This is a genomic window from Lwoffella lincolnii (assembly GCF_002014765.1).
In the GTDB taxonomy this organism is placed as follows: Bacteria; Pseudomonadota; Gammaproteobacteria; order Pseudomonadales; family Moraxellaceae; genus Psychrobacter; species Psychrobacter lincolnii.
In genome coordinates this window covers 57,672-173,014 of sequence record NZ_MUYT01000001.1, presented here as the reverse complement: position 1 = coordinate 173,014, position 115,343 = coordinate 57,672, and the positions used below count along the sequence as shown (strand labels likewise).

General features: G+C 43.3%; 115 protein-coding genes, 2 tRNA genes and 3 pseudogenes (2 of these 120 cut by a window edge). 52 read left to right on the top strand and 68 right to left on the bottom strand.

Going from position 1 to position 115,343, the window contains the following annotated elements; genetic code table 11:
* The 22 genes from B0682_RS00865 to rplU all read right to left on the bottom strand — a co-directional run.
* Positions 1-348: the 5' portion of an NADH-quinone oxidoreductase subunit N gene (locus B0682_RS00865; RefSeq protein ID WP_078306208.1), read on the bottom strand. Its footprint begins 1,248 nt before the window's first position; the window shows 348 of its 1,596 coding nt (coding positions 1-348); the start codon lies at positions 346-348; the stop codon falls past the left edge of the window.
* 13 nt (positions 349-361) lie between these two features.
* A complete protein-coding gene (nuoM, locus tag B0682_RS00860) occupies positions 362-2,068 on the bottom strand; it encodes an NADH-quinone oxidoreductase subunit M (RefSeq protein ID WP_078306207.1) in 1,707 nt (568 codons plus the stop codon).
* Position 2,069: 1 nt separating this feature from the next.
* Positions 2,070-3,944 carry an NADH-quinone oxidoreductase subunit L gene (gene nuoL / locus B0682_RS00855; protein WP_078306206.1) on the bottom strand — a complete coding sequence of 625 codons (1,875 nt, stop codon included), beginning with the start codon at positions 3,942-3,944 and terminating at the stop codon, positions 2,070-2,072.
* 2 nt (positions 3,945-3,946) lie between these two features.
* Entirely contained in the window at positions 3,947-4,288 is a 342-nt protein-coding gene (gene nuoK, locus B0682_RS00850) for an NADH-quinone oxidoreductase subunit NuoK (RefSeq protein WP_078306309.1), read from the bottom strand.
* Positions 4,289-4,386: 98 nt separating this feature from the next.
* Entirely contained in the window at positions 4,387-5,115 is a 729-nt protein-coding gene (gene nuoJ, locus B0682_RS00845) for an NADH-quinone oxidoreductase subunit J (protein WP_078306308.1), read from the bottom strand.
* Between the two features lie 50 nt (positions 5,116-5,165).
* Entirely contained in the window at positions 5,166-5,714 is a 549-nt protein-coding gene (gene nuoI / locus B0682_RS00840; protein WP_078306205.1) for an NADH-quinone oxidoreductase subunit NuoI, read from the bottom strand.
* A complete protein-coding gene (gene nuoH, locus B0682_RS00835; RefSeq protein ID WP_276206607.1) occupies positions 5,715-6,785 on the bottom strand; it encodes an NADH-quinone oxidoreductase subunit NuoH in 1,071 nt (356 codons plus the stop codon).
* A 3-nt stretch (positions 6,786-6,788) separates the two neighbouring features.
* Positions 6,789-9,890 carry an NADH-quinone oxidoreductase subunit NuoG gene (gene nuoG, locus B0682_RS00830; RefSeq protein WP_078306204.1) on the bottom strand — a complete coding sequence of 1,034 codons (3,102 nt, stop codon included), beginning with the start codon at positions 9,888-9,890 and terminating at the stop codon, positions 6,789-6,791.
* A gap of 1 nt (position 9,891) precedes the next feature.
* The gene (gene nuoF, locus B0682_RS00825) at positions 9,892-11,313 is read right to left on the bottom strand and encodes an NADH-quinone oxidoreductase subunit NuoF (RefSeq protein WP_078306203.1); all 1,422 of its coding nucleotides are present in this window, start codon (positions 11,311-11,313) and stop codon (positions 9,892-9,894) included.
* Positions 11,310-11,819: an NADH-quinone oxidoreductase subunit NuoE gene (nuoE, locus tag B0682_RS00820; protein WP_064606019.1), complete on the bottom strand. Its 510-nt coding sequence runs from the start codon at positions 11,817-11,819 to the stop codon at positions 11,310-11,312. Before nuoE ends, nuoF begins: the two co-directional genes overlap by 4 nt.
* Before the next feature lie 88 nt (positions 11,820-11,907).
* Entirely contained in the window at positions 11,908-12,675 is a 768-nt protein-coding gene (locus B0682_RS00815; protein ID WP_078306202.1) for a sulfite exporter TauE/SafE family protein, read from the bottom strand.
* A 79-nt stretch (positions 12,676-12,754) separates the two neighbouring features.
* The gene (gene nuoC / locus B0682_RS00810) at positions 12,755-14,503 is read right to left on the bottom strand and encodes an NADH-quinone oxidoreductase subunit C/D (protein WP_078306201.1); all 1,749 of its coding nucleotides are present in this window, start codon (positions 14,501-14,503) and stop codon (positions 12,755-12,757) included.
* Positions 14,504-14,578: 75 nt separating this feature from the next.
* A complete protein-coding gene (locus tag B0682_RS00805; RefSeq protein WP_078306306.1) occupies positions 14,579-15,511 on the bottom strand; it encodes a DMT family transporter in 933 nt (310 codons plus the stop codon).
* Between the two features lie 139 nt (positions 15,512-15,650).
* Positions 15,651-16,889 (bottom strand): ATP-grasp domain-containing protein, encoded by a 1,239-nt coding sequence (locus tag B0682_RS00800; RefSeq protein WP_078306200.1) that lies wholly within the window; start codon positions 16,887-16,889, stop codon positions 15,651-15,653.
* Positions 16,890-16,962: 73 nt separating this feature from the next.
* Positions 16,963-18,123: an MFS transporter gene (locus B0682_RS00795; protein WP_078306199.1), complete on the bottom strand. Its 1,161-nt coding sequence runs from the start codon at positions 18,121-18,123 to the stop codon at positions 16,963-16,965.
* Between the two features lie 17 nt (positions 18,124-18,140).
* A complete protein-coding gene (locus B0682_RS00790) occupies positions 18,141-18,908 on the bottom strand; it encodes a YqcI/YcgG family protein (protein ID WP_078306198.1) in 768 nt (255 codons plus the stop codon).
* Positions 18,909-18,995: 87 nt separating this feature from the next.
* Positions 18,996-19,679 carry an NADH-quinone oxidoreductase subunit B gene (locus B0682_RS00785; RefSeq protein ID WP_078306197.1) on the bottom strand — a complete coding sequence of 228 codons (684 nt, stop codon included), beginning with the start codon at positions 19,677-19,679 and terminating at the stop codon, positions 18,996-18,998.
* A gap of 131 nt (positions 19,680-19,810) precedes the next feature.
* Entirely contained in the window at positions 19,811-19,969 is a 159-nt protein-coding gene (locus B0682_RS09535) for a hypothetical protein (RefSeq protein WP_169832895.1), read from the bottom strand.
* 65 nt (positions 19,970-20,034) lie between these two features.
* Positions 20,035-20,646 (bottom strand): NADH-quinone oxidoreductase subunit A, encoded by a 612-nt coding sequence (gene ndhC / locus B0682_RS00780; protein WP_078306305.1) that lies wholly within the window; start codon positions 20,644-20,646, stop codon positions 20,035-20,037.
* Positions 20,647-20,881: 235 nt separating this feature from the next.
* Complete coding sequence (gene lolA / locus B0682_RS00775) at positions 20,882-21,586, bottom strand: outer membrane lipoprotein periplasmic chaperone LolA (RefSeq protein WP_078306196.1); 705 nt, start codon at positions 21,584-21,586, stop codon at positions 20,882-20,884.
* Between the two features lie 389 nt (positions 21,587-21,975).
* Entirely contained in the window at positions 21,976-22,230 is a 255-nt protein-coding gene (gene rpmA, locus B0682_RS00770; RefSeq protein WP_078306195.1) for a 50S ribosomal protein L27, read from the bottom strand.
* A gap of 63 nt (positions 22,231-22,293) precedes the next feature.
* On the bottom strand, positions 22,294-22,608 hold the full coding sequence (gene rplU, locus B0682_RS00765; protein ID WP_078306194.1) for a 50S ribosomal protein L21: 315 nt from the start codon (positions 22,606-22,608) through the stop codon (positions 22,294-22,296).
* A gap of 342 nt (positions 22,609-22,950) precedes the next feature.
* Here rplU and B0682_RS00760 point away from each other — a divergent pair, with 342 nt between their 5' ends.
* From B0682_RS00760 to holA, 11 genes are all read left to right on the top strand, one after another.
* On the top strand, positions 22,951-23,970 hold the full coding sequence (locus B0682_RS00760; protein WP_078306193.1) for a polyprenyl synthetase family protein: 1,020 nt from the start codon (positions 22,951-22,953) through the stop codon (positions 23,968-23,970).
* A gap of 76 nt (positions 23,971-24,046) precedes the next feature.
* Positions 24,047-25,750, top strand: coding sequence for an efflux transporter outer membrane subunit (locus B0682_RS00755; protein ID WP_078306192.1), 1,704 nt, complete (start codon positions 24,047-24,049; stop codon positions 25,748-25,750).
* Positions 25,747-26,757, top strand: coding sequence for a porphobilinogen synthase (hemB, locus tag B0682_RS00750; RefSeq protein ID WP_078306191.1), 1,011 nt, complete (start codon positions 25,747-25,749; stop codon positions 26,755-26,757). Before B0682_RS00755 ends, hemB begins: the two co-directional genes overlap by 4 nt.
* A gap of 203 nt (positions 26,758-26,960) precedes the next feature.
* A complete protein-coding gene (locus B0682_RS00745) occupies positions 26,961-27,374 on the top strand; it encodes a rhodanese-like domain-containing protein (RefSeq protein ID WP_078306304.1) in 414 nt (137 codons plus the stop codon).
* A 145-nt stretch (positions 27,375-27,519) separates the two neighbouring features.
* Entirely contained in the window at positions 27,520-27,783 is a 264-nt protein-coding gene (gene grxC, locus B0682_RS00740; protein WP_078306190.1) for a glutaredoxin 3, read from the top strand.
* Positions 27,784-27,933: 150 nt separating this feature from the next.
* Positions 27,934-28,386: a protein-export chaperone SecB gene (gene secB / locus B0682_RS00735; protein WP_078306189.1), complete on the top strand. Its 453-nt coding sequence runs from the start codon at positions 27,934-27,936 to the stop codon at positions 28,384-28,386.
* A gap of 203 nt (positions 28,387-28,589) precedes the next feature.
* Positions 28,590-29,804: a succinyl-diaminopimelate desuccinylase gene (gene dapE, locus B0682_RS00730; protein WP_078306188.1), complete on the top strand. Its 1,215-nt coding sequence runs from the start codon at positions 28,590-28,592 to the stop codon at positions 29,802-29,804.
* A 104-nt stretch (positions 29,805-29,908) separates the two neighbouring features.
* On the top strand, positions 29,909-31,198 hold the full coding sequence (locus B0682_RS00725; RefSeq protein ID WP_420845494.1) for an aminotransferase class I/II-fold pyridoxal phosphate-dependent enzyme: 1,290 nt from the start codon (positions 29,909-29,911) through the stop codon (positions 31,196-31,198).
* Positions 31,199-31,351: 153 nt separating this feature from the next.
* Positions 31,352-34,087 carry a leucine--tRNA ligase gene (gene leuS / locus B0682_RS00720; RefSeq protein ID WP_078306187.1) on the top strand — a complete coding sequence of 912 codons (2,736 nt, stop codon included), beginning with the start codon at positions 31,352-31,354 and terminating at the stop codon, positions 34,085-34,087.
* Between the two features lie 15 nt (positions 34,088-34,102).
* Positions 34,103-34,720 (top strand): LPS-assembly lipoprotein LptE, encoded by a 618-nt coding sequence (locus B0682_RS00715; protein WP_078306186.1) that lies wholly within the window; start codon positions 34,103-34,105, stop codon positions 34,718-34,720.
* 38 nt (positions 34,721-34,758) lie between these two features.
* Entirely contained in the window at positions 34,759-35,814 is a 1,056-nt protein-coding gene (holA, locus tag B0682_RS00710) for a DNA polymerase III subunit delta (protein ID WP_078306185.1), read from the top strand.
* Positions 35,815-35,884: 70 nt separating this feature from the next.
* Here the strand turns inward: holA and B0682_RS00705 are convergent, their stop codons facing one another.
* The 4 genes from B0682_RS00705 to exbB all read right to left on the bottom strand — a co-directional run bounded on the left by B0682_RS00705 (position 35,885) and on the right by exbB (position 40,343).
* Positions 35,885-38,407, bottom strand: a complete 2,523-nt coding sequence (locus tag B0682_RS00705; protein WP_078306184.1) for a TonB-dependent receptor — start codon at positions 38,405-38,407, stop codon at positions 35,885-35,887.
* 121 nt (positions 38,408-38,528) lie between these two features.
* Complete coding sequence (locus B0682_RS00700) at positions 38,529-39,494, bottom strand: TonB family protein (RefSeq protein ID WP_078306183.1); 966 nt, start codon at positions 39,492-39,494, stop codon at positions 38,529-38,531.
* Entirely contained in the window at positions 39,491-39,883 is a 393-nt protein-coding gene (locus tag B0682_RS00695; RefSeq protein WP_158077835.1) for an ExbD/TolR family protein, read from the bottom strand. The genes B0682_RS00700 and B0682_RS00695 overlap by 4 nt, the downstream gene beginning before the upstream one ends.
* 34 nt (positions 39,884-39,917) lie before the next feature.
* Positions 39,918-40,343: a TonB-system energizer ExbB gene (gene exbB / locus B0682_RS00690; protein WP_078306302.1), complete on the bottom strand. Its 426-nt coding sequence runs from the start codon at positions 40,341-40,343 to the stop codon at positions 39,918-39,920.
* A gap of 328 nt (positions 40,344-40,671) precedes the next feature.
* Here exbB and B0682_RS00685 point away from each other — a divergent pair, with 328 nt between their 5' ends.
* Together B0682_RS00685 and B0682_RS00680 are read left to right on the top strand one after the other, a co-directional pair.
* A complete protein-coding gene (locus tag B0682_RS00685) occupies positions 40,672-41,970 on the top strand; it encodes a sensor histidine kinase (RefSeq protein WP_078306181.1) in 1,299 nt (432 codons plus the stop codon).
* A 108-nt stretch (positions 41,971-42,078) separates the two neighbouring features.
* The gene (locus B0682_RS00680; RefSeq protein ID WP_078306180.1) at positions 42,079-42,681 is read left to right on the top strand and encodes a response regulator transcription factor; all 603 of its coding nucleotides are present in this window, start codon (positions 42,079-42,081) and stop codon (positions 42,679-42,681) included.
* Between the two features lie 201 nt (positions 42,682-42,882).
* Here B0682_RS00680 and B0682_RS00675 read toward each other — a convergent pair whose 3' ends face one another.
* The 4 genes from B0682_RS00675 to B0682_RS00660 all read right to left on the bottom strand — a co-directional run bounded on the left by B0682_RS00675 (position 42,883) and on the right by B0682_RS00660 (position 52,286).
* Positions 42,883-43,149, bottom strand: coding sequence for a hypothetical protein (locus B0682_RS00675; RefSeq protein WP_078306179.1), 267 nt, complete (start codon positions 43,147-43,149; stop codon positions 42,883-42,885).
* 33 nt (positions 43,150-43,182) lie between these two features.
* Positions 43,183-49,200, bottom strand: a complete 6,018-nt coding sequence (locus B0682_RS00670) for a DNA repair ATPase (RefSeq protein ID WP_078306178.1) — start codon at positions 49,198-49,200, stop codon at positions 43,183-43,185.
* Positions 49,201-49,501: 301 nt separating this feature from the next.
* The gene (locus B0682_RS00665; protein ID WP_078306177.1) at positions 49,502-51,448 is read right to left on the bottom strand and encodes a flotillin family protein; all 1,947 of its coding nucleotides are present in this window, start codon (positions 51,446-51,448) and stop codon (positions 49,502-49,504) included.
* Positions 51,449-51,614: 166 nt separating this feature from the next.
* Positions 51,615-52,286, bottom strand: a complete 672-nt coding sequence (locus B0682_RS00660; protein WP_143823213.1) for a DUF1449 domain-containing protein — start codon at positions 52,284-52,286, stop codon at positions 51,615-51,617.
* Between the two features lie 169 nt (positions 52,287-52,455).
* On the opposite strand from B0682_RS00660, the gene B0682_RS00655 reads away from it, so the two are divergent.
* Positions 52,456-52,532: transfer RNA gene (locus B0682_RS00655), tRNA-Val, on the top strand.
* 225 nt (positions 52,533-52,757) lie between these two features.
* Here the strand turns inward: B0682_RS00655 and B0682_RS09460 are convergent.
* The 8 genes from B0682_RS09460 to B0682_RS00620 form a co-directional block, all read right to left on the bottom strand.
* Positions 52,758-52,934 (bottom strand): hypothetical protein, encoded by a 177-nt coding sequence (locus tag B0682_RS09460; protein ID WP_158077834.1) that lies wholly within the window; start codon positions 52,932-52,934, stop codon positions 52,758-52,760.
* 889 nt (positions 52,935-53,823) lie between these two features.
* Positions 53,824-54,876 carry a minor capsid protein gene (locus B0682_RS00645; RefSeq protein ID WP_276206609.1) on the bottom strand — a complete coding sequence of 351 codons (1,053 nt, stop codon included), beginning with the start codon at positions 54,874-54,876 and terminating at the stop codon, positions 53,824-53,826.
* A 9-nt stretch (positions 54,877-54,885) separates the two neighbouring features.
* Positions 54,886-55,443, bottom strand: coding sequence for a hypothetical protein (locus tag B0682_RS00640; protein ID WP_078306174.1), 558 nt, complete (start codon positions 55,441-55,443; stop codon positions 54,886-54,888).
* Between the two features lie 114 nt (positions 55,444-55,557).
* Positions 55,558-55,680 carry a hypothetical protein gene (locus B0682_RS09700; RefSeq protein WP_276206604.1) on the bottom strand — a complete coding sequence of 41 codons (123 nt, stop codon included), beginning with the start codon at positions 55,678-55,680 and terminating at the stop codon, positions 55,558-55,560.
* The gene (locus B0682_RS09455; RefSeq protein WP_078306173.1) at positions 55,677-55,865 is read right to left on the bottom strand and encodes a hypothetical protein; all 189 of its coding nucleotides are present in this window, start codon (positions 55,863-55,865) and stop codon (positions 55,677-55,679) included. Before B0682_RS09455 ends, B0682_RS09700 begins: the two co-directional genes overlap by 4 nt.
* A 101-nt stretch (positions 55,866-55,966) precedes the next feature.
* A complete protein-coding gene (locus B0682_RS00630) occupies positions 55,967-57,226 on the bottom strand; it encodes a phage portal protein (protein ID WP_078306172.1) in 1,260 nt (419 codons plus the stop codon).
* A 2-nt stretch (positions 57,227-57,228) separates the two neighbouring features.
* Complete coding sequence (locus tag B0682_RS00625) at positions 57,229-58,452, bottom strand: PBSX family phage terminase large subunit (RefSeq protein WP_078306171.1); 1,224 nt, start codon at positions 58,450-58,452, stop codon at positions 57,229-57,231.
* Complete coding sequence (locus B0682_RS00620) at positions 58,436-58,894, bottom strand: terminase small subunit (protein WP_078306170.1); 459 nt, start codon at positions 58,892-58,894, stop codon at positions 58,436-58,438. The genes B0682_RS00625 and B0682_RS00620 overlap by 17 nt, the downstream gene beginning before the upstream one ends.
* A 760-nt stretch (positions 58,895-59,654) precedes the next feature.
* Between B0682_RS00620 and B0682_RS00615 the strand changes: the two genes are divergently transcribed.
* Together B0682_RS00615 and B0682_RS00610 are read left to right on the top strand one after the other, a co-directional pair.
* On the top strand, positions 59,655-59,867 hold the full coding sequence (locus tag B0682_RS00615) for a hypothetical protein (protein WP_078306169.1): 213 nt from the start codon (positions 59,655-59,657) through the stop codon (positions 59,865-59,867).
* A 377-nt stretch (positions 59,868-60,244) separates the two neighbouring features.
* Positions 60,245-60,442, top strand: coding sequence for a hypothetical protein (locus B0682_RS00610; RefSeq protein WP_078306168.1), 198 nt, complete (start codon positions 60,245-60,247; stop codon positions 60,440-60,442).
* On the opposite strand, the gene B0682_RS00605 is transcribed toward B0682_RS00610, so the two are convergent.
* The 7 genes from B0682_RS00605 to B0682_RS00580 all read right to left on the bottom strand — a co-directional run bounded on the left by B0682_RS00605 (position 60,439) and on the right by B0682_RS00580 (position 63,138).
* The gene (locus B0682_RS00605; RefSeq protein WP_078306167.1) at positions 60,439-60,831 is read right to left on the bottom strand and encodes an antiterminator Q family protein; all 393 of its coding nucleotides are present in this window, start codon (positions 60,829-60,831) and stop codon (positions 60,439-60,441) included. The two genes, B0682_RS00610 and B0682_RS00605, sit on opposite strands and share 4 nt — an antisense overlap.
* Positions 60,828-60,983: a hypothetical protein gene (locus B0682_RS09450; protein ID WP_158077833.1), complete on the bottom strand. Its 156-nt coding sequence runs from the start codon at positions 60,981-60,983 to the stop codon at positions 60,828-60,830. Before B0682_RS09450 ends, B0682_RS00605 begins: the two co-directional genes overlap by 4 nt.
* Positions 60,984-61,102: 119 nt before the next feature.
* Positions 61,103-61,291 (bottom strand): hypothetical protein, encoded by a 189-nt coding sequence (locus B0682_RS00600; protein WP_240494797.1) that lies wholly within the window; start codon positions 61,289-61,291, stop codon positions 61,103-61,105.
* Positions 61,288-61,833 carry a hypothetical protein gene (locus B0682_RS00595; protein WP_078306166.1) on the bottom strand — a complete coding sequence of 182 codons (546 nt, stop codon included), beginning with the start codon at positions 61,831-61,833 and terminating at the stop codon, positions 61,288-61,290. Before B0682_RS00595 ends, B0682_RS00600 begins: the two co-directional genes overlap by 4 nt.
* 7 nt (positions 61,834-61,840) lie before the next feature.
* Positions 61,841-62,323 (bottom strand): hypothetical protein, encoded by a 483-nt coding sequence (locus B0682_RS00590; RefSeq protein WP_078306165.1) that lies wholly within the window; start codon positions 62,321-62,323, stop codon positions 61,841-61,843.
* Between the two features lie 16 nt (positions 62,324-62,339).
* Complete coding sequence (locus B0682_RS00585; RefSeq protein ID WP_078306164.1) at positions 62,340-62,972, bottom strand: YdaU family protein; 633 nt, start codon at positions 62,970-62,972, stop codon at positions 62,340-62,342.
* Positions 62,932-63,138 (bottom strand): hypothetical protein, encoded by a 207-nt coding sequence (locus B0682_RS00580; RefSeq protein WP_078306163.1) that lies wholly within the window; start codon positions 63,136-63,138, stop codon positions 62,932-62,934. The genes B0682_RS00585 and B0682_RS00580 overlap by 41 nt, the downstream gene beginning before the upstream one ends.
* Positions 63,139-63,252: 114 nt before the next feature.
* Here B0682_RS00580 and B0682_RS00575 point away from each other — a divergent pair, with 114 nt between their 5' ends.
* The 16 genes and pseudogenes from B0682_RS00575 (at position 63,253) to B0682_RS00515 (ending at position 72,572) form a co-directional block, all read left to right on the top strand.
* The gene (locus B0682_RS00575; RefSeq protein ID WP_240494796.1) at positions 63,253-63,990 is read left to right on the top strand and encodes a helix-turn-helix domain-containing protein; all 738 of its coding nucleotides are present in this window, start codon (positions 63,253-63,255) and stop codon (positions 63,988-63,990) included.
* 62 nt (positions 63,991-64,052) lie between these two features.
* Entirely contained in the window at positions 64,053-64,991 is a 939-nt protein-coding gene (locus B0682_RS00570) for a hypothetical protein (protein WP_078306162.1), read from the top strand.
* Between the two features lie 229 nt (positions 64,992-65,220).
* Positions 65,221-65,412: a hypothetical protein gene (locus B0682_RS00565; protein ID WP_078306161.1), complete on the top strand. Its 192-nt coding sequence runs from the start codon at positions 65,221-65,223 to the stop codon at positions 65,410-65,412.
* Positions 65,409-65,597, top strand: a complete 189-nt coding sequence (locus B0682_RS00560) for a hypothetical protein (protein WP_078306160.1) — start codon at positions 65,409-65,411, stop codon at positions 65,595-65,597. Before B0682_RS00565 ends, B0682_RS00560 begins: the two co-directional genes overlap by 4 nt.
* A gap of 5 nt (positions 65,598-65,602) precedes the next feature.
* Positions 65,603-65,812, top strand: coding sequence for a hypothetical protein (locus B0682_RS00555; protein WP_078306159.1), 210 nt, complete (start codon positions 65,603-65,605; stop codon positions 65,810-65,812).
* Between the two features lie 27 nt (positions 65,813-65,839).
* Positions 65,840-66,010, top strand: a complete 171-nt coding sequence (locus B0682_RS09445) for a hypothetical protein (protein WP_158077832.1) — start codon at positions 65,840-65,842, stop codon at positions 66,008-66,010.
* 11 nt (positions 66,011-66,021) lie between these two features.
* Entirely contained in the window at positions 66,022-66,465 is a 444-nt protein-coding gene (locus B0682_RS00550; RefSeq protein WP_078306158.1) for a hypothetical protein, read from the top strand.
* Positions 66,465-67,727 carry a DUF2800 domain-containing protein gene (locus B0682_RS00545; protein WP_078306157.1) on the top strand — a complete coding sequence of 421 codons (1,263 nt, stop codon included), beginning with the start codon at positions 66,465-66,467 and terminating at the stop codon, positions 67,725-67,727. Before B0682_RS00550 ends, B0682_RS00545 begins: the two co-directional genes overlap by 1 nt.
* A 22-nt stretch (positions 67,728-67,749) precedes the next feature.
* Positions 67,750-68,286, top strand: a complete 537-nt coding sequence (locus tag B0682_RS00540; protein ID WP_078306156.1) for an ssDNA-binding protein — start codon at positions 67,750-67,752, stop codon at positions 68,284-68,286.
* 118 nt (positions 68,287-68,404) lie between these two features.
* Positions 68,405-69,331, top strand: a complete 927-nt coding sequence (locus tag B0682_RS09745; RefSeq protein ID WP_338044623.1) for a hypothetical protein — start codon at positions 68,405-68,407, stop codon at positions 69,329-69,331.
* 147 nt (positions 69,332-69,478) lie between these two features.
* A complete protein-coding gene (locus B0682_RS09740; protein ID WP_338044622.1) occupies positions 69,479-69,673 on the top strand; it encodes a hypothetical protein in 195 nt (64 codons plus the stop codon).
* Positions 69,674-69,694: 21 nt separating this feature from the next.
* On the top strand, positions 69,695-70,453 hold the full coding sequence (locus B0682_RS09735) for a DNA polymerase family A protein (RefSeq protein WP_338044621.1): 759 nt from the start codon (positions 69,695-69,697) through the stop codon (positions 70,451-70,453).
* On the top strand, positions 70,453-70,743 hold the full coding sequence (locus B0682_RS00530; RefSeq protein WP_078306155.1) for a PDDEXK family nuclease: 291 nt from the start codon (positions 70,453-70,455) through the stop codon (positions 70,741-70,743). Before B0682_RS09735 ends, B0682_RS00530 begins: the two co-directional genes overlap by 1 nt.
* Positions 70,744-70,745: 2 nt before the next feature.
* Positions 70,746-71,012 (top strand): hypothetical protein, encoded by a 267-nt coding sequence (locus B0682_RS00525; RefSeq protein ID WP_078306154.1) that lies wholly within the window; start codon positions 70,746-70,748, stop codon positions 71,010-71,012.
* Positions 71,005-72,387, top strand: a pseudogene (locus B0682_RS00520) (SNF2-related protein). The gene B0682_RS00525 and the pseudogene B0682_RS00520 overlap by 8 nt, the downstream one beginning before the upstream one ends.
* On the top strand, positions 72,384-72,572 hold the full coding sequence (locus B0682_RS00515) for a helix-turn-helix transcriptional regulator (RefSeq protein WP_205760078.1): 189 nt from the start codon (positions 72,384-72,386) through the stop codon (positions 72,570-72,572). Before B0682_RS00520 ends, B0682_RS00515 begins: the two are co-directional and overlap by 4 nt.
* Before the next feature lie 6 nt (positions 72,573-72,578).
* Here the strand turns inward: B0682_RS00515 and B0682_RS09760 are convergent.
* From B0682_RS09760 to B0682_RS00460, 10 genes and pseudogenes are all read right to left on the bottom strand, one after another.
* Positions 72,579-73,755: pseudogene (locus B0682_RS09760) on the bottom strand (tyrosine-type recombinase/integrase).
* Positions 73,756-73,914: 159 nt separating this feature from the next.
* Positions 73,915-74,001: transfer RNA gene (locus B0682_RS00500), tRNA-Leu, on the bottom strand.
* Positions 74,002-74,101: 100 nt separating this feature from the next.
* Positions 74,102-74,758, bottom strand: coding sequence for an adenylate kinase (gene adk, locus B0682_RS00495; RefSeq protein WP_078306152.1), 657 nt, complete (start codon positions 74,756-74,758; stop codon positions 74,102-74,104).
* A 191-nt stretch (positions 74,759-74,949) separates the two neighbouring features.
* Positions 74,950-76,212 (bottom strand): c-type cytochrome biogenesis protein CcmI, encoded by a 1,263-nt coding sequence (gene ccmI, locus B0682_RS00490; protein ID WP_078306151.1) that lies wholly within the window; start codon positions 76,210-76,212, stop codon positions 74,950-74,952.
* Positions 76,209-76,808, bottom strand: coding sequence for a cytochrome c-type biogenesis protein (locus B0682_RS00485; protein ID WP_143823223.1), 600 nt, complete (start codon positions 76,806-76,808; stop codon positions 76,209-76,211). Before B0682_RS00485 ends, ccmI begins: the two co-directional genes overlap by 4 nt.
* A gap of 89 nt (positions 76,809-76,897) precedes the next feature.
* Complete coding sequence (locus B0682_RS00480; protein ID WP_078306149.1) at positions 76,898-77,467, bottom strand: DsbE family thiol:disulfide interchange protein; 570 nt, start codon at positions 77,465-77,467, stop codon at positions 76,898-76,900.
* Between the two features lie 140 nt (positions 77,468-77,607).
* Positions 77,608-79,584, bottom strand: a complete 1,977-nt coding sequence (locus tag B0682_RS00475) for a heme lyase CcmF/NrfE family subunit (RefSeq protein WP_078306148.1) — start codon at positions 79,582-79,584, stop codon at positions 77,608-77,610.
* Positions 79,585-79,654: 70 nt separating this feature from the next.
* Positions 79,655-80,965, bottom strand: a complete 1,311-nt coding sequence (locus B0682_RS00470) for a DUF445 domain-containing protein (RefSeq protein WP_078306147.1) — start codon at positions 80,963-80,965, stop codon at positions 79,655-79,657.
* A 327-nt stretch (positions 80,966-81,292) separates the two neighbouring features.
* Complete coding sequence (locus B0682_RS00465) at positions 81,293-81,709, bottom strand: type II toxin-antitoxin system HicB family antitoxin (protein ID WP_078306146.1); 417 nt, start codon at positions 81,707-81,709, stop codon at positions 81,293-81,295.
* 56 nt (positions 81,710-81,765) lie between these two features.
* On the bottom strand, positions 81,766-81,948 hold the full coding sequence (locus tag B0682_RS00460; RefSeq protein ID WP_078306145.1) for a type II toxin-antitoxin system HicA family toxin: 183 nt from the start codon (positions 81,946-81,948) through the stop codon (positions 81,766-81,768).
* 192 nt (positions 81,949-82,140) lie between these two features.
* Between B0682_RS00460 and mrdA the strand changes: the two genes are divergently transcribed.
* From mrdA to B0682_RS00415, 9 genes are all read left to right on the top strand, one after another.
* On the top strand, positions 82,141-84,102 hold the full coding sequence (gene mrdA / locus B0682_RS00455) for a penicillin-binding protein 2 (protein WP_078306144.1): 1,962 nt from the start codon (positions 82,141-82,143) through the stop codon (positions 84,100-84,102).
* 65 nt (positions 84,103-84,167) lie between these two features.
* Entirely contained in the window at positions 84,168-84,869 is a 702-nt protein-coding gene (rsmD, locus tag B0682_RS00450; protein ID WP_078306143.1) for a 16S rRNA (guanine(966)-N(2))-methyltransferase RsmD, read from the top strand.
* A 154-nt stretch (positions 84,870-85,023) separates the two neighbouring features.
* Entirely contained in the window at positions 85,024-85,452 is a 429-nt protein-coding gene (rplM, locus tag B0682_RS00445; RefSeq protein WP_078306142.1) for a 50S ribosomal protein L13, read from the top strand.
* 11 nt (positions 85,453-85,463) lie between these two features.
* Positions 85,464-85,850 (top strand): 30S ribosomal protein S9, encoded by a 387-nt coding sequence (rpsI, locus tag B0682_RS00440; protein ID WP_078306141.1) that lies wholly within the window; start codon positions 85,464-85,466, stop codon positions 85,848-85,850.
* A 302-nt stretch (positions 85,851-86,152) separates the two neighbouring features.
* On the top strand, positions 86,153-86,737 hold the full coding sequence (petA, locus tag B0682_RS00435) for a ubiquinol-cytochrome c reductase iron-sulfur subunit (protein WP_078306140.1): 585 nt from the start codon (positions 86,153-86,155) through the stop codon (positions 86,735-86,737).
* A 23-nt stretch (positions 86,738-86,760) separates the two neighbouring features.
* On the top strand, positions 86,761-87,978 hold the full coding sequence (locus B0682_RS00430) for a cytochrome b (RefSeq protein ID WP_205760080.1): 1,218 nt from the start codon (positions 86,761-86,763) through the stop codon (positions 87,976-87,978).
* Positions 87,978-88,706 carry a cytochrome c1 gene (locus tag B0682_RS00425; protein WP_078306138.1) on the top strand — a complete coding sequence of 243 codons (729 nt, stop codon included), beginning with the start codon at positions 87,978-87,980 and terminating at the stop codon, positions 88,704-88,706. Before B0682_RS00430 ends, B0682_RS00425 begins: the two co-directional genes overlap by 1 nt.
* Before the next feature lie 192 nt (positions 88,707-88,898).
* Positions 88,899-89,516: a glutathione S-transferase N-terminal domain-containing protein gene (locus B0682_RS00420; RefSeq protein WP_078306137.1), complete on the top strand. Its 618-nt coding sequence runs from the start codon at positions 88,899-88,901 to the stop codon at positions 89,514-89,516.
* A gap of 55 nt (positions 89,517-89,571) precedes the next feature.
* Positions 89,572-90,003: a ClpXP protease specificity-enhancing factor gene (locus tag B0682_RS00415; protein WP_078306136.1), complete on the top strand. Its 432-nt coding sequence runs from the start codon at positions 89,572-89,574 to the stop codon at positions 90,001-90,003.
* A gap of 132 nt (positions 90,004-90,135) precedes the next feature.
* On the opposite strand, the gene B0682_RS00410 is transcribed toward B0682_RS00415, so the two are convergent.
* The 3 genes and pseudogenes from B0682_RS00410 to B0682_RS00400 form a co-directional block, all read right to left on the bottom strand.
* The gene (locus B0682_RS00410; RefSeq protein WP_078306135.1) at positions 90,136-90,423 is read right to left on the bottom strand and encodes a polyhydroxyalkanoic acid system family protein; all 288 of its coding nucleotides are present in this window, start codon (positions 90,421-90,423) and stop codon (positions 90,136-90,138) included.
* Between the two features lie 104 nt (positions 90,424-90,527).
* Positions 90,528-91,103, bottom strand: coding sequence for a dCTP deaminase (gene dcd, locus B0682_RS00405; RefSeq protein ID WP_078306134.1), 576 nt, complete (start codon positions 91,101-91,103; stop codon positions 90,528-90,530).
* A gap of 163 nt (positions 91,104-91,266) precedes the next feature.
* Positions 91,267-92,178, bottom strand: a pseudogene (locus tag B0682_RS00400) (Mrp/NBP35 family ATP-binding protein); the annotation flags it as partial.
* A gap of 281 nt (positions 92,179-92,459) precedes the next feature.
* On the opposite strand from B0682_RS00400, the gene ilvA reads away from it, so the two are divergent.
* From ilvA to murB, 3 genes are all read left to right on the top strand, one after another.
* The gene (gene ilvA, locus B0682_RS00395; RefSeq protein WP_078306132.1) at positions 92,460-94,013 is read left to right on the top strand and encodes a threonine ammonia-lyase, biosynthetic; all 1,554 of its coding nucleotides are present in this window, start codon (positions 92,460-92,462) and stop codon (positions 94,011-94,013) included.
* Positions 94,014-94,121: 108 nt separating this feature from the next.
* Positions 94,122-94,535 (top strand): RNA-binding S4 domain-containing protein, encoded by a 414-nt coding sequence (locus B0682_RS00390; protein WP_078306131.1) that lies wholly within the window; start codon positions 94,122-94,124, stop codon positions 94,533-94,535.
* A gap of 144 nt (positions 94,536-94,679) precedes the next feature.
* Positions 94,680-95,729, top strand: a complete 1,050-nt coding sequence (gene murB, locus B0682_RS00385) for a UDP-N-acetylmuramate dehydrogenase (RefSeq protein WP_078306130.1) — start codon at positions 94,680-94,682, stop codon at positions 95,727-95,729.
* An 82-nt stretch (positions 95,730-95,811) separates the two neighbouring features.
* On the opposite strand, the gene gspM is transcribed toward murB, so the two are convergent.
* The 7 genes from gspM to B0682_RS00350 form a co-directional block, all read right to left on the bottom strand.
* Positions 95,812-96,342: a type II secretion system protein GspM gene (gene gspM, locus B0682_RS00380; protein WP_078306129.1), complete on the bottom strand. Its 531-nt coding sequence runs from the start codon at positions 96,340-96,342 to the stop codon at positions 95,812-95,814.
* A 51-nt stretch (positions 96,343-96,393) separates the two neighbouring features.
* Entirely contained in the window at positions 96,394-97,839 is a 1,446-nt protein-coding gene (locus tag B0682_RS00375) for a type II secretion system protein L (protein WP_078306128.1), read from the bottom strand.
* A 35-nt stretch (positions 97,840-97,874) separates the two neighbouring features.
* A complete protein-coding gene (gene sixA, locus B0682_RS00370) occupies positions 97,875-98,375 on the bottom strand; it encodes a phosphohistidine phosphatase SixA (protein WP_078306127.1) in 501 nt (166 codons plus the stop codon).
* 196 nt (positions 98,376-98,571) lie between these two features.
* A complete protein-coding gene (locus tag B0682_RS00365) occupies positions 98,572-99,804 on the bottom strand; it encodes an NAD(P)H-dependent glycerol-3-phosphate dehydrogenase (protein ID WP_078306126.1) in 1,233 nt (410 codons plus the stop codon).
* Between the two features lie 148 nt (positions 99,805-99,952).
* Positions 99,953-100,519 carry a nitroreductase family protein gene (locus B0682_RS00360; RefSeq protein WP_078306125.1) on the bottom strand — a complete coding sequence of 189 codons (567 nt, stop codon included), beginning with the start codon at positions 100,517-100,519 and terminating at the stop codon, positions 99,953-99,955.
* Between the two features lie 86 nt (positions 100,520-100,605).
* The gene (zapE, locus tag B0682_RS00355) at positions 100,606-101,700 is read right to left on the bottom strand and encodes a cell division protein ZapE (protein WP_078306299.1); all 1,095 of its coding nucleotides are present in this window, start codon (positions 101,698-101,700) and stop codon (positions 100,606-100,608) included.
* Between the two features lie 94 nt (positions 101,701-101,794).
* The gene (locus B0682_RS00350) at positions 101,795-102,490 is read right to left on the bottom strand and encodes an alpha/beta hydrolase (RefSeq protein ID WP_078306124.1); all 696 of its coding nucleotides are present in this window, start codon (positions 102,488-102,490) and stop codon (positions 101,795-101,797) included.
* Between the two features lie 200 nt (positions 102,491-102,690).
* On the opposite strand from B0682_RS00350, the gene B0682_RS00345 reads away from it, so the two are divergent.
* From B0682_RS00345 to B0682_RS00335, 3 genes are all read left to right on the top strand, one after another.
* Positions 102,691-103,095, top strand: coding sequence for a hypothetical protein (locus B0682_RS00345; RefSeq protein WP_143823211.1), 405 nt, complete (start codon positions 102,691-102,693; stop codon positions 103,093-103,095).
* A gap of 159 nt (positions 103,096-103,254) precedes the next feature.
* Positions 103,255-105,876 (top strand): ATP-binding protein, encoded by a 2,622-nt coding sequence (locus tag B0682_RS00340; protein ID WP_078306122.1) that lies wholly within the window; start codon positions 103,255-103,257, stop codon positions 105,874-105,876.
* A 182-nt stretch (positions 105,877-106,058) separates the two neighbouring features.
* On the top strand, positions 106,059-106,547 hold the full coding sequence (locus tag B0682_RS00335) for a YajQ family cyclic di-GMP-binding protein (RefSeq protein ID WP_078306121.1): 489 nt from the start codon (positions 106,059-106,061) through the stop codon (positions 106,545-106,547).
* 23 nt (positions 106,548-106,570) lie between these two features.
* Here the strand turns inward: B0682_RS00335 and B0682_RS00330 are convergent, their stop codons facing one another.
* From B0682_RS00330 to B0682_RS00320, 3 genes are all read right to left on the bottom strand, one after another.
* Positions 106,571-108,127, bottom strand: a complete 1,557-nt coding sequence (locus B0682_RS00330; RefSeq protein ID WP_078306120.1) for a GGDEF domain-containing protein — start codon at positions 108,125-108,127, stop codon at positions 106,571-106,573.
* A 404-nt stretch (positions 108,128-108,531) separates the two neighbouring features.
* Positions 108,532-109,386: a transporter substrate-binding domain-containing protein gene (locus B0682_RS00325; RefSeq protein WP_078306119.1), complete on the bottom strand. Its 855-nt coding sequence runs from the start codon at positions 109,384-109,386 to the stop codon at positions 108,532-108,534.
* A 416-nt stretch (positions 109,387-109,802) separates the two neighbouring features.
* Complete coding sequence (locus tag B0682_RS00320) at positions 109,803-110,678, bottom strand: PHP domain-containing protein (RefSeq protein WP_078306118.1); 876 nt, start codon at positions 110,676-110,678, stop codon at positions 109,803-109,805.
* A gap of 124 nt (positions 110,679-110,802) precedes the next feature.
* Between B0682_RS00320 and B0682_RS00315 the strand changes: the two genes are divergently transcribed.
* From B0682_RS00315 to B0682_RS00295, 5 genes are all read left to right on the top strand, one after another.
* The gene (locus tag B0682_RS00315; protein ID WP_476738451.1) at positions 110,803-111,525 is read left to right on the top strand and encodes an inner membrane-spanning protein YciB; all 723 of its coding nucleotides are present in this window, start codon (positions 110,803-110,805) and stop codon (positions 111,523-111,525) included.
* A gap of 116 nt (positions 111,526-111,641) precedes the next feature.
* Positions 111,642-111,938 carry a YciI family protein gene (locus B0682_RS00310; protein WP_078306297.1) on the top strand — a complete coding sequence of 99 codons (297 nt, stop codon included), beginning with the start codon at positions 111,642-111,644 and terminating at the stop codon, positions 111,936-111,938.
* An 18-nt stretch (positions 111,939-111,956) separates the two neighbouring features.
* Complete coding sequence (locus B0682_RS00305) at positions 111,957-112,442, top strand: SH3 domain-containing protein (RefSeq protein ID WP_143823210.1); 486 nt, start codon at positions 111,957-111,959, stop codon at positions 112,440-112,442.
* A gap of 9 nt (positions 112,443-112,451) precedes the next feature.
* Positions 112,452-114,677 carry an FAD-dependent 5-carboxymethylaminomethyl-2-thiouridine(34) oxidoreductase MnmC1 gene (gene mnmC1, locus B0682_RS00300; protein WP_078306117.1) on the top strand — a complete coding sequence of 742 codons (2,226 nt, stop codon included), beginning with the start codon at positions 112,452-112,454 and terminating at the stop codon, positions 114,675-114,677.
* A gap of 138 nt (positions 114,678-114,815) precedes the next feature.
* Positions 114,816-115,343, top strand: the 5' portion of a protein-coding gene (locus B0682_RS00295; RefSeq protein WP_078306116.1) for a hypothetical protein. 204 nt of this gene lie beyond the right edge of the window; only the first 528 of its 732 coding nucleotides appear in the window; it begins with the start codon at positions 114,816-114,818; its stop codon lies beyond the right edge, outside the window.

Genomic DNA, 115,343 nt, shown 5'->3' with positions numbered 1-115,343 from the left:
CAAATACATCTCTTCGATTTGGTCTTCAAAGGTTTCAAAATATCCGTAAGTAAAGCTGGTGCACGCCAACGCACACAACAAAATCACCACACCATTAAACCAAGCAAAGCGGTCAAACACAAACAAATGTGTATTGATGCCTTCTGGCACATCAATTTGCCAAAAGCCTGTCATTTGCATGACCAACACCAGTAACGCCATATTCAAACCCAAGGCTGTCAATGTGCCGATGATAAAATGCACCCGTTGCCAAGTGATGGTCAACATCACCACCAGCAGCGTCATCACCAACACGGCCAAAGGTGCTAAGGGATAATAAGGACTTAAAGAATTTAGTACGGTCAACATCACTTATTGCCCCTTATTGATGAGTTGCTTGGTGCAACGCTGATTGGCTTGCGTCTTGGGTTACTTGACTGGACTGATGACCATTGGGTTGATACGCATTGGGTTGATAATCATTGGATTGATACGCATTGGTAATCCATTGCATGCTGTTACTGCTGGTATCCAAAAACGCTTGTGGAAACAGCCCCAGCCAAATCAACCCAACCGCTAAGGTCAGCAAAATACCAATTTCACGCACATTCAAATCTCGATACGTTACCTTAATATCAGACAGCTTGCTCTTATGTGCTGATTGACTGTTGGCTGGCTGATTGATGAGTGCCTGTTCAATGTGCTTGCCATCACCATCACCAAACAAAGCTTGATGAATCAGAATCAGCGAATACAACCCTGCCCATACCAAGCTAAAGGTTGCCAACACCACATACCAAGGATATTGGGCAAACGCCCCAAACAGTATCAAAAACTCGCCAATAAAATTACCCGTCCCTGGAATGCCCAACAGTGCCGCACAGAAAAACATCAGTAACGCAGGATAATAACGCATCTTACCCCACATACCGCCCATCAACTTTAAATCACGAGTATGCAAGCGTTCATATAACTGACCTGCCATGATAAACAGTGCCGCTGAACTGAGTCCATGAGCCAACATCTGTATCATTAAACCTTGCAAACTCAAAAGCGTACCAGCAAATATCGCCAACACCACAAATCCCATATGCGACACACTGGTGTAAGCAAGCAGACGCTTAATGTCAGTTTGCATGAATGCCAACCATGCCCCATAAAACACCCCAATCAAACCCAAAGTCATGGCAATGGGGGCAAACTGTTGAGTGGCTGTTGGAAACAATGGCAACACAAAACGTATCAAGCCATAAGCTGCTGTTTTAATTAAAATACCTGCCAAATCCACTGAGCCTGCCGTAGGCGCTTGGGCATGGGCATCAGGCAACCAGCCATGGAATGGCACAATCGGCAACTTGACGGCAAAACCAATAAAGAACAACAACATCACCACATATTCCCATTGTCCTAAATCAGTACCCAACAGCTCATTATAATTAAACGTAATCACGCCCGTTTGGCCATGGTGCAATATGATGAGCATCAAAATGCCAATCAACATGATTAAGCCTGAGGCTTGTGTATAAATAAAAAATTTTGTGGCGGCGTATTCCTTGGTCTTACTACCAATGGCATCATGCCCCCAAAGAGCAATCAAAAAGTAGATGGGCAGTAACATCATCTCCCAAAAGAAGAAAAACAAAAATAAATCAACCGCCAAAAACACCCCAATCACACCGCCCAAACTAAACAGCAGATTAAGATGAAAAAAGCCCACACGCCTTTGAATTTCACCCCAAGAACATGCCACTGCCATGATGCCAAGTAAAGCCGTCAGCATCACCATAAGCAATGACAGCCCATCTAATGCCAAATGAAAACTGATGCCAAAACTGGGTATCCAAGGCAACACATACTCGGCTGTCCAGTTTGGCACATGGCTTGAGGTAAGTATTTGTTGGCTTAAACCATGATACTCACCTGCTTGCCATAAAAATAGCGTCAAGCCCAGCGTCATGACCATACCCACAATGGCCGTCCACTTAGACCAATGTGGGTCAATTTTTTCTGCCAACCAACACAAAAAACCTGTGATAAACGGAATGGCAATCAGTGCAGGTAATAGAAACGAGTTTTGTAAATCCATCATCTTATACCACCGTCATCATAACCATCACAAGCAACACCGCCATACCAATCGCAAAATTGGTGGCATAACCACGAATAGAGCCGTTTTGCATGCCAAGCGTCAGCTTATTACCCACATCAGCAAGCACAGGCAACACATTCCATACCTTGTCAATTGGGTCTTTTTGTAACAGCTTACCAAGCAACATAAAGGGTTTAACAAACAGCCAATCGTATAAGGCATCAAATCCCAGCCCATGATGACACCAATGGTACAGCCCCGACCCAATCCAAGAGCATTTAAACTTTTTAAGCAATCGACCCTGATTCACCACATACAGCACCACCGCCACTGCCAAACCAAACAAGGTTGCCCCCATGGCAATCCACTCAGACGTGTGCTTACCATGAGCATCTCCTGCCAGCTCAAGCATCTGCCCCACCCCTTGTGGTAAGACATCACTTAAAGAGGGGGTTATCAACGCCCCAACCCCTGTCGACAACAGCAACAGCACCGCCAGCGGTAACCAATAACTGATACCAGAAAGCTGATGAATGGGGGTTTTTTCTTCACCAAAAAATGTCAGCCAAATCAGGCGAAACGTATAAATGGCGGTTAAAAATGCCCCAAACACCCCCATGTAAAATAGATTTTGATGCCCTGTGGCATAAGTTTCCCACAAAATGGCTTCTTTAGAATAAAAGCCCACGGTTACCCATGGCAGGGCAACCAACGCCCCACCACCAACCAAAAACACATAAAACAAAAATTTATTTTTATAATACAAACCACCCATTTTAAAGACATTCTGCTCGTGATGATACGCCAATATCACCGCCCCTGACCCCAAAAATAGCAACGCTTTAAAAAAGGCATGAGTCATTAAATGAAAAATTGCCGCCTGCCATGCCCCCACGCCCAATGCCAAAAACATATAACCAATCTGACTCATGGTAGAATACGCCAAAATGCGTTTGATGTCTGTCTGTGCCAACGCACAAAATCCAGCCACCACCAACGTCAACGCACCCACCACACCAACCCACCAAAACAAAATATTAGGCGTTAATAAAAAAAGTGGGTGCATGCGAGCGATTAAGTAAACACCAGCGGTTACCATGGTGGCCGCATGGATTAACGCCGACACAGGTGTCGGTCCTGCCATCGCATCAGCAAGCCAAGTATGTAATGGCAGTTGTGCTGATTTGCCCCAAGCACCACCCACCAGCATGGCAGTTGCCAATACCAAAATGGGATTATTCATGCCAAAATGTAAGACCGCCAACTCATTGATGTCGCTGATGTTTAATGTGCCTAATTCTTTAAATAATAAAAACAAACCAAACGCCAAAAACACATCACCCACACGAGTTACAGTAAATGCCTTTATCGCCGCCCGCCCATTGGCTCGCTCTTTAAAATAAAAGCCAATCAGCAAATAAGAACAGATGCCCACCCCTTCCCAACCGAGATAAAGCAATAATAAATTATCTGCCAGCACCAACAATAACATGCTGGCGACAAACAGATTCATGTAACTAAAAAAGCGGGCAAATCCTGCTTCACCTTTCATATACCAACTGGCAAATAAGTGAATTAAAAACCCCACCCCTGTGATGATGCCTGTCATGGTCAATGCCAAACCATCAAATGCCAAAGCAAATTTAGGGGCAAAATCACCCACCTGTAGCCATTGCCACAGCGTAACGACCACAACAGCACCGCTGTCATAACTGCTTAAATAAATGACTGAGCTAATCAATGCCACCACCGCTGAGACAGCCATACTGCCCACACCGATGATGGTTGCCGCCATCTCATTTAAACGGTCACGCATGACCGCCAACATCAAAAAACCAATCAAGGGAGCAATGAAAGTGAATGCCAATAAATTCATGCCTACCCCCGCAAATCATTTGCCGTATCGACATCTAAGTGCCGACGACGATGATAAAATTGTAATAAAATTGCCAAACCGATGGCGGCTTCTGCTGCTGCCAAGGTCAAAATAAAGATGAACATAATTTGCCCATCAGGATTTAACCAGCGACTGCCCGCCACCACAAATGCCAATGCCGCCGCATTCATCATTATCTCTAAACTCATCAACATAAATAATAGGTTACGGCGTACCATCACGCCACAAAGCCCAATGGTGAACAATATCCCTGCCAATATCAAAGCATGTTCCATTGGTACAAAGCCAAGCAGTTGTTCACTGACTTGTGGGGCTTGACTCATCACCACTGTGGTTGATGAATCCAAGGCTTCACCTAATGGCACATCACTAAATGGTACAGAATCTGCCACAGTGTGGACATCTCCAACTAATAACCACATCAAGGCGTCTCCTCATCGGTACTGAGTTTTTTGCCATGTTTGGCTTGAGTGGCAAGCTCTTTGGTCAGATGGATACGGACTTTACCATGATTATCATTACCATGGTTACTGTCATCTGTGTCATTAATGACAATCATCTTCTCGCCTTGTTCATCATACATGTCATGCTTCATACTGCCATGACTGACATTTTCATCATCAATCGCTTTTTTGCCAATGTGATAAGCACTCACCAATGCCGCCAAAAGCAATAATCCAGCCACTTCCACCAGCAATCCATAATCAGTAAATAAGCGAATTCCCACCTGCTGAGCGGTAACTTCATCAGCACCGATTAACCCAGCATCACCAACAGAAGCAACTTGCCCCATGTCTGCAATCATCGCAAACAATATCAACGCAATGATTAACCCCACACCCACAGGTGTTGCCCATATTTGACCATTAAGCCAACTGGCTTCTTTGGCATCATTGGCTTGTCCTAGATTTAGCATCATGATGACAAACACAAACAGCACCAAAATCGCCCCAGCATAGACAATGATTTCTAAAGCCCCTGCAAATGAAGCCCCAATCAAAAAGAAAATCCCTGCCACCGCCAACAAAGACACAATCATGGATAAAATGGCATGAACAGGATTGGGGTGCATGATAACCCGAAGACTGGCCATAATGGCGACCAAACCCAATACATAAAAACCAACCAAAGAGCTGGTGGCAGAAGACATTGCCAATGGAAATGCCAACAGTGGTGCTGTCGAAACAGTGAGTAAAGACATCATGGCAACAAACTCCGTACATTGACAGGCTCTGCTTCATTTTGATGCGACCCTTTGGGCTTATCAGCGATTGCCATGCCCGTGATGCGATGGTAATTATAATCTGGGTACTTACCAGGTCCTGAGATGAGTAAATGCTCTTTTTCATACACCAGATTTTGGCGGTCATATTCACCAAGCTCAAAATCAGGGGTCAGCTGAATGGCGGTGGTTGGACACGCCTCTTCACACATGCCACAAAACACACAGCGACTAAAATTGATGCGAAAAAACTCAGGATACCAACGCCCATCTTCTCGCTCTGCCTTTTGTAGGCTAATACAACCCACAGGGCAAGCCACCGCACACAAGTTACACGCCACACAGCGTTCATCACCATCGGGGTCTCGGGTCAGCACAATGCGACCACGAAAACGGGGCGGTACAGGCACAGGCTGTTCAGGGTATAAAATCGTGTCTCTGGGTCTTAGGGCGTGGCTGTTGACCATCCACATTGAACGCACAATGGTAAACATGCCCACTGCCGTATTTTTTAAAGTTGCAAACATTTAATTCACCATCAAAATCACAAAAGCAGTCGCCAAAAGGTTTAGCAGTGTTATGGGCAAGCACACTTTCCAGCCAAAATTCATCACCTGGTCGTATCTGGGACGCATGAGCGAACCACGAGCCAGCACAAACAAAGTCATAAAAAACAAGGTCTTAATCAAAAACCAAAAAACAGGGGGGATAAAGGGCAAATCCAGATTAAATGGGGCAAGCCAACCCCCAAAAAACAAACAGGTCATGAGTGCTGAGATGACAACCACATTGACATATTCACCGATAAAAAACATGCCAAATTTCATGCCAGAGTATTCCACATGATAGCCCTCTGCCAGTTCTTGTTCCGCCTCTGGTTGGTCAAAAGGATGGCGGTGAGTAACTGCCACGCCTGCCACACAAAAGGTCAAAAACCCCAAAAATTGTGGAATGATATGCCAAACATCTGCCTGAGCCAAGACAATATCACGCAGGTTAAACGACCCTGTCATCGCCACCACGCCCATAAGCGATAAGCCCAAAAATACCTCATAGCTTATCGTCTGAGCCGCTGAACGCAGACCGCCAAGCAAAGCAAATTTATTGGCAGAAGCCCAGCCGCCAAACATCACCGCATACACCGCCAAACCTGCCATGGCAAAGAAAAATAAAATGCCAATGTTCCAATCTGCTGCCCCCAATGTGGGTGATAATGGAATGATGGCAAAAGACGCCAAAGCACTAAACATGGCAATGGCAGGGGCTAGGGTAAATAGGCGTTTGTCGGCAAAGTTGGGTGTCCAGTCTTCTTTAAAAAAGATTTTGAGCATGTCCGCCACCAGTTGTAGCGAGCCTTGCCAGCCAACACGATTTGGGCCATAACGGTCTTGCCACAACGCCAACATACGCCGTTCATACACAATCATCAAGGCCGCTACCAGCACCAAACCAAGAAAAATAACCAACGTTTGCCCGACCATAAACAAGGCTGACCATGTCTCATAACTCAATGTCCCTGCTAACAACTGTGGCACATCTGGGATAACACGCAACGTCTGCACGGTTTGCGTTGCTTCCATGGTGTGTACTGCCTCCATGATTCAGACCTCGCCATTGTCAATGAGTTGGGGAGCGTGAACGGTCTGTACTTTGACTGTGAACGCTTGACGATGATTGATGATGGGCATCAGATTGGCAATAAAGCCAATACACCCATCTGCCATGCTGTCATCAATATGTATCGGATAAGCAAACTCTTGGGAATCGTTGATGATGGTCAACATGTCATCTGCTTTAATTCCAAGCCATTTGGCAAGCTGTGTGTTGATGCGATAACTGGGAGCAATTAATTGTGATTGCACCACAGCACTGCGTTTTGCCATCGGTGAGCTGGCGTATAAATCATAAATCGGTACTAACAATAAACCATTTTGGTTGGTGTGTTGTTGGGTATTAACTGATGATTGATTGGCAAAATTGTCATCTTGACCAAACGCTTGACCATGTTTATCAGTTTTATGGGCATCAGCCGTATTATCATGCCATTTATTGGCAAATAAGCACACCCCAACATCTCCTGCTTTAAGCTTACCACCAACTTTGTTTTGGTATTTGTTCCATGCTTGTGGGGAGTTCCAGCCTGCTGACCATGCAAAGGGTATCATGCCACTTGGGGTCTTATCACCCACATAGCCCTCCATTGAAAATGTCAACGCTGTGTCTAAGTCTTTAGGTTGCATTGGCTCGTGTACCGATAAGGAAGCTCGCATGGCGGTACGACCTGAATAGCGTCTTGGCTCTCGTGCCACTTTTAGCCCACTGATGCGAAAATCTGCATTGGGGGCGGCGTCTTTGATGCCTTGCAAATGGGAATGAGTGGCGATTAACTCATCAATCACATCATCAAGCTGTGTCCAACCAAACGGTTCATCATTAAGGCTGGTTGCCACCGCATGTAGCCAACGCCAACCCTCTTTGATGCCATATAGGGGGTGGTAGTAATTGGGGTCATATGCCTGAAAAAACCGCTGAGCCCTCCCTTCTGCTGACACCACCGTACCATCTGCTTCGGCAAAACTGGCTGCTGGCAACACAATGTCCACATGCTGATGCCAGTCTAATCGCTGATGGTCCAAACAGATGACCGTGTTATCCGTCAGTAACTTCTTAAGTGCAATATCACCGATGGCATCAGTGAGCTGATTTTCTACCACCACCACCGCCTCAAAATCAGTTGCCAATAGCGTGTCGATGTCTTGACCACCTAACAACACCACACCCACACTGTTAACTTCTGGCACAACCAAATAAATTGATGCTTGATATTGCATACGCAACATGTGTTCATCAATGGGCATATCTTGACGTAACGTCTGATTTTGATGTTTGTTGTCTGCTTGTTCATCTAATTGGTGATTGGGTTTGGCAGTGAGTTCTTTATCTTTTGTTGGTTGAACAAGGCTGGTTGGTTGAGCTGATTGGTTGCTGGGCTGTTTTACAGTGTTTAGCATCATGCGTTTATCAGTCAAGACACGCACCAAATGTTGACTGGCGGTGAGCAGACGGTCATCACCAAGACTAACCCCAGAAACAATCAATGGCTTTTGTGCCATCAGCAGGTCATGAGCAATCAGTATGGCCAAAGTTTTTTGCATCTCATCATGACTGGCATTGGTATTGGTATTGGTATTGGTATTGGTATTATTTTGCTGACTGTGTTGGTTGTTCTCTTGCAGTTGTTGCCACAACTTACCCTCATCATGCTCATTTTGTAAAACTTGCTTATCCATTGTAACAGTATTTATCTGCTCAATGACCGCTTGTACCAATGCCAGCAGGTCATCAGGGGTGGCAGACAACGATAATTTGCTGATGTCGCTCAGCTTAGTATCATGTACGTCAGTAATATACACAGGACTCAGTTGGTTTTGAGCCACCCGCTTAACAGGTTCTGCCAACCACTGTTGTGCCTGCACATCATTTGCCAGTTTTTTAGCTTTATTTTTGGCAGCTTGTCTGACTGCTAAGGCAATGCGTGGGCTGGTTTGGGTGATGTCTTCACCAATGACCCAGACAGCATCATGTGTCTCAATCTCACGCATACTGACATTATGGGTGTTTGAGTCTTGTAAAATGTCAATGACACCTTGCACTAAGTGTTGCTGAGTGGCATTTAATCCTGTAGAAAAATTGTCAGAGCCGACCAATTTTTTTAGGGAAAAGTTGGTCTCTAAACTGGCTCTGGCAGAACCAATGCCGATGATTTTTTTGCCTTTTAGGCGTTTGACAGTCTCATCAAGAGCATAATCAATGTTGATTTTAACCTGTTTGTCATTGATGCGTTCAATGGCTTGGGTAGGTCTATCCGCTCGGTTAACATAACCATAACCAAAACGCCCACGGTCGCATAAAAAGTAGCCATTAACATCGTGATTATAGCGGTTTTCAATACGCCGAAGCTCACCATAACGCTCACCTGCTGAAATGTTACAGCCTGCCGAACAGCCATGGCAAATGCTTGGGGCATATTGCATGTCCCATTTACGATTGTAACGCTCAGAATGGGTTTTATCCGTAAACACCCCTGTGGGACACACTTCGGTTAAATTACCACTAAACTCACTGTCAAACTGCCCATCTTCTGGGCGACCAAAATAAACACGGTTATTAGACGCATACACGCCCAAATCATCACCGCCTGCATAATCTTGATAAAAACGCACACAGCGATAGCAGGCAATACAGCGGTTCATCTCATGAGCGATAAAAGGCCCAAGCTCTTGATTGTGGTGAGTGCGTTTGGTAAAGCGGTAACGGCGACGATGATGACCTGACATATAAGTCATGTCTTGCAAATGACAATGACCACCCTCTTCACAAGTGGGGCAGTCATGGGGGTGATTGGTCATCAAGTATTCCACAATGCTTTTGCGAAATGCCTTGGCTTCATCATCATCAACAGAGATGTACATGTCATCACTGGGGGCAACCATACAGCTCATCACCAACCGCCCTTTGCCTGCTTGATAATCCTCGGCGTTATTATACTGTTTGACGGCACACTGACGACAAGAACCGACCGAACCTAAGGCTGGGTGATAACAAAAATACGGCACATCAATGCCAAGCGACAGGCAGGCTGAGAGCAGATTGTCCGAGCCGTCCACATCATAAGTTTTGCCATCTATATGAATGACTGCCATGTTACACCCCCACCTTATTTTGTTGTGGTTTTGATTGGTTGTTCACTTTTTGCTCAAATTCATGACGGAAATATTTTAACGCACTCATGAGTGGCTCCATCGCTCCTGGGGCATGCGCACAAAAGGTTTTGCCAATCCACAAATCTCGTGTCAGCTCGGAGAGTTTGTCAATGTCGTCCGCTTGGGCTTGTCCGTTATCCATGGCATCAAGGATTTTAACGCCCCACGGTAAGCCATCACGGCAAGGGGTACACCAGCCACAACTTTCACGCTGAAAAAACTGTTGTAGATTTTTTGACAAACTCACCATGTCTTGGCTTTCGTCCACCACCATCATCAAGCAAGTACCCAAACGACTGCCCGCTTTCATGATGGGGTCAAAGTCCATCACCAAATCCAAATGCTCATCACTTGCGGTCAAAAAATCGGTACTCGCTCCCCCCGGTAGCCATGCCTTTAAGCTAAGCCCCTCTTGCATGCCACCTGCCAGCTCTATTAACTCCCTTGCGGTATGACCAAAAGGCAATTCCCAAAGCCCTGCATCTTTGACACGCCCTGACACGCCCATGATTTTGGTGCCAGGGGTGGTGGATTTGCCCTTGGCTTTTGGCAAATCCAAATACCAATCCACCCCATTTAGCAAAATGGCAGGCATGTTGTTTAATGTCTCAACATTATTCACCACCGTTGGGCGACCCCACGCCCCTGAGACTTGGGGAAATGGCGGTTTGGTGCGTGGATTGGCACGCCTGCCCTCCAAGCAATTAATGAGTGCCGTCTCTTCACCACAAATATACCGCCCCGCCCCTGTGTGAACATGCAAAGTAAAGTTAAACTCCGTCCCCAAAATCCCATCACCCAGCAAGCAATTGGCGACACACTCGTTAATGGCGTTTTGTAAGCGCTTGGCAGCTAGAACATACTCGCCACGGATAAAGACATAGCCCACGCTCGCCCCAATGGCATAGGCACTGATGAGCATGCCCTCAATGAGCTGAAAAGGCAGACGCTCCATCAATAGGCGGTCTTTGAATGTCCCCGGTTCCATCTCATCGGCATTACAAATCAAATAACGCACGCCCCCATCAGGCGGGGTCATGAATGTCCATTTTAGCCCTGCGTTAAACCCTGCCCCACCACGCCCACGCACATTGGCGGTTTTTATCATCTCGCCGACCTCTTTGGGCGATTTGGTCAAGGCGTTTTTTAAGCCAACAAAACCGTCCAGCTTTTCATAATCTGCCAGTGTCAGCAGTGCATCATGATGATACAGTCGCCATGTCAAAGGGTGCGTTTGTGATGTTGGTGCTTGCCCGTCCGCCAGTCCCACACCCCAAATTGGCGTTTTTTGGCGGTTAAGCTGGCTTGGGGCAAGTCCGTTTTTACGAGCGTCAATCTGTTCGCTGACATTTGGCTTATTCATACATATTGCTCCAATAATAGACCGACCTCAGACGGCAGCACAGGGCCATAAGTGTCTTCATCTATCAGCACACTTGCCCCTTTATCACAATTTCCCAAACAACAAATTGGCAACAGGGTAAACCTGCCATCAGCTGTGGTTTGCCCAAACTCAATGCCCAGCTGTGCCTTAAACTCAGCCAAAAGCGTCTCATAACCTGTCAAATAGCAAGCAATGCTATCACAAACCAAAATCACATGTCGCCCAACAGGCAAGCGATAAATGCGATTAAAAAATGTCGCCACCCCCTCAACATCTGCCACACTGATGCCAAGCATATTGGCAATGGCGGCCACTTGGGCATCATTGACCCAGCCATGGCGTTTTTGTACCAGTTTTAGGGCATCAAGCACCGCGGCACGGGGCTGTGGGTAGTGATGAATGTGATGATGAATGCCATCAATTTCTTGGGGCGTTAAAATGGCGTGAATGTCCACTTTGGGGGTTTTGTCGGTAACAATTTTCATGGTAACCTTTTGCATTTAAAATTCTAAAACATTGTGCCAATGATTTAATAACGATATTTAATAATGAGTTAAGGCATTTAATAATGAATTAAAGTTTAATCAAACCTGAATGCCCAATTTTTAGAGCCAATACCAATAAAACAATAAAAATTAACATTTTAAAAAAATTTGGGCTAATCTTAGCTCTTAACCAAATGCCAACATACAATCCAATAATAGACAATACGGACAGTAAAAATATTAAACCGTATTCACTCTTATTTAATAACCAATACTGGTCTTTTAGCATATATATTTGAACAATTTTCGCCAAAAGATAGCATAGATTGCTTGCTTTTGCGATGCGATTTTTATTCTCTGTTTCACTCAGCAAAAATATTAACAATATGGGGGACATGGCATTGGTTGAACCACCAATAATGCCTGCCAAAAACCCAAACAGAACCATATTCTTATTATTGGCAACCACTTGAATATTTTTTGCTTTTGCACATACATTTAAAATGCCATTGACAGAATAATACAATGTAATGATTGCCATCAGTAAAAACAGCCAAGACACTGGAAGTATCAAAAGCAGCTTTACCCCCAAAATGCTGCCAACGACACTACCAATAGCAAGCAATTTATAGGTTTTTAAATAATAAACAATCTCTTGGTAAAAACCCTTTTTGTTATTACTACATAGAACCAACAAGCTCATTAACAGGCTTGGTAATGCCACCAAGGCAACAACCTTAGACAATGGCATGATAAAAGCCAATGCGGTTGTACCGAGCATCGGAAACCCCATGCCTGTAATTCCGTGCAGTATGGCGGCAGCAATAAAAACAATAGATTGTATTATTTCTTGCATGACCGTCCTTTATAAATGCCCATTTTAATAACTCTTAGAGCAATTTTTAAATCACCATCAATCTTTGACGAAAAGGCAGTTACCTATCACAATCCGCCATCACAATATCAATGCTTGCCAAATAAATAATCGCATCAGACACCAAAGAGCCGTTAATCACGCTGGGCATCTGTTGCAAATGGGCAAAGGTTGGCGTGCGAATGCGTGTGCGATAGCTCATGGTGGATTTATCGGATATGACATAATAGCTGTTAAGCCCCTTAACCCCCTCTACCATGCACGCCGACTCTCCTGCTGGCATGACAGGTCCCCATGATACTGATACAAAATGGTTAATCAGCGTTTCAATGTCTTGTAAGGTACGCTCTTTTGGTGGTGGCACAGCCAATGGGTGGTCAGCCTTATATGCCCCAGATGGCATGTTATTTAGGCATTGTTCAATGATGCGTAGACTTTGGCGAATCTCTTCAATTTTGACCAAACAGCGGTCATAAGCATCGCCGTTATAAAACACTGGAATATCAAACTCAAAGTTTTCATAACCCAAATACGGTCTCGCTTTACGCAAATCAAACTCAATGCCCGTCGCCCTTAGTCCTGCCCCTGTTACGCCCCATGCTAGGGCATGTTTGGCATCATATTGGGCGACATTTTGCGTGCGTCCTTTTAGCACACTATTGGTCATGGTTGCCTTGACATATTCATCAAGGCGTTTTGGCATCCAGTCCAAAAATTCACGCACCAACCGCTGCCAGCCATTTGGCAAATCGTGAGCCGTACCGCCTATCCGAAACCACGCAGGGTGCATGCGATAGCCTGTTACCGCTTCTATGACATCATACGCCTTTTGACGGTCAGCAAACATATAAAACACAGGGGTCATGCCACCAGCGTCTTGGATAAATGTACCCCAATAAAGCAGGTTATTGGTAATCCTAAAAAACTCACTCATCATAATGCGAATGACATTGGCACGCTCAGGGGTGCTAATGCCTGCCAGTTTCTCCACCGCCATGATGTAAGGCAGCTCATTCATCACCCCACCCAAATAATCAATGCGGTCGGTATAAGGAATGAACGAATGCCAAGTCTGACGCTCCGCCATCTTCTCCGCCCCACGGTGATGATAGCCAATGTCAGGGATACAATCCACAATCTCCTCACCATCAAGCTGCAACACCAAACGAAACGCCCCATGAGCAGATGGGTGGTTTGGCCCGATGTTTAAAAACATAAAATCCTCATCACGCCCAGAGCGTTTCATGCCCCACTCTTCTGGCACAAAGCGTAAGTTCTCTTGCTCAAACTCTTGTTTGGCGGTGTTTAAAAAATAGGGCGTAAATTCGGTGGCTCGTGCGTGATATTCTTTGCGTAATGGGTGTCCCTCCCAATATTTGGGCAATAAAATGCGTGTCAGGTGCGGATGCCCATCAAACACCACCCCAAACATGTCCCACACCTCACGCTCATACCAGTTGGCATTGGGATAAATCTTGGTCGCAGATGGAACATGCTCACCTTCTTTTAAAGCAACCTTAATGCGAATGTCTGAATTTCGCTCCAAGCTCATCAGATGATAAAACACCGTAAAATCGCTGTCAGGCAAGCCATGGCGGTACTGACGCAAACGCTCATCAATGGCGGACAAATCCACAAGCATAACAAAGGGCTTGGGCAATGTGCGTAAAAACAGCAAAACATCAAGCAGCTCATCACAAGCCACCCAAATGGTTGGTATGGCGTCTGCCGTTTCTTGGATAACAAGATTTTCAAACTTAGCGTTTAGCTGATTTAAAACATCAAAATCGTGAATGTGGTGAATGCTCATAATGCCAACTTTTTATATTTGCGTTTGTTCATTTATCAAACCTAATAAACCTGATATTTGCCTTTACCAATGAATTTATTTGCTCATTTGTTTGCCTATTTGGGATAATAAACCTTGGTGCATTTGGTTAATCAGAACAATGCCCATGACAATAAAAATTGCCCCAACAAAAAACTGATGGGTTGGTAATTCATGTAAAAATACCCAAGCCATCACAACCGCAAAAATAGGCTCAGATAATTCAGTTACCTGCACTTTTGCTGCTGTCAAATAATTTAAAGCCTTAGTTGTACAATAAAATCCCAATATGGTAGGCAGTAGAGCCAATGCCAATACATTCATCACAATCAAAGCATTCCAATCAATATGATGTCTGTTATTTAAATAGGGAAAAAACAAATACACACCACCAAACATCATAAATAATCTTGTTAAATAAATCCCACCATTTAACGAGAATTTTTTTACCAAAACTGAAAACACACCATAGCCACTACCTGCAATGATTGCATTTAGCAACATGGTTAAATTACTGCCACCAGACCAAGATATCAAGAATATTCCAACAATTGCCAACAATGTCCCCAAAATAGCAGCAATTGTTAGTTTCTCATTTAATAACATTCTTCCAAATAATAACGCAAAAACAGAAGCAGAAGCCATTAAAACAACCACAACATTTGATGCAAAACCGTATTGATAAGCGGTTGTTTCAAAGAAAAATAGCACAAAAATACCTAAAAATGCACAGATGACTATTTTGGTCAGTAGATTTAACCAATTTAAATCCGATGTTATTTCAGCATTGACAATCTCTTTTTTTTGTACCGATAATGGCTTGTTAATTAAAATAAAACTTAATATCACAAAAGCACAAACCGTCTTAAAAAAAGCAATGTCTTGTGGAATTAAGCCATTTTGCAGCAAAACCTTACTAAATATCCCAATGGACGCATTAAGAGCAGCAGCTGATAATGCCAATAAAACCCCCAGCATAATTTTAGACATATTCCCTTCTCCATAATTGTTGCCACATAGAGGGGTTTTTATTACCAGAAACAAAAATTCCACCAAATCTTTCATTTATGAAGCGATACTCATCATCTTGCATTAAAATATGATGAGATGAAATTATCAATAATATAAATCAACAAATACTCTCATTAAACATTATTCTTAATTTAGACTCATCAATATCAGATGTTTCTCCAACCAGACACACCAAAACAGGACAAGTTAATAAGTCTACTGTTATAGGCAATATATCATTATTAATAATTTTTACCTCATAAAAACTAGGTAAATTTTTAATTTTTGATAGAAATACCGTCTTATCTAATTTACTTTTCTTTTTATGATTAATCAAAAATACCACTTTGGCTTTATTTAAAATTTTTGAATAAAATACATCACCTTTTATTGTTTCATAAAAATTTTTCAAATCTTGTTTTAAATAATTTGCCACACTCAATTCAAGTAAGTTCGGTTTGTAGCATTTTTCAAAGATGATGGGGGCAACTCCTCCGTGCAGTCTTGCCCCCATTTCAATCATTACTGGATTGACATATCCATCGGTACTTGATTTTGCCAATAACTCCATATGTACCGCTCCAAATTTAACTTCCAATGCTTTTATACACTGTATTGCATATTGAATGATGGCTTGATATTCTTTATTTTCAATATCTAACATCTGCATATTTTCATAAACAAACTTACTGCCATTGTGATGACCTTTTTTATAAACACATAAACTACAAATAAAAATATTATCATCTTGTACAATCATATCCACAACAAATTCATCACCAGTTTCAAATGATTGTAAAATATAACCATCATTCTTTATTCCCAACGCATTAATCTTTTCCCAGTTAATATTTTTTATATAATTAGACAGCGTTTTTTTATTTTCAAAAAACATCACACCATCACTGCCTGCTGAATTAACAGGCTTAATAATATAACCATTTTTACTATCAAAAAAATATTCACTGCCAGCATTGATAAGCTGGCTTTTTATATGCCTTAAACCACTTTCTTTTAAAGCATTTTGCATTATAAATTTATCTCTTCGTTTTAAGCCACTACGCACAGAATTTCCTGCCACCCCAAAATATTCTGCCAGTTGCTCACCAATGAGTACGCCTGTTTCTGCACCAATAACCACCGCTAAGATTTCATCTCTACAAAATTTTTCCTTACATTCTTGCACCGAGTAAATCATCTTATTGATAAAATAAGTACCATCAAAACTAAAATAGTCCATATTCATATCATCATTAGCAAGTACCGCATAGCATTGATAGCCTAGCTTATGAAATTTTTCTGCATATAATGTACCAGTAGAAAAAGGGTCTACAATTAAAATTTTACCTTTATCCATAAACCATACTCCTAATAAATCATGATTTTTATCAACTGGACTTTTAATAAAAATTTTTAAATTTAGCCATAAATTATGTGTTGGTGGAAGTTCTACTGATAAAAAATTTATTTACATATAACACAAAAATAATCAATGCCACTAATGGTAAGAATATTTGAGCAACATTGACATGATATGTGCTGGCTAATATATAACCAAATATTAAACTAGCACCTGCCTGAAATATGGTATAAAATACTGCACTAATTTGACCAATAAAAGCAGCTTGTTCTGTATTTTGTGCCAATAAAGATAACTTTTCTCTGACCAGTATCCTGATGCTATTAATAAAAAATCCGATAAAAAAACATACAGCCAGTGATAACATCTTAATATTTGATGTAACAAATATTAAATCAGCAAAAATTAAACATATTGCCATTACCAAACAATATTTGGCATTACTTTTTGGAAAAACTGCACAAAAAGCTCCCACACCAGCAAAAGCACTGGATAAACCAAAATCTTGGGCAGTCCATTGTTTAACTTCTTGAAATATAATTGGTGTCGTTAAATTAAAACTAACAATATGAATACCAACAAACCCTAATATAAAGCATAACAAATAAATTTGTTTTTTATCTAAAAAATAAAGTTGACTAACAGTTTGTTTGTTGTTATTCTCTTCGATTTTTATTTGAGCAAAGTACCCATCTTTTGCCCACATCATAAAAATAATGGCAAAAACAATATCTACTAAAACAATACTTGCCATTGAATAAAAAAAAGATAAATAATTTAATAGCATTCCTCCTATCATTGCCCCACCAAATGCACCAATCTGTATAACGGTTTGCATATATCTTGATGCCTTATTTGCAGAAACAATGTTATTAACAACAAGATGATTATTGTAAGTCTCATAATTACTTAGTATGCTAACTCCCAATAATCCAGATATTAATGCAAGACCAATAAAACCATATATTGATGGATTAAGTGCTGACAAAATAAAAATAATGGAATAAAATAAAATGCGTGAAAGCATTAAATTATGGATAGACAGAGACAGCAAATTAATTTTAGAAATTCTTTTTAGTAAAAAAGGAATGATTGTGCTAATACATAATATCAATCCAAGAATTAAAGGGTTTTTGGTTGTCTGATAAGACAACCAAATTACCATAATCAGCAATGCCATATCACTAAAATAAAAAACAATCAAAGCACCGTAGAATTTTCTTAAATCCATAGTATTTATTTTCCATTTTATTTCTTATAGTATCTTTCAAAAGAAAGTGGGCATTGCATGGATTTTTCATCATTTGTAACAGGCAACATATATTGAACCCATTCCAACTCTCCAAGTTGATAATGACCAAGTAAAGGACTTCTAGGAATTAAATCATAATTATCTATATTTTTTCTTATTTGTTCCCTAATGGCATACCCAGCTTCATTATCTCCTGCAAACACATCAAAACGCTCTCTTGGGTTAATAACCAAAATCAAAGTATCACACAGGTTTCTACTTAATCTTAAATGATGGTTTGGATGGCTAACATTAATAAAAATTTGCACTCCATGAAAACACATTGTCCAAAACTCTTGATTTGGATTAAACGGAATTTCTCCTACCCAAGATTTTTCATCATTATCAATCAAGTATTGCAGGGCTTGGACAAAGATATCTTGATAGTCTTTGGTTTGACTATATCCTTGCACAGGTTCAAACACAACCAACAATGGGTAGGCTGTATTGAATTTTCCGTCCCAAGCTGATATCGCTAATTCTAGGTAATTTTTCAAACCTTGTGCAAAACACTCTAAATCATATTGTGCCTTATCCTGCATATAAACTATTGGTAAAAATTTTACCATGCCTTGGGCAAATGCCTTGCGAGCAAATAGACATGGAAACAATGCTTTTTGTTTTGCATTATCACTATTAAATCTTCCTAAAATTTGTCTCCCCATATCGCCTAACCAACCTTGCATTTTGGCTATTTCAGACTGAGTATACACAATACCATTCATTAATAAATCCTCATTCTATTATGACTGTAAAGTTAATTTCTAAAATCCAATGACACAATAAATCACAAACATCGTAGGATACGAATATCACTCCACCCCATCAGGACTTCTTAAATTTTTTACCGCAATGCGGTCAGCTTGTTTTCTATCTCGCTCTGGCATCATCATCGGCTGATACACCCCTTGGTCAAGATGAATGCCCAGTGGACGGCGTTCTTTTTGAATGCTCTCTTGTAATAGCATGATGGCTTGGATGAGTGCTTCAGGGCGTGGCGGACACCCGGGAACATACACATCCACAGGCAAGATTTTATCCACCCCCTGTACCACCGAATAAATGTCGTACATGCCGCCAGAATTGGCACACGCCCCCATGGAGATGACCCACTTGGGTTCTAGCATTTGTTCATACAGCCTGAGTATCACGGGTGCCATTTTAACAAAACAAGTCCCCGCCACTATCATCACATCAGCTTGGCGAGGAGACGCACGAATGACCTCCGCCCCAAAACGAGACAAATCATGCACGCCTGTCAAGGTCGTGGCGTACTCCACATAACAACAGCTTGTGCCAAAGTTAAAAGGCCATAAGGAGTTTTTGCGTCCCCAGTTGGCAAGATTGTGTGTCAAATCGGACAATCTGCCCAAAAAAACATTTTTATCCACCTCGGCTTGGGTGATATCATCTACCACTTGACGTGTGGCGTGGGGATATTGACCACTTCCATTGATGGCAATATCCATGTTTGGGCGAGTTAGGGTATATTTCATAATAGGTCTTATTTGCTGGTTAATAAACTGGCGTTATTTTAGATTTGGTTTTGGATTTATCCAAATGACTGTTTTAGGGTTGCAAATCAGATTTTAATTCTTGATTTATCATCGCCATCTGCTCCACTGTCTTAATGACCAGAATTGTTTTTTATTGTCTTGATACCAAAAATCAAGCAAATAATCACTCCGCCCATGAATGCAAAATTATTAGAAACAATCGCTGCCATTATAAAAGTCATGGCAAGCATGGCAAATGTCCAATCAATTTTATGCCCTTTTATTATCATGAGCCTTCCTTATCACTTAAAAATCACCCATACCAACAAACACTGTCAATCAATTGGTAATGCTATTATGAATTAAAATCTTGGGTGGTAACACGACCTGTGGTATTAATGTGGTCAATGTTTGCCATTTGTTCGCTATCCTTGTCAAGCACCGCTTGTAAGCCTTTACGCCCTGCAAAAATCCGCCCTGATGACTGGGCAGGGACTTTTCCTGTGGGGTCGGTGTGCAGTTCATCAATGCCATGAAAAGCGGTAATGGCGGTCAAATCAAAGTCGGCAGGACGCTTATCAATGCGTTTTTTCTTAATGCGTTTATCGGCAGGTGCCCAGTTCATCGCACCAAGGTGCATCTCATAGACAAGCCCCACAAATAAAATGGCAATAAAGACAAAAGCACTGGCAAACCCCACCCAACCCACTTCACGCACACTCACCGCATAGGCATATAAAAATAATGCTTCTAAGTCAAAGATAACAAAGAAAATCGCCACAAGGTAAAATTTGGCAGACAAACGCAGGCGGGCGTTGCCAGCACCGACAACCCCCGCCTCAAATGTCTCTTCTTTTTGACGACCGCTTGAGCGTCCACCCAACAACCTAGGAACGACCAGCATAAACACAACCAAACCAACGGCTGCCACCATATAGACCAACGCTGACCAAGCCCCTGCCGACATCATTGCCATCATGCGCACCTATCTTAATCCCAACCTGACACTGCCATTTCATCAGTCAAACATCTTTATTTTAGGCAGTTTTATGGCTGGCTAATATAACCGATTTTATGGATAAATTACTAGCCACCAACGCATAAATGACGTTTTTTTACCCAAATGTTTTTTGACCAGATAATGCACTTGTTGAGCGTATTTTGATGAGCGTATTTGTGGTTATGATGAGTGGTTATGATGACTATTGGCTAATCACATCTACGTCTTTGGGTGGCGTAAAATTAAACAAACCATCGCCCACTTTGCTGTTTAACAACACACCACTAAAGGTGATTTTGGTGGTTTGGCCAAGATTATCATTTAATACCATCATGGTCGGTTTGCCACCACTAAAGCTGATGGTCATGTCCTTAAAGCTGGCATTGTCTGATTTTGGGGTCAACTTAAAGTAGTTTTTACCATCGACAGGTTGGGTGATGGTGAAATTATCAGCAATTTTGGCAGGGTCGCCTGATAACAGCAGTGCTGGGGTATTCCCAATTTGGCTATCTACGTTTTGTTTGGTGGCTTGTGCCAAATCTTTGTCATAAATCCATAAATAACTGCCATTAGCAACAACCAGTTGTTCTGATGGGCTTTTGGTTTCCCAACGGAATTTATTAGGGCGTTTGATGCTCATGCTACCAGAGAATTTGCCTGCTGACAGTGATTTACTGTTGCCTGATGTGGTTTGAGTAAAATGGGCCATCATGGTTTTGGTATTTGCTAAATGGCTGTTTAATGCTTTGGCGGCAGCGGTGTTGCTGTCATCTGCATCAGCATTTGCCATGGCAGGATAACCGATTACCATGCTTGTGATGGCAATAGCAGACAATGCCAATTTTTTGATTGATATTGATGATGTTTTTATTAATGGGGTTTTTATTGATAAAGTATTCAAAGACATAATAACTCCGTGAATGTATGAATGTGTGAATGTTAAATGAGATGTTATCTAAATGAATGTATCATTAATAACGGTGAATGAATGTATCAGAGATGTGAGTGTGAACCCATCACTTTTGCTGTTAGCCAGTTTCTATATATTATAGAATATTAATATCATATTACTTGTTTTATATTGCTTGCCTAGACCAATTTTGCAACCAACACAACACGATTGTAACGTAAGATGACAAATTGGCTAAATGTAAAAACCCAAACACAAAATAAGCACAAAAAAAGACCCCAAATGTGGGGTCTTTTATCAGATTGTCTTAAAAAATGACCTTAATCAACTGTCATGAATTAAGTTTTGATAAATTAAGCTTCTATTAAGTATTAAGCTTCTAAGTATTAAGCTTCGATAGAAACATAACGACGATTAAACTCACCTCGCCTTTCAAACTTAACTGCACCATCTGTTAAGGCAAATAGTGTGTGGTCTCGACCCATGCCAACGCCTTCTCCAGCATGAAACTCTGTACCACGCTGACGCACGATGATATTGCCAGCAACCACTTGCTCACCACCAAATTTTTTAACACCCAAATATTTAGGGTTAGAGTCACGTCCGTTACGAGTCGAACCTGCCGCTTTTTTATGTGCCATGAGATTTTCTCCAATATGGTTAATTGATGGTTAATCGTAAAAAATTGAACTTATTGTCTGTTATTAGCCATTAATCGCTTTGATTTTCAACTTGGTGTACCATTGGCGATGACCTTGCTCTTTGTGGTAGTGCTTGCGACGCTTATGCTTGACGATGCGGATTTTTTCACCACGACCATGCTCAATCACTTCAGCTTCAACTGTTGCACCTGATACCAATGGTTGACCGATTTTAATGTCTTCGCCATTAACCACCATCAACACCTCATCGATGGTTAAAGTACTACCGACTTCGGCCCCTTTTAACAGTTCAACTTTTAACGTTTCATCAACGCTGACACGATGCTGTTTACCACCACTTTTAATCACTGCGTACATGTTTTGACTCCAGTTTAACCTGAGTGCCGTGGTTGCCCCGATGACAACGCTTCTATAACGGACACGACAAGGAAAAATTTGAATGAAAAATTTTACTGATTTTTTGTCTTAAAATCAAGCAAATACGACATTATTTTTAATCTGTGCCTTTATTTTATGGCGGCTTATTTCACAAGCGACCTTTATCATCTTTTACTGTCTGCTTTCTGTATAAAGTTATCTGCATCAGACCTTTAATAACTGGTCATTGCCTGCCAGTTACGGTAGAATGCTACCTTTATTTGTGTCCTTATTGATGTCTTTTTTGACTGTTTTTAAGTTTGAGATAAGTTTGAGATTGCCATGTCATCAACCCCCGCCAATCCAATGAACATCAACGCCATCAAAAACTATGCCGATATTCAGTCCATCGTTGCTGATGATTTTGCTTTTATGGACAAGCAAGTATTTAGTGGCTTAAATTCCAAAGTTAAACTGGTCATGGCAGTGTCAGGACATGTCATCAATGCTGGTGGCAAGCGTATGCGTCCTTTGATTACCTTGCTTTGCTCTCGTATGATGTGTGATAAGCCCCATAAGCCTGCCATGCACTTGGCTGCCATTACCGAAATGTTGCACACCGCCACACTGGTGCATGATGATGTGGTTGATGAGTCAAGACTAAGACGAGGCAAGCCCACTGCCAATGCCACATGGGACAATCCCACAGCAGTATTGGTTGGTGATTATCTGATTGCTCGTTCGTTTAATTTATTGGTTGGTTTTGGTTCTTTACCCTTACTTAAGTTGTTTTCTGATGGCACTTGTGACATTGCTGAAGGTGAGGTATTGCAACTTCAGCATCAACACAACCCAAATGCCACTGAGTCTGATTATATGAACATCATCGATGGCAAGACATCACGGCTGTTTATGATGGCAACACAAGGGGCAGCATTGTTGCATGGTCAAGAGCAGTATTTGCAAGCTTTGTCTGATTTTGGACAGCACTTTGGTAATGCCTTTCAAATCATTGATGATGTGTTGGACTATGGTGGTGATGCTGAGGTTATGGGTAAAAATTTGGGTGATGATTTAAGTGAAGGCAAACCCACTTTACCAACCATTAAAGCATTAGAGTTTCTCAAACAAGCTGGTCATGCAGATTATGATTTGCTTCGCATTGCCATACAGACAGGCAGAACCGATAACAGCCAAGCCCTTATCCGTTTGGTGCAAGAGTCTGGAGCGTTGGCGTATTGTAAGGACAAGGCTTTATACGAGAGTCAACATGCCCTAGATGCGTTGCAATCTTTACCTGACAATCGCTACCGTCAAGGCTTAATGGACTTGACGCACATGGCGATGGCTCGGTTAAATTAAGCCAAACGCTTATTTTTCTGTCATCAGCCAAACACACCTTTTGAATCAATGATTAATAAAAAAAGAAGTTTTTATCATGTCAATACATTTGCGTTCATGTCAATATGACCACCCATTTCAACAGCTTTATAAACCACCATCATGTCAACCGCCATTTAGCCAGCTTAAGCTTGCCCTTGCTTTGGGTGTTATGGGGGTATCAGCTTGTACCACCATTCCCCCTACCGAGCCTGCCACGTCCATGGTACTTGCTCAGCCATTGATTCCCATTGATGCTCCTTATGGTGTGTATGATAACAGCACCTTAAGTACCCATACCCAACCGAGTATTGCCACGTCCAGATGGCAACAATTTTATGCTGATGAACGCCTTAAGGCACTCATCGCCTTAGCATTACAAAATAACAAAGATTTACAGCAAGCCATGCTAAACGTCAAGCTTGCCAAGGCTCAATATCAGATATCTGAGCTTGAAGACATTCCCACATTAAATTTTAACGCCAACCATAATCGTGGGGCCAATCATGCTGTTGATAAAAATCCGTCTGACCGTTTTAGTGTGGGATTATCAGCATCAAACTATGAGCTTGATTTTTGGGGACGCATTCACAATCTTCAAGAACAGGCGCTACAAAGATACTTTGCCAGCAGTGCAGGGCAAGACAATGCCCAAATTATCCTAATCAGTAACGTGGCACAGACGTATGTCAATTTGAGCTATGCACTGGCTCAATTGCAACTGGCAGAAGCCACCGCCAGCACTCGAGCAGAGTCTTTACGCATCACCCAAGCCCGTTTTAACGCTGGGGTGGACGCCAAATCGCCATCACTACAGGCTGATGCGGCATTAGAAAGTGCCAAACTTGCCATCTATCAAGCCCAAAACCAAATCCTAAAAATCCGTAACGCCTTACAACTTTTGATTGGCATGCCCATTGCTAATGAGCTGTTGCCACCAGCTGGTGTGCAAGATGTGGTCAGCCCACAGATATTTAACACAGGCCTACCCAGTGAGCTGTTACACTACCGCCCAGACATTTTACAAGCAGAGTTCACCTTAAAGGCCGCTGGTGCAAACATCGCCGCTGCCCGTGCTGCTTTTTTTCCACGCATCACCTTATCAACCAATGTCGGTGTTGCCAGTCCCAAGCTTGATGATTTGTTCGATTCATCAAGCGTCAGTTGGGGTTTTTCACCTTCAATTAGCCTGCCCATCTTTGATGCAGGGGCATTAAACGCCAATTACCAAGTCAGTAAAATTCAGCAACAGCAAGCCCTTGCCAGCTATGAAAAAACCATTCAGACTGCCTTTAAGGAAGTCAACGATGTGCTGGCAGACAGAGCCGTTCTGGACAAACAGCTCAAATCACAGTATCGGTTACAAGATAATTTTAACGAAACATATGACATTGCCAATGCCCGATATAAAGCAGGGCTGGATAATTATCTGACGGTATTAGACGCTCAGCGGTCACAGTTTGCCAACCAACAAAGCTTGCTACAGCTTGAGCAAGCCAAAGTCATCAGCCAAATACAGCTATATCAAGCGTTGGGAGGTGGAGCAAGTATTGATGTGCCTGTCAATTTAACGTCTCCTGCTGATGCCAATCTATTCACTTTTATTGACCCACAGGGGCGTGATGCCACCCTGGCTGAAGCGGCCAGTACCGCTCGGGTAGCAAGCCATGATGATGTCGCCCGCTTAATTGTCAAAGAACCAGCAGAACGAAAACAAGTAGAACAAGAACAAATGCAAATTGTTAACGAGGTAACCCCATGAATTTGGTTTTTAATCGTCAATACCCACTGACCCGCCTACGTCGCTTGCGTGTGCATGACCATGTGCGCGCCATGATACGAGAAGTTGAGCTGTTACCCAAACACTTCATTGCTCCAGTGTTTGTCATTGAAGGTAACCATGTCCGCCAACCTGTTGCCAGCATGCCAGGGGTAGAGCGGTTAAGCATTGATTTATTGATAAAACATGCCAAAGACTTACTCAATGAAGGGGTAACAACATTGGACTTGTTCCCTGTCATCGATGTGGCAGATAAGTCTTTGGACGGACATGCTGCTTATGATGATGATGGTCTGGCGTGCCGAGCCATCAAATCGCTAAAAGATGCCGTGCCTGACATGGTGGTGATGACCGATGTGGCGCTCGACCCCTACACCACTCACGGACAAGATGGCGTGATTGATGCCCAAGGCTATGTGCTAAATGACACGACGGTAGAAATTTTGGTTAAACAAGCCTTAAGCCATGCCCGTGCTGGTGCAGACATCATCTCACCGAGTGACATGATGGACGGACGGATTTTGGCAATTCGTCAAGCCTTTGAACAAGAAGGTTTTGCCAATACCGCCATCATGGCATACTCCGCCAAATACGCATCAGCCTATTATGGTCCTTTTCGTGATGCGGTTGGCAGTGCTGGCAACCTAAAAGGCGGACACAAAAAACAATACCAAATGGACTTTGGCAACCGCTCAGAAGCCTTACATGAAGTGGCATTAGACATTGCTGAAGGGGCAGATATGGTCATGGTCAAACCAGGACAACCCTATCTGGACTTAATCCGAGAGGTCAAAAATACCTTTGGTGTGCCAACATTTGCCTATCAGGTTTCAGGGGAATACGCCATGCACCAAGCTGCCATTGCCAACGGTTGGCTCAGTGAAGCGGTGATTTTAGAATCACTCATCGGTTTTCGCCGTGCTGGTGCAGATGGCATCTTGACTTATTATGCGTTGCAAGCGGCTCGTATGCTAAATGAAAGCCATTAGGTAATCTTGATTAAGAAACCTTGATTAAGAAATCTTACCAATGGTCCTCTTAACAACGCTAAATCTTGGCAATGACTGAGTATTGTCTGTATAATGACAAACATTGGGTCGTTGTTATTTCACATTGATGTTTAACATTTCGCATTGACATTTAACTTTGTTGTTATTTAACATGGTTTTAATGATGCCTTTTGGAGGTAAATTTGTCACGTTGGTTAGAATTTATGGGCAACCATCCTTTTTTATTTGGGTTGCTTGGGGTATTGGCTATCATGCTGTTTAGCATAGACAGCAAACGCAGTGGCAAAAAAATCTCTGCCAACGCATTGGGCAGTTTGGTAAATGACCAAAATGCCCAAATCATCGATATCCGTGCCAAAAAGAAATTTGACACAGGTCACATTCAAGGCAGTCGCAACATTCCTTTTACCGAATTAAAAGACCGCTTAGATGAATTACGTGCCATCGAAGCCCCCATCGTGGTGGTGTGTGACATGGGAATCCAAGCAGGAACAGCGGTGCAAATGCTTGATAAACCGAGTGCATATCGCCTAGAAGGTGGTATTGGTGGTTGGCAAGCAGCTGGCATGCCGTTGGTTGGTGGTAAAAAGCGTTAAGTAAAAAACGATAGGTAAAAAACGTTAAACGCCACAAATTAACTGCCTTACTATTCCTTGTACCCCTTGTTTTTTTATGACAACTGCCCCATAAACTTAAGAACATAAGGTAAGTTATCCATCATTTTTTTAAAATGGAGTTTTTATGACTGCTCAAGTAAAAGTTTATACCACCCCCATTTGTCCTTATTGCTCAAACGCCAAACAACTATTAAAATTAAAAGGTGTGGACTATGAAGAAATTAGCATGTACGACATCAGCAGTGCAGAGCGTCAAGAACTGATGAAAAAAACCAACAACTACCGCGCCGTACCACAAATTTTTATTGGTGATGCTTTTATCGGTGGTTTTAATGAATTAAACAAACTGAATCAACAAGGCAAACTGGACGACATTTTGGCAGGTTAGACTGTATTTTTTGTATGATGTCATTGCATTTGTTATGATGTCATCTTTGTTGGCTTCATTATTTATCAGCGTTTATCAGCCCACTTTTTATAAGCTCATTTTCACATTTAAACCCATTTTCAAGCCCATTTCCATACTAAGGAGAACACCATGGCAGAAGAACAAGCACAACCACAATTGGCACTAGAGCGTATTTATGTTAAAGACATGTCTTTAGAAGTCCCTGGAGCAGAAGTTTTTACCAGAGAGTGGAATCCAGAGCTTGACATCAATTTATCAACCAGTGCAGAACAACTTGATGAGTCACATCAACAAGTTGTCTTAACCGTAACAGTCAGTGCCAAAAATGGCAACGAAACTGCTTTCATTGCTGAAGTGCATCAAGCAGGTATTTTCTTACTTCAAAATATCCCTGAAGAGCAAATGGGTCATCTATTGGGTGCTTACTGCCCTAACGTGCTGTTCCCTTATGCTCGTGAAGTCATCAGCGACATCGTAACTCGTGGCAGTTTCCCACAACTGTTATTGGCTCCTGTCAATTTTGACCAAGCTTATATGCAAAGCCAACAGCAAGAGCAGATAGCCAGCGAAGGCAACGCTTAAGCTTGTCATAAGCACATCATAATCAGCATGTCATCAACAGTGAAACATGCCCATCATTGCATTAGCTTAGACTTTTGTCTAAGCTAATTTTTTGTCCGCCATCTCTTTTAAAAACCACCTTTTAAAAACCACACTGAATCAGCTTCAATTTTTTTAACAAATAGGCTTTTTGATAGACAGCTTTTTAATAAACAGGCAATGACATGCACATTCAAACACAAACACCCAGCGAATTGGCACAAGCATTACAAGAGCCAACCTTAAAACTTAGTCAAACTTTAATGGCACGTCCATCTGTTACGCCAAACGATGTTGGTTGCCAAGAGATTATCAGCCAACAATTAGCACCACACGGTTTTGTTGCTGAGTATCTACATTTTGGTGATGCCAATCAAACAGGGCAACATGCCCAAGTCAAAAACTTATGGCTTCGCCGTGGGCAGACGTCTCCTGTTTTTTGTTTTGCAGGGCATACCGATGTTGTCCCTACGGGTGATGTTGATAACTGGCGATTTGACCCCTTCACGCCGACTTTGGCAGATGGCCATCTTTGGGGACGTGGGGCAGCTGATATGAAAACTGCCATTGCTGCTTTTGTGGTGGCAACTGATAAATTCATCAACGATTATCCAAATCATCAAGGTTCTATTGCCATGCTGATAACATCAGATGAAGAAGGACCTTCGATAAATGGCACAGTCAAGGTCATCGATACGCTAGAAGCACGACAAGAAAAAATTGATTATTGTTTGGTTGGTGAGCCTTCTAGCACAGATGTTTTGGGTGATGTGATTAAAAATGGACGGCGTGGTTCGCTGGGTGGTGTCCTAACGGTAACAGGCAAACAAGGACATGTGGCGTACCCACATCTGGCAGTCAATCCCATTCACGAATTTAGTGCTGCTTTAGATGAATTTATTCATACTCAGTGGGATAATGGCAACGACCATTTTCCAGCAACCAGCATGCAGCTGTCTAACATTAACGCTGGCACAGGGGCTAACAATGTCATTCCTAAAACGCTCACAGCGGTGTTTAATTTTCGTTTTTCTACTAAAACCAATGTCGATGCACTCAAACAACAAACCCACGCCATATTTGATAAACACTTTGCCAACAGCACCGCCCAATATGCCATAGATTGGCAATTGTCTGGCAATCCGTTTTTGACCGCAAAAGGTGAGCTGGTTGTTGCCACCCAAGCCGCCATTAAAGCAGAGCTGGGATTAGACACACAGCTGTCCACTGCTGGCGGTACGTCTGACGGACGCTTTATTGCCCCCACAGGAGCACAAGTGGTTGAGTTGGGAGTGCGTAACGCCACCATTCATCAGGTCAATGAAAAGGTTGAGGTGAATGATTTGGGTAAATTGGCAGCGGTGTATTATCAAATATTATGTCAGCTGTTGGTGAGATAGGTGCTGTTAATCATATAGATGGTCAGTCATATAGATGAATGATTGTCAGATGACCATCAGTGCAATACAATAAAAAGCATGCCAATCAATCAGATAACCAAACAATCAACCAAACAGGCAATCTTATGAATCATGATGTAAAGAATGCAACACAATCAAGACACAAATCTTTAAAAAAGTCAAAAAAACTACAAAATGTTTGCTATGACATCAGAGGACCTTTGTTAAAGACCGCCAACCGTATGGAAGCTGACGGTCATCGCATCATCAAGCTCAATGTCGGCAACCCTGCCCCTTTTGGCTTAGATGCCCCACAAGAGATTTTACAAGATGTGGCATTCAACTTACACAAAGCCACAGGTTACTCTGATTCGCAAGGGATTTTTTCTGCTCGCAAGGCAATTTTGCAATATTATCAAAACAAAGGACTGCTGTCGGCAGTTGATGTGCGTGATGTCTATCTGGGTAATGGGGTGTCTGAGCTGATTGTCATGTCCATGCAGGCCTTACTTGATGACCATGATGAAGTGCTCATCCCCATGCCTGATTATCCGTTATGGACCGCTGCCACCCATTTGGCAGGGGGTAAGGCGGTGCATTATCGCTGTGATGAAGACAACAACTGGCAACCCAATCTTGAGGACATCAAAAGTAAAATCACCCACCATACTCGAGCCATTGTCATCATTAACCCCAATAACCCCACAGGGGCGTTATATTCAGATGATAATCTCAAACAAATCATCAAACTGGCAAAAGAGCATGATTTGGTGCTCATGGCTGATGAAATTTATGATAGGGTGCTTTATGATGATGCCGAACACCACCCCATTTGTACCCTAACCAAAGACGTATTGGTGCTGACATACAATGGCTTATCTAAATCGCATCGAATCGCAGGCTTTCGTTCTGGCTGGTTGATGTTGTCTGGCAAAAAAGACCATGCCCAAGATTTTATTGAAGGTTTAGACATGCTATCGTCCATGCGATTATGTGCCAACGTGCCTGCACAATATGCCATTCAAACCGCCATGGGTGGTTATCAAAGTATGCAAGCATTGACATGCGACGTGGGGCGATTATATAAACAACGACAGCTGGCAATCGAACGACTAAACGCCATTGATGGCATTTCTTGCACCATGCCACAAGGGGCATTTTATTGTTTTCCAAAGCTTGATTTGGACGTATATCCCATTAAAGATGATGTGCAACTGATGATGGAGTTATTAGAGCAAGAAAAAGTGTTGATGGTACAAGGAACGGGGTTTAATTGGGACAGACCTGACCATTTCCGTGTGGTCTTTTTGCCTAATATTTATGACTTAGAAGAAGCCTTAGAGCGGTTGGAACGGTTTTTTAACAAAAAACGCCAACAGTTTGGGACAGCTTAAACTGCCTGACATGACATCATGATGTCAAGCATGGTTGTTTTAGGTAAATTGACCATTTGAGCATGCTTTTTTTATTAATTTACGCTATGCTATGCAACTTTATCTTATTAATCACATCATCTTATTGACCACACAACCGACAGAACATGTACCATGACCGCTAAAATCTCCATTGATGCACAAAACCCATCAAACAATACCAGCAATGATGTCAACAATGATAAGCTGACATATCAGCCTGCCATCATTGAGCCTGCCCAACAACAACTTTGGCAAAACGAACGTCGCTATGAAGTCAGCAACCAAACAAATGACAAGCCCAAACGTTATATGTTGTCAATGTTTCCCTATCCCAGTGGCAAATTGCACATGGGGCATGTGCGTAATTATACCATCAGCGATGTGCTGTCACGCTATTATCGCCTAAAAGGCCATGAAGTCATGCAACCCATGGGTTGGGACGCTTTTGGCTTGCCTGCTGAAAACGCCGCCATCGCCCATCACATTGCCCCTGCTGACTGGACGTATAAAAACATTGCCAACATGCGTGAACAACTAAAATCATTGGGGCTATCGATTGATTGGTCACGTGAGTTTGCCACCTGTGATGCCGACTATTATCGCTGGGAACAATGGCTGTTTATTCAGTTGTTTAAAAAGGGATTGGTCTATAAAAAACTGGCAACCGTCAACTGGGATCCTGTCGATAATACCGTGCTTGCCAATGAACAAGTGGTCGATGGACGTGGCTGGCGAAGTGGGGCGTTGGTTGAAAAACGAGACATTCCCATGTATTACTTTAAAATCACTGACTATGCTGATGAACTGCTAGATGACTTAGACCAGCTAGAGGGGCATTGGCCTAAAGAAGTGTTGACCATGCAACGCAACTGGATTGGTCGATCCCAAGGCATGGAAGTCCATTTTCCCTATACGCTAAACGACAAACCCCATACCCTAGATGTGTTCACCACACGCCCAGACACACTCATGGGAGTGACTTATGTGGCAGTGGCGGCTGAACACCCATTGGCTCAACACGCCGCTGAAAATAACAGCAAGATTGCTCAATTTATCCAAGAATGCAAACAAGGCTCAGTGGCAGAAAAAGACCTTGCCAAAGCCGAAAAAAAAGGCATGGATACAGGACTTAGCGTTACCCACCCCATCACTGGTAAAGACGTGCCTGTCTGGGTTGCTAACTATGTGTTGATGAGCTATGGTTCTGGTGCGGTCATGGCAGTGCCTGCTCACGATGAGCGAGATTTTGAATTTGCCAATAAATATGCCCTGCCCATCAAACAGGTGATAAAACCAGACCGTGAATTGACTGACGATGAACAAGCGTTCGACAACAGTCAATGGCAAGATTGGTACGCTGAACGTGGCATCAGCATGAACTCAGACAGTTCTGGTGAGATGAATTTTGATGGCTTAGATTTTGATGGCATGGTTCGTGCCATTTTGGCAACAATAGAATCGCAAGGTTTGGCACACACCACCATTAATTACCGTTTGCGTGATTGGGGCGTGTCCAGACAGCGTTATTGGGGTTGCCCCATTCCCACCATCAACTGTGAGCATTGTGGTACTGTGCCTGTCGATGAAGCGGATTTGCCCGTTGTGTTACCGACCGATGTCATTCCAGATGGTAAGGGCAATCCGCTAAACCATCATCAAGCATTTTTACACACCACCTGCCCCAAATGCGACAGCGATGCCACTCGTGAGACTGATACTTTTGACACATTCATGGAATCCAGCTGGTATTATGCCCGTTTTGCATCGCCCCACTTCGAACAAGGCATGATTGACAAAACAGGGGCAGATAAATGGTTGCCTGTTGACCAATATGTTGGTGGGGTTGAACATGCGGTCATGCACTTATTATATGCTCGTTTCTTTCATAAACTGATGCGAGATGAAGGTTTGGTCAGTGGTGATGAGCCATTTGCCAATTTATTGACACAAGGCATGGTATTAGCAGGTACTTATCTGCGACACAATGATGACGGCAGCACATCATATTATTATCCCCATGAAGTCGATGTTAGGTTTAATGAACGTGGTCAACCCATCGATGCCATATTAAAAGCCGATGGACAACCCGTCATCATCGGTAAAATCGAAAAAATGTCCAAATCAAAAAACAATGGTGTTGACCCACAACAAACCATTGACACATATGGGGCAGATACCGTACGCCTATATACCCTGTTTACCGCCCCTGCTGACCAGACCTTAGAGTGGTCAGATGATGCCCTAAAAGGACCTTATAACTTCCTTAAAAAAGTGTGGCGTTATGGCATGGAATTGTCCTATTCACTGGCAGAGCATCAACTCAATTCTGTCAATCTGTACGCCAACACCACTTATCAAGCCGACAGCTTAAGCAAATCTGCCAAAGACTTACGCCGTAAAACTCACGAAACCATCAACAAATTAGATGATGATTTGGGTAAACGGTTGGCACTTAACACACCTGTGTCATCGCTGATGGAATTGGCAAATGAGCTGAGTCATTTCAACCCACATCACAAACAAGACTTAGCCGTTGCCAATGAAGCCTTGGTTAATTTATTGATTTTATTGTCCCCTTATGCCCCACACATGGCAGAAGCATTATTGACGGAGCTTGGGCATGATACGTTAACATTAAAGTTCCCAAACATCGATGAAACCGCCTTAGTACAAGACAGCATCACCATGGTGATACAAGTCAATGGCAAAGTGCGTGGCAAAATGCAAATCGCCCCAAATAGCGACCCAGAGCAAATCAAAGCCCAAGCCAAACAAACGGACAGCGTGGCAAAATTCTTAATTGGTGATATTAAAAAAGAAATTATTGTGCCTAATAAATTAATCAACATTGTGGTTGTGCCAGCTTAATTTTAGGATTGGATTATGGTTCGAATGACTTATTTTGGTGTTATTCGGTTATTCACCGTCTTTGGATTATGCCAAGCCTTGTCTGCTTGTGGCTTTCATCTGCAAGGTCAACAGCCCCATGCGTCAGCAAACACCCATATGTCAAATATCAGCACACAATTACCTGTGCTGATTGACGCTCAGACATCTAAGTCTGCTTATGCCCTGCGTTTAAGTTTGCTAAAACAACTGACTCGTTATGATGCTGATGCTCATATTGCCGACACAAACGACCAACAGGAGCAAGCCACGTTAGCCAGCTTAGGGGTGGAGGCCGCTAACCGAATCAGCATTGACGATGTGAGCATTCAAAAATATCAGCTGGCCGGACTGCTTACCGAAGTGCGTCTGACCATGACTGCCAAAATACGTTATCATATACACAATCATGTACACAATGTTCATGACACACCAACCACGCATGATGGCACATTCACCCATCACCGAACATTGATGGTTGAGCGTAGCTATCAATACAACCAAACTTCAGTCAGCGTAGAAGACTTGCAACGTACCCAAACCGAAATTGAGTTATATCATGCCATGGCTCAACGCATCGCTGACCAATACATTGCTTTATCAACCTTAAAGTAGCCCTGATACAAGCAGTGTGTCCCAAACGGTAATTGCTCATGAATCAGCCTTTTTTAAGTGCATTTGATGCCATCAATTCTGCTAACACAACCCTAAGTCCACTTGGTTTTTGGTTGGCACACGGCGATGAGCCATTACTTCAGCAATGGTTTGCTGATGCTCTGTTGGCACAATGGCAACAGCTTGGGCTTAGCCATCAACGCATTGAGCTGATTTCTGCCAAGACTTGGTACGATGTCATCAGCGAGCTGAACAGCTTATCATTGTTTGACTCTGCCAATGCAGTCATCGTCTTAGGCAATCACAAACCTGATAAAGATGCCATCACCCAGCTGACTGACATGGCATCGGCTTCAGCATCGATGTCAGCATCAATAGCAACCGCACAAAGCTCCCCATCACCTACTTTACTTTGGTTAACTGACAAATTAGACAAACGTGGCTTGGCTGGTAAATGGGTCGCCCCATTTAAACAACATGGTCAAATCGTCGACTGTCGTATCCATGACGAACGGCAACGACAACAAATTTTAGCACAGCAAGCCCATCATTTTGGCATACAGCTATCACCTCAATCTTGGAGCAGACTGCTTGAGCAAACTCAAAACAACTTGCTTGATGCTTATCAAACCTTGTGGCGATTGTCTTTTTTATGGCAAGCTGACGAACTTAATAAGCCGATTAATGACGAGCAGTTACAAGCAGGGTTGGTCAGCCACAGTCAATTTAGCGTCTATGATTTGTCCCAAGCGATATTGCTAGGCAACGCTCAGCAAGTGGTAAAAATCGTTCATGCTTTAAAATACGCCAAAGAGCCAGAAAGTCTGGTACTGTGGGTGTTGGCAAAAGATGTGCGACTGTTACAACAGCTTGTTAGCGGACAATCGATGCCATCATTAGGCATCTGGCAAAGTAAACAGCCGTTGTACATCTCAGCACAACAACGTCATACGCCTGCCAATATCAACAGCTGGTCTACTCAGTTATACCACTGTGACCAAGCCATTAAGGGCGTTATCAAGCAACCTGCATGGGAGATTATTTTACATTTGGCACTGGACATGGCAGGCATGCCCATTTTTGCCAAAAAATAAACACCCAGCATGACGCTGGGTGTTTATTCGTTTCTCATTCATTCGTTAATCAACTGATAAAAACAGCGGTTTAGAATTTATAATTTAAGCTGGCAAAATAAGAACGTCCAGCCCCATAAATGGGTGTTCCCCAGTTGTTCGTTCCATTACCCAATTCTTGATTCATCGACATGGTACGACCTTGTCCCATATATGCACCACCCAAGGGTAAGGCATATTTTTTATCCAAAACATTGTCAACACCAACAGTAACTGTCATATTTTTCCAGTCATAAGCTGTGCTTAAGTTTAGCAAGCCATAACCTGCTGTTTTTAGTTCATTACGGGGGGCAGAAACTTTATCTTTTGCCGTAACACCAACAATCTCAAGCTTATTATTCCAACCCTTTTGTTGATGAGTGAGAGCCAGCTTGGCATTAAGTGGCATGATGTTGTATAAAGGGCTGTTCGTTTGTGTGTTTTTGCCATCGGTATAATTAAGTGATGTGGTAACCGCAAACACCCCTGCTTGATTATCTGCCAACTGAACATTTGCACTGGCATCTAATCCATAGATACGAGCTTTTTGATTGGCATAACGCATGATATTATATTTGCCTGTTTCATTGACTGCTTTGGGCAGATTATTGTTAGCGTCCCATTGCACGGCATCAATATAATCATTAATCTGGCTATAATATGGCGTTAATGTCATCTGCCATTTGTCATTGCTGTCTTTCCAGTCTAAGGTAACTGCAAGCTTATTGGCAGATTCAGGTTTTAGGTCAGGATCACCAAAATAACCATTACCATCGCCTACCGTGTTGTTCATGCCTGCCATCATGCCAAAAGTTGACCAAGTGTATCGTTCATACAAACTTGGACTACGTTGCTGATGGCTCAATCCAACTTCTATGTTACCTGTGTCACTGAGTTGCCAACGGTTAATGATGCTGGCGTTCCAGTTATTGTCCGTTTTTGTCAGTTTGCTGTTATTAAACTTAACGGCATCACGAGTTTGGTTCAGGCTATCTGGCCCTGACATCACGGTTGGTGCGGTTGCACTGTTATAGCCGTGTATCGGATCTGTTTGGGTCTTGATATTTTCATATCTTAATCCAAGCAGGCTGGTCCATGTTGGGCTGAATACTTTTTCCCATTCACCATATAAACTGGTACGTTGACGTTTACCGTTGTTAATATTTTGAAAATCATTGGGACGCATCAGACCACCCGATGCCGACCACCAGTCATTTAATTGATAATTTTGGTATTCTAGCCCACCTCGTATGTTGGTCTTGTCATCAAATGTATGTGAAGCTTTCAGATTGATGCCTGTGGTGGTGCTTTGAGTGTGCATTGGCATGCCACTGGCACATGCTGGTGTCATGGCAGGACCACATAATTTGCCATTATAGCCTTTATCATCTGCCATTGATGCTGGACCATACCAGTAGCGTTTATCGCCCCCAAAATCCATAAAGTGGTCAACATTTTCACGGTAGGCTTGAGCTTCAAGCGTTCCCCAGTCTAAATCGCCTAAATAGCGTAAGTTATAACGGTCAAGACGGTTATTTAGCATGTCCATGCGTTGATTGGGGTAAAGCTGTTTTGGAACATGTTGCCAATTATACCCAAACTGCCATAAGTGATTACCAGTCAGATACGCAACATCAAGCGATTGATTTTTGGTTTCAAAACCAGTAGATGCAACCACATCTTTGGCAATATGTTGTCCTACATTGCCAGACTCAACATAAGTTTTAAAATCTCCACCCGCTTTATAGTTATTACCTTTGGCATAGTCTGCTTTATAGTTAAGGCTAACATCTTCAGTTGCTGTGGTGATGCTGACATTAGCACCACGTTGATTGCCATTACTGCGATAAAATCCGCCAATCTCACCTGATGTTTCAAGTTTGGTGTTGCCCAACTGCAATGACTTTACTTGTGATGGCTGGGCTTGTGATGGCTGTGGTTCTGCCAGCTTTGCTTGCAATGATGTTGATAATGTATCAGTCGACGGTCTGGCATCAGCGTCATTGGTTGGGTGTGGTGTTGCTTTTACCCCTGATTTGGGTTTGGCAAATGTTGGTTGTGCGGTCTCAATCACAATGGTTGAGCCGATACTATTACCTGACACACTCACAGGCGTTACCCCAGTGTACACTTTGGCTGTTTTTATCGCTGTTGGTGCAACATAAGATAAGGGTGAGTTCATGTGATTGGGGCATGAAGCAATGCTATCCACACCATCTACCATGATACGCAAACGGTTATCTGCCAATCCTTGAAAAACAGGCAATGCCGATACTCTTCCTGCTGATTGCACATTCATACCTGTCAGAGCCGTCAAGGCAGTGGCAGTGTCACTGGTCTTACTTTGTTGCAACTCAAGATTTTTTGCCCCTAAATCTGCATCGTTGGCAATCGAAGGGGTGGTTGGGTCATTTTGCAAGCTGGCATTGACCACAACATGGGTGATATTTTGATCATCAATCGCAACATGTGATGTGCTTGCTTCATGTGCATGAGCAACTGATGCTTGTAATATGGCCAACGTAAGCACACTTAAACCCATGCGGGAATGATGTTGATACGTATGTTTTGACATAAATCTCTCCTTGTTAACACTGATAAAAAATTGACCAATTCAGACATACCTGCATTCATCATAACGGATTGTAACGGATTGTAACGTTACTATCCTTTAAAAATGAAATGAAACACTTGTCCTAATCACTCAAAATATAATCCACATAAAAATCAAACCCAAAAGCATGGTTTATTTGTGGTGGTTCACGGCTTTGGTTGGCTGCTTTTTGAGCCGCTTGCAATGCGGCTTTATCAAGCTGACTTGAGCCTGTGCTTTGCTTGACATCACAACAATGAATGTTACCATTTGCCATGACATGAACACTGAGTAACGCACTGCCTTGGATACCTGCCTTACGAGCATGACTGGGGTAGCGTTTATTACGATTAACGTTTGCGATAAATCGGGTTTTCCATTGATTCACATGGTCAGTTTTTGGGTTTTTTACTGATTGAGTATCTTTTGTTTCATCGGTTGTTGTTTTATCGGTTGTTGTTTTATCGGTTTTGGATTGTAACTCTGTTTTATTCTCATCTTTTTTTGGTTGCTCAATTTCTTGGGCGTTGGTAACCACGTTGGCTGTATCAGTGTCAATATTTATCTCATCAACTGAGTTTTTTGACATATCCATGGATTGCTTATCTACTGTGGCTGTTGCTGTTTTGATTGGGGAACTGATTGAAGCGTTGGGCGTTGTCATCATTGCCTGTTTTGTGCTTGTCTCTTGGTTTGTCATTTGATTTTTCGTTTGATTTTTTACTTGATTTGTCGCTGTGTTTTTTTTAGGCTTTTGTGTTTTTTGAGCCATTGGTTTTGCCAATGTGTCCATGTCAGACGTTTGATAGACCGCTTTAAGGGGCTGTTTTTGGGCTTTGGGCTTTTGCAAATGGTCTGTTGTGTCAATTTCTTTTTGATGCACTGATTTTTGATGCACTGATGCACTAGGCTCAGATGTCATGGTTTGCACATCAACCCAGCGAATTGGTTCGGTAATTGGGCGGGTAGCCAAAGGTGGTGATGGCTGATTGAGTAATGCCACGCCAGCAACCAAACTGCCATGTAAGGCAAGTGATATTAACCAGTCTGAATAAACCAACTTTGTCATCGCTTGACCTCAAGGCTAACTTGGCTAAATCCAAGTTCTTTAACGTCATCAGATAAGCTGACAAAACGAGCCAAAGCGATGTTACCATCTGCTCGTATGGTCAACGCTTGATTTTTATCCAAAGTTTTTAAGGCGTGGTTTAAATTTTTGATGGGTTGGTCGTTAAGATAAAGTTGGTCATCTTGTGTGATTGTCAACACATAAGAAGTGGTGGGCATGGCATTTGATGCGGTTGTCGATTTTGCCAAATCGACAGGAATTTTACCATTCACCACAAAAGTTGCTGTGGTTAAAATGATGGTCAGCAAAACCAGCATCACATCAACCAAAGGTATGACATTGATATCACCAAATTCTTGGGTTAAGTCGTCAAAATCTGAATGTGCCATGGATATTGACCATTTCATTATTGATTACTTGTCATTATTGACCATTTAATTCATCAAAATCTGCCAACTTTTCTCGCACTTGACGTGCTAAAAAGTTATTGATAAACACACATGGAATGGCAACGGCAATGCCCATGGCAGTGGCTTTAAGCGCAAAAGCAAGCCCTGTCATGATGGATTTAACATCAATATCACCGCTTTCACCCAGTGTCTGAAAAGTCAGCATGATGCCAAAAACCGTACCAAGTAGCCCAATATATGGGGCATTGCTGGCAATAGAACTGATGATGGTCAAACGTTTGGTCAGATGTTTTTGTAGTTTGGCTCGACTATGATATTGCCTAACCACAAGATGACGATAAAACCGCCAACGCTCAATTGCCACCGCCATGGCAAGCATGCTCATTGCCAATAATAAGCCTAAAATCGCATACTCAACGATTAGTTTTAATAATGGCATGTTTGACATCACAACCCTGCCTTGCTTTCATTGTGTTGATTGATTGCATCGTGTTTATTAAAAAGCGACATTCACATTGCCTAGCTTGTGATTTATCTGTGATTTATTATATATTTAAAATACATGTTTTGACTGCGACAAATTGTCGCAGTTAAAATCCACTCTTTTAAACAAACCCAAAAAAGACCAGAAAAAAAGACACAGAATAGACACAGAATAGACACATTGAAATCAAATGATGAATGGCAATCAAATCATGGCATCAAGTAATCTAACAATCCAACACCGTATCAACATAACACCGTATCAATAGGCAACAATCGTATTTATGATGACCCACTTAAACTTTGTATCTAAAGCCCCATGGATAGCTCGTGGCACATGGGTTATCATCATGCTGATTTCCTCACTTTTTGCCGCTCAATGGGGAATAACAAGCACACAGGTCAATACGTTATTAATGGTGAGTGGGCTTTATGCTCTGGTTGTTATCTTTGCTTATTTTTTGTGCCAACCGATGAGCCATAACAAGCAGTTTATGATTTTTGCCTTGGACTTAATGGCGTGGTCACTTTATCTTTATCATTCAGGTGGCGCAAGCAACCCACTGATTACCTTATTTCTAACCATTGTGGCAGTAACCTCACTTGTGCAAAGCACTCGCCATATTATCGGCATTGCATTACTGTCTATCATGGCATACATGATGTTATGGCATTTTTATCAGCCTTTGATGATGCCTCATGACCACCAAAGCTCAGAAAAGTTGCATTTACTTGGTATGTTTGGGGTATTTGTGTTTGCTTTAATGATGTTGACAGCGTTAACCGTTTATTTTAAAACAGCAATGGGTCGCAATTACCGAGCATTGCAGCAAGCCCAACAAGCCATTCATCAACAACGCCGTGTGTTAGCCGTCAGCAGTCTTGCTGCCAATATTGCTCACGAAATGAGCACACCCATCACCTCCATGCAATTATTGACCCAACACATCGCCAATCAGCTAACTGAGTTAGATGACGATGATGAATTATTAGAAGACATTGATTTATTAAAATCACAAATCAATCTGTGTCATCAATCATTAAACCGCTTAAAGACCCACATTCAACATCAAGAAACTGAACAAAACTGGTCTTTATCATCAAACACAATGACCACACAACTGGATAAATTGTTACCAAAACTCATCGCAGACTGGCGATTTTTAAATCCCCACATCAACATAACGCTTCCCCCATTCACCACACCAGTTCATGTGCATATCAACGCTGAACAGCTTTATTCCATCATTGTTAATGTCCTAAATAATGCCGTTCAAGCAGAAGCAACTGATATTAAGGTACGCATAGAATATGCCCAATCTGTCATCATTCAGATAAGTGATAATGGCAATGGAATAGAGCTTCACAAAATTGCTAAAATCAAAGAACAACAACCAATCAAGTCTGATAATGGTTGGGGCATGGGATTAATGCTGGCTAAAATCATATTAAATTATGTCGATGGCGATATCAGTATCCAGCACACAACAACACCTAAAAACACAACAACACCCAAAAACACAACAGGCACTCAAGTCATCATCAAGCTTGCTTACAGTGAATCTTGCCTCAATATTAAATAACACCTGTTGATAATTCATCACCCAATGAACAATTAAAATTTAATGCACCAACAAAGCCATTTTAGGTTTAAAAACATCGATTAATAAGCAGATTAATGAGAATATTTTATGAATCAGCATCAACCATCTCAATTTAAAAATGCTCAAGTTAAAAATGCTCAATCTAAGCAGTCTAAACATTGGCTGGTGATTGATGATGATTTGGTGTTTTGTCGTATTTTAAAAAAATCTTTAATCACGCTAAATCATAGCGTCATGACCGCCAATGACACACGAACCGCCATGGTATCTGTTCATCAATTAACACCTGACTACATCATCTTAGACCTAAACATTGGACAAGAAAGTGGCATTAATTTAATCAACCCACTTCTCACGGTCGCACCACAAGCCAAAATTTTGATGCTGACAGGTTATGCCAGCATTGCCACCGCTGTCGCCGCTGTCAAACTGGGCGCTCATCACTACTTATCGAAACCTTGTGGCATCGATGAGATAATAAAAGCCCTTGATGTTTCACCCGATACTGATTTATCAGCACCGATAGACGAACGGCTCTCTTTAGAACATCATGAATGGGAATATATTCATCAAGTATTAGATGAGTGTCAGGGTAATATCAGTGAAGCTGCTCGAGTACTAAAAATGCACCGCCGTACCTTACAACGTAAGTTACAAAAGAAACGTAAAATCGTCATAGAGTTAGACTGAGTTAAATTCATCTTGAATAAAAGAAACAATAGAGCCTTTCCTAAACCTGACTAACCGCCCAATATAATTGCAGTAGGATTATTACTTGCAGATAATTTTGAAAACTTGCCGTCATCAATAATTTCATCTGCAATCAACTTAATTTCTTTATATGATACAGAATACTGATTTTTGGCTTCTCTTATTTATTTTTCATTCATACTATACACTTAATAATTTTTGAAAATAACCATATTTATTATCAAATTCACTTTTTGTTTCATAAATTTCATTGACTGTTTTTGATGAAAGAGAATTGATTGTATCAATAATTTCAATATTTAAATCTCTTATACCATTTAAAATATTGGAATCAATATACTCTTTTGAGTATTTAAGTTTTCTTAATTTAGATTTTATTAAAAACAAATGTTCTGTTGCTACTTCAATAACAATACCTTTCTCAATCGTCATCGCTTTTTTTACCATAATTATCTCCAAATTGCATAGAAATTACTTAAATTACTCTAAGTCATTAATGATTTGATTCAGCCGTGCCAAATTCATGGCGATTTGTTTACCACTGTTATCGGTACTGGCATCTAGGCGTAATTTTTCATCCAATCTTAACAGCAAGCCTTGCAACGCTTCTAAGGTTTTTTGTAGCAACATCTCGCCTTGGGGTGTTTGTAATGTGCTTTGTGGCAATGTGGTGCTTTGTGGCAACGTGGTGCTTTGTGATGTGTCAGTCATATGCTGCTGTTGCCAATGAGTGATGGCTTGCCGTGCATCGCTCAGCTGGCTGCTCACTTGTTCAAACCCTGTCATGATGCTGTGCGACAGTTGTTGGGACAGTTGCTCAGATAGCTGGTCTTGCTGGCTGTGTCTGATTTGCTGGTTTTTTTGCTGTGCTTTTTGAGTGGCTTGTTGGTTCTGTAGCAATCGCTCACCTGTTTGATGCAAACTGTCATTGATTTGGGCAAATCCTGACACCAAGTCCATCAACTGCAACACAATTTTGTTGCCTGTGTCGCTGTCATCACCGCCTAAGGCTTTGTTGCGTAAAAAGTCGGCTTTGATTTGTTGCCAACGCTGTTGTTGCGGTTTGCTTAGCCGTCCACGCAATTCATTGAGTTTAAGTAGGTTGCTTTCTGCCCCTTGGGTCAACAGTTGCGATTCACCAAGATAATGGTCATCAATCAGCTGTTCAATCTCAGCATCATTCATCACTGCTGAGAGTTTTTCGGTCATTTTATTCATGTTGCGATAACTGCCTTGTAGTTTAAAGGCAGGTTCGGTGCGGTATTTGTCTTCTTGCGATGCTGATGCGATGTATGTTTGATTCACCTTTAATATCACCGATTGAATGCGTATCATATGGCGTAATATGGCGACCATCTCAGCGATTTCACTGCCAGCATATGGATATGACAATTCTTGTGTTGGGGGTTTGCCATACGCCCTGTCAATCAGATGATACACGTCATTCATGTTTCGATTGACCAACACAGACAGCACGGGGTGACTGGTTAAGGCGTTTTCTAAATAACTTAAGGCAAATGCGTCTTGCATGCCACCCAAAATATCACCAAGGTTATAAATATCAGCACGGTTGGCAAGCATGTCAGGCACTTTAAACAAATCACCGCTTTCGGTATACGGGTTGCCTGCCATGACCACACAAAACTTTTTGCCACGCATGTCATAGGTTTTGGTTTTACCTTGCCACACGCCATCAATGCGACGAGTGCCATCACAAAGTGAGATGAATTTTTGTAAAAACTCAGCATGGGTGTGTTGGATATCGTCCAGATACAACATGACGTTATTGCCCATCTCAAACGCCAGATTGATTTTATTGAGCTCTTCACGGGCTGTGGCATTGGGGGCTTGAGCAGGGTCAAGTGAGGTCACATCATGCCCAATCGATGGGCAGTTGATTTTCATAAAAATTAAGCCCAAACGGTTGGCGACATATTCCATCAACGTGGTCTTGCCATACCCCGGAGGGGATATCATCATCAACAGCCCCATCAAATCAGTACGTTTATCATCACCCACCGTCCCCATCTGTTTGGCAAGGTTGTCCCCAATCAATGGCAGATAGCTTTGGTTAATCAGTTGGTTACGCACAAACGATGACAGCGGTCTGGGTTGAAACTCGTCCAGTCGTAAGACTGCCCTGCTGTCATGCAAAATTTTCGTGCGTAATTGTAGGTACTCTTGATAAGCAGGGATAATGTGATGCTGATGCTGATACAAACGATTCATAAACGCATCGACCACCAATGACAGCTGTTGTCCTTTGTCATGAGCGCCATGAGCATTGATGCGACGATGGTTACCCAACATGCCTGTTACCGTTACCTGCAAATCCAACCCACTGACCGACCGCTTAAAATCTGGCAATTGAGCCATGTCATCTAAGATGGCTTGTTGGGTTGCTGATGGGTGTGGGTTAAATGATGTTTGTTGGTTAAATGCTTGTGATGCTTGGGGCGTTGGTGATGCTGGTGATGTTTGTAACGTTTGTCGTTGCTCTGGGCTAAGCTGGGTTAAAAATATGGCAACCGCTTCTGGCAAATAATGCGTGTGCTGATGTTCATCATGATTTGTCTGTTTGTCGTCAGTTGGTTTGTCTGTTGTTAAGTCATGGCTGGTGTCATGTGGCGTATTTTGGTGTGCTTTTTGCCTTATTAGGGCTTCAAACCATGTTGCTAACAGGTCATATGCTGATTTTGGGGTGGTGATGAGCTTGGCGGTGGCGGTATAAAGCTGAGCCAAACTTCCATCAACTGAACGTTGTAACTGTTCTAGTAAGTGCTGATATAACTGCTGAGCTTGACCACTGGTTTGCCAAATGATGGGTTGTTCCACTCGGTCAACCTGACCCATCTGCTCCACCAAATATTGACACGCTGGTTGCACCAGCTGTTGGTTAAAGACCGTGTGTGTATTGACTGAGATGTACTTATCATGACCATGACAGCTGGCAACAAACTGTGCCATCAATGGCATCATCTCTGCCACCAACAATGACTTGGCTGTATCACTGCCCAAGATTTGCTGTAGCTGACGGGCGGTGATGGCTCGGTCTGTCCATGTGTGCGTCTGTGCCAACTGCGTTTGGCTTAGCCAACTGCCATGCCAGTCAGCAAATGATTGGTTTGGAAGTTTATGATTTGTTATTGTGTTTGGTGTTGTGTTTGTTAACGTGGTTGGTGTTGTGTTTGTTAACGTGGTTGGTGTTGTGTTTGTTAACGTGGTTGGTGTTGTGTTTGGTATCGTCATATGACTTGCCAACATTAACTGCCGATAAAACAGCTGTGCCAACGTACGCACGTTGGGGGTATAAATCAGCAAATCTGCATCTTGCAACACAGGTAATATGTGCTGTAATATCAAGGTGGCATCATGATCATGAATGCCTTTTTCATAGCCCATCTGATAGCGAGAGGTGGCATAATCTCTGACCAGTTTTGCCAATGCCCCATCAGCACGATACGCTGACTGGCTGGCTGATTGATGATGGGCTGTTTGTGATTGATGTAAGGCATCATATAGCTTGCGTTCGCTTAAGTTATCCAGCCCTTTTTTGGCACTGTCAATGATGCTGTACGCCAAATACTCAGCTCGATACACGTCTGTTGATTCAGATGCCACAGTCATCTGCCAAAAAGGCTGTAGGGCATTGAGTCTGGCATCGTCAACACGTTGATAATAATCCGTACCTGTCAGATGCAGATTCATCACCTGCTCACCATTGGTAGCGGTGCGTGTCAACAAAGTTAAATCCAGCGGTTGGGTGTTGACAGAAAATCTGTGCTTACCCAATTTGATGATTTGTCCGCCATCTTCAAACAAATCTGCCTTGTCTTTTAAGCTTTTAAAACTGTCCGTTTGAATGGCTTTTAGGTGTGCATCAATGTCATCGGCCTTGACACTAAAGCCCATTTGTCTCAGCTGTTCGCTGACTTGTCGCACCTTTTGTACCAAGCCATCAGAAACAAAGTAGGTATTTAATGCGTCTTCATCGCTAAATCCTGTGCCAGCATTACTTTGGGTGCGTTTTTTGATGCTCTCTAGCATCCGTTTTGCCCCATCTTCTAGGTTTTGGGCTTTGCGGTTTTGGGCATCTAACAGCTGTTGCTTATGGTTTTCAAAGGCATCAAAAACTTCTTCACGTTTGGTGATGATATCACTTAAAAATTCATCATACTCGCTGAATTGACTTTCTAATTCTTCTAACTGTACCAACAATCTGGCAAGCTGTTCATCGGATTTTTCTGGTGTGGTGGCGGTGGATAACGCATTGGTAATCGATTGACCAAACAGCTTAAACTGAGCGGAAAACTGAGCCACCGCTTCAGCAGAACCAAAGTGTTTGCTGGCATGGTTGAGTTTGGCTTTGGTTTGGTTAAGGCGGGCATAAATGGCGGAAATGTCATCGATGATTTGCGTGCGTAAAGTGGCATCAGCTATGTCCAATGTGCCAAGCAATTCCGTCAGCAAATCAAGCCCGCTGGCAGTGTCATTAATGCTGTCCAACACTGGCATCAGCTCAGCTTTGGTCTTAGCGGTTTGTAAACGCTGTTCGATGTCTGCCAATGTGGCTTCATAGCTGGCTTTGGCATCATCACCGCTTAAAAAAGCCACCGTTTGTCTGGCAAGCTGTTCTTCTGCTTGGGATATTTGTGCTTGTAGTTGGGTCAGTTTATCGCCGTCAAGATAACGCAACGTCTCTAAGCCAGCCAGTCGCCCTTGCTGTTGTCGCAAGGCAGATAACTGCTTAATGTGGTCATCTATGCTCTCAAAGGTGGTCATTTTAATCTGACGAATGCGTTCATCAACCGCTTGCTGAGCTTGGTCTAAGGCAAGTTGCGTTTGTTTTTGAATGCTTTGAACTTTGATGAATTCATCAATCACCAACTCACTGGTGTCCATGATTGTGCGGATACTCTGTGCCAATTCATCAAGCTGTGGTTCTGCCAACCAATAATAATCATCAAACAGCTTGCTTGTGGTGTTCACCAGCTCTTCGTACAGTTTTTGCGAAACGCTTTGATTGCCAATCAGACGAGTAACGCCATATAAGTCTGAGATGCCACGCACCAACTCTTTGTTGCCAATTTTGCCATAAAAACTGCGACTTTCTGGTAACTGGCTGACATAGTCTGATGACGCATAGGGGGTTTGCCAAATCTGCATCGGATGAATGCGTGATGGCTCGGGCTGGTCATTAAACAACACCAATAAACCATCTTCTGCCAACGCATAACCATTACAATAAATGGGGTTTGCCAGTTGTTTTTTTATCAAATTGTAGCCAAACAACCCCATCACACCACTGACCACGTCATAAAACAGATACAACACATCTTCACCATTGGGGGAGATGATTTTGCGTTTAAAGCGTAACCCTTTGGCTTTATCATCTGTGCCAAACAGCTTATGCTCACCAGTTTGAAGGTAATACCCCCCTGGGAACACAATGCCATGGTCTTCAGGCAACTGCACACACGACTGACCAATGGCATCTAGTCTGAGTACTGTCTCGGTCAGCGTGTTGTATACCAAATGGCGAAACTGCTCTTCTCGATATGGCAAAATCTTGAGCAAAATCAGATTTCCCACCTTGGCATAATAAATTTGAGCATCAGTCAGTGATTGAGTTTGGTCATTAACAGGCTCACTATAAATACCCCGCCCCGACTCGGTGTTGTTCTCAATCTTGATGGTCAACTTACCTGCCACCGTCTCAACAAACACCGTGTCTAAGATGTTCATATGCGGGTGCTTGCCATTGACCATCTGCTCTCGAGTGGTCAGTATCCAATCAAAATCATGTGGTGGCGGTGGCTCAATGTCTCGTTCACCACGATTATCAATATAGTCAACCTGCCTGCCATCACTGCTGATGCCAAAACGAAATACCCTAATGTCGCTGACGCGCTCACCTATTTGAAAAGCAATGAGCAGTTTGCCATCTTTGACGATTAATTGCGTCAGTTGGGTATTTTTGTAATAGCGATATAATTCATGAAAATCCTGCACAAAGTTGGCTTGGTCTAAAAAACTGCCTGCCAAATCCACCGCTTCTAATGTGTGGTTGTCCGCCTGTGTTGTGTCCGATTTAACATCATCTACATTGCTGGCATTGCCATTGATGGCATTGTTGGCATTGCTGGGGCCATCAGTTGTCAAGCGATACAAACTCAACACATCAGAAACATGGGTTTCTTTTTTTAGCCCCATAAAGACGTTATAACCAAACAGCAAATACTCACCAACCTGCACCATGTCTCGTGCCACACAGTTATGCTCGGTACGAATGCGAGTGCGGGCAATCACCTGCATTTGTGAGCCACCGAACTCAGCCAGACGTTGCTCGTTTAGAGCTTGGGTTAAATCATCAAGCCGTTTGCCCTGCTCGGTTAAGCGTTTTTTAATCACGTCATAAGCGTTACCTGACGCAACCGCTTGCGACTGAGCATCTAAGTCTTTATTTTCGCTGGGAGAGGGGTTATTTTTACGTTCCATTTTGTCTCTTTTGTGGGTTGTTTATTCTTAACCATGTTTATGATTAAAGCGTTTTGTCATTAAAGCATTAATATGTTAAAAATCACCATAACAGATGGACATGACATCACTCAAGTGAGCATCTTCATTTATCAAGATGAAATCTTAAACCATGGTTTGAGCAATGATTAGACAGTCAGTTTGTGTTGGTTGAATTTGCATCATCTCTTTTTTGTTAACCGCTTTTTGTTAAACACCTTTGTAACCAGCTTTTATGACGTTTGGTGTGCTTAAACCAAATGGCACGTATTTATGCACTTTTTTATTCACCATTATGTTGAACGGTCTGTTTATCAACTTTGTTCACTTTATTGGCAATGACGGCTTCTATGAAGCCATTTAGGGTGCTGGATTTGTCCGCTAAGCCGTCAATGGCTTTACCAATAGACAATGATTTTGCAAAGTTGTTAAAGAAGTGGTCTTCACCGCCAACAATGTCAATGTTGGCTTTTTGTAGAGCGGTTGCTAAGACTTCGGCATTTTCTTTGGCGATTTCTTTGCCAGCTTCGATGGATGCCAAGGCTTCTTGTAGGGCAGTCTCTAGACCCATGCGATATTCTTCATGCTCTCGTGCTTCCTTGCTCATGCTACCCATGGCGTTGAATTTTTCCACCAGACCATCGGCTTCCGCTTTGAAGTGTTCACGAGTCACTTGGGCTTTGGCAAGTCCAACTTCACGCTCAGCAGCGGCGTTAGATGCCCCACGTGCGGCGATGACTTCGGCATCTGCCATGCCTTTTTCACGCTCAGATTGGGCTTGAGCTTGCCCTGTGGCACGGATAACATTGGCTTTGGCAATGCCTTCTTTTTCTAAAGACACCGCTTTGGCTTCAATGATGACAGCTTCAGCAAGACCTTTGGCGGATTCTTGTGCTTTGATGCCTTCTGCCAGTTTGATTTTAGATTGAGCGTCTTTTTCAGCGGCTTGTAGGTTGGCTTCTGCCAAGGTGGTAATTTCTGTTGCCTTGTGCTTGGCGGCAAGCTCTTCGGCTTCTGCTTTTTTGACTTGACGCACTTTGGCTTCTTCAGCTTCCGCTTCGGCAGCCAAGACTCGGGTTTGTTTGGCTCGGTCGGCTTCACTGATTTCACGCACTTCTTTGATGCGTTCTTCTTCTTGTGCCACCGTTTTATCCACCGCCACCCGTTCACGGATAACGTTGGCGATTTCTTTTTTCTCCATTTCTACGGCACGTTCGGCTTCGATTTTTTGCAATTCAACTTCACGCTCACGAGCGACAATTTCTAGCTCACGGGCTCTGGTGACTTTTTCTTCTTCGATGACCACCGCCCGTTTGCGATTTTGTTCCGCCACTTCTATCTCACGTTGCTGGTTTTCACGTTGTACTGCCAAGTCTTGCTCAACAATGATGATGGCAGTTTCAGATTTTTTGCGTTCTTCTTCTTGGATTTTGCGGGTTTCGGCTTCTTCACGAGCCACCACAGATGCAATTTCTCGTTTTTGTTTGGCTGCAGCATCGGCCTGTTGACGCTCCAGTTCATACATGGCTTCGGCAGTTTCAACGTTCTTTTTCTTAATTGCCAGCTCTTCATCACGTTCTAATTCATTGGTAACCACGTTTTGCATGGCGGTTAGCTGGGTGATTTTTTTGATGCCTTCAGCGTCTAAGATGTTGCTTGGGTCTAGGGCAGTTTTTGGCGTTTGTTCCAGATAATCAATCGCCACATCTTCTAGCACATAGCCATTTAGGTCATTACCAATTTCTTGAACGATTTTGTCACGAAATTCACTGCGATTTTCAAATAATTTGACAAAATCAATCTGCTTACCCACAGTCTTTAAGGCTTCTGAGAATTTGGCGTTAAACAGCTCATTAACCGCCACTTTGTCCGATGCCCTGTCCACACCAACTGCTTTGGCGACTTTTAACACGTCCTGCTCAGTTTCATTGACTCGCAAATAAAACGCCACGGTGATGTCAGCACGCATGTTATCAGCACAAATCAAACCTTCTTTACCCCGTCTGTCCACTTCCAAGGTGATGAGCGAGATTTTCATCAGCTCTTTTTTGTTAATGACTGGCCAAACAAAACCACCGTCAAACCGAACAGCGATTTTATTGACACCATTGATGATAAGTGCCGTGCCTTGTTCAACCTTATAATAAAAAGCCTTAAGCATCAAAAGCATCGCCATGATGACCACAAACACCACCACGACAATCGCCGCTAGCAAAAATAAAGTGTGCATAACCGCTCCCAATCTGTGTGAATAATTAAATAAATGGTTAAATAAATGATAAATGATTAAATAGATGATAAATGGTTAAATAAATGGTTGTTAAATAAATAATTAATAGTTAAATAAATAATAGTTAAATAAATAATTAATAGTTAAATAATTATTAAATGTCTCATTAGTCAGTAGATTCATTAATTTTTTGTATTTGATAAACATTTTGCTGTTGGTCATATGCCACCAACCGTACGTTATCACCTTGCACAATGATGCTGTCATCACCTGTCAACTGACGCACCTTAAATATCAACCCTGTACCCCCATCTTCTAGCATCGCTTCACCATGACGGTCATTGACGGTCAGCGTGCGGACGACTGCCGTTTGCCCCAAAAAACTTTGTGCATGGCGTTTAGGAATGTTGGCGATATGACGTCGAATGGGGCTAAGCATCAGCCCTGTCAGCCACATAGACACCACCAACACCAGCACCAATGCCCCTGTGCCAAAGGCATAATGTAACACACCATGACCAAATTGTGCATGTAAAAAACTGCTATAAAAATAACTTAATACCCAACCAATCAACGCAATGCCCGTTAATATCACCACCAACGGCACACCATACAACCCAAATTTAAGCAAAATTCCTGACAACAGACCAACACTGGCATTACCAGCATCACCAATATCACCGATGTCGCTAATATCACCAACATCGACCACGTCCATATCAACAAAGCCCAGCAAGGCAACCAGCCAATATAAAGTTACAAACAAAACTAAAGCGGTAAAAAAAACCGTAGGATAAGCACTGATGTTATTGATAAAGGTCTCAAACGCTGTATTCATAATCACCCTTTGCATGACAGTTTAGCCTGATTGTTGATTGTATAACAGGCAAAGATATTGTATAACAGGCAAAGATGATTTACTCAAATTTCGTGGAATAAATATTTAAAAAATCAACATAAAATGGCTTGCAAAGTGAGTTTTTTTCGCTATAATAGCCAACCTATATAGGCATATAGCTCAGTTGGTTAGAGCACCACCTTGACATGGTGGGGGTCGCTAGTTCGAATCTAGTTATGCCTACCATATTTAAACCCTGTAATCTCAATGATTGCAGGGTTTTTTGTTTGTCTAGGTAGGCTTGGCGGATAAATGCTTGTTGTTTCTACCGTTTTTAACGCCAATTAAACAGACTTGACAAAAAAACAAACCACTTCCAAACTCTGTTTTTTCACGCATACCGCCCATCACTTGATGAGCGGTTTAATGCTGTTTTTTGATAAAAAATTTGATGATAAAAAAGCCAAGCAATCACACAATGTCATCAAGAATTGTCATGATTACTTGGCTTTTAGGGTATTGTTTACTATAATACAACACATCAAGCAAGGGTGGTAGGACACCCAAGCCTGATGGGTTATCCGCCACCGACCAAGTGGTGGCAACCTTAGGAGATAAGACAATGAAAACGCTCTTCAAAGTTATCATCACTGTTATCCTGTCCTGCTACTACTCTACTACTAAGTAATAACGCTTACTAAGCAGGTAGCCTATAAAGGCTGGGGCGGTGGGCTTCGCCATCGCTTCACTCCTAAAATCTAAACACAGCTTAGCACAATTTAGGAAAAATTCAAATGCCCAAGATTGTCAAAAATCCCAAAACCCGCGCCCAAATCCAAGCCGACAGCGACGCACGCCGTGGGGTCAAGCAAATTGGCTTTAAAGTCCCCAAATAATTTGCCCAACTGCTTGATAAGCTTGCCAAACAAACAGGCAAAACCAAAAACATCATCATCATGGAAGCAGTTCATGCCTATCAAACACGCATCAACCACACCGACTGACCACCAAACATGGCATTGACTTTATCGGTTATGAGATGGTTTTTGTTATTTTCACATCACTCGTGAAGACACTCGTCATGACCATCGATGGTGTTCTGTAACACGCACCAAATCAGGGTGTATATAATCAGGGGTCATGGTTACCACCATTTAATCACACGGCTTAGCAAGCTTAACCCCAACACACAACAAAAACCCATTATTCAGCACAATACGGCTGGCAGGCTTTAAATCAATGACGGTTTGAAATTGGATTTTCATGGTATTTCTCCTATTTTAAGGTGGCGATAATTTACGCTGATTGCCACACCAAAATCATCAAAATAATTGCCAATACAACGCCCCAAAAGCCATATTTATCAATTAACGCTTTGATTATTTCACCAATTCGTTAAAATGTTCCATCAGTCATCAATCCTTATGCCATGGGATTGATAATAAAAAAGCCTAACGACTGCAATCGTCAGGCTTTTTTGTTGGGGGGTTAACTTTTTAAGTTTTATAAAGGCATTTTCATCATTTTATGATACGCATCAGCTTTGCTTTGCCGTAAAGACTCTATCTCTGACTTCGTCAGGTGTTTTACGAGAGTTAATGATGAATTTTGCTTCGGATTCTGTGAGTTTTGTGAAGTCATATCCAAAGGTTTCTTGCCACCAGTTTTCAAGCTCGCCATACTTACTCCGTAATCCATCTAATGTTTTAGTATCCAACCTTAATTGGGCAGAATACTGTTTACCTGTTAAAGCATAACTACCAATAACGCCGCCGCCTTTAGATTCAATATGACCTTTTAGGGCAGCAAATGTTCCACCTTGCGTCTGGGTATCATCAACCATAATAACATTTTTACTATTGATACTACCGCTAAAACTTGGTGAATTTGCCAATCTATACCAGCCATCACTGCCACTTCTTGAAACTTTGACAGCTTGCACAACGTTTAAATCAACTTTTGCTCCTAGTTTTCTAGCTAAAAAAGTCGCAACAGCAACAGGTATCATGTTTCTACCTGTTTGCTCTTCTGCATGCACTGGAGCAAAAACTACTTTTTTATCACCAATCAAGCTACTAAGTTTTGAAACAGCGTCATCACTGATTAAATCTTTAGCCAATAAAAACGCACTTTCAACATCTCCCGCTTTTGCTTTAGCATAATTTGGGTGACCTGTAGCATCACCTAATTTTCTATCAATAATTGTATCAGGAAAATTACCCCAATCTGTTCGCATACTTTCTCTCTTGGTATTTTGCGTAAATTGTAACACAGTTTCAGTATTACGATTAACTTTCTCCTGCTCTGCCATCACATCTTCAGGCGATTTACCCCCCATCAAATGCTCGGTATAAGGCTCAGCCACACACCGACAGCGAATCGGTTGCCCTGGGTGTCCATCGTCAGGCGGATTATCCCAAGCAAACCGCCTACCATCACGCAACACATGCTCATGACGCACACGCTCATCTTGGCTGGTACGCCATGTATAATGCGTGATACCAAGTTTTTGCTGACACACTTGTGATAACCTACTGTTTATCTTACCCAACTGGTCAGAGGCAATCAGCCTAGCACGATTTTGACCAATGACATGAATTCACCCAAGCTCATCTGCCAAATCCTGATGAAGCGTACCACCTTGCAAACTTGCCATCACCGCCTTTTCAACACGGTCAAAATATTCTTGTGGGATAGACTTAATCAAACCCACATTCGCCTGTATCGCATCTGCCACCGCTTGCTGTAAGTCTTCATCACGCATCAGTCCATTAAAATCAATGCCCGTTTGTTTGCGTAACAAATCTGCCAGCTGTGTATCACTTGCCTGTTTTTGGGTAAAGACGATTTTAGTGGCAAGCCCATTGGCAACATTGACCACACGCCCTGTGATTAACGCCCTTAACGCATCAAACAAAAACTTAAACCTATCAAACAGCCCATCAGCCGCCGCCATTTTGCCATCGCCTATGTGTGGCGTGGTAAGCGGCATTAACTGTCTAACCGTTTCGCTGTGCATATCGTCCACGATAGTCAGCAAGGCTTTGGCATACATCACTTCAATCTTGCGTGAGACGTAAATGGGTCTTGACTTGGTTTTTCGTCCACGCTTACGCTGATGGGCTTGTGTTAATATCGGCTGTAGCGAATTGAGCATACTAACGTCCCTGCACTGCTCGGATAATCTCTGGACTGGCAAACAACACCAAACCAAACGCAATCAAACCAATAATGGCACAAAAACGCTTCATTTCCATCTTGTTTACCTTGTTTATTTAGCATTTAAAAAAGCCGTAACAGCAATCACAAGCCCTGTTAAACTTGCAATCACAATAACAATGGATTTTTCCCACGCCATGATGCTTGCCACTTTGCCTGTATCTTGTTCGCTCATTTTGTTGCCAACGAATAAGCCCACATAACCAAAGCACCACTAATTCCAATAGACAAAATAAAAAAGATTGACCATATCGCCCAAAAGCGTTTTGTTTCAAGTTTGTTTGTCATATTTACAAAGCCTTTTAGTAAATTATCAGAATTAAAATGACTACTATCAATTGTTATGTTAAAATCTAACACGAATTTTAATCCTTATCACAGCTAAGGGTTGAAATTAAAAAAGCCAAACTATTTGCGGTAGTTTGGCTTTTTGCTTTATGGGCATTGTGTTGTGGTTTTAGTTAGGTTTTAGTTGGCATTTCTTCCAAACTCTCCAATAGCCTGATATGGCTTTCATCAATCACCGTATAAGTCCCCTCTTCCATCAACTGCTTAGCGATTTGAGCTTCAGTGATGATGCCAGCTTGCAAATATTTAATGTCCCTGTCCGCATTATTTCGCTCCACATCTGAGCGGGTCTTTTCATCAAGTTGCCAAAGGGGAGCAAAACTGAATGTTACCTTAGGCAAACCAAGATACCCACACATCATCGCCAACAACTTATCAAGAATGGGGCGTAAATACCAATTTTGATAGCCTGCCACCGTGTCATAATAATTGCGTAAATCATGCTCCCCTGTGGCGTTTAACCCACTTGGCGACTGCCCAAACAAAATCGTATAAGGCATGTCCGCCGCCCCTGCCGTCTGTATGGCAAACTCACGCATCAAATCAGGCAACCCCCCAAAATTATAATGCTTACTGTCATACTCTTCTGCTTCCTTATCCAGCACCAGCATGCCATTATTTGACTTCATCAAACCAATCAGATTAAAACGTTTTAGCACCACATCGCTGTTGAGCTTGATTTGCTGCATCAAATCTTGAGTTTTAATCACATCAACCTTACTTTCATGAACAAGGCTTGCCACATTGGCATTGACACTGGCAAAACGCAACAGCTCACTGTACAAAGTCTGTAGCACACTCTCACCATCGTCCCAAACCACTGGCAACACACGGCTATGATGAATAAACCCACTGGCAATCTTAGCATCATGTTGCAACTGATAATAAACAGGCTCATCTAAAAACCCCCCTGCCTCTGACACACTTAACCGCTCACGAGTGGCAATCAACTGGTCCACCCTTAGCACCGTCATATAACCAAGGTTGATTTTACCCTTTGATAATGGCATGACCAACTCTTGATTGTCCGCCACTCCCAACAACACATAGCTCTTACCATGCAAGCGTGCCAACTTTAACGCCGCTATCAAATGCTCATTGAGCTTAAGCCGTGCCATCTCACGCTCAAGTTTTGCCAACTGCTTACCATCAAGATTGTTAAAATAATACCCTTGACGAAACATATCCTGCACAGGGCGGTTAATGATTTTTTTAGCGATGCTGTCAATTTTATACAAATTATCCAACTCAAAAACCGACCGCTTGGCATACCAAGCAAAGTCATCATGCAAAGCCTTATCTCGTTTTGTGCCAAGATTGCTGACAAAATTCACCAAAGTACTGTCAGCAATGTTCAAGAATTTATTTAACATGGCTAATTAATATGCTCAAATACAGACGAATGAACCCCACGCTTCATATTGCGTTCGTGGGCATAACGTAAACTATCAATGACGTGATTATGGGCATCAACAAGGGTAGGCAACACCGTATCTGACAGCCTATCCACCTTATGACGGTATAAACGAAACTCTTGGGCGGTTGCCATGCACCGTGAATGAATGACAATTTTTTTAAAACTCTTTAAATAAGCAATGCCATCTTGCACACTGCCACGCCCCTTATCACACGCCCTAACATAAGGCAACCCATGACGCTTTAAATAACTGATGCTCTCAGGTCTGGCATTATCCGCCACCAGCACATGCTCTGCCACATCAGGCAACGCTTTCATCACCGCCACCACCGTATCATCAATCTCAAGCCCTACCTGACTTATATCATGCTCAATGTACAAGCAATCATCAGCCACCCATGACTTACTGCCAGCGGTTGGGTCTTGAGCAAAGCCAAAATCCAAACCAAAATAAGACCCATGCCAGCCCTGCCTTGGGACAAAATCTTGTATCACAAACTTATCTTTAAACACCTGAGCATCGCTCATCTCAAGATAAGCCCCTTCCCATATCCATTTATACGTCGCATCATCAAGGCGTTCACGATCAGCCAACCGCTCAACATCAAGCACCTTGGGAAAAAACGGATTGTCTTGATAATTTAGCTTAACAAGCTTATCATGGCGTGTTTGGCGAAACCGCTTATCAGTGGCACTGCCACGGCTTTCAGGATTCCAAGTAACCCAAATCTCACTGCCATCTTCACGCACCGTTGGAATAAGCTTCGCCCACGCCTTTTCACTGACATTCTCCGCCTCATCAATCCAAGCAATCAAAATACGAGCCTTAGACTTTAAGCTATCAAGATTGTGGCGTAACCCTGTAAAAACATAGCTGACCTGACGATTCTTAGTGCGTATGTACTTCTCACCCACATCAAAATAATCATCAAGCCAAGACACACAACCGATGGCTTGCTTAATCTCTTGCATTGAACTGTCTTCAAGCGAATTCATAAACTCACGCCCACACAAAATCACCCCACTTTGACCCATCTGAGCAAACTGATAAGCACGCACCGCCGTCATCAACGCAAACGAGCGAGTTTTAGCACTGCCATGCCCCCCATACGCCCCACGATAGCGAGCCTTACCCAAAAACACAGGAATAAGCTTGGGGGGCAACTCAATCTGAACTTTCATCTTTTATAAAATTAGCGTGGTCAATGGGGTCAATATTAGGAGCAATCAGCTCAATGACCATGGGCTTAACCGTCATACTACCATCACTTGACGTATGGTCTATCGTTTGCTTATCCAAGCCGAGCAGCTTCGCCTTACCCATGGTGGCAGACACAGCAGACGCAGACTGAGGTGGCTCACACGCCAAAGCAGCCATGCGAGCTTGTTCCAATTCCGCCAACAAATCATCAACCGTCAAATCATGACGCTGTCTGTGGCTTGCTTGCAACTCATCAACTTGTCTTTTAATCTTATCCATGGCTAACAACTCAGATGCCTTACGGTGAATGGTGGTATTGCTCATATTATCAGCATGATAACTTTGGCGATAAGCTTCAGACGCATTGCCAAGCTCCACATACAACTGACAAAAGCGTGTCTGTTTTGGCGTAAGTTTCGCCATGCTTACGCTCCTTTTTTAAGATTTTTTCAAACGCATAAAAAGCAAAATCCCCACTTAAACAAGTAGGGATTTTGATAAAAATTTATAAATAACAACAAAAAAGGCGATGACCACCTAAGTCATCACCTTGTTGCAACTTTTTTCAAACATAGTATAACTTTAGCAGTCTTTGGGGTGAAAATCAAGTCCTAGTGATAAGTTTTAAAAAATTCCTACCACAAAAAAAACGCCACTTTTAGGATGGTAGGGGTTACAGGATTGGCGTACTGTCCGCTAGGTAACAGCGTATCTTACGATACTCCCATAACCCCTACCATAATTTATTTGGTTTTTAAAAGGGTCTATCTAATAGATACCCCCTTTATTTTGGGGATTGTTGCAATAAAAAAACCGCCTATGATGACATCATAAGCGGTTTTCTTTAAATACAAAAAAGCCAAATAATCATAACAATATTATAAAAAACTGTAATAATTACTTGATCTTTTGGGTAAGCTAGGCTATAACAAACCCCATCAACACAAGGGGTGTTGGTTGGGCTAGGACAAGCCTAGCGGTAACATAAGGAACAGACAATGAAGCACGTTATCAAATTTATTGTCCTTGTTGTCTTAATACTCATTAGCAATAATGCGTACTAGATAGCAAGCCAACTAAGTTACGGTACTTATAATAACTTAGTTGGGGGTTATGGGGTGTTAGCGCACCCTGTAACCTGCTCCTTAACTTTCATACTAGTAAACTCAAAGGAAAAAGTCAAATGCCAAAAATCGTTGCCAACCCAAAAACCCAAGCCCAAATCCAAAAAGACAGCAACGCACGCCGTGGGGTAAAAAACAAAGCATTCACCCTAAAACTTGATGACATAGAACTCATCAAATCCCTATCCAAACGCTTAGGCATACCCCAAAATCAGCTGATTATGGACGCTGTTCGGGCGTACAATTTGGGCAAACAAAAAGAGCCTGACTAATCCCATTCCCCAGCCTTTATCAAAAAAACCTGCCAATAAAGAATCTGCCCAAAAGAGCAGATTTTTTATATATAGCACTTGATAAAATACATATAGCACTATATAATAGGCAAATCAAGTACAGGGGGTGCTTGATTGGTAAACGGTAGCCACCGTTACCGTAAACTAAGGAGAAAACGATGAACGCACTTATCAAGCTCATCGTTTTTGTTGTCTTACTACTGCTGGTAATACCAGCATATTAAGATAGCAAGCCCACAAGATAATCAGCAGTTATCAAGTGGGGCGTTAGGTGAGATGACACTCTCATATCTCTCATCTAACGCACTCCTTACCCCCATATTAGTATGATTCAAAAAAAAATCAAGGGGTCAATCATGAATAAATCTGCCCAAGTCCGTGCCAATATCGCTTACCAAAACCGTGCTTTATTACGCACATCGTTGGTCATAAGTCAGCATGAACAAGCCATCTATGATGCTTTACAGGTGATTAAAATGCACCATGATGATAATCAAGCTTATGCCATTAAACAAGCCATTTTAGCCCACTCCAAGCAAATACAAGGCGGTTAAATCTTTTGTCTGACAATGCGTTCTGCTTGTTGCAACAGTTTTGCCACGGTTTTATGACAGACTTTTTTACGTTGTTTATCCTGCCAGCCCATGCCTACTTGCTGTGGGTATTCAAGTGGGGTCAGATAGTAACGGCTGATGGCTCGTAAGCTTAAGTCGTTGATGTACCTTAGCCTTAGTACGTTTGCTAAGATAACGGAATGACGTGCCAACTCACAAACCGCCTTATCCACTTTTAGGGCGTCATTATCGCTGATTTGTGGCACATCGCCACGCCAGCCTGTGTTAAATTTGGGGTTGTTTCGCTTCATCAGCCGATACATGGGGCTGCTGTAATAGCCATAATCATGCCGTGCCCATTTGCCCCATTCGATGAGTGGGTCAATCATTTGGTCAGTGTCCTAAATTTTTTGATGAAGTCGTCCCATGTCTCGCTTATCATGATTTTGTCATCAATGATGTAGGTTACTGTGGTGTTTTGTGGGGTTGGCGGTGTTGTGATGACCGCTGTTTGTCCTGTTTTTGGGTTTTGGTATTTCATGTTGATGCTCAGTTAAAAAATCGGTCATTCCGATTAATCTGCTTTATAATCCCAGTCAAAATTCTTCATATTGCCAGCCACCACCTTGTTTTTTTGGGGTTTTGTATACTGCTAAAAATTTAAATGGGTATAGGCTTGATGCCGTCAAAGGTGTAATAAACGATGTCACCTGCTGTTTTGAGTGTTTCAAGGTGGTTGGCATAGGCTTGTTCGGTTTTGTTCATTTGCCCTTGTTTTAGCCGTCCGAGTGCTTGGATTTTTTGTTTTAGCCGTCCTGGTTGGTTGTTAGGTTTGGTTGGTGGTTTCATGCTGATGCTCGTTTGGTTGGGGCTGGCGTGGCGATTTGGCGTTTAAATGCTTGTAGACGGCGTTCAATTTCTTTTCCGCTATTATACTTGCTCCAGTCAATGGGTTTGTGGCTGTTGTCGGTTAATCTGTGCGTTTTTGGTAGGGTGAATGTTGCTCCTTGGCTGTGTTCGGTGATGACTTGTTGGTAGATTTTGCCAAAGTGGGGGGCGTATTTGTTGTCGCATGATGCCAGTTTGCCATGTCCTATGCGTTTGGCGGTTTCTGCTACGACGATGTGTAACCAGTTTCTTTTGGTGTCGCCACGTTTGCCACATTCTTGGCAGGCGTTTTCAAAGGCGGTTTGAGCGTCTGGGTAGGTGTTGATGTTGGGGCGTGCCAGTTTTAGGAATTCTTGGGCGTTGTTTGGGGCCCAGTCGCCATCAAATGATTTTGTTTTGGCTTGGTTGAATTCTGCTAGGGTGATTTGTTTTTGGGTTAGGTAGTTTGCCCATACCAGCACCATGTCAAAGCTCCAGTCAATTTCGCTGTCTTTGGTTTGCATTTTGTGTTTAAACCATGCTTTCCACTGTTTGAATAAGATTTGTATGGCGTTGATGAGTTGTTGGCTTGGTTGGCTGTTGGGTGCTGTTGTTGGTCGTGTTGGTTTCTTTGGGCAAAGTAGGTGGCTGCGGCTGCGTCAAGTTTTTGCCAGTAGCCTTGGGTTGTGTTGGTGTTTGGGGTTGTGTTGGTGTTTGTTGTGGCAAAATGATTTGGCTGATGTGTTGCATGGTGTTGGTTTCCTGTGCTGTGGGTTGGTTGTGTTGTCTGCGTTGCATGGCTTGGGGTTTTTTGAGTAAAAATTCGCTCAGTCTTGCGTCAGATTGGCAGATGTAGCTGATGTCGGTTTTGCCGTGAGCGGTTGCCCATGGGTCTTGTGATGCGTTGTAGATGGCTTGTTTGATGTCTGTGCTGTCTTTGCCGTCTTTGAGCCGTGCGATGATTTTGCGTTTTCTGTCATCGGTGAGTTTCCATTTGGCTGGGTCTTTGTCCATGATGTCTAGCCAAAAATCAAATATGTCTTGGCTGGTTTGGTTGTGTTGGTCGGTTTTGCCAGTTTTGGCTATGGTGTCGCCAAGGGGGGGGCTTTAGGGGGGGGTTAAATAAATCATTGGTTAATGGTTTATGGTTAATGGTTATGGCGTCGTTTTTGCCGTGACTTTGCGTTATTTGTGCGTGACTGTTGCCGTTACCTGCTTCGTGACTTTCCGTGACCGTTTCGTGACTTGCTTGGTTACCCTGTTTTTGGTGGGCGTTGGGGTTGTTGTTGTCTAGTGTGTATCTGCCTGCCTTGAAATTCTTGATTTCTTGGTTGATTCTTGTGTGGTGATATTTGCCTTTGTGAAAGTTGAAGAATTCATCCAGCACGTTGTTAATCGCTTGGGTGTTTTCGTCGGTTAAGGGCAATAAGAGGTAACGGGCAATTTCTTCTACGCTGCTAAAGGGCTTTTCGTTTAGGTAGTACCAGTCTATTAGGGTGCAATAGATGTAATGCTCAAGTGGGGTTAGGTGGGCGGTTCGGGCCCGGTAGTCTTTGATGTGAAATCCATAGTAGTGTATGGTGGTTGCCTTTTGTGTCCGCTTGGGGTGGCAGATGATGTTGTTATGATGGGTGGTTTTCTTGTTTAAGATTGTTATACGCATTCATCAGGGCGTTGCCATATCGCCAAGACAGATTGGGTTTTGGCTTGCCTCGGTTTAATTCACTGATGACGCCTTGATGAATGCCTGTTTTAGAAGAAAGCTCGGTTTGAGTTTGATGTTTAAGCAATTCTCTAACGATGTTTGTCCATTCAGTTTGGTTTTTCATCACATTCGCTCCCATAAATACTGTTATAATATCGTAACTACGTTGTTAAATCAACGTTAAAACGATGTTATTTTAAGGCATAATTATCATGTTTACGATGCAAGGGGGGATATTATGCAGAATTTAACGTTGGGCGACCGTCTGAAAAAGGCGAGAAAAGATGCAAAGATGACGCAAAAAGAATTGCTGGTGGCGGCAGGAATGAAATCACAAGGACAGATTTCTGACCTTGAGAACGGTAGAAATAAGTCATCTACTTCTCTACCTGAAATTGCAAAAGCTTTGGGCGTCAGCTATGAATGGTTGGCGTACGGTAAAGACCCTAAAGAAGACAAACCCAGCATCGAGCAACTTAAAGCCATGATAGCCAAAGCCGAGCAAGCCCAACCAGACGACATCTCCACCCCTTATGACACCGAGTTGGTGGACATCAACCACAACATGGACGGCATGATGCCTGTCATCAGTTGGGTAGCGGCAGGGGCATTTGTGGAAGTCATACCCACCACACTAGACGATATCATCGAGTATGTGCCACGCCCCAAGAATTTAAGCTGTCATGCCTTTGGACTGATTGTACAGGGACGCAGCATGTACCCTGAGTTTCGCCCTGGTGACATCATCTATATAGAGCCGACCATCTCACCTTTGGAGCTAAAAGACGGTGACTTGATTGTTATCCAATGCAACGACGACAAAGAAGCCACCTTTAAGCAACTGGTCATCGGTGACACCTCAGCAGACATGTATCTAAGACCACTTAACTCTGATTGGGTGGATCAGAAGATTATCCCCATGGGCGAGTGCCGACTGGTGGGCATTGTGGACAGTAAGTATGTGAAATATCGGTAGCGGTGGAAGGGTTGCACTTAGATAGGTGTGCAAACATTCTTGATAGGTAATAGAGGCAGAATATGACCGAACAAATATTTGAATTTGATTTTAAAGTAACATACAACATCACCAACGAACCAACGCTTGATGATGTTATAATAAGCCTAAACGCACTTAAACACCTAATACCCAAAGGCGTTTCTGTCGTCAATAAAATTCGACCCGATTTACACATTAAAACGACCGATATCATTGTACAAGATGTCGAAGCGGGTAGCCTGTTAGAGCGGCTCAAAGTGAAGTGTGCGGTTGGTCTTGTGGGCGAAGATAATGCCAAAAAACTAAACACAACTCTGACAGAGGTTGTAGATGATAGTGTGAAAAACCATAACATGTTAAGCAAAATTCTTTACGCAGGCGTAGGTGCTGTTGTGACAGCAGGGACTATCATGGCGATAAATTCTTGCAGTTCGAAAGATACGCCAATCGTAAATAATTACTACGATAATAGTGTTAGTGTTGCCGTATTAAGCGAAAATTCAGACTTAACAGGTGAGCAAGTCGTAGAGATTGTGAACGGCACGATGGACAAAAAGACTGTCCAAAAATCTGCCGAATTTATCAAACCTGCCAAAAATGACTCAAATGCAACTATCGACATCGGCGATCAGCAACAAGCCTCACAATTCTATGAGCAAATTCCTACCGATATTATCGAAAAAACGCCTGAAAAAGTTGAATTTGAGCCTCCACAAACTAAAGAAAAAGATCATACCAAGATTGATTTGTTCATCCATGCGAGCGACCAAGACAGAGCAACACAAGGTTGGGGAGGCATCGTCCCCAAGCTATTTAGTGACCGAGTTACGTTTGAGTTAAGCAACGATATCGACCCAAACAGCTTACACGGGCATCGCCAAATCAATGCGGACATCACTGTCATAGAGAAATACAACAAGAACACAAAGCAGTATAAACCTTCAAGAGTTGTCATAAGACACGTCAACACAATATCTTAACTACCCACCGCCTAAGCCCCACCCTCAACCGCCCACTAAGGCGGTTTTTTTACGCCTCACCAACACCCACACCCTGCTAAATGCGGAGTTTTTTGTGTCTTGGATAATATTTACGATATTTTTATCAAATACACGATAAAATATCATTTTAACGTTAACTTAGTATCGTAATCAAGATATCATAACCCCATCAATAACACAAAGTGTGTATGACGCATGGGGAGGGAATATGAAAACATCAGACATCAAACAACGCCAACAGCTAAAAAATCAAGCAACTGGTGAGATTGTGCAAGTCTCTGTCAGAGACAGACGTCAAACGCTGATGCTGCTTGACCCCATCAGTAAAAAACCCAAGCATAGTTTTTGTGTAGGTTTTTTAGACCGTTTTGATGAATTAAAAGGGTGGGAGGTCGCATGAGAAAAACAACCCATATCATCATTGCCCATGGCTTGATGATTCTGTTTTTGTTGGGGTGTGTTAAGGCGTGCGATACAGAGTACGCCAACCAAGATGCAATGATTAAGCAGTACATCAGCCCCAACGACCAGATGTTAATCGACTGGCAAAGCCCAAACCTCCGCAACACACCAACCAAGGACTGACCGCCATGTCATACATCTGCCCCCTTAGCACCCTAAGAGCCATGACCACCGAGCAGCTCGTTGACCATGCCCAAGGTGAGCTAGACCCACTTGCCAGCACCAACCTAGAGACCGCTCTCACCGAGAAGCTGGCAGCCTATACCGACAAAAGCCAAATGCCCATGGACGAAGTGCAAGGGCTACTCATTGACATCCAAGCCCAGCTGCCTGAATAAGACTTTCTAGAAGACACGCTTAGCAGGATGCGTGACATCAACGGCAAGAGCTATAAAAAACAGGAACTGCTAGACGCACTACAAGGATTTATCGGCGAGCTAGAGGACCTACAACAGCAGTACGCAGGTCAAAGTGAATTTGCCTGCAACATGATTAACCAAACCATCAACCCCAAATCCAACAACTTTATCCACTAGGAGCAAAACCCATGAGCATCGAAACCGCCATCACCGCCATCGCTGACGCCATCAAACACAGCTCACAAGCCATCATTGGCTTATCTGCCAGTATTGACCGCTATTGTGACATCATCGAGCAAAAGCCTAACGCCATCGTTACGGCAGCCACTGCCCAAACGCTAAAAGAGCCACAAGCCACCGACAAGGCAGACGCTCCTGTCACCCAAGCCGACAACAGCACAGACGCTCAGACGGCTGATACACCGCCTAATACTGACACCGCCGCCGATCCCCCTGTCAGCGAAGACAAAACATACGTCTATGACGATGTCAAAGCAGCGGTGTTGGATGCCTTAAGAGCAGGCAAAAAAGCCCAAGTCGGTGACCTGTTTAACGAGCTGGGCATCAAAAACGCCCAAGAGCTAGAGCCAGCCCAATATGCCGACTTTATCGCCAAAATGGAGACCCTATAATGACCGCCCACGCCAAACTATCTCCGTCATCCGCCCACCGCTGGCTTACTTGCCCAGCGTCCAGCTTAATGGAAGCGGACAAACCCAACGACAGCAATGAATACGCTGCCGAAGGCACTACCGCCCATTTTTTAGCAGAGATTTGCCTACAGCAACGCCAGCCTGCCGCTGATTACAATGGCGGTGGCATCTTAGTGACCGAAAAAGGCGAATGCAGTTTGCTTAAAAGTGCAGGCGAACCCATCGGAGCGTATAAATATCACTTTGAAATCACCCCCCTCCTGATGACAAGCTATGTTCAAGAATACATCGACACTGTCCAAAGCGTACAGCAAAGCACGGGTGGCGTTTTGGACATCGAGCAACGCCTACCGCTCACCCCCATCACAGGCGAAGCGGACGCTTATGGCACTGCCGATGTGGTCATCGTTGCCGATGACGAGCTGATTGTCATTGACCTTAAATACGGTCAAGGCAACCGCATCGATGCCGACAACAACCCACAGCTGATGCTGTACGGCTTGGCGGCGGTGCTACAGTATCAGATGCTTGGCGACTTTCAACAAGTCCGCCTTATCGTCTGCCAGCCACGGCTCAACCATGTCAGCGAATGGAGCATCCGTACTGACAAGCTAAAAGCATGGGGCAAGAGCGTCAGCCACACCGCCAAGCTTATCCACACCCTAGACGTGGACAGCGACTTGACAGGGCTGTTTGCCCCAAGCCAAGACGCTTGCAAATACTGCAAAGCCAAAACCGAGTGTAAGCCCTATGCCGAGTTTGTCCATCAGAGCGTCAGCGATGAGTTTGCCAGCCTAGACGCACCGCTTTGCGTCAGCGATGCCAAGTATGACAGTGACACCTTAGCCGTCATGTACAGCCGCATCAAGCTGATACAAGACTGGTGCAAAAGCGTTGAAACTGCCGTGTACGACCACCTGCTTAACGGCAACCCTGTGGCAGGCTACAAGCTGGTCGAAGGTCGGGCAGGGGCTCGCAAATGGACAGATGACACCGCCGCCGAAGAGACACTAAAAACCATGCGGCTAAAAGTCGATGACATGTATGACAAAAAACTCATCAGCCCCACCACCGCCGAAAAACTGCACAAAGCAGGCACCCTAGGCGACATCCAATGGGGCAAACTACAAGACATCATTGTAAAACCTGAGGGCAAACCCAGCATTGCCCCCAAGTCGGACAAACATCCAGCCCTTAACTTCAACGTCGCCGACGAGTTCGACGACATCACCCAAGCATGACCTAAGCACAGGAGCTAACACCATGAAACTTACCCTTAAAAACGTCCGTTTGGCATTCCCCAACATCTTTCGCCCATCAGAGCAGTTTGACAACTTTGGGGCTCAGCTCATTATCGAAAAAGGCAGTGCCAACGCCAAAGCCATCGACAACGCCATCAACGAAGTGGCAAAAGCCAAATGGGGCATAAAAGCCGACAGCATCGTCAAACAGCTGAAGTCAGGCAACAAAATCTGTTTTATCGACGGCGATGCCAAAGCCGAGTACGAAGGCTTTGAAGGCAACATGGCACTGTCTGCCACCAACCGTCAACGTCCCACCGTATTCAACAAAGACCGCAGCCCCTTGACCGAAGCTGATGGCGTGGTGTACGCAGGCTGTTACGTCAACGCCATTGTCGAGATTTGGGCACAAGACAACCAATGGGGCAAACGCATCAACGCCAGCCTAAAAGGCGTGCAGTTTTATGCTAACGGTGATGCCTTTGCAGGGGGTGGCGTTGCCAGCGAAGATGACTTTGACGACATCAGCGAAGGGGCAGAAGCCGAAGAGTTTGTTTAACCCCTTATCTTGCCTGTGCAAGCGAGTGATTGGCGTAACCAATCCGTTTTGATAAGCCAATCAGCCATACCAACCGCAACGGTTGGCTTATCAAAACCAGCCTAAAGGACAACCAACCATGCCCACGCTTTATTTAGACTTAGAGACCTACAGCAAAACGCCCATCAAGCACGGCACTTACCGCTATGCCCAAGATGCCGAGATTTTACTATTTGCCTATGCCGTTGATGATAAGCCTGCTCAAGTGTTGGACTTAACAGGGCAAAAAAACTACTCACTGATTGTTGAACAGCTATTAGCAGAGGCCGACACCCTTGTCGCACATAACGCCATGTTTGACCGCAACGTGCTTAAGTACAACGGCTTTGTCACCCCTGTAGACAAATGGCGAGACACCATGATTACCGCCTATTGCCATGGGCTGGTCGGCTTGCTTAGTGACCTGTGCGACATTGTCGGAGTCAAAGCAGAACACTCCAAAGACAAAGACGGCAGACGACTGGTGTTGCAATTTTGCAAACCGCAAGGCAAACACCGCAAGCTTGAGCGAGCCACTACCGACACCCACCCTGAAGACTGGGCAAAGTTTGTCGAATATGCACGGCTAGACGTAGAAGCCATGCGAGCCATCGACAACGCCATGCCAAGCTGGAACATGAAAACCGAACAACGTCACTGGCTACTTAACCAACGCATCAACGACCGTGACTTTGCCGTTGACATGGAGCTGGTCAACTCAGCAATGACAACCATCAAAGCAGAGAAAAAACGCCTTGCCAAGGTCACACAAGACAAGACCAACGATGACGTACAGTCTGCAACCCAGCGAGATGCGATGCTCGAGCATCTCTTACAAGAATACGGCATCACGCTGCCTGATTTGCAAAAAAGCACCTTAGAAAAACGCCTAGCCGATGACAGCGTACCAAAGCCTGTCAAAGAGCTGTTACGCATCCGTCTGCAAGCCAGCACCACCAGCACCAGCAAGTACCAAGCCCTACAGCGGTCAGTCAACGATGACGGTAGACTTAGGGGGACGTTATAGTTTGCAGGGGCAGCACGTACAGGGCGTTAGGCAGGGCGTACCTTTCAACCCCAAAACCTACCCCAACCAAGCCTAAAGCAAAGCGACATAGACGATGGCATCACCGCCTTAAAGCTTGGCGGAGCTAAGCTACCGACCGACAACCTTATGGAGCTGACCAGCTCTGCCATCCGTGGTTGCATCATCGCCCCAAACGGTAAAAAACTGGTGGTCAGCGACCTATCCAACATCGAAGGGCGAGTACAAGCATGGCTGGCGGACGAAACGTGGAAGTTAGATGCCTTTAGAGCCTTTGACAGCGGACAAGGGCATGACTTGTACAAACTTGCTTACGCCAAGTAGTTTGGCATCTCGCCCACAGCGGTGACCAAAGAACAGCGTCAAATCGGCAAAGTGCAAGAGCTGGCATTGGGGTACGCTGGTGGCGTGGGAGCGTTTAAAAACATGGCACTGGCGTATGGCATTGACTTAACACAAATGGCTGACGACGCATGGGGTGCCCTGCCCCAACACGTCAAAGAAAAAGCCCTAAGCACAATGACCTTTATACAGGAGCAAGGACAAACCATCGAACTGGCAAAAAAGACATGGCTCACCTGTGACAGCTTTAAGGTCATGTGGCGAGAAGCCCACCCAAACATCAGCAGTCTGTGGAAAGAGCTAGAAGCGGTGGTTACTTCTGCCATAACCAACCCAAGCCAAACCTTTCACGCTCGCAAACTGGTAGTGCGACGTGACGGCAAGTGGTTACGCATCCGTCTGCCCAGTGGTCGCTATCTGTGCTATCCCAATATTGGGCTTAAGGACGGCAAGATTGTTTACCAAGGCGTAAATCAATACAGCCGAAAATGGGAATATCTGGACACCTATGGCGGCAAACTGTTTGAGAACATCTGCCAAGCCCTTGCCCGTGACATCCTAGCGTACAACATGCACGCCCTTGAACAGGCAGGCTATGACATCGTACTCACCGTACACGATGAAGTCATCTGTGAAGCCCCAGACACGGACGACTTTAACCCCAAGCATCTAAGCTCACTGCTTGCCACCAACCCACCATGGGCAGACGGCTTACCACTGGCGGCAGGTGGGTTTGAAGCATATCGATATAGGAAAGATTGATGATGACGGTTGAAAAGGACATCGAAAAATATCTTATCAAGCGAGCCAAAGAGATAGGGGCATTGGTGCGTAAATGCCAATGGGTCGGACACAACCACTGCCCAGACCGCATCTTGATGTTGCCACACATGACCCTTTGGGTGGAAGTCAAAGCTCCCAAGCAAAAGCCAAGGGCAGGACAACAACGAGAACACGAGCGAATGCGACAACACGGACAATGGGTAACGGTGGTGGCTAGCCGTGCGGACGTGGATTGTTTGATTGCTAAATTAAATGACAGTGAGAGTTGAAAATGAGAACAGTTAATACACTTAGAAAAAGTCGAGAGCTACAGGGCGACTTTGGCAAATTGGTTGTGAGAAGAGCTTCTTTTCATGAGCCTAGGGCTTATAAAAGAACGGTTTACAGCATCACTGTAGACGATGATGCCGTTACACATGTGTACGCAAAAAGAAGCTATGACGGTACAGCAAATAGTCATATAGAGATAGAAGTATCTGAGAATGGCGGACAGATAATAGAAGCACTAGACACTCTTTTAGGTTTAAACAATGCGTAAACCATTTACCCCACGCCCTTACCAACAGACCGCCATTGAGCATCTGTTAACCACGCCCCGCAACGCCCTGTGGGCGTCCATGGGCATGGGCAAGACCGTGTCTTGTCTGACCGCCATCGACATGCTACAGCTTATTGAGCCAGAGCCCGTGCTGGTACTCGCCCCCAAGCGAGTCGCCGCCAGCACTTGGGTGGACGAAGCAGACAAATGGCAGCATCTATCAGACATCGAAGTGTCAGCGATTATCGGCAGCGACAAACAACGCACCGAAGCCCTGCACGCTGATGCCAACGTGTACACCATGAACTATGAAAACCTACCGTGGCTGGTAGCAAAGCTGGGCGACAACTGGCGGTTTAACACCGTCATCGCTGACTAGTCCACCCGCTTAAAATCCTACCGCAGCCGTGGCGGTAGCAAACGAGCCAGAGCCTTAGCCAAAATCGCCCATAGCCATGTTGACCGCTTTATTGAACTGACTGGCACCCCAAGCCCAAACGGGCTGATTGACCTGTGGGGACAGCTTTGGTTTTTGGACGGCGGGCAACGCCTTGGACGCTCGTTTACAGCGTTCAAAAACCGCTGGTTTAAAGCCATACAAATGGGTAACCAACGCTTTGCGGTACGCCTTGAACCACACGACTTTGCCCAAGAACAAATCCATGCACGGCTTAACGACATCTGCCTAACCCTAGACGCTCAAGATTATTTTGACATTGCCAAGCCTGTCATCGTGGACGTGTATCTGGACATGCCGAGCAACGCCCGCAAACTATACGAAAAAATGGAAAAAGAGATGTTTTTTGAAATTGGGCAAACCGAAGTAGAAGCCATGAACGCCGCTGCCAAAACCATCAAATGCCTACAACTGGCTAACGGAGCGGTGTACACCGATAACGGCTTTGAACAGATACATGACGTAAAGCTACAAGCCTTGGAATCCATTATCGAAGAAGCAGGCGACATGCCTGTGCTGGTCGCCTACCACTTTAAGTCTGACCTAGAGCGACTACAAAGAGCCTTTAAACAAGGCAAACCGCTAGATGATGACCCACAGACCATCAAAGACTGGAACGCTGGCAAAATCCCTGTCTTGTTCGCCCACCCTGCCAGTGCAGGACACGGGCTTAATTTACAAGACGGCGGCAACATCTTAGCCGTATTCGGACACTGGTGGAACTTAGAAGAGTATCAGCAGATTGTCGAACGCATCGGACCCACTCGCCAAGCCCAAGCAGGACACAAACGCCCTGTCTATATCTACCACCTAATTGCCAAAGACACGGTGGACGAGCTGGTCATCGAACGCCGCACATCAAAACGAGACATACAAGACCTACTGCTAGAAGCAATGAAAAGGAGACAAAAGCCATGAAAGCAAAACCTACAAGCATGCTACGCATAGCAGACGTGGCAAAAAAGACCGCCTTGGACAAATCCACAATTTGGGAAAAGCTAAAAAAAGAGCAGTTCCCAAAACCCTACAAACATGGCAAAGTTACCGCATGGAAAGAAAGTGATGTTGATGAATGGATAGAGCAAAATTACACCCAAGCATGAGCGGTTTTACCGCTCTTTTAACTCATATAGGTAATCTGCCCATCTCTGCATCATCTCACGTCTTTTATCCACCCACTGCACCCGATTGTATGCTCTGCCATTAGCGTCTCTCACCTGATGCCCCAATTGCATCTCAATCATACGATAATCATAGCCAAACCGCTCTTCTAGCAGTGTGCGAGCAATCGCCCTAAACCCATGGCTGGTCTGTTCGCCACTGTCAAAGCCAATCCGCCTTAATGCTTGATTGAGCGTATTTTCAGACAGCGGTCTGATATTGCTAACCGCTGATGGAAACACCAAATCCGCATGATGATACTCTTTGGCCTGTCGCAAAATATTGATGGCTTGTGATGATAAAGGAGAAAATATCTGCACTTCAGTGGATTTCGCAGTTTTGTTTGGAGTGTATGCCCATAAGCCATTGTCAATATCCACATCTTGCCACAGCATATGCCTGACTTCGCCAGGGCGAGCAAAGGTCAACAGGGCAAACATCAACGCCAAACGAGTGGTAAATCTACCATGATAGCCATCAATGCCTTGCACCAGCTCAGTAAGTCTTTTTTCGTCCAAAACAGCAGGGTTATGCCTGACTTTTCCTGACTTAAATACCCCACGCAAATACAGAGCAGGGTTGTTATCTGCCCTACCTGTGGCGATGGCATAAGTCATCACTTGACCAATCATTGTTCGCATTTTTTGTAGTTTGGTAAACTGCCCTGCCCTTTCAACAGGTTTTAGTCGGCAGTGGTTATTTGGCTGACAGGTTTATCACCAATAACCGCCAAAATCTCTTTGCTGTATGTCTGCATTTTTTGCCATGTTGCAGGGCTATAGTCCTTTGACTCTAGCCATTGGTCAAAGACAGATTTAAAATTGTTGGCATATTCATCAGATTTTAGTTTATCTGCATCCGTTTTGGCTTGTTTGGGGTCAATACCATCTTGCAGTAAATCGCTTTTTTGCGAGCATCTGACAAAGACATAGATGGGTATCTGCCCAACTTAAACATGTCTCGTTTTTTTGTGTAAGGGTGTGAGTATTGTAGATACCAAGTCTTTGTGCCAGACTTGGCAACGTTAAGCACCAACCCACCACCGTCATACAGACGATAGGGCTTGTCTTTAGGCTTAGCACGCTCCACTTGCGTGGCAGTTAGGGCAACGGTTTGACGAGTCATAACAGTAATTTTTGAGCAAAAACAGTAAATTTAAAAAATTACTGCTAAAAAACACAGATTGCAACAGATTAAGGCGTACTGCTACAGACATTAAAAAAACCCAAATATTGATAGTTTGGGCTTTTATAGACTTCTGTAGAAGGTCTACAGACTGTCATATGGTACCAGTGGTCGGACTCGAACCGACACGCTTTTAAGGGCAACGGATTTTGAATCCGTCGTGTCTACCAATTTCACCACACTGGCATGTAGGATATCAGCGATTGCTGTATAGGGTGCATATTATAGCACCCTTTTGCTGTCTGTCAATCATTTTTGCCAGTTTTTAGTGCCTTTTTGTTGTCTGTCACATATTCAAGGCACTGCTGATTTGCTGTTTGACTTGCTCAATGTCCTGCGTGCCATCAAATTTATGATAGCTTGGTGCATCACCGCCTTGCTTGGCAAGAGTTTGATAGAAATCAACCAAAGTTGCGGTTTGCTTATGGTAAGTTGCTAACCGTTCACGAATGGTGTCTTCTTTATCATCTTCACGTTGTACCAACGGCTCACCTGTCACATCATCAATGCCTGCTTGTTTGGGTGGGCTGTGTTTAATGTGGTAGACGCGCCCAGAGGTGGGATGTTGGCGGCGGCCTGATAAACGGCTGACAATGTCATCATCAGGCACACAAATTTCAATGACATCATCAATGATGATGTCAGAATCACTCAATGCTTGAGCTTGTGGTATGGTGCGTGGAAAGCCATCAAAAATACAGCCGTTGGCACAATCGGGTTTGGCGATGCGCTCTTTAACCAAGTTGATGATAAGCTCATCTGATACCAAGCCACCAGCATTCATGATTTCTTGGGCTTGTTTGCCAAGTTCACTGCCGTCTTTGATGGCGGCTCGCAACATATCGCCTGTTGAGATTTGCGGAATGTTAAATTCTTTAGCAATGAATTGGGCTTGTGTGCCTTTACCCGCCCCTGGAGGACCTAACAAAATGATGCGTTTCATAACTGCTCCTGTTGGCTTAACATCAATTATCCATATGACAAGTCATATTTTTATAAATTGGATTAACTATCTTAGCATAACACAAATGCTGACTGCATCTTAAATACAATCAATCGACAACCTTTCTTACGCTTATATTTAAGCTTAAGGTACTTAAGCTTAAAGTACTTAAAAGTATGAAGCATTTAAGTTTAAGGCACTTGCTGATTAATTTCGATGTTGACACTTTGACTGTCTTTATTCAATATCACAGGGTTGCTGGTCAAGTCGCCCGATTGACTATTGGCATTACCTGACGCACTGATGCGAGCTTTCACGCTCAGCTTGGCATTGCCACCACGCCCCATGCTTAGCTGTCTGTCTGGTAACATGGCTTCATCATCAGTTAATTCAACTTCAATGATGCCATTGTTGATGCCAGTTACTGGTAATTTTTTCACTGCATATGGAGGTCCTCCAGCCACCTCTTGCACACTGACAAATAGGTCATCACTTTCTTTTATCAATGGTAATAAGCTTGTGTTGACACTCACTGTCACTTTAAGTGCTTGGGTGGCTTTTTGTTGTCTTTGGGTGATGTCATCATGCAGTTTTTGTAAGCTATCTAAAGCTTGACTATGGTCGCCTGATTTGTTCCTGATGCTGTCAGACAGTTTATCAATCCAACCCAATGCCTGTGCATGGTTACCTTCTCTGGTTTCACTCATTATCATCAGCATCATTGCCCCTTCATGATTGGCATCTTTTTGCAAAAAATTTTCAATGATACGGCGAGCATCAGCCGTTGGTCTTGCCCCATTGGCAAGAAAGCTGATTTGAGCATAGGTCATGGCAATGTCGTCATTATCAGGTTCTAGTCGGTATGCCCTTGCCATGGCTTGCATGGCAGATTCTATCGCTTCTAATGATAAAAACAACTCAGACAAACGCATCCAACGATTGGCATCATAAGCATGGCGATAGACATTGGTCTGCATGGCTGAGATAAGTCCAATGCTGTCTTGGGTTGCCCATGTGGGTGGCACATCTATTTTACCTGTTAATAAATCATCAGCAACGTTACCTACTCGGTCTTGTGCTTGCCATAGTTGGAGTACTGGCGTGCGGTCAGCTAAGAGAAAATACGCTAAAAATGTCAATAGCGGTATCCATGACAGAATAAATATTCGATTGGCAAGACGCACAGGTCTGGCAGGTTGCTCTGATTGCTCTGCCTGTAGCAGTTGACGTTGTAGTTCTAGTTTTTGCTGTTGATAATGTTCTGTACTAATCTCACCAGTGTCTTTATCGATTTGCAATTCAGCCAAACGCTGTTTGAACGTTGCCACATTGACGGCCAGCAGTTTGTTATCACGGTTTGATTTGGCAGGGTAAAGCCAAGGCATCACCACCACAGTGGCAACCAAAAGACACATCAGCAAAACCAGAGTAAAAAACAACACCGCACTGCTCATTGATTGCCATCTCCATGTTCTTTATCTGTTATTTGCTTGTCATCTGCTGTTTGCTTGGTTTTGTTTGGCTGTTCAATGCCTGCAATGCCTGATTGCTCATCATACTCAGCGTCTAACTCAGAAAGTAATTTATTAAGTTGCACCTGCTCTTCTGGTGTTAAGCTTGCCCCAGCATCACCACTGGTGTCATCAAGACCATCATTCACAGAGTCATCAGCCCAGACCAAACGGGGCTTACGGGTACGCCAATACCAAAATATCAATGCCATTAACAACAACACAGGTGGAAAAAACCACAAAATCCAAGTTGATGGTCTGATTGGTGGTTTATAACTGATAAAATCGCCATAACGCTCAAACATATATTCACGGATTTGTTGGTCAGACTGCCCTGCCTTGATTAAATCATACGTTTTTTGCTTTAAGTCTTGGGCAATGGGGGCATCTGACCCCGCCAAATTTTGGTTTTGGCATTTTGGACAACGAAATTCATCTATCAGTTCACGATAACGATGCTCTTGAACTTCATTGTCAAACTCATAGACATCAATGGCAGCATGGCTAACTTGCCATGTGGCTTGTAATGTAACAAGCATGGTGAATGACAACACACCCAATAGGCGTATGGATTTTAACGATGTTTTTTTTATCCATTTTAAATCCAAACATGATAAGCCAAATATGGTCATTGACACACCTCATGCAGGTTGTTGGCTTTAGTTTGCAATGCTTGCAGGCATGGTTGAATGCGAGCAGACCAATTGGCTTTGGCAACCTCACCTAAGATATGCTGACGAATGATGCCATCACCGTCCACGACAAATGTTTCAGGGGCTCCTGTCAGACCTAAATCCAATGCCAATGTGCCATCACCATCTTGGATAGACAACACAAACGGATCGCCATGATCATTAAGATACCCTAACGCATCAGACAAATCATCTCGATAGTTGACCCCCACCATGGTCACACCTTGTTGGCTTAATTGCATTAACATGGGGTGTTCCGCCACACAAGTGGGACACCAAGACCCCCAAACGTTGAGTAAATATGGTTCTTTTGGCAATTGTTCATTGGTTAGAATGATGCTGGTGTCTGACAGCATGGGCAAGCTAAAAGTTGGCACTGACCGCTCTAAAGCAGTGTTCATCTGTACGTCCGTGGGCTTACCCAGTCTACCATAAAGCATGACCAACACCCCTGCAAACACCAGCAAAGGCAACAAAAATAACCACGTTTTATTTTTTTGACTCATGACATGCTCCTTTTATTGGCAAAACCTAGTGATTAGAAAACTAAGTGACCAGAAAACTGAGTGATTAGAAAATTGAGTGATTGAAAAAACTAAGTTGGTACAAACCCGTGAAAAATCTGTGAAAAACCAGTTAAATGCCATCAGCTTGATTCAAAAATGGGGGTTGACTTACGACGAGAGTTCAGTCTATAACGCTTATCCATCATCGCAAGCAAACCACCCAAACTCATGATGATAGACCCCAACCATATCAAGCGAATGGCAGGCTTGACATAGATACGTACCGCCCATGTGTTGCCTGTGTCATCAATCGGCTCTCCCAATGCCACATACAAATCTCGCATTAAATTGGCATTAATCGACGCTTCAGTCATTGGCATCATCGACACCACATAGGTGCGTTTTTGTGGTTGCAATGTGCCAATGTGCTGACCATTTTTACTCACCATCACCGTTGCCATTTCACCATCATAGTTTTTACCCCTAATAGCAGATAATTCTGTCATGGCAAATTCATAACCACGCACATTGGCTGTGTCCCCCACCCCCATGGCAACATCAGTCTCTACGCTTAAACTTGTGGTCACACCCACGCCAATGGCAACAATAAGCATGCCAATATGTGCCACTTGCATGCCCCAATAACTCAGTGGCAGTTTTATCAATGCGGTCAACCAATTAAGCTTAGCATGGCGTAATTTATGCTTCATGTCTATGCCCATCCAGGCAAGCACCCAGACAGATAACAATAACGTCATCGCCACATTAAACGGCTCATTTGGACTGATAAAATAAGTCAATATCGCTGCCAATACTGCTGAGCTTAGCAAAACCGTCAACACCGCTGCTAACATTGGACGACTGTCTTTTTTCCATCTTAGCGTTGCCCCCATGCCCATCACCAACATCAATATCCACGTTAACGGCACAAACAACGCATTAAAATACGGTGGTCCTACAGACACTTGCCCAAGATGAAACGCATCAGCAATGATGGGGTATAAAGTACCCAGCAAAACCACAATGGTTGCCACTAAGATGATGATGTTATTCACCACCAGCATGGTTTCACGAGATTTTAACTGATAATGGCTCTCCACCGTCAATCGCCAACCACGAGTGGCAAACATCAATAAACCAGAACCTATCACCACGCCCAAAATGGCTAAAATCACCACCCCACGAGTTGGATCGGCGGCAAACGAATGTACTGATGTGATCACACCAGAACGCACCAAAAACGTACCCAACAAGCTCAAACCAAAGGTAAAAATTGCCAACATGATGCTCCATGCCTTAAACACCCCACGTTGCTCAGTCACTGCCAAGGAATGCAACAATGCGGTTGATGCCAACCAAGGCATCAATGACGCATTTTCAACAGGGTCCCAGAACCACCAACCACCCCAACCCAGCTCGTAATATGCCCACCAAGACCCCAAAGCAATGCCCAAAGTTAAAAAGCACCATGCAGCCACTGTCCAAGGTCGAGACCAACGTGTCCACGCCGCATCTAATCGCCCAGCCCACAATGCTGCCAAGCAAAATGCAAATGGCACTGCCATGCCCACATAACCCATATACAACATAGGCGGATGAAAAATCAACCCTGGGTCTTGTAGCAAAGGGTTTAAATCTCGCCCATCCACAGGTAAGCTTGGCAACGTACGGTCAAAAGGTGATGACGTAAAAATCAACATGGCAAGCATCATCACTTGAATGCCAGACAAAATCACCAACACCCGCACACGCATGGACAAAGGCAACCCACGACTGAACCAAGCCACCAACGCACACCATGCCGCCATGATTGTCATCCACAATAACAGCGAACCTTCATGCCCGCCCCAAGTGGCAGACAACTTATAATACCAAGGCAACAACGAGTTAGAATGCTCAGCAACATACACCAAACTAAAATCGTTAAAATAAAAACCTGCCATCAAACAACCAAACGAAATCAGCATGGCAAACAACTGCCCCCATGCCAAGCTTGGTGCTAATCGTTGTAAATTAGGCTCATCACGCCAAATACCAAGCGTTGGCAATATCACTTGTAAAATTGCCAACATCAACGCCATTAATAAGGCGACATAACCCAACTCAGTGATTAACATAATTTACCTAATCTTCCCAACTGACTTATCGATTAAAATCAATCTTAACCATTCACCCAATCTTATGAACTTAATAAAACACCACAATCAAATGCAGCCAACCCGCCAAAAACCCTGTCAGCCCACCCAAAATAATCAACGTCAGCTCATCTTCTTTAAAAGCAGGACGCAATAAATTTTGAAACTCTTGTGGCGACAACTGACGAATGCGGTCACGGAACATACCAAAAATCTTCTCAGCTCGGCTGACATTCAAATCAGGGTCCCGAATAGGCACCATGGTGGCACGAATTGACTTATCAATGATGGTGTTTTCTAAATGTCCAAACTCTTTTGTACCCAACCCCATTCTTAATGTGGTGGCAATCACAGGAGAATCCATCAACTGATGCAAATGCTGTCTGACCACTTGTCGTGTTTGAGCAGATCTATGACCATACATCATCTCATCCATGATGGTCTCAACCGTTACCAACTCTTTGACCACCACATCAGCAAATACTTCTGACACTTCATCTTGACGTTTCATAAACCCCCCTTGCCAATTATAAGTGGCAATGTGGGGCATCACAGGTTTGATAAAGGGAAAAGCAGATTGTTTGTGAAACAACTTAATAAAACGAAAATAATGTGGCTCGATGGGATTAAATACCATCCAAATGGCTATCCAATTGGTTAAAAACCCCCAAATTGACGCAAAAAATGGCACTGTCCAATGTTGTGGCACAAAATAAAACACCAGCATCTGCACCAAGCCAAAACCAAAACCAATCAATGCACTGATGTGCCAAATAAAATCAATCTCTTTTTTGCCCACCTTTAAAAACATCTGCACCATCAAACGGCGATCACCTTCCATCTTACGGACAATCATCTGTTTCATGTCCACCAGTGTTTCGACATTTAAGGTTAAATCCATGACCAGCGTTTTCATGATGCTTGGCAACTGACTGCGAACATGAGCATAAACACGGCGTTTGACCGCATAAGGCAGACTTTGCCACAACCCTGCTGACCGCTCATACATCACTTCATCAATCAACGTTTCTAGGTTGTCTAATACCGCCTGGGTGATGAACTCTGCCATCTCTTCAGGATTCATCGCTTGCAAAAATTCATCTAAACTGCCTAATTTAGACAACGTTTGATCAACAATGACCCCTGATATTTTACCTGCTTTTCTAGGCACAATGCCTTGCCAACCAAGACCGGGGAACTGATGTGGTAAATTGTCAATACGAATGCCCCAAAAATGAATGGGATAAAACAGCATCTTAAGTGCCATCCACACATGGGCCCAAGTCACGAAAGCCGTCACAGGTGGAATGGTTAACATCGCCACAAATTCAGGATGTGCCGTGAAAAATTGCCAAATGCCCATCAGTACGCCCAGTTAATTCACTCAGATGTCATCAAAGTGTCAGGTTAAGATTTTATGTTAATTTTTTAGCCAAAATTATCAGTTTAAACACGACATTTTAACATATCTGCCATATGTTGTGCTGATGAACTCGCATTTATGGTCACTTGTGCTTGTTCTAAGCAAGCCGTTGAGCAATGTGCCAACCTGCAACCAACCAGCAACTAGCCAACAATCAGCCACAAAAAAAGGCGATGACCGCCTAAGTCATCACCTTGTTGCAACGTTGCAAGTTTTTTCAAAAAAAGTACGACTTTAGCAGTCTTTGGGGTGAAAATCAAGCTTTTTTTATCCCATGAGCAAATCTTTTTCTGCCAATCTTGCCAAATAACTGCTGCGGCTATGATAACGCTCTTTATTGCTGGCGACTTTCTCATCAATCATATGCACCAACCTACTGGGCAAAGTGATGTTGACCTTTTGGGTTTTACCAAGATAACGGCTGACATCCACAGACACCAACGCCCACGTCATGCCTGCGTATTCAGGGCTATCAAGGTGATTGGAGATGCCTGTTGGCATAGGCATATCATCACCATCATCTGCCATGCCTTGTAAGTGCAACTCAATGGCTTCGATGATGTTCTCATAGGCTTCTTCAAAAGTATCACCCACGGTAACACACCCTGGTAAATCAGGCACAACCACACCATAGACGGTTTGCCCTTCATGTTGTTCTGCTTCAATGGCAATGGGGTATAACATAGTTTCACCTTTTTGTTATGTGTCGTGACTGGTTTTAACAGCTATGACAGGCTGGGTCATTTCAACCCAGCTTGCTTTAGTACGCCATTAACAGTGCCTGTGGGTAGGTGGGGTTTTGGGTGGGGTATGGTAACTTTGCCCTTTTTAACCTGATGCTTGTAGTGATGATGACTGCCTTTTATCGCTTCAAGATACCAACCATCGGCTTCTATCAGTTTGATTAAATCACGACTTTTCATAACTCCTCTTTATTCGTTGTTGTCAGACATATTATCACCCTAGGCGTATCATTATGCCATACTTTTATTTGGCATCATTTTGGCATCATTGGCAATGTCAAATAAACTTGCTAAAATAATCCATTTATCATCTGCCGCCTTTTATCAGCCATCAAGCCATTAACCATCAATCAGCCATCATAATCACCCAACATGCAAAAAGCATTAGACGAAGATACCAATAAAATCAACCGCATGTTCATGCGACGAGTCATCGTTGCTGGATTGTTTATTTTTATTGGTTTGGGTGTGTTGGTCGCTCGTTATGGTTTTTTACAAGTGTATGCTCATGACAAATATGTTACCGCTGCTGATAACAACCGCATCAAGCTCATCTCAGCCCCACCAAGTCGTGGCTATATTTATGATCGCAATGGGCATATTTTGGCGGATAACAAGCCTGTTTTTACCGCAATGATAAGCCCTGATGAAGTCAGTAATCCCAGTAAAACGCTCAATCTGTTAGCACCCATTTTTGATTTAACCGAAGAAGACATACAAGACATTCTACTGCGAGTGGCAGACAGTAAAAATGACCCTGTTACCATAAAAATAGATTTAAACCCCACCCAAGTGGCTCAATTTAGCGAAAGAAAACCGTTTTTTCGTGGCGTTAATATCCAAAGTAAACTGACTCGAGTGTATCCTTATGGTGATTTGTTCGCCCATGTCATCGGCTATGTGGGGCGTATTAATGACAAAGAATCCAAAGAAATTGATAAACGTTTGTATGCTGGCACAGACTTAATTGGCAAACTTGGTATTGAAAACTATTATGAGACTTTATTGCTTGGCCAACCAGGTTACAAATCGGTAGAAACCAACGCCCACGGCGATGTGTTAAGAGAACTGGACACCAAGCCACCTGTGGCTGGCAATGACATTCATCTGTCGCTGGATTATGGCTTACAAAAGATTGCATCAGACCAGCTCAATGGCAGGCGTGGGGCGATTGTTGCCATCGACCCACGAAATGGTGATGTGTTGGCGTTTGTCAGTAACCCAAGCTATGACCCCAACCCCTTTGTCTCAGGCATCTCTTTTAATGAATATGGCATGTTAAAAGACGATGAAGATCAACCACTGTATAATCGTGCCTTACAAGGCATGTACCCTCCCGGTTCAACCATTAAACCTTTTGAATCTATGGGCATTTTACACCATGGCATCATGGGGTGGCACGACACCATTTGGGACCCTGGCTATTTTACCCTACCTGGAGATTCTCATCGTTTTCGTGATTGGAAAAAAGGAGGGCATGGCACGGTTAATATGACCAAATCCATCGTCGAATCCGTTGATACTTACTATTATAAAGCATCTTATCAAATGGGCATCCAAAAGTTACATGATTGGATGATACGTTTTGGCTTTGGTGCTGACACAGGCATTGATTTGGTCAATGAAAAATCAGGGGTGATGCCATCACCCAAGTGGAAAAAAGACACCTACAACAAAGACTGGCTACCTGGTGAAACCATCTCCGTCAGCATTGGACAAGGCTATTTTTTGGCAACACCACTACAAATTGCCAACGCCACCGCCATGGTCGCCGCCAAAGGACAACACATCACCCCACACTTACTTAAATCGTCCACAGGGGCCCAAACAGTAACCCCCATTAGCAAACCAGACGGTCGCATTGACTTTAATGGCACAACCGAAGATTGGTTACGAATGCAAAGCGCCATGGAAGAAACCGTCAAACGTGGCACAGCCAAAGGCATCTACACACCACAATATCGCATTGCAGGCAAAACAGGCACAGCACAAGTTAAATCCATCGCTCAAGGTAAAAGCTACAATAAAAATGAGCTGGACAAACGCCACTGGGACCACGCATGGTTTAATGGATTTGCCCCTGTCGAAGACCCAAAAATTGCCGTTGCCGTCTTGGTAGAAAACGGCGGTGGCGGCAGCACCACCGCTGCCCCCATCGCTCGCAAACTGTTTGATTACTGGATAATCACCCGTGAACATGCCCCCATCACACCACCCACGCCAAACGAATTAAAACAGCTCAACGAACAAAAAGCCCAAGCAAAAGCCAAAAAAATTGCCACTTATGTGGCTCAAAAAGAAGCCGAAAAAACAATAAAAGATGCGAAAAACTGAGTAAAAAATCACACCAACCACAGAAATGACAAAAATAAAAAAACACCCAACAGCGAATCAATGACATGCTAAAACGTCCTAAAAAGTCTGTACACAGTCATACAAAGCACAGCCATACGAACAACAGCAGACAACCACCAAAAATCGACACTCACCACAGAATAAGCAAAACGAACAATAACAGTAATAGCAGAAACAGCAATAAAGTTCGCATCATCGGAGGACAATTTAAAAGCCGTCAGATTCAGTTTGTCTCTGCTGATGGACTCAGACCCACACCAGACCGCTTGCGAGAAACGTTATTTAACTGGTTAATGGGTCATCTAAATGATGCCAACGTTCTTGACATGTGTGCAGGCAGTGGCATTTTAGGGTTTGAAGCCTTATCTCGTGGTGCAAAACACGTTACCTTTATTGAGCCAAACCCAACACAAAACACACAATTACAACGTACCATCTCCCAACTGACCTTAGATAATGACAAAGTCACGGTAATCAATGCCACTGCCCAACACGCACTGACAACCGCTCTCCCCCACCAATTTGACCTTGTCTTTATCGACCCCCCTTATTCTTTGAATTTATGGCAAATCCTACTTGACTTATTGATTGAACAAAAATGCTTACAAAAAAATAGCCTTATTTACCTTGAAGCCAATAGTCCCTTAGAGCAAGTGATGTCAAGTTGGCAACAAGCTAACCAGTTGCAAATCATGAAACATAAAAAAATAGGGCAAATTTTTGCTTACTTGATAAGCATCAAATAAGCTTGATGACATCAATATAAAACAAAATATCCCAACAATCAGCAAATCATGTCTTGCATTCACCCCAAGCAATTCGTATAATGTGCAGTCTGTTTTTTGAGAGCCTTCGTTTCCCCAAGACATTCTCTCAACGACTCATTTTAAGGTCTTTAACATGAAAACACTCAGTGCCAAACCCGCTGAAGTCACCCACGACTGGTATGTTGTGGATGCCGAAGGCAAAACCCTAGGCCGCTTGGCAAGCCAAATTGCTCATCGCCTACGTGGTAAGCATAAGCCTTCTTATACCCCCCATGTCGATACTGGCGACTTCATCGTTGTTATCAACGCTGACAAAATTGCCGTCACTGGCAAAAAAGCCGAAGACAAAAAATACTATCGTCACAGTGGCTATCCTGGTGGCATCAAAGAAACCAACTTTACTAAACTGATTGCTCACAAGCCTGAAGATGTCTTGCATAAAGCAGTCAAAGGCATGTTGCCAAAAGGTCCTTTAGGCTATGCCATGATTAAAAAGCTTAAGCTGTATGCTGGCAACGAACATCCACACACTGCCCAACAGCCACAACCACTTGACATCTAAAGGAGACACTCATGGAACGTTACTACGGAACAGGTCGTCGTAAAACTTCAACCGCTCGTGTCTTTTTATCACAAGGCAGTGGTGAGATAATCGTTAATGGCAAACCACTAGACGAATACTTCGGTCGTGAAACTTCTCGCATGGTGGTGCGTCAGCCGCTTGAGCTATTAAATGCCACTGATAAATATGACCTATACATCACGGTCAAAGGTGGTGGTAACAACGGTCAAGCAGGTGCTATCCGCCATGGCATCACTCGCGCTTTGATTGAGTTTGACCCAGAGCTAAAATCAGACTTACGTAAAGCTGGCTTTGTTACTCGTGATGACCGTCAGGTTGAGCGTAAAAAATTGGGTCTACGTAAAGCACGCAAACGCCCACAATTCTCAAAACGTTAATCGATTTTTGTTTTATTTGCCATCTTTTTTTAAACCCCTGAAGACTCAGGGGTTTTTATTTGCCTTGGTGATTTATTTCTTTGCAAAAATAGCTTAAAATAGCAACAATTAGCAAAATGGGCATAGACATATCCTAATCATTGACTGTTTTGTACGATGCTGATTGATTTTTGTACAGTATTGATTTGACAGGATATGGGGTGGTAATTTTTTTGCTTTTGGCTTATAGTAGCCATCAATCATCATTGCCACAAACCCAGTAAGGGATTATATCCCTGAATCATTAACTGGAGGAAGTTTTAATGAGCCATGCCGAAGGTGTGAATGTCAAACGTCGCCGAGTTTTAATCGCTTCGACTGCTGCTATTGGGGCGGTTGGAGTGGCTGCTGTGGCGACCCCTTTTGTTCGCTCTTGGTATCCTAGTGCTAAAGCAGAGGCCGCTGGTGCTGCTGTCACCCAAGATATCAGCTCGATTGAGAATGGACAAATGGTGGTTGTCAAATATCGTGGCAAACCCATCTTTGTGGTTAAACGCACAGACGAGATGATTGCCAATCTAGAAAAAGTCTTACCACAACTCAGCGATCCACAATCTGACCAGTCCGTTCAACCTGAATACTGCAAGAATGACACTCGCTCACGTGAGCCTGATATTTTGGTGGTGGAGGGGGTGTGTACGCATTTGGGCTGTGCCCCCAGCTACCGCCCAGAAGTGGGTGCGGCTGACTTAGGTGGCGACAGCTGGTTCGGTGGATTTTTTTGCCCTTGTCACGGTTCTTTGTATGATTTGGCTGGACGTGTTTATAAAGGTGTCCCTGCACCAATCAACTTGCCAATTCCTGAGTACAGCATAAATGGCACTATTTTGACAGTTGGAGAGGCATAGTCATGAGTATGGGTAAAAAATTAATGCAATGGGTGGACGCCAGATTTCCTGCAACTGAAACCTATGAATACCACATGTCAAAGTACTATGCACCAAAGAACTTTAATTTTTGGTACTTTTTTGGTGTGTTGTCCATGGTGGTACTGGTCAACCAACTGGTAACTGGTATTTGGTTAACCATGATGTTTAACCCCAGTGCTGAAGGTGCGTTTGCATCTGTTGAGTATATCATGCGTGATGTCAAAGGAGGCTGGCTTATTCGCTACATGCACTCCACTGGGGCATCTGCTTTTTTTGTGGTGGTCTATTTGCACATGTTCCGTGGTCTGCTCTATGGCTCTTATAAGAAGCCTCGTGAGCTGATTTGGCTTATTGGCATGGCGATTTATCTGTGCCTGATGGCAGAGGGTTTTTTCGGCTATCTATTGCCTTGGGGTAACATGTCATTTTGGGGTGCTCAAGTCATCTTAAATTTGCCTGCTGCCATTCCTTTTATTGGTGATGCACTGGGCGAATGGGTCAAAGGTGACTACATCATCTCTGGCATTACCCTAAACCGTTTCTTTGCTTTGCATGTGGTTGCCATTCCATTAATTTTGGTGGCTTTGGTGTTTGTTCATTTGGTGGCACTACACCATGTTGGATCAAACAACCCTGATGGCATTGACATCAAAAAACTCAAAGACAAAAACGGCGTACCACTTGACGGTGTGCCATTTCACCCCTATTACACCGTGCATGATTTGGTGGGTATCGTGGTGTTCTTTATGGTGTTCTTCTCAGTGGTGTTTTTCTTCCCAGAAGGAGGCGGTTATTTCCTTGAGCCACCAAACTTTGAGGTCGCCAATCCTCTTAAAACCCCAGAACACATTGCCCCTGTTTGGTATTACACACCATTTTATGCCATGTTACGTGCCACACCGTCCATGTTTGGCTCAGCCTTACCAGGGGTGATTGTCATGGGGGCATCAATTGCCATCTTGTTTGTATTACCCTGGCTTGACCGCTCACCTGTTCGTTCAATCCGTTATAAAGGCACACTGTCTAAGATTGCGTTGGCGGTGTTTACCATCAGCTTTTTGATATTGGGCTATTTGGGTGCAACCTCTGCAACACCAACAGCAACCTTGGTGGCTCGAGTCTGTACTGTCTTGTATTTCTTGTTCTTCTTGTTAATGCCGATTTATACCGCCATTGAGAAGTGTAAACAACCACCTGAACGTGTCACTGGAGGTCACTAATGAAAACGGTCATTCAATCATTATCTGGTCTTGGTTTGTCTGTCAGTGTGGCGGTGGCATTGGGTATGGCATCTGTGCCTGCTCAAGCAGGGGGTGGTCATGGTTGTGGCACATTCAAAAGTGCCGATGGTCATGAAGAAATCTTAGAGTGTAGCAAAGCACCCATTAACTTTGAAAACAAAGGCTCGCTACAACGTGGTGCAACCATGTTTATGAACTATTGTGCTGGGTGTCATACCGCTCAATATGTGCGTCATTCACGCATCGCCAAAGACTTAGAGATTCCGCCAGAGCTGGTAGAAAAATACTTAATGGTTACCACTGACCAGATTGGTAATCACATCACCGCTGGCATTGACCCAGAGTTACAGTCGGATTGGTTTGGAGCACCGCCACCAGACTTATCGTTAGAAAATCGCCTAAGGGGTGATGATTGGGTTTATACCTACCTATTGAGCTTCTATGAAGACCCTAGCCGTCCTTGGGGAGCAAACAACTTGGTATTGCCCAATGCTGCCATGCCACATGTGCTACATAATCTAGAGCAAGAGCTTGGTCAAGAAGAATATCGCTCACGAGTGGGTGATTTGGTCAACTTTATGGCATGGATGGGTGAGCCTGTCCGTCATGATCGTAAAATCATCGGTGCGTTTGTTCTGCTGTTCTTATTGGTGTTGTTAATCCCTGTTTATCTGCTCAATAAAGAATTTTGGAAAGACGTTAAATAAGTGCCTGCTGTTTGCCAGGTGATGACTTCAGCCAGATAAAATCAATCAGATAAAAAGGAGCATTGAGTTGAATGCTCCTTTTTTTATTGGCAAAACGATTGACTTTTATTGGCAAAACGATTGACCATCATCTTTACCAGTGATGGCAAGCTTTGCTATCATGGCAGAATATGCCTAACTTTGAGAGCGGTCATGTCACAAGCCAAGTCAATGAGCAAAAATCATTTATTATTATACGGTGATGACGGTTATGACAGTCATGTGGTACGCTATCTGCTTGCCATTAAAAATGTGGAGTATGGCCACAGCTACCTAAAAAGTGAACGCCCCGAAGACTTAATTCAGCTCAACCCTTATGGCACATTACCGACATTGATACATGGACAATTTACTTTTTATGAGCTGACGGTGATATTTGAGTATTTAGAAGAGCGATATGTGCAGCCAAAATTATTGCCTTACTCTGCTCAGCAACGGGCCCAAGTCAGACAATTGGCATGGCGTATACAAAAAGACTGGTTGGGGCTAGCCAGACACATTCTACGACATCCAGATAGCTTTGATGCCAAACAATTTGATACGGTCAAAAAAGAGCTGAGCGACTCTTTAGTCACTTTGTCCCCCCTATTTGCTCATCAGCCTTATTTTTTATCTGACAGTTTGGGCTGGTGTGATGTGCTGCTTGCCCCCATGCTGTGGCAACTAAAAGAGCATCAGCTAAAGTTACCCAACGTTTTGGTAAAACCTTTGCTTGCTTATCAGCAACGACTGTTCACTGAACCTGCGTTTGTTGCCAGTTTGGTTTATTGATTGTTAACATATTTAAAACCAACATCTTTAAAATGGATAACAGGAGAACATACAGATGAATGACGAAACCACCTTAACCCCCACTCGCCCTTATATGGTCAGAGCCATTTATCAATGGTTAGAAGACAATTTGTTGACACCGCATATCATGGTGGACACCAGCCATGATAATGTGCAAGTGCCTACTGAACACGTCCGTGATGACCGCATTGTGCTAAACATTGCCAGCCAAGCAGTTGGCAATATGCGTATGGATAATGACTACATTCATTTTAATGCACGTTTTGCTGGAGCATCACGAGAGATATGGATACCCATGCAAGCAGTCATGGGCATTTATGCCAAAGAAAATCAGCAAGGCATGTTCTTTGACCCTACTGAGTATGATGATTATGACCCAAGCTTGGATAATTCGCCTAAGACGGATAAATCTGCCACGCCCAAACCAAAACGAGAAAATAAAGCAGGGTTAAAGATATTAAAGTAAACAACATCATTTAACGAAACAGCACAGTTAAAAATAAATGATTAAAGTCAATCTCTACAAAAAGAGCCAGCAAAAAGGTGGCTCTTATTAAAGGTGGTTTTAGTAAGGTTTTATTAAAGGCAGCAACGGCCATCACACAAAAAACTCATCTAAGCCATTTTCCAGTTCTTGCTTTATCTTGCCTTTGAGCAATCTGGCGGCAAAGCCCAATTCGGCTTTAAAGCGGATTTTTTGCTCATCTAATACCGCATGACCAGCAATGCCACTACGGCTGATGCTGGCGGTATCTTGGCTGTCTCCTTCCACATAATCCACGTCCAAGCCATATTCATCACAGGCTTGTTTGAGCCATTGTTTGGCTTGATGGCGTGCCGTGGCTAAATCCATGTTATGCTGCCTTTCAATTTCGATGTCTGCCATTTGTGGCCACTCCCAATGTTTTGTTAAAGCGGTTTGTTAAAGCGGTTTGTTAAAGCGGTTTATTCAAGCAGTTGATGAAAACAGGTGATGCAAAAATTAAGCGGTCAAGCTCTTGGTAACGTTACCCCTGTCTGACCTTGATATTTACCACCACGGTCTTTATAGCTGATTTGGCACACATCATCAGCATCACTTTGAAAAAACAGCATCTGTGCCACACCTTCTCCTGCATAGATGCGAGCAGGTAGGTTGGTGGTGTTGCTAAATTCTAGGGTAACATGCCCTTCCCATTCTGGCTCAAGCGGAGTAACATTGACGATAATGCCACAGCGTGCGTAGGTAGATTTACCAAGACAAATGGTCAATACATCACGAGGAATTCGAAAATATTCCATGGTACGAGCCAAGGCAAATGAATTGGGAGGAATGATACATTCATCGCCCACAATGTCAATAAAACTATTAGGGTCAAAGTTTTTTGGGTCAACAATGGCAGAATGTACGTTTGTAAATACTTTGAACTCACGGGCACAACGGACATCATAGCCATAACTGGATGTGCCATAACTGATGAGCTTATCCCCTGTGTCATTAAATCGCACTTGCTCTGCTTCAAATGGCTCAATCATGCCATGCCTGCTTGCCATTTGTTGTATCCATCGGTCAGATTTGATTGACATAATGTACCCTTGATTTTTTACAAGTTTTACTTACAAAGTCGCTATTATATCGTCGAATAAAAATAAAATCGAGATAAGACAGACAAGTTAAGGCATACAAACAGTGCGGTAAATGAGCCTAACGCTGTCTTGTGGTTTTATTATTGGCAGACCAACATGCTTATCAAAAAATGCGTGCTGTCGCTTGTTTGGCATATTGTCCAATGCCATTGTCCACTGCTTTGGCAATGTCCATATAAAACACAGCAAAGTCATCTCCTGCCCCATTATTGGCGATGACGCTTGGTAACCCTTTATCTGCCTGCTCACGAATGCCACTGGCTAAAGGCAGTTGCCCAAGTAATGGCACACCGTACTGATTGACAATCTGCTCACCACCGCCTTGACCAAAGATTGCTTCGGTATGCCCACATTGACCACAGGTGTGCAGTGCCATGTTTTCAACCAGCCCCAGCACAGCAATGTCGGTTTTATGAAACAGCTCAATGCCTTTTTGTGCGTCCATTAATGCCACATGTTGGGGTGTGGTTACAATTATGGAAGCAGTCACAGGAATGCGTTGTGCCAATGTCAGCTGGATATCACCTGTTCCAGGTGGTAAGTCAATCAATAGGTAATCAAGGTTTGGCCAATTGGTTTGATGAAACAGTTGCATCAATGCCCCTGTGGCTTTTGGTCCACGCCAAGCAACTGGGGTGGTGTCGCTGTCCAATAAACTGCCAATGGATAATGTTGCCAAACCATGAGCATTTATGGGAACAAATTGCTCGTTTTCGATGTCAGGGTTAATCCCCTCGATACCAAGCATGGTTGGGATAGAAGGCCCATAAATGTCCGCATCTAACACCCCCACTCGATGCCCCATCTTCTGTAGTGCCAATGCTAAATTAACGGTGGTGGTGGATTTGCCCACACCGCCTTTACCTGAAGCCACTGCCACAATATGACGAATGCGTGGGTGTGCTTGTAAATCGCTTTGTTTGGGTGCTGAAGTGGCTTTTGTTGCTGGTTTTGGCTTGGTTTTGCTGTTAGCTAAGCCTACTGTATCAGCTTGCTGGGGGTCTTTTTTAGATTTTAAAAAGCCAAATGCCATAAGATTCCCCTTATGATATGAATTTAAGGATTTTGACCATGATCATGAATCGTGTCATGACCATTGTAACTGATGTTATGCTGACAGTATACTTATCATTCATGTTAAAAGCTTATCAATTTTAAAGCATAAAAACGTTCACACATAAAAACACATGATTGACCTTTTTGTTACTTTTCATTGACTGTCTTAGTCTGTTATCATCGTCTGTCATCATTATCCACTTAGCCATAGTTACCTATCCACCTAGCAGGAAATTTAAGATGTTATCAAAATGGGTTCGAGCCATATTACAAGCAAGCGTCTATGACGTTGCCATTCAAACACCACTTGAGACCGCCCCCAAGCTAAGCCAGCGTTATGATAATCACATTCGCTTTAAACGGGAAGATTTGCAACCTGTTTTTTCTTTTAAACTGCGTGGGGCGTATAACTGCATCAGCCAATTAACGGACGAACAGCGTCAACGTGGCGTAATTTGTGCGTCAGCAGGTAACCACGCTCAAGGTGTGGCATATTCTGCCAAACATTTAAATATTCCCAACGTCATTGTCATGCCAACCACCACACCTGAGATTAAAGTCAATGCGGTTAAAGCATTGGGTGGTAATGTGGTGCTACACGGTGATAGCTTTGATGATGCCAACCGCCATGCCATTGCCATCAGTGAAGCGGACGGCTTAACCTTCATTCCGCCTTATGACAACGCTCAAGTGATTGCAGGTCAAGGGACAATTGGCATGGAGCTTAACCAACAATGGCGAGACATGGATTATGTGTTCATCGCCACAGGTGGCGGTGGTTTGCTGGCTGGTGTGGCGGCATTTTTAGGAGAGGTTGCCCCCCATGTGCAGGTGATTGCCGTTGAACCAGAAGATGCCGCTTGTCTAAAGGCTGCTTTGGAGACAGGCGAACGCATTCGCTTACCACAAGTGGGGTTGTTCGTTGACGGCGTGGCGGTGGCTCAACTTGGTGAATTGCCATTTGAATTGGTCAGATTGCCAAAAAGTGATGGCAGTGGGGTCATTGTTAACCCCAATGTGGTAACTTGTAATAATGATGAAGTGTGTGCTGCCATCAAAGATGTTTTTGAAGAAAACCGTAGCATCGTTGAACCAGCTGGGGCATTGGCAGTGGCTGGCATGAAAAAATACATTCAAGCCCATCAATTACAGGGCAAAAACTGCGTTGCCATCATCTGTGGTGCGAATATGAACTTTGACCGCTTACGCTACATTGCCGAGCGTACTGAAATTGGTGAAAATAAAGAAGCCATATTTGCGGTCACCATTCCTGAACAGACAGGGGCGTTTTTAAACTTTTGTCGTAATTTACATGGACGCAACATCACTGAATTTAACTATCGAGTACGCTCAAGCAATGCCCCAGATTCAAACGAGCTTGCCAGCATCTTTGTTGGTATCGCCCTAAAAGAAGGTGAAAAAGAACGCCAAACCATCGCAAAACAGTTGGTAGATAACGGCTATTTGGCACATGACTTGACCGATGATGAAATTGCCAAAACCCACATTCGCTATCTGATTGGCGGTCATGCTGACGTTGCCAATGAACAGCTGTTTCGAGTGCTGTTCCCAGAGCGTCCAGGGGCATTGTTAAATTTTTTAGAAAAACTGGGCAGTGACTTTAACATCACCCTGTTTCATTATCGCAATCATGGGGCAGCAGATGGTCGAGTACTGGTGGGTTTGCAAGCCACTCAAGACAACTCAAGACAACTGCAAGATGCGTTAAATGACATCGGTTATGACTGTGAACCCATCAATGATAATGTGGGTTATCAGTTGTTTTTAAAATAACAAGTTTTAAAATAACATGTTTTAAGACAACGGTTTTTAAAATAACACTCCTTGCTTTACAATAATGAGCAAATACGATAATCAACCAACAGACAGACCAACAAACATATGAACGACAACACAAACAGCAACACAGATGATAAAGTAAGGATAGACAAATGGCTGTGGGCGGCTCGGTTTTTTCGTACCCGTAGCCTTGCCAAAAAAGCCATCGAAGGGGGCAAGGTGCATATGGGTGGTGGTCGTGTCAAGACCAGCAAAGAAATCAGCATTGGCGATATAATCACCGTGCGTCAAGGCTCTGCCACCACCATGAGCGAAAAAACCGTGGTGGTGCAAGCCTTATCGGCTCAGCGTGGCAGTGCCAGTATCGCACAAACATTGTATGAAGAGACTGCCGAAAGTCGCTCACGGCGTGCCTTTTATGCCGAACAAAGAAAACTTGCCAATCTTGCCAGACCCGACAGCAAACCCAACAAAAAACAACGCCGTGAGTTACATCGGTTAAAATCACACCATTAAATTCACAACGTTAACGCCATCTTATTTTACCATCGCTTAACATTCACCTTACTTATCTTCATTTATCTTTACCTTAATTTCTTTTTTACATTAATTTCTTTTTACCTTAATTCATCTTCACGTTATCGAGCCATCAATATCATCATGCAGATTCTTTATCATCAAGACTTACGCAAAAGAAATACCATGGCATTGGCATGTACTGCCGATAAACTCATCGTTTTAGAACAAGAATCTGACATCACCAGCATCATGCCACAAGTGGCTGATGACACAAATGGGTTTTTGCTGTTATCTGGTGGCAGTAACATCATCTTACCCAAACACCTAACAAAAAGTGTGATTTTACCAAGGTTTTCAGGCATTCATGCGCTAAAAGACGGCGAGTATGGTGTTGATATTGAAGTCATGGCAGGGCATTCTTGGCATGAATTGGTGGTGCAATGCACACAAAACGGCTGGTATGGGTTAGAAAATTTGGCTTTAATCCCCGGTCTGGTGGGAGCAGCCCCTGTACAAAACATTGGTGCATATGGTGTGCAAATCGAAGATTGCCTAACTTATGTGCGTGCGTATCACATTCCCAGTGGTCAATGGCACACTTTAGATAACAAGGCGTGTCAATTTGGTTATCGCAACAGCATATTTAAACAAAATCCCAACACATGGTTGATTAGCCGTGTAGGATTTCGGCTGCATAAAGATGCCACTGACGTTTGTGTGGATTATGGTGATGTCAAAGCGGTTGCCAACCACATTCAAGACATGCCCACTCCCTTAGATGTCATGAATGCTGTCATCAGTATCCGCCAAAGCAAATTACCTGACCCAAAAATCTTGCCAAACTGTGGCAGTTTTTTTCAAAACCCCATCATCAGCCAAGCCGATTATAAACATCTGCTGTCATATTATCCTGACCTACCATGCCATCACGTTCAATCCAGCAACTCTAACGAATCGTTGGTTAAAGTGCCTGCCGCATGGTTGATTGACCATGCTGGTCTGAAAGGCAAAGGCATTTATCCAATATTAATCCATGATAAGCAAGCACTGGTACTCACCAATCACAGTAAAGTTGATGAACCACCTGCCAGCCAAGCGGACATCACTGCCACACAAAACTTAATCATTAGTACCGTCAAGGCAAAGTACGGCATCAGTTTACACCCAGAGCCCATTTGGATAAGCGATTAAACCTTAAACCCAATAAACCCAAACACCGCCAAATATCCATTATTATCCATCATGACTATTTAATGTTAATGGGCTGAGATAGTTAATGGGCTGATATGTTTGCCTGTACCTGCAAAACATGAGTATTGGGGTCTTGACGGATTTGTAGAGCATCAAACACGTACCCTTGCATCTGTAATTGACTGATGGCTTGCGACACGGTGGCTTGGCTGTGGTGTTCAAATGACAGTTGTACGCCATTACCCGCTGTCATTACCTGAGGATTGATGATGCCATGATGGCTCAATAATGACGATACTTGTGTGGATAACGGCTGAGAGTCGCCATCTTGCAACAGTTGACTGGCATCTTGTGGTTTTAGATTGCCTGCTTGCGACCGTAACCAAAAATAATCATTGACTTTATTGGTATAAGCTTGCTGGCTGGCTTGGGCATTGGTGTGTAAGGTCCATGCCCCAAACAACATCATCACCAATAAAAATGCCAACAACACCATCAACGCCATGCGGTCACGGGCGGACAGCTGTTGCCATTTGTTGGTTAAGTCGTACCATGTGTTGGTCAGGTCAAATTTTGGTTTAAGTCGTTTACTGATTCCTGCTGAATTTGCCATAAATCAAATTGCCATTGCATAAAATAAAAAAAGATGCTGTGAACATCACATTTAAGACCCCAGCGTTACCACCAACTGTCCTTGTACTTGGCTGTTAGGAGCAGGCACGGTTGTGTTTGCTTGGGCGGTGGTATTCACCGTGGCATCGCTTACCGTAACATTGCTTACCGTGCCTAAGTTGGCATTCATACCTGCTTGTTGTAAATTTGCCACCAATGTGTCTAAACTTTGGCGATTATTTGCAAGCACAGTCATTTCTATCTGTTCTGGCTGCATATTTAGCACGCTTGCCACCACATCAGACTGTCTTAATAAGGCACTTATCTGTTGCATTTGTGTGCTTGTGGCATCATTTTGTCCAGCGGTATTGATAAGTTTTGGCGATAACTGAGTTTGTAACTGTGTGCGGTTGTTGAGTCGTTCGTTAGGATACCATGCTTGGTATTGCTCACGAATGGCAGTTTGGGTGGCTTGACTGGCGGTACTGTATTGCTGAATTTGCAAGGCATCAACCATCAACTGTAATGCCAATGCCACCATCATCACCATGATGGCAGTCTTAAGATAAGGCGATGCGATGGACGTGCGTTTGATGTGGTAAAAATTTAATGAATGTTGAATGGGCTGTGCCACAGGGGTTAATGTCGCTTGGCTGCCATGCACCGCAATGCCATGATGCAACAGTTGACTGATGCCTTCTTGCCAGCCATGACGGTTGCCCATCTGTTCTACGGTGGTGTGCCATGTCGCATCATCGTCATTAGATGCCATAAGCCCAGAAGAAGAGATGACATACACATTGTCTAATTGTTCATCGTTCACATGGTCGGGTTGTGTTGAATGATTGACATGCGATGTCAGCAAGTCATCATCAACATCAGCCACATCATTATCTTGATTATCTTGATTTGCCAACCACTGTTGTACCATTAATGGCAGATAACCAATCGCCCCACCATGAGACACAGAGCGACGCATCAACAATGTTTGCTTATCAAAATACAGATACACACTTCGCTGTCCCATTTTAGGAATGGGCAGCAACAGATAATCAGGCAACAACGCCACAAGCTTTAATCCAACCAGTTCGGTGGCGTATTGCCACTGCTCAATCTGAGCTTGTGGTAAGGCAAATAACTGATGTAAATTACCCACACTCCATGACTTAATCTGCAACTGTTCAACAGGCGTTAATGTCATCTCTTCAAATAAATACCGCATTCCTGATTCACCCAACTGTTGGCAACGTTTGCTACTTAACCATTGAGGCAGTTGCAACACGCTGGTGGACGGTATGTATAAGCACACATCAGCATTGGGGTGGTCTTTGGCAACCGCTGATAAATTGGCATGGCCATGCCACAGGTCAAGTTTACCTGTTTGTTCTTCTTGATTTTGTTTTTCTTGGTAAAGATAAACATGGCTGGCTGTTTGGTTGGATTGATTGTTATCCATAGCAACAGCATCAAAAAGCGTGGGTATCCATAGGGTAATCATGGGTAAGGTCACTGAACTGATTTAGGGCGTCTGATTTAGGCTTGTTTGGGAATAAAGGCATCGGTTTGCTTGCCAAGTCCTTCTACCAACACAGGCGTGTCAATCACTCGGGCTTCAGCAAGGGCATAGCTGACTGGCGTATCGCCTGTGAGCAATGCCACCAATTTGGCAACAATGGGCATATGACAGACCACCACAATCATTTGCTCACTCTCACTTGTTCCAAAAACATCGCACAATGTTTGTAAAGCGACTTTGGCATCGTCATTAGGCGTGATGTTATCCATGATTTGTAAGGGAGCTTTGATTTGTACAAAAGCATCGATAAACGGTTGTCTGATGATGTCACATGTTTGCTTGGCTCGGTGATAAGGGCTTGAGACAAATAAGGTTGGTAAGCCATATGTTTTGCCATAGTCAGTCAGCCAATGAGCGGTTTGCTCAGCTTGATATTTGCCAAGTTCGGACAGATGACGCTCGCTGTCTGGGTGAGTGTATGCCCCTGCGTCGCCGTGGCGAATTAAGATGATTTTCATTGATTTGCCTTTATTTATGAGTTACCCAATCATAAAACGCTTCAATGGGTATAAAAAAATGACTGCTTTTTCCCTAGAGTAAATTTTACCGTCAATCAGCTGATGCAACAGTGTCTATCCCTGCTTCTTATTCTTTTTTGGTTACTTTTTTGGTTAAAGCACTTTGTATGTCCATTCCTTGACTTCACGCTGTCCTTTACTTTACGTTCTTATGTGGCATGACAAACTCCACATCACTTCTAAAGCCAGATTCCATTAAGTGTAATGCCACCCCTAAGGGGGCTTGGTCTTGATAAATCACGGCATATAATGCTTGAGTAATGGGCATATAGATGCCATCTTTTTTGGCTTTTTGATTAACTTGCTCAATGGTATTGAGACCTTCAGCCGTTTGTCCCAACTTTTTGATGGCATTTTCAAGACTTACCCCCTGTGCCAACAGCTTACCAATACGAAAGTTACGGCTTAATTCTGAACTACAAGTGGCGTATAAATCACCAACACCAGATAACCCCAAAAATGTCAACGGATTTGCCCCCATATGTGCCCCAAATCGGCTCATCTCTGCCAAGGCACGGGTCAGAATCATGGCTTTGGTGTTTTCACCCACATCATAAGTCGCTGCCATGCCCATGGCAATGGCATAGATGTTTTTTAATGCCCCACCCAACTCCACACCACGCACGTCATCACTGGCAAACACCCGAAAAAACGCCGAATGCAATGCCATCTGTACCGCATGACGCAACTGCTCTGACTCGCTGGCGATGACCGTGCCTGATGGCATGTTGTCCATGATTTCTTTGGCAAGGTTAGGTCCACTCATCACCCCATAACTCACTTCAGGCAACTCTTGGGTGATGATGTCGCTCATCAACGCAAAAGTGTCTTTTTCCATGCCTTTGGTTAAAGACACCACCGCTTGCCCTGTGATGTGTGGGGCAATATTTTGTAGCATCTCTCTAAACGCCGAGCTGGGTACTGCCACAAAGATGATGTCTTTGTCCTTAACACTCTCTGCCAAGTTATTGCTGAACTTTAGTGTCTCATCGAGTTGGTGATTAGGCAGATATTTTTTGTTAATGCGGTGTTTTTGCATCTGTTTGACACTGCGTTTATTGCGTACCCATAACGTTGAGTCGCAACCATTTTTTGCTGCCATGTTTGCCATTGCCGTGCCAAAACTGCCTCCACCCAAAAACACCAATCGAAGTGGTGCAACATGGTCATGACTGGTCATCGTCTGTTTGACTGTTTGTTCGCTGGCATCAGTTTGGGCATTTGGTTGTTCTTTATCAATATCCACTGGCAGTTTGGTTTTTTTTCGCATGTCCAATATCTCCGCCAAAAGCTTGCTTGCTTTGTCTTTATTGATGCCAAGCTTGTCTAAATTCTCGCTTAAGTTGGTTGGCAATTGTGGCTTTTTCATGCAATTCCCTTTTTAATCTTAACAGCAATGACATTGATTGTAACAGAAATGATATTGATTATAACATCAGTGGCAATATGACAGTAACAACATAACGATGACGATGAGAAAGCATCATAAGGTATATTGTAAACCAAATTTATGATGGTTATTGACGAAACTCAACAAAATCATCTACCAAAATCACTGCCCGTTCTGGCACATCACCCTGATACGTTCCCACATAAACAAATCCCACCACTTGATTGATGTCATCAACACCAAAAAATGCTTTAACCGCTGGCTCATTGGCAAGCAAGCCTGTCCGCCATACCGTCGCAAAACCTTGAGCATCAAAGGCAAGCAGTAAATTTTGCACGCTGGCAGCACACGCTGCCAACTGCTCCCAATGCGGAACTTTTTCATGGTCTTGGTAGCGGGTAACACACGCCACTATCATGGGGGCTCTTAAGGGCAGATTTTCAGTTTTGCTCAAACTCATCTCATCGGTTTGTCCTTGAGCAATGGCAGCAGTTTTTAACGCTTCACCAAACTGTTTTAACGCATTGCCTGCTAGGACAACAAAACGATACGGATTGAGCGATTTATGGTCAGGGGCAGACATGGCAACTTCAATGGCTTGCTCAACTTGTTTGCGAGTGGGGGCAGGGGCAATCAAATTGCCGATGGAACGGCGAGATTTGATAAAGTCTAAAATATCGGTGCTGGTTGGCATGTGGTGTTCCTTTGGATAAGTGATGTTTTGGGTAATCGATGTTTTGGACAAATTGATTTGTATTGGCGTGATGGGTCATCTGCTGGTTAGTTTTTATCCAGCCGATGTGCTTGTTTGAGATACGCTTCAGATTGCATCTCCAAAAGCCTTGAGCGAGTCCGCTCAATCTCAAACGCCAGTTTTTCACCTTGATACAATTCTAAGATGGGCTGTTGGGCTCGCACAAGCAACTTCACCCGACGATCATAAAACTCATCCACCAAATAAATAAAGCGACGAGTGGGGTCACGCAATTCATCGCTTAGTTTTGGCACATTATCCACCAATACGGTACTGTAATCATTGGCAATTTCGATAAAATCACTGGCTGAGCGTGGCTCTAGGCACAACTGACGAAACTCACAATACAAGGTATTTTCAGTACGGGCGTTGATGCTGATTTGTCGCCCATTGATGCTGATGGGGTCTTTGCTGATTTTTTGCTGATTGGCAAGGCTGGCAAAGCGATTGGCAAGCCAATGGGCATTATCCTTGGTCAATGGTGATACATATAATTGAGCTTGTTGCAACACCCTTAGGCGATAATCAATGCCAGAATCAATGTTCATTATCTTGGTGTGTTTTTCTAACTCAGCAATGGCAGGTAAAAAACGGTCTCGATGCAGGCCGTCTTTATACAAGCCTGATGGCTCAATGTTGGAAGTTGCCACCAAAGTGATGCCACGCTCAAACAGCAGGGTAAATAAATCACCCAAAATCATCGCATCGGACACATTGGAGACAAAAAATTCATCAAAACATATTAAAATGGCCTTGTTATGAATATTATCCGCCACACTGACCAACGGATTGGCCTGCCCTGACAACGCATTGAGCTGTTTATGCACATCTTTCATAAAATGATGAAAGTGCATTCGCATCTTACGCTCAATAGTCACTGCGTCAAAAAACATGTCCATCATCCATGTTTTACCACGACCAACACCCCCCCACATATATAAGCCCTTTGGCGGTTTTGGAGCTGGCTTAAAAAAGCCAAAAAAGCCTTTATCAGGATTAAAGTTTTGTAATTTATGGCTGACCGTATCCAAATAAGTCATTGCCATGCGTTGCTGTGGGTCTTCACTAAACTCTGTGGATTGTAAGGCTTGCTCATAACGTTGTAAGGGAGTGAGCCTCATCATGATTTAACTCCATTAAAAAGATGACAGGACAATTGAAGCTTTCTACTTAATTAAATTCTACTTAATTAAATTCTACTTAATTAAAGACGCACTACTTAATTAAAGACGTATTTTTCTTTAATAACTTGGTCAACTCGCCCAATTTTCCATGAAAAAAATGTCCTGTGTCATCAACCACATCAGCACAAATACCAAAGTCTTGTGCAAATTTTGCCAAAGAACTCGGAGAAACCAACTCATCATGCTCACCATACACCATAAAGGTTTTTTCTGTTGGCAATGCGATGTTATCCAAAGAGTGCCTCTCAATCGATGGGGCAATCAATGCCAAATCAGTCAATTCAAAATCACCAATGCCCAAAAATGCCCCTTGTTCGTCAATCATTTGAGCCAAGCTCATCGCCACATAACCCCCAAACGAAAAACCACCCAGCCAAAGTTTACGGGCTGATGTTTGGTTGGCCATCCATTGCAACACCGTCAAGGCATCTTGAATTTCACCGTCCATATTGCCATAACTGCCTGTGGACTGCCCCACACCACGATAGTTAAACCGCACCACGTGCATAGGCTCATCTGGTTGCTCTTTGGCAAAATCACGGGCAAATCGGTACATGGTGGTTACGATTTTATTCATCATTGTGCCTTGCCCTAAAGGATTGGGGTGACACAACAACGCAATGCGTTCTACCGCAGTGTCCATTGGGTCATCATTGTGCCACAAGGCATCAACTTGCAATTGACCTTCTGGTGCATCAATCAGTTGGGTGGGGTTATTTTTTATCATCGTTACTCAACTCACTGTATCAATCATCATTATCAATCATTAATAATCATTCATCATTGACATGAATTAAAAAATTGCCTGTCATTGTAACACGATAGACAGCGTATCATGATACACTTATGTCATCTTATGTCGCTATTTTATTTTGGTTTTATCCTGCTGTCTTGTTGATATGGTGTGTTGATAATGGTTGGTTCATAATGGTTGGATTATGGCGGTATTCTTATGTGGCTTCATCAGCGGGCATTTGCCTTAGTATCAGCATGGGTATCAGCATGGGTCTGGTCGCTTGTCAGTCCGTTGATGCCACACAATATCCACAACAGGTTACAGGGTTGCCTGTGCATCAAGCGGTTGGCATTGCACCAAATCCCAACCAAGCTTATGCTCTTGCCAAAAAACGAGCCAATAAATTATGTAACACTCAACAAACGATGATATTAAAACAAGAAATCAATCAACACCATGGCACACGGACGAAGAAAAACAGCGTCTTTGGACGAGTGGGCAGTGTGGTGGGAAATATTTTTGGACAATCCTCTTATCGACAGGTACAACTGCCAGAATATCAAGTATTGATAAAATTTCAGTGTCAATCATTTTAGCATCGGTAAAAAATTGATAAAGGAATATGCAGCTGATATTAATATCACCCATCAATTTTTGCTTGAATAATGGTATGATACGCTTTTTTTGTTGCTTATTTTGTCGCTGTTAGCAATGCAATTTGCTTGAATATTGCAATATCGTCGTACGGTCGTTTTATGTCTCATCGCATCTCCCATCTTAGCCAATCTGCCACCACTCATTCTAACAATCATGCCAGTTCTAACAACCATATCAGTCCTAATGACCATATCAATTCTGGCAATCATCTTAATCATCAAGATGCTGATTGTATGGACATTCATCACGCCATTGATGATGTTAAGTTTCAATCTGAGCCATCTGAGCAAATCACACAACAAGCACATCAGCCAAAACACAATTTAAAATCCAATATGTCATTATGGACATACTCTTTATTAGGTTTGGGAGCAATATTGTCATTGATGCTTATCAGCAGTCATATTGCCAATCAACAAATGAAACACAACCATGTGATAATTGACATCACCGAAGAGTTGACTCATCGCTTGACCACACTGACCATTGACATAGAACAGTTGGCATTACTCACCCAAGCCAATGATGACCTTGTTGCCCTTATTCCTGCTGTTATTACTCAAGTTGAAGATAATGCAAATCGCATCGATACGTTGCTCCATCACCTACAATCAGGTGGACAAATACAAAACCGTGCTGGTGAAATGATATTGATACAAGCAGTCAATGACGTAAGTAACAACCAAGCCTTAGCCAATCTTAATCTAACATGGCAACGCCAACAGTCGTTGCTACAGCCCCTACTGACAGGTGGCACAAACTTCATTCATCATGATGACAACGACACACTGGCTTTAGCCAATTTTGCTTATCTAAATCATCAATCAATGGCTGACACCTTAAAACAATTAACACAAGAACGTAGGCAACAAAATGCGTATTGGACATCTGTCACCAAAAAGGTGTTTTGGAGTGGCTTTATTTTGCTTGCTGTCTATTTATTATGGCTGGTGGTCTATTTTACTCGCCGTATCAAGCAAAGCAATGCTAAGATGCGACAAATCGCTCACTTAAATGATGAACTGTTTGCCACAGCTTATGATGGGCTGTTTTTTTTGGATATTGAAGGACGCATCACCGAACGACAATCGCCCACGCTAACATCCATCATAGGAATTGATAAACTGAGCCACCGCCGTTTTTTAAGCTTGCTTGAGCGACGCATTCCAAAAGCTGACCATGAACGTGCTAAAAATTTCATCAATGAGATTTACCAAGGTTTATTGACCAATGACGACATTGATGCAAAAAATCCGCTAAAATCAGTGTCATTCATCGTTCACACTGGCACTGACATATCATCAAAACAGTCATCAAAACAGCTGTCATTTTCCTTTACTTTATTAAACACAGCCACACAATCACAGCCATCACCATTATTTTCCACCCAAGCAGATGAGCATCTGTTAGTCAGAGTACGCCCTGCCAATATCACCACATCTGTATTGACCAGCCACCCGACAACGTCAAACCCCACAACATTAAACCCCACCACGTTAAACCCCACCACAAATAAAGCCAACCACTCAACCAGCAAACATATCAACAGCACAGACTTGAATCAACTTGAACCGTTGCCACAGTTATTAACAATTGATGCCACAAGGTTACTGACATTTATGAAACGCATGGACGTACGCCTATCCATGCTCAATCAAGCCCTTAATGATTTATCGGACATACAAGCCAACGATGCACATACCGATGACGCACACACCAAACCAACAAAAAATTTAACTCAGGATAAAGCGAACAATCACACTTTGGCATCTGGTCATATTGATTTTTTATTGCGTACGGCACACAGCATTTTGATTGATGCTAAAGCATCAGACTTACCGCCTTATCTCCAACATGCCACACAAATTCATCATTGTGTCCAAATGTTATCAACCAAACAAAACGTGCATTCATCTGCTAAAAATGATGCCCTTACCACGGCATTACATGCAATAGAACAGCTTACCTTATTACAACAAACAGCGTATCAACAAGTATATCAACAACGACAACACTTGCCAGATGATTTGCCAGCAAATCAACCAGTTTGGCACCCAACGTTAACAGATAAATTATCACTCACTGTGGCCAATGACTTAACAACTGACAACCGAGCAACGGTGGCATCACTCACCCAATTTGTCGAAAATGAAGTCAAAACCCAACAAAAACACATTCATCTACACTGCCCCACATGGAATGAATCAGGACTTAGTAACACCCAGCGTTGCATGATTTATGACATCAGCTTACAGCTGTTGTCCAATGCCATTCATCACGGCATAGAGCCAGCCACCTTGCGTATTGGTACAGGCAAAACCGCATATGGACAAATACGCATTCATCTGACCAAGACCGAAACAGCAGACGGTCATGCCTATGAGTTGCAATGCAGTGATGACGGTGGTGGTATTGACTTTAACAAACTGGTGCAAGATGCGATGACAGCGGGGCTAATTGAGCAAAAAAATGCCAAACATCTCTCTGGTGAACAAATCATAAAGCTGCTGTTTTCGCAAAAGCTTTATCGCCAATCGGCTGATAATAGGGTGGTTGATGACAGGGTGGTTGATAATAATAAAAGTGGCACTGACGCAAATCAAGGAAGCGGTATGGGAATGCAGTTGGTCAAACATCATGTTAAAGCATTAAACGCCCGCCTATTCATTGATAGCCAACAAGCCAAATACAGTAAATTTCGCATTGAGTTTGTGGTCTAGAGTTGGGGGCTGGAGTTGTGGCCTAATGACACAACCATTCGTCCAATCAATTCAACCAATCCATCTAATAAATGAGCAAAATTGTGTTTAAAATAAAAGTAAGACCCTTATTAATGTATCAACTTATCTTACCAGACGCTTTCAACAAGCAAAGTTTTTAACAAGCAAGAAAGGAGCATCACATGCCATCATTTGACATTGTTTCAGAATTACAGACCTTTGAAGTCAAGCACGCTGTACAAAACACCGAAAAAGAGATTGCCACTCGCTTTGATTTTAAAGGCAGTGACATCAAACTTGAACTCAACGAAAAAGCCAAAACCTTGACCATCTTGGCAGATAATGACTTACAAATGGACAATGTCTATGCCATGCTCGAAAAGCATCTGATAAAGCGTGGTGTGGATTTACAATCGCTTAGCCCACAGGAAAATCAAGGCTCAGGTAAGCAAATTAAAAAATTGATTGATTTAAAAGACGGTTTAGACAGCGACACCGCCAAAAAAATCAGCAAAACCTTAAAAGAATCCGACTTAAAGGTCTCTGCCAGCATTCAAGGCGATAAGGTGCGAGTAACGGATAAAAAAAGAGATAACTTACAGTTGGCAATGGCGTTACTAAAAGAAAAAAGATTTGGTGTACCATTGCAGTTTAACAATTTTAAAGACTAGAAATTTAAAGACTAAAAACATCTTTAAGCCTTACTTGGCTGATACGAACCAGACAAACTAAAACCATCTTCTAACAGCGTGTCAATGCTGATGGTCTGCATGGCACTGATGACGCAATTACGCCCCATCTTTTTGGCATCATATAAAGCAACGTCTGCCATGTTGATGATGTTATCAATACTGCGGTCTTGGCGAATAAAGTCAGCTTTCAGTTTTTGTTGACGGACGGCGACCAACATGGCTTTATCTTGAACATTTGACCAGCTGTGCTTAGCGGTAAGACTGTTTTTGTGGTCGTTTATATTTTGGTCATTGATGTTTTGGTCATTATTTTTTAGCTCATTATCATTAATGGCATTGATGTGCATGGTGGTCAGTTCAGCAGAGTCGGTTTCTTCTGGTTTTGACATATGCCTGATTAAATCAACACGAAGCGTATTAATCTCAGCATCAGACAAACTGGCCACACCAAAACTTGCGGTTACCTCAATATGTGTCTTCTCAGCAGGCACATAAACTGGCACATCTGCCAAGCATCGGCGTAAACGATCGGCATATTTTAAGGCGTTATCATGGGTGGTTCTTCGCATCACCACCAAAAACTCTTCACCCCCATAACGACTGATCAACACCATTTCACTGGAGTTTTGTCGATAATGATACTCTTGGCTTTGCTGTTGTAAACGTCTTGCCACTTCTTTTAGCACCTCATCACCTGCCCCATGTCCATGAGTGTCATTGATGCGTTTGAAAAAATCAATGTCTAACAATATCACACTTAAATCTTGTGGTTCATGCTGATGCTTTTGGTGCTGATATGAATTGATGTCAAATAAATGCTTTTGTAACCAATCTATGGCGTAACGTCGGTTTTTGACCCCTGTCATGGTGTCATGGTCCGCTTGATACTGCAGAACACGGCGACTTTCGTCAAATAAGTGCATTAATTGTTTTAAAACTTTGACACTAAAGAAGGCTTTGAGTGTGGCAAACATCAATAAGCTGGCTTGTAAAAATACCCCTGAAAAGCTCTGCTTCACCTCAATTTGGTATAACATTTTGCTGTCATACAGTGTTGGTAGCTCAATGCCTAAAAAATCCATCAAGCTCAATATCATTACTGTAACCAGTTGTGCTAAAAACGAATACCATGTTGTGTGTTTATTACCCAACATGATGAACAGTAACGTTGTACTCACAAGGCTGACACCCAAATACAACGTATCACCACCATTAACTAAAAATATCATGGTGATATAAAACACCCCAAGCACCGCCAAACCATTATCAAGTTGGTGCAAGCGATGTTTGGCAGGTGGGCGGTTATTGACATATTTAATGAGTACTAAAATAACACCCATGAAAACTGTGCATATTAACCAAAATAAATAAACCCTAAATGGGATTAACGCAGGCATCAGTTCATCTAAAAAAAACCATACCAACACAAACCACGCCCAATACATCATCAGTTCATATAGAACACATGTCAATAACAGTGCCATTTGATTGGATTGTTGCCAATGAAACACCATCTGTGATAATGACTGATTAAGAATGTGTATGAAAGTCTGTTTCAAGCGTGTATCCAACTACCAACTAACCATTTAGATTATCCAACTTTTAACATACTAACACTAACATATAACATACTAACATGCCGTTCTAAAAAACCCACCCAAATCCATAGGTTCTATATTCCATAGAATTGCTTATCCATTTGATATTGTTTTTTGATATTGTTTTTGCCATTCATCAATGCCCAATGATAGGCAAAAAGAACCACACTGCAAGCCTTTTTGACATACTTCCACCACCAAACCTAGCGGTAGGTGTGAGAATCCTTGCAACCCATAACAACTTAAGCTTAGACAGCTAACTTTTTAAAGTAAGTGGTTTGGTTGTGATTTGGCATACATTAGTGCTTACGTCTCCATCTAAATTTAAAGATGACTGGTGGAGAATTACGCATAATAAAACTAAGTTAAGACGTTGTACCAAACCATTTTTGTACTAAACGTTCATAAGTACCATCAGCCTTTAATTTGTCTAAACCGCTATTTAACTTATTGAGCATCTCACCATCACCTTTTTTAACAGCAAAGGCCAAATCTTTTTGCTCACTGCCGTCTAAATTGATGGTTTTGATTTTCATATCAGGATACTTAGCGATGTAGTAATCTAAAACTCGTTTATCACTGATGAGTGCGTCAGCTTTACCACTAAAAAGCTCTCTTACCGTTAAAAAATATGTGTCTAATGGCACAATAAGTTGCTGATCACCTGAGACCTTAAGTGCATGCTCTAAGGTTGTTTTGGCATTTTTACTGACTGCAATGGTTTTACCTTGTAAATCTTTGTCTGTTGTGATGTTGGCATTTTTTTCGTTATCTAATACCGCTACAACATACTCTGAAGTCAGGATAGGTTTGGTTAAATCAACAATTGCAGCGCGTTCAGGACTGACAGATAATGCCGATGCCCAAATGCGATACTTATTATTATCTAGCGTCTGTGCCATCTCATTGCGGTTATGGTGGATAAATTGCACATTAAATCCTTCAGCTTTGGCAAGCTCTTGTAGCAAATCTATCTCAAAACCCATTGGAAGACCTCTTTCATCTTGAAACTCAAACGGTGGATAGTTGATTTCTGAGCCAACGACAATCGTTTCCCAGTTTGGATTTTGTGTGTACTCAGAGTTAACGGTGGTTTTAGCCTCTGATTGTGTGGCAGCCTCGGTTTCTGGTGCTTGGATTGGTTGTTCTTTGGTTTTAGTACAGCCTACCAGAACACACAAGCAAGATGCTAATAAAACAGTTTTGGTTAATGACAACATAAATGCTCCACAAGGCTTTAGAATGAGAATGAAATTGACGCATCACAAACAATGATGCGATTGAGAATGTGCCACCATAGTATGATTACGGTACAGTCAACAAGCTGATACGTCAGTACTTTGACTTCCTCCCCGCCCTAAAGTGCGGGGATTCCTGCTGCTAGACGGTCAAGCCCGACCGCAAGCCTAAGATAGTGGCAACCGCCCGTACGACACACCGTACATCTTAGGTTCTTATTTTAAGCTAATCCTACTGTTAGGATTGTCATAGACACGAATTAGCTTAAGTGTGTGTTTGGAAACGTCTTACCAGTTAAGTTACTGCGTACTCGCAATTTAGTCTTAACTTAACTGTGGAATGTAAGACAATAAATGAAAATATTCTAGAATAGATTTGGATATATTTCAAGAATCAATTAAATGTGCCAATCATGCCACACACCGACTTGTGTGGCATTTAATTCTGCCACATCGCCCAATGCTCGCCATGGCATGCTGGTGCCATGAAAATCACTGCCCACAGACACTTGTAGGTCATGCTGTTGTATCACACGGTCAATCATTTTGCGTTTGCTCAGTGGCTCATCGATGGCAGGCAATTCACACGCATCACCGCCATATTCAGCAAAGTCAGCCATCAATCGGCGAATACAGGTGGCAGATAGGTCATAGCGTGTGGGGTGTGCCAATATGGCTTTACCACCACAACGATGTATCAGTGCCACGCCATCTTGTAGGCTTAAAGCATCAAGCTTGACATAGGCAGGTTTGTTGTCTGCCAGATATTTGCTAAACGCAGATTGCACGGTGGGTACGTATCCATTTTGGTGCAATACTTGAGCGATGTGACTTCGCCCCACCGCTTTGGCATCGCCAGACGCTTTGATAAGTACTTGTTGCCAAAGAGCATCAGCATCGATGTGTAATATGTCAGCAAGTTTATTAACCATGGCAAGCCCACGATTAGCTCGGCTGTCTTGGATAAACTGTAACTGCTGTTGCATGGCATCGATGTCGGTGAAGTTTAGCCCCACCACGTGAATGATTTTATTGCGTTGTTTGTCTCTGTCATGACTGCCTGTGAGCGTATAAACACAACTGATTTCTACCCCAAAGATAAAGGTTAATCCAATGCTTTCGGCGGTTTGCTTGGCCATTTGCAATCCACTGATGGTGTCATGGTCAGTCAATGCCAGTACATCTATGCCCCGATTTTTGGCAAGCTTGACCAGCTCATCAGGGGCATAAGTGCCATCAGAACAAGTACTGTGGCAGTGTAAATCATATTTCATCAATTGTCCTAATTGCTCATTTGGGTGAGTGAAAACTAAGAATGCGGTTTTGGCTTTTTTTTATGCCTTGAATTGTGTAAACTTAGAATGATTTAAACTTAAGCGGCCTTTTTTATGGCGTTTAATGTGTTATGCCATCTGTGATGGCATTCATTGTATGTTGTATGATATTAATGTCAAACGCATTTTGTTTGATATTTATTTTGATATTTATTTGGCTCACTTCCATTTGGTCTCACCTTTATCATGCCTGTTATCATGCCCAAAAGTACGCCAATATGTTAGCAAGTTGTTATTTATGAAAGCCATTCTTGATTTTATCCCTTTGATTGCCTTTTTTGTGGTTGCCAAGCAATACGGCATTTTGCAAGCAGCAGCAGCGTTGTTGGTCGCTACGTTGGTGGTATATGCTGTTCATTTGATGCGACAAAAGGGCAAATTAGACAAACAACAATGGGTTGTGTTGCTACTGACGGTGCTGTTTTGTGGCATCAGTTTGTTGCTTCATGATGATGTGTATCTTCGTTGGAAATCCCCCATTATCAATGGGTTTTTTGCGTTCAGTTTGTTTGTCAGTGTTGCCATGAATAAACCGTTGATGAGGCTTGCCATGAAAGATGTGTTTGCTTTATCAGATATGGGCTGGAGGCGGTTGACGTTGGCTTGGGGTGGGTTTTTTATGCTGATGGCAACGTTACATTATATCACAGCCTTTATGATGTCCAATGACGCATGGATTAATTTTAAAACTTGGGGTTGGATACCGATTATGTTGCTGTTTATGGTTGGGCAGTTTGCTCTGTTAAAAAACCACCTTAACCCCAATCTCAGCAAACCACAAGAATGACGTTCACCAAAAAAAGATTTTTATGTCAAAGCTTTTTATGTCAATGCTTCACGATGTTTCATGATACTGACTTTAACCAAAATACACCAACCAAAATACATAAATTAGGACACACAATGCCTTTATTCGTTCTTATCGGTCATGATGTTGCTGACAGCCAAACCAAACGTCAACAAGCCCGCCCTGCCCATGTGGCACGGCTAAACGCCTTACAAGAACAAAACCGCTTGGTCATCGCAGGCCCTACTCCCATTGAGCATGGGGGTAAGCAGATGTCTGGCAGTGTGGTCATTGCTGAGTTTGACTCGCTTGATGCGGTACAAGCGTGGGTCAAAGATGAGCCTTATCTGCACGCTGGGGTATATGCCCATGTGGACATCAAGCCGTTTGTTCAAACCTTACCCATGCCTTAACATGAACGGTTGATGTTTATGGTTCAGCACATTTTTTATTCACAACATGCCAGTGGTGCAAATGGCATGTTGTGCGGTACAAATCACATAAGTCGCACAAATGGCAATCGACTGACCCGTTGTCTGTGCTTAAGCTTGTTGTTGATGTTCCTTTCTTCTGTCATTAGCATGACAGCATCAGCAGTCCCCAATACGACCCCCAAAGTTACTGTCATCAACAATGAAACCACAACTGACCCCAGCACCAACCCATCAACAAATGACCTTGAAACCCTTGCCAACCAACAACCCAGTGAAAGTAAGCTATCTGCTGCCAACCAAACGTTACTGACCCAAAACGCCAAACTTCAACGAGAAGTCAACGACTTACAAACACAAGTCAACGTACTGGTACATGAACGCAGTGGGCAACTTTATTTGTATGGTGTGTTTACCGTGATTGTCAGTCTGTTGGTGGGCTTTGGCTTAGGCTTGTTTGTGTTCCGTCAGCGTGAACGCTGGTAGTGGTTGCCCATGTCTAATCAACAACATCATTCACCTGATTCCACAATTTCTAAAACAGCATCAATTACCCCTGCCAAGATTGATTGGCAAACCGATGATGCAGGTCATACTGTGCCTGTATCACGCCAGTTTGGCGATGTGTATTTTTCTAAGGCAGATGGTTTGGCAGAAGCTCATCATGTGTTTATTGGGCATAATCATCTGCCACAACGTTTTGCCAATTTGTATGTGTCATCACATGAGCAACAGCAAAAAATCTTTGTCATCGCTGAGCTTGGGTTTGGTACGGGGCTGAATTTTTTTGCCACTTGGCTGTTATGGCGACAAATTCGCAAGCCACATCTCAATCAGATGAGCAATGATAAGGCAATCTTTCAGTTGCCACGTTTACACTTTATTAGTTTTGAAAAACACCCACTGACCCATACCGATTTAACCCAAGCATTACAAGATTGGCAAAACAGCCAACCCAACCTGGCGCCTTTAATCAGCGAATTTTTGGCAAATTACCCACCATTGGTGGCAGGGTGTCATCGCATCAATTTTGTTAATGACGCTCTGACATTGGATTTGTGGTTGGGCGATGCAGCAGATAATTTACCAATGCTACATGTTGGTCAGCCACACCATCTCAATCAGCAAGCATCTGGTCAAATCCATGCTTGGTATTTAGATGGTTTTGCTCCTGCGTGCAATCAGTCTTTATGGTCAGATGAAATTTTTGCTCAAATTCAACGCTTGTCTGCCCCCAATGCAACGCTTGCGACATTTAGTTGTGCAGGGGTGGTCAAACGAAGCTTAGCTTCCATTGGCTTTGATGTTACCAAGGTTAAGGGCTTTGGGCGTAAACGAGAAATGCTGACAGCAAAATTAGCAACGAGTGGCATTCAATCTGCTGATGTCCAATCACATCATGTTTCCAATACGCCACCTTCAAGTACGCCACCTTCAAGTACGCCACCTTCAATTACGCCAAAAAGTGTGCTGGTTATTGGAGCGGGCATTGCAGGATTGATGAGTGCATGGGCGTTGGCAAATCGGGGCATCACAATCACTTTGATGGACAAAACCGCCCCACTATCAGGGGCATCAGGCAATCCCAGAGCCGTACTTGCTCCCAGAATGACAGCACTGACACAGGTTGATAAGCATCTGCACAGCATGAGCTATCTGTATGGTGTTCGATTTTATCAACAAATAACCACCCCTTCGACAGCACCAATCTTTGAGCAAACAGGGGTCATAGACACATTAGCCAATGCCAATCCCAAACAGCCCAAACAAATCGACGACTATCCAGATGATTTTGCCATGATGATACATCAGCAAACTGTCAAAAAAACTGGCATGGTAACTGACATGGCAAACATGGCAAAATGCCGTCATCTGTCCATGATTGACTTACCATTTGCTTATTTCCCCAAAGCAGGATTGGTCAATCCCAAAGCTTTAGCAAAACATGTTCTTGCTCACCCCTTGATTACTTATCAGACCGCTTGTGTTACCAGCATGACTCAAACCAAAACAGGCATCAAGGTTAACGTTCAAAACAAGCAGTCGCTGAATACCGATGCGGTGGTGATTTGTACCGCTTATGAAAGTTGTCTGTTACATCAGCAGATTTTTGATTATCGCAAAATCCGTGGACAAGTATCATGGTTTACCCCCACAGCAAATCAATGGCAATATCTGCCAAAAATACCTGTCAAATACGGTGGCTATTGCACACCTTTTACTGATTTGCCAAACGATGTTCTTTCACAAAAATCAAGCAAAAAAGCCAAGCAAAAACCAAATACCCAAACCCTTTTTTTATTGGGGGCAAGTTTTGTGCGTAATGACACAGCGACTGATTTGCGTCCACAAGAGCATAAAGACAATCTTAATAAGCTCATCAATGCTCTTGCTGATACTGGCATGGCGTTTACTGACAGCGAGTCGATATCAACCAGCATCGACTGGCAGGGCCGAGCCAGTATCCGAGCCCAAACGCCTGATTATCACCCTGTTGTTGGGCGAATTGATGACCAAGTTGATAAGCCAGTCAATGCCAATACAGACATAAGTCGCATTTGGACGATGAGCGGTATGGGGTCAAAAGGATTTGCCTTTGCACCATTATGTGCTGAATTACTTGCAGATATGATGACCAATGCCATTCCGCCAATGCCCACCCAACTGATGGCCAAACTGTCTCCTAACCGTGTGCGTTTGCAAACACCGTTAAATGACTAAAAAATTTTGTTGGCTTAGATTATTTTGCCCAACTTTGTCTAACTTTGCCCAACTTTGCCCAACTTCTTGTTACACTGACCATATGATGGTTGATTTTTATTTTAATTTTATTTCAATATTGACTAAGATGACCGCTTTATGACCAGACGTTCTGCCCCATTTGTACTGCCCCCATTTGCCAGTGAAGCTAACATCAATGACACACTGACCACTGATGATAAAAAACTTGCCAAAGACCTATTATCAACCCTGCAAGCGGACATCGCCAAAATGCGAGAAGAGCAGATACCGCCAGACATCTTGACCCAAGTACAAGACATGCCAATTTTTTATGGCAATTTGGAGGAAGTAACCGCTTACCAACAGCGGTGGCAACCACTCATAGACCGTGCCATGGCGTTTTATCCTTCTGCTTATCTGCCACCTGATTATCTGCCTTTACCTGCCAGTCTTGAGTTGCCACAATTTGTACAGCGGGTACAACGCTTGCATCTGACCAAAACTCGTGCTAAAGAGTCCAAAAACTTCGGCTCGCTGGGTGCATTGATACACAAATGTGGCGAGTATCCAGAGGCTCAAGTCCTTGCCATGCAACGTGTGTTTGATGGCGATGATGATGTGCGTTTGGTGGCTCATCGAGAGTTTATCGACCTTAGGGCGTATGTC

Coding starts and splice junctions, on each gene's coding strand:
- B0682_RS00605 (WP_078306167.1), bottom strand. CDS start 60,831: ATGATTGACCCACTCATCGAATGGGGCAAATGGGCACGGCATGATTAT.
- rpmA (WP_078306195.1), bottom strand. CDS start 22,230: ATGGCACATAAAAAAGCGGCAGGTTCGACTCGTAACGGACGTGACTCT.
- murB (WP_078306130.1), top strand. CDS start 94,680: ATGCAGATTCTTTATCATCAAGACTTACGCAAAAGAAATACCATGGCA.
- nuoK (WP_078306309.1), bottom strand. CDS start 4,288: ATGAGTCAAGCCCCACAAGTCAGTGAACAACTGCTTGGCTTTGTACCA.
- B0682_RS00410 (WP_078306135.1), bottom strand. CDS start 90,423: ATGGCAGACATCGAAATTGAAAGGCAGCATAACATGGATTTAGCCACG.
- dapE (WP_078306188.1), top strand. CDS start 28,590: ATGCACATTCAAACACAAACACCCAGCGAATTGGCACAAGCATTACAA.
- B0682_RS00665 (WP_078306177.1), bottom strand. CDS start 51,448: ATGCACACTTTATTTTTGCTAGCGGCGATTGTCGTGGTGGTGTTTGTG.
- B0682_RS00525 (WP_078306154.1), top strand. CDS start 70,746: ATGAGAACAGTTAATACACTTAGAAAAAGTCGAGAGCTACAGGGCGAC.
- B0682_RS00795 (WP_078306199.1), bottom strand. CDS start 18,123: ATGGATTTAAGAAAATTCTACGGTGCTTTGATTGTTTTTTATTTTAGT.
- B0682_RS09445 (WP_158077832.1), top strand. CDS start 65,840: ATGCGTGACATCAACGGCAAGAGCTATAAAAAACAGGAACTGCTAGAC.
- nuoE (WP_064606019.1), bottom strand. CDS start 11,819: ATGAAAATTGTTACCGACAAAACCCCCAAAGTGGACATTCACGCCATT.
- sixA (WP_078306127.1), bottom strand. CDS start 98,375: ATGAAAATCATCTTAATTCGCCACGGCGACGCAGGGGCATACACTCAC.
- B0682_RS00465 (WP_078306146.1), bottom strand. CDS start 81,709: ATGTTATACCCCATTGCCATTGAAGCAGAACAACATGAAGGGCAAACC.
- B0682_RS00675 (WP_078306179.1), bottom strand. CDS start 43,149: ATGGTAAAAAAAGCGATGACGATTGAGAAAGGTATTGTTATTGAAGTA.
- B0682_RS00320 (WP_078306118.1), bottom strand. CDS start 110,678: ATGAAATATGATTTACACTGCCACAGTACTTGTTCTGATGGCACTTAT.
- B0682_RS00515 (WP_205760078.1), top strand. CDS start 72,384: ATGAAAGCAAAACCTACAAGCATGCTACGCATAGCAGACGTGGCAAAA.
- B0682_RS00360 (WP_078306125.1), bottom strand. CDS start 100,519: ATGCCAACCAGCACCGATATTTTAGACTTTATCAAATCTCGCCGTTCC.
- nuoM (WP_078306207.1), bottom strand. CDS start 2,068: ATGATGGATTTACAAAACTCGTTTCTATTACCTGCACTGATTGCCATT.
- lolA (WP_078306196.1), bottom strand. CDS start 21,586: ATGTCTTTGAATACTTTATCAATAAAAACCCCATTAATAAAAACATCA.
- B0682_RS00420 (WP_078306137.1), top strand. CDS start 88,899: ATGTCACAAGCCAAGTCAATGAGCAAAAATCATTTATTATTATACGGT.
- B0682_RS00785 (WP_078306197.1), bottom strand. CDS start 19,679: ATGAAATATACCCTAACTCGCCCAAACATGGATATTGCCATCAATGGA.
- B0682_RS00805 (WP_078306306.1), bottom strand. CDS start 15,511: ATGTCTAAAATTATGCTGGGGGTTTTATTGGCATTATCAGCTGCTGCT.
- rpsI (WP_078306141.1), top strand. CDS start 85,464: ATGGAACGTTACTACGGAACAGGTCGTCGTAAAACTTCAACCGCTCGT.
- B0682_RS00615 (WP_078306169.1), top strand. CDS start 59,655: ATGCCAAAAATCGTTGCCAACCCAAAAACCCAAGCCCAAATCCAAAAA.
- nuoJ (WP_078306308.1), bottom strand. CDS start 5,115: ATGTCTTCTGCCACCAGCTCTTTGGTTGGTTTTTATGTATTGGGTTTG.
- ndhC (WP_078306305.1), bottom strand. CDS start 20,646: ATGTCGGCAGGGGCTTGGTCAGCGTTGGTCTATATGGTGGCAGCCGTT.
- dcd (WP_078306134.1), bottom strand. CDS start 91,103: ATGTCAATCAAATCTGACCGATGGATACAACAAATGGCAAGCAGGCAT.
- B0682_RS00705 (WP_078306184.1), bottom strand. CDS start 38,407: ATGTCAAAACATACGTATCAACATCATTCCCGCATGGGTTTAAGTGTG.
- B0682_RS00555 (WP_078306159.1), top strand. CDS start 65,603: ATGTCATACATCTGCCCCCTTAGCACCCTAAGAGCCATGACCACCGAG.
- B0682_RS00700 (WP_078306183.1), bottom strand. CDS start 39,494: ATGACAAAGTTGGTTTATTCAGACTGGTTAATATCACTTGCCTTACAT.
- B0682_RS00640 (WP_078306174.1), bottom strand. CDS start 55,443: ATGCTCAATTCGCTACAGCCGATATTAACACAAGCCCATCAGCGTAAG.
- B0682_RS09745 (WP_338044623.1), top strand. CDS start 68,405: ATGCCCACGCTTTATTTAGACTTAGAGACCTACAGCAAAACGCCCATC.
- B0682_RS00545 (WP_078306157.1), top strand. CDS start 66,465: ATGACCGCCCACGCCAAACTATCTCCGTCATCCGCCCACCGCTGGCTT.
- nuoC (WP_078306201.1), bottom strand. CDS start 14,503: ATGAGCATTCACCACATTCACGATTTTGATGTTTTAAATCAGCTAAAC.
- B0682_RS00335 (WP_078306121.1), top strand. CDS start 106,059: ATGCCATCATTTGACATTGTTTCAGAATTACAGACCTTTGAAGTCAAG.
- B0682_RS00695 (WP_158077835.1), bottom strand. CDS start 39,883: ATGGCACATTCAGATTTTGACGACTTAACCCAAGAATTTGGTGATATC.
- B0682_RS00425 (WP_078306138.1), top strand. CDS start 87,978: ATGAAAACGGTCATTCAATCATTATCTGGTCTTGGTTTGTCTGTCAGT.
- B0682_RS00310 (WP_078306297.1), top strand. CDS start 111,642: ATGCCTTTATTCGTTCTTATCGGTCATGATGTTGCTGACAGCCAAACC.
- rsmD (WP_078306143.1), top strand. CDS start 84,168: ATGCTAAAACGTCCTAAAAAGTCTGTACACAGTCATACAAAGCACAGC.
- ilvA (WP_078306132.1), top strand. CDS start 92,460: ATGTTATCAAAATGGGTTCGAGCCATATTACAAGCAAGCGTCTATGAC.
- B0682_RS00430 (WP_205760080.1), top strand. CDS start 86,761: ATGCAATGGGTGGACGCCAGATTTCCTGCAACTGAAACCTATGAATAC.
- B0682_RS00685 (WP_078306181.1), top strand. CDS start 40,672: ATGATGACCCACTTAAACTTTGTATCTAAAGCCCCATGGATAGCTCGT.
- B0682_RS09460 (WP_158077834.1), bottom strand. CDS start 52,934: ATGATAACTTTGAAGAGCGTTTTCATTGTCTTATCTCCTAAGGTTGCC.
- B0682_RS00590 (WP_078306165.1), bottom strand. CDS start 62,323: ATGGACAAAGACCCAGCCAAATGGAAACTCACCGATGACAGAAAACGC.
- B0682_RS00800 (WP_078306200.1), bottom strand. CDS start 16,889: ATGGATAAAGGTAAAATTTTAATTGTAGACCCTTTTTCTACTGGTACA.
- rplU (WP_078306194.1), bottom strand. CDS start 22,608: ATGTACGCAGTGATTAAAAGTGGTGGTAAACAGCATCGTGTCAGCGTT.
- nuoI (WP_078306205.1), bottom strand. CDS start 5,714: ATGTTTGCAACTTTAAAAAATACGGCAGTGGGCATGTTTACCATTGTG.
- B0682_RS00550 (WP_078306158.1), top strand. CDS start 66,022: ATGAGCATCGAAACCGCCATCACCGCCATCGCTGACGCCATCAAACAC.
- gspM (WP_078306129.1), bottom strand. CDS start 96,342: ATGGCAAATTCAGCAGGAATCAGTAAACGACTTAAACCAAAATTTGAC.
- B0682_RS00325 (WP_078306119.1), bottom strand. CDS start 109,386: ATGTTGTCATTAACCAAAACTGTTTTATTAGCATCTTGCTTGTGTGTT.
- zapE (WP_078306299.1), bottom strand. CDS start 101,700: ATGAGGCTCACTCCCTTACAACGTTATGAGCAAGCCTTACAATCCACA.
- B0682_RS09535 (WP_169832895.1), bottom strand. CDS start 19,969: ATGATAATAAAAGGGCATAAAATTGATTGGACATTTGCCATGCTTGCC.
- hemB (WP_078306191.1), top strand. CDS start 25,747: ATGAATTTGGTTTTTAATCGTCAATACCCACTGACCCGCCTACGTCGC.
- secB (WP_078306189.1), top strand. CDS start 27,934: ATGGCAGAAGAACAAGCACAACCACAATTGGCACTAGAGCGTATTTAT.
- adk (WP_078306152.1), bottom strand. CDS start 74,758: ATGAAACGCATCATTTTGTTAGGTCCTCCAGGGGCGGGTAAAGGCACA.
- B0682_RS00390 (WP_078306131.1), top strand. CDS start 94,122: ATGAACGACAACACAAACAGCAACACAGATGATAAAGTAAGGATAGAC.
- B0682_RS00625 (WP_078306171.1), bottom strand. CDS start 58,452: ATGAAAGTTCAGATTGAGTTGCCCCCCAAGCTTATTCCTGTGTTTTTG.
- B0682_RS00630 (WP_078306172.1), bottom strand. CDS start 57,226: ATGTTAAATAAATTCTTGAACATTGCTGACAGTACTTTGGTGAATTTT.
- rplM (WP_078306142.1), top strand. CDS start 85,024: ATGAAAACACTCAGTGCCAAACCCGCTGAAGTCACCCACGACTGGTAT.
- B0682_RS09740 (WP_338044622.1), top strand. CDS start 69,479: ATGGAGCTGACCAGCTCTGCCATCCGTGGTTGCATCATCGCCCCAAAC.
- exbB (WP_078306302.1), bottom strand. CDS start 40,343: ATGCCATTATTAAAACTAATCGTTGAGTATGCGATTTTAGGCTTATTA.
- B0682_RS00305 (WP_143823210.1), top strand. CDS start 111,957: ATGGTTCAGCACATTTTTTATTCACAACATGCCAGTGGTGCAAATGGC.
- B0682_RS00620 (WP_078306170.1), bottom strand. CDS start 58,894: ATGGCGAAACTTACGCCAAAACAGACACGCTTTTGTCAGTTGTATGTG.
- B0682_RS00350 (WP_078306124.1), bottom strand. CDS start 102,490: ATGATAAAAAATAACCCCACCCAACTGATTGATGCACCAGAAGGTCAA.
- holA (WP_078306185.1), top strand. CDS start 34,759: ATGAATCAGCCTTTTTTAAGTGCATTTGATGCCATCAATTCTGCTAAC.
- nuoL (WP_078306206.1), bottom strand. CDS start 3,944: ATGAATTTATTGGCATTCACTTTCATTGCTCCCTTGATTGGTTTTTTG.
- B0682_RS00375 (WP_078306128.1), bottom strand. CDS start 97,839: ATGATTACCCTATGGATACCCACGCTTTTTGATGCTGTTGCTATGGAT.
- B0682_RS00790 (WP_078306198.1), bottom strand. CDS start 18,908: ATGAATGGTATTGTGTATACTCAGTCTGAAATAGCCAAAATGCAAGGT.
- B0682_RS00815 (WP_078306202.1), bottom strand. CDS start 12,675: ATGCAAGAAATAATACAATCTATTGTTTTTATTGCTGCCGCCATACTG.
- ccmI (WP_078306151.1), bottom strand. CDS start 76,212: ATGAGCAGTGCGGTGTTGTTTTTTACTCTGGTTTTGCTGATGTGTCTT.
- B0682_RS00595 (WP_078306166.1), bottom strand. CDS start 61,833: ATGCAAACCAAAGACAGCGAAATTGACTGGAGCTTTGACATGGTGCTG.
- B0682_RS00470 (WP_078306147.1), bottom strand. CDS start 80,965: ATGGGCATTTGGCAATTTTTCACGGCACATCCTGAATTTGTGGCGATG.
- B0682_RS00580 (WP_078306163.1), bottom strand. CDS start 63,138: ATGAAAAACCAAACTGAATGGACAAACATCGTTAGAGAATTGCTTAAA.
- B0682_RS00585 (WP_078306164.1), bottom strand. CDS start 62,972: ATGCGTATAACAATCTTAAACAAGAAAACCACCCATCATAACAACATC.
- grxC (WP_078306190.1), top strand. CDS start 27,520: ATGACTGCTCAAGTAAAAGTTTATACCACCCCCATTTGTCCTTATTGC.
- B0682_RS00670 (WP_078306178.1), bottom strand. CDS start 49,200: ATGGAACGTAAAAATAACCCCTCTCCCAGCGAAAATAAAGACTTAGAT.
- B0682_RS00460 (WP_078306145.1), bottom strand. CDS start 81,948: ATGAAAAGTCGTGATTTAATCAAACTGATAGAAGCCGATGGTTGGTAT.
- B0682_RS00365 (WP_078306126.1), bottom strand. CDS start 99,804: ATGAAAAAGCCACAATTGCCAACCAACTTAAGCGAGAATTTAGACAAG.
- B0682_RS00610 (WP_078306168.1), top strand. CDS start 60,245: ATGAATAAATCTGCCCAAGTCCGTGCCAATATCGCTTACCAAAACCGT.
- petA (WP_078306140.1), top strand. CDS start 86,153: ATGAGCCATGCCGAAGGTGTGAATGTCAAACGTCGCCGAGTTTTAATC.
- B0682_RS09700 (WP_276206604.1), bottom strand. CDS start 55,680: ATGAGCGAACAAGATACAGGCAAAGTGGCAAGCATCATGGCGTGGGAA.
- B0682_RS00345 (WP_143823211.1), top strand. CDS start 102,691: ATGGTTGGATTATGGCGGTATTCTTATGTGGCTTCATCAGCGGGCATT.
- mrdA (WP_078306144.1), top strand. CDS start 82,141: ATGCAAAAAGCATTAGACGAAGATACCAATAAAATCAACCGCATGTTC.
- mnmC1 (WP_078306117.1), top strand. CDS start 112,452: ATGTCTAATCAACAACATCATTCACCTGATTCCACAATTTCTAAAACA.
- B0682_RS09450 (WP_158077833.1), bottom strand. CDS start 60,983: ATGAAATACCAAAACCCAAAAACAGGACAAACAGCGGTCATCACAACA.
- B0682_RS00760 (WP_078306193.1), top strand. CDS start 22,951: ATGTCATCAACCCCCGCCAATCCAATGAACATCAACGCCATCAAAAAC.
- B0682_RS00485 (WP_143823223.1), bottom strand. CDS start 76,808: ATGCTTGTTACATTACAAGCCACATGGCAAGTTAGCCATGCTGCCATT.
- nuoF (WP_078306203.1), bottom strand. CDS start 11,313: ATGAATAAGCCAAATGTCAGCGAACAGATTGACGCTCGTAAAAACGGA.
- B0682_RS00680 (WP_078306180.1), top strand. CDS start 42,079: ATGAATCAGCATCAACCATCTCAATTTAAAAATGCTCAAGTTAAAAAT.
- B0682_RS00480 (WP_078306149.1), bottom strand. CDS start 77,467: ATGAGTCAAAAAAATAAAACGTGGTTATTTTTGTTGCCTTTGCTGGTG.
- B0682_RS00560 (WP_078306160.1), top strand. CDS start 65,409: ATGAGAAAAACAACCCATATCATCATTGCCCATGGCTTGATGATTCTG.
- B0682_RS00565 (WP_078306161.1), top strand. CDS start 65,221: ATGAAAACATCAGACATCAAACAACGCCAACAGCTAAAAAATCAAGCA.
- B0682_RS00600 (WP_240494797.1), bottom strand. CDS start 61,291: ATGAAACCACCAACCAAACCTAACAACCAACCAGGACGGCTAAAACAA.
- B0682_RS00475 (WP_078306148.1), bottom strand. CDS start 79,584: ATGTTAATCACTGAGTTGGGTTATGTCGCCTTATTAATGGCGTTGATG.
- B0682_RS00540 (WP_078306156.1), top strand. CDS start 67,750: ATGAAACTTACCCTTAAAAACGTCCGTTTGGCATTCCCCAACATCTTT.
- B0682_RS00315 (WP_476738451.1), top strand. CDS start 110,803: ATGTGTTATGCCATCTGTGATGGCATTCATTGTATGTTGTATGATATT.
- leuS (WP_078306187.1), top strand. CDS start 31,352: ATGACCGCTAAAATCTCCATTGATGCACAAAACCCATCAAACAATACC.
- B0682_RS00415 (WP_078306136.1), top strand. CDS start 89,572: ATGAATGACGAAACCACCTTAACCCCCACTCGCCCTTATATGGTCAGA.
- B0682_RS00570 (WP_078306162.1), top strand. CDS start 64,053: ATGACCGAACAAATATTTGAATTTGATTTTAAAGTAACATACAACATC.
- B0682_RS00715 (WP_078306186.1), top strand. CDS start 34,103: ATGGTTCGAATGACTTATTTTGGTGTTATTCGGTTATTCACCGTCTTT.
- B0682_RS00575 (WP_240494796.1), top strand. CDS start 63,253: ATGCAGAATTTAACGTTGGGCGACCGTCTGAAAAAGGCGAGAAAAGAT.
- B0682_RS00755 (WP_078306192.1), top strand. CDS start 24,047: ATGTCAATACATTTGCGTTCATGTCAATATGACCACCCATTTCAACAG.
- B0682_RS00530 (WP_078306155.1), top strand. CDS start 70,453: ATGATGACGGTTGAAAAGGACATCGAAAAATATCTTATCAAGCGAGCC.
- nuoG (WP_078306204.1), bottom strand. CDS start 9,890: ATGGCAGTCATTCATATAGATGGCAAAACTTATGATGTGGACGGCTCG.
- B0682_RS00660 (WP_143823213.1), bottom strand. CDS start 52,286: ATGAATACAGCGTTTGAGACCTTTATCAATAACATCAGTGCTTATCCT.
- B0682_RS00340 (WP_078306122.1), top strand. CDS start 103,255: ATGTCTCATCGCATCTCCCATCTTAGCCAATCTGCCACCACTCATTCT.
- nuoH (WP_276206607.1), bottom strand. CDS start 6,785: ATGGAGGCAGTACACACCATGGAAGCAACGCAAACCGTGCAGACGTTG.